Here is a 115,343-nt window from a genome sequence, read left to right on the forward strand (position 1 = left end):
CCGGGGAGCCGGCCCGCTCCGTCGTACCCGACGACAGCCCGGTCAGTCAAGCACCTCCACCGCGTCACCGACCCGGACCGTACGACCGTCGCGGGACGGCCCGCCCGGTTCGGCCCGTACCGTCAACTGGAGACCGAAGAGAAGCTTGCGGCCGATGTTCCGCCGGGCGGCGAGCATCCGGAGCGGTTCCCGCCCCCGCTCCCCGGTCTCCTGGTCGATCGTCGCGATCAGACAGCGGGCACATTCGGCGGCGCCCTGGAACACCGCCCCGCCGATCCTGATCCGCCGGCCGACCCAGCCACCCTCGGCCCACGGCGCGGCACCGTCGACCACCAGGTTGGGACGAAACTGGACCATCGGCAGTGGCCCCTCGGCGCTGCCCGACTCCAGCAGCCATTCGTTGAACATGTCCAGTGAGGCGCTGTTGGCCAACAGCAGCGGAGTGCCGTCGGCGAAGCTCAGCTCGGCACCGACCCCGGCCGGCACCGGCCAGGGAACGAGGTTGCGGGTGGGGTCGCCGAGCCAGACCAGCCGGGCGGTACGCCCCAACAGCCGTCTGAGCCAGTCGTCCGCCTCGCGACCGGCGGCCCGTACCGGTGCGGGCGGCCGCGCCCGGTACACCCGTACCTCGAGCACCTCGCCGTCGGTCGGCTCGGCCAGCTCGAGCGGAGCCATCCCCGGCGCATCCAGGGTCAGCCCGCCCGGCCGGGTCACCGCCCGCATCGTCACCAGTTCCCGGTGCTGACGCTGGCTCAGGCCGAGCCCGTTCTCGTCCACGATCAGCCAACGCCGGTCGCCGTCCAGCCCCCACGGCTCGACCCGCGCCGTGTCCCGGTCCATCCGGCGGCAGCCCTTCACCGGATACGTATAGATCGAGGTGACTCGCATCCGGTCAGGATGACACGCCGCGGCGCGGCGTGAACACCCGCTCCTACGACCCGCTCTCGATGACGGTGGGCTCGCCCAACTCCTCGGCGACACGCGCGATGCCGGTACGGATCATCCGTCCGTACTCGTCGTCGGGCAGCACCGCGACGTGCTGGCGGGCCAGGATGAGCTGTTCGCGGGCCTGGTCCGGCCGGCCCAGCTTCCGGTAGTCCTCGGCGAGGTTGAGGTGCAGCGACGGGCGCATCCCCTCGACGGTCAACGTCGCGTGGTGCCGCTGGGCCCGTACGTCGGTGAGTACCTCGGCGGCCTCCAGCGCGCGCAGGTCCCAGCGGAGTTCCTCGGCCGGATCGTCCTGCAGGTCGGCGAGGTAGTGGGCCAGCGAGCACCGGTGCAACGGGTCGCCGTCCGCCCCGATCCGGCCCCAGAGTGCGGTGAGCCGCTCCCTGGCCTCGTCGACCCGGCCAGCCTGTCCCCACCCGACCGCCTCGCCGATGCTCGCCATCATCTCGTCGACGTCGTCCGCCATCGTCTCGTTCCCTCCGCCATGCCCGGCTGCTGCCCGGACCCGCCACCGGCCGGCCAACCCCGGCCCGGCCGTCATGCTGGGGCCTCGAGCAGGTGGAGAGTCAACCGACCGGTGGAAGCTCGGAGTACTCAGAGTTCCCCGAGTGTCATCGCCGTGGTCACCGCTGCCGTCCGGTCCGACACACCGAGCTTGTGGAACGCCCGCAGCAGGTGCGTCTTCACCGTCGCCTCGCTGACGTGCAGCTCGCGTCCGATCTCCGGGTTCGACAGTCCCCGGGCGACCAGCCTCAGCACCTCCACCTCACGTGGGGAGAGGGTTTCGCGTCGCGGCCGGCGTACCTGGCGGACCAGCCGGGTGGCCACCGACGGGGCGAGGACCGTCTCGCCGCGCGCCGCCGCCCGTACCGCGGCGAGCAGGTCCGCCCGGGAGGCGTCCTTGAGCAGGTAGCCGGCCGCGCCGGCCTCCACCGCGCGCAGGATGTCCGCGTCCGTGTCGTACGTGGTCAACACCACCACCCGGATCGTCGGGACGACGGTCAGCAGCTGCTCGGTCGCGCCGACCCCGTCCAGGCCCGGCATCCGCAGGTCCATCAGGACCAGATCCGGCCGCATCGCCTGGACGACCCGGACCGCCTCCGCGCCGGAGGCCGCCTCACCGACAACCGTGAGGTCCGGCTCCCCCGCCAGCATCGCCCGGATCCCGGCCCGGACCACCGGATGGTCGTCGACCAGCAGCACCGAGATCATCCGTCCGCCACCTCCACCTGGACCGTCGTCCCCGCACCGGACCGCGACTCGACCGCGAGCCTGCCCGACACCTGCGCCACCCGGGCCGACATCGCACCCAGCCCGTAGCCGCCGGCCGCCGGTGTGCCGAAACCACGGCCGTCGTCGGTCACCACCAGCAGCACCCCGCCCGGCCGGTACGTCAGCCGAACCGTGACCGAGGTGGCGTCGGCATGCTTGCGTACGTTCGCCAGCGCCTCCTGCACGACCCGCAGCAGCACCACCTCGACCCTGGTCGGCAGTGCACGCGGCTCCCCCGCCACGACAACCCGCCCCACCAGCCCGGTCTCGGTACCGAGCCGGTCGACCAGCCGCCGGGTCGCGTCCGCGAGGGACGATTCGGCGAGCGCCACCGGAGTGAGGGCACCGACCAGCGCCCTCGCCTCGGCCAGGTTGTCCCGGGCCATCCCGGTCGCCGTCCGCAGGTGCCGCCGGGCCTGGGTCAGGTCCCGGTCGAGTTCCGTCTCGGCGGCCTGGAGCAGCAGCACCACACTGGTCAGCCCCTGGGCGATGGTGTCGTGGATGTCACCGGCCAGCCGCTGCCGCTCGGCCGCCACCCCGGCCTCGTGGGAGAGCCGGGCCACCTCGGCCCGGCTGGCGTCCAGCTCCTCGATCAGTACCGCCCGTTCCTCGTTCTGCCGGGTCACCTGCCGGGCCCAGGTGCCGACGACGGCGGAGATCAGCACAACGACCAGGGCAACCGGCCCCGGTCCGGTGAGCGCGTCCCTCGGCTCTCCGGTACGCAGTACGAAGACCACCACGCCGGCCAGGTTGAACAGCACCACCGCCCCGGTGGCCGGCAACGCCGGCAGCATCATGTACGCCTGTGCACAGAGGGCGAGCAGGACAAAGGACGCGGCGCTGACCGAGGCGACCGCCGGTACGTACAGCAGCAGGGCCACCCCGAGGTAGACCCCGCCCCGCCAGCCCTCCACCTCGTCGCGGGCCACCCGCCGCCCCCAGACCAGATACCAGCCGACCAGCGCGGCGAGCAGCACCACCGCCCTCGCCCGGTCCGACCCCGGTCTGCTCAGGTCGGTCAGGACGAAGACGGTGGTGGCGACCGCCGCGAGTCCGAAGTAGAGGTCCCAGAGCGGATACCGCCGCTGCCAGGCTCCCCTGCCGGTCTCCGGACTCACCGCTCCCCGTGGCCGCGCCACCGGAAGGTCCTCAGACACAGCAGCAGCCCTCCGATGCACCAGACGGCGAGCACGAGCGCGGTGCGCCCATGCTCCCACGACCGGGTCACCTCGTGGGACAGGATCGTGTCGGGCAGGAAGGCCGACCGGAAGCCCTGGGCCATCCACTTGAGCGGGAACAGGGCCCCGAGCCGCAGCAGCGGTTCGGGCAGTGCGGAGACCGGGGTGAAGAAGATCCCCGAGATGAACGCCAACACCAGGTAGGGCAGGTTCATCACCGCGCCGGCACTGCGCCCGGACCGGGCCAGGCTGCTGACCGCGATGCCCAGGAAGGAGCAGCCGGCGACGCCGAGCAGGAGGACCCAGCCGAAGGTCAGCCACCGTCCCGGCTCCGCCGGCAGGTCGACACCGAACATCAGCGTGCCGATGGCGAGTAGCAGCACCACCTCGGCCACGCTGATCACCAGCACCATGAAGACCTTGCCGAGCACGTACGCCGACGGGGGCACCGGCGCGCCACGCAGCCGCTTCAGGGTGCCGTCGTCCCGGTCGGCGGCGATGCTGATCCCCAGGTTGACGAAGGTGGTCGAGGCGACGCCAGCGGCGATCATGCTGGGGACGAGGTACTGGGCCGAGGTGACGGTGCTGCCCTCGTACACACCGGTGATCAGGGAGCCGAGCAGGGCCAGCAGCACCGCCGGCAGGGCGAAGGTGAAGACCACCGCGTCACGTTCCCGAAAGAACGCCCTCAGTTCGAGCAGGCCACGGTGCAGCCCGAGGATGGCGGGGGACGGAACGGCGCCGGTCGGGAGGGTCATCGGGTGCCGTCTTCGATCAGTGTGAGGTAGACGTCTTCGAGGCTGGGCCGGGTCACGGTCAGGCCGGGCACCGGGCCGCCGTACCGTGCGGTCAGTTCGGCGACCACCGAGGCCGGGTCGCCGGTCCGTCGGGACCGCAGCGCGGTGCCGTCCCGCCAGGACACCGTCGCCTCCGCAGTCGCCCGGCCGCCCAGGGTCGCCGGATCCCCCTCGGCGACGATCCGACCGGAGACGATCACCGCCACCCGGTCGGCCAGCGCCTCGGCCTCGTCCAGGTAGTGGGTGGTGAACACGACCGTGGTGCCGTCCCCGGTGGTCAGCGCACGGATCAGGGCCCAGAAGGCGCGGCGTACCTCCGGGTCGAACCCGGTGGTCGGCTCGTCCAGGAAGAGTAGGCGCGGCCGGCCGACCACGCCGAGGCCGACGTCGAGCCGACGGCGCTGCCCGCCGGAGAGGGTACGGACCAGCGCTCCCGCCTTCCCGGTCAGCCCGACCAGACCGATGACCTCGTCCGGGTCCCGGGCCTCCGGGTAGTAGCGGGCGAAGTGCCGGAGCGACTCGGCCACGGTCAGTTCGCTCAGGTCACGGGCGCTCTGCGGGACGATCCCGATGCTCCGGCGCCAGCGCAGCGGAGCCCGCCGGGGATCGGTGCCGAGCACCGAGACCTCGCCCGCGTCCCGGTCGCGGTGCCCCTCCAGGATCTCCACGGTGGTGGTCTTGCCCGCCCCGTTCGGGCCGAGCAGGGCGACGATCTCGCCGTCGGCGACGTCGAGGTCGAGGCCGTCGACGGCAGCCTCGTCCCGGTAGCGTTTGCGCAGCCCACGTACCCGTACGGCGTACTGGTCAGTCATGCGTCGAGGATGCGCGGTTCCGGGCTGCCGCCGCGACGACCGGTGGACTGAACCGCGCTGTCCACCGACCGGTGGACACGACCACGTCCCGGTACCACCGTCCCGTCGGCCGGCCCGGACGGCGGGCTACCACGAACGCGGTATGCCGCACGACGCCCGGATCCGTACAGTTGCCGAGTGCGGCGGTGGATGGTGGACGTCGGCATCCTGGCGGTCACCGGCGCGGTGACCGGATACCGGCTCGCGGTGACCGAGGCCGCCCCGGGCGACCGGGCGGCCGATCCCACGGCGTACGGGATCGGGCTGGTGATGACGCTCGCCCTGCTCGGCCGGCGGCGCTGGCCGGCCGTGGTGCTGGCGGTGGTCGGCGGGCTCTTCCTGCTCTACCACGTCTGGCGGTATCCGGGCGGCGCGCCGGCCCCGCCGGTCTGGGTGGCGCTGTGCTCGGTCGCGCTCGCCGACCGGCGTCGACCCGGCCTGGGCCTGGCCGGTCTGTTCATCCTCCTCGACCTCCAGTCCCGGGTGATTGTGGAGCAGGTGGAGCCGCTGACCGCCACCCTGGACGGCTCGACCGTGGTCTTCGTGGCCGCGCTGCTGCTCGGCGAGACGGTCCGGAGCCGACGGATCCGGCTGGCGCTGGTCGCCGCCGAACGCGACCGGGCGGTCGAACGGCACCTCGTCGCGGAACGTCTGCGCATCGCCCGGGAACTGCACGACGTCACCGCGCACACCCTGGCCGTGGTCGGCGTCCAGGCCGGGGTCGCCGCCGAGATGCTGGAGGACGACCCGGCGCAGGCCCGCGCCGCGCTGGGAGAGGTCCGGCGGGCCAGCCGGGAGGCGATGGTGGAGTTGCGGGCGGCGGTCGGCGTACTCCGGGACGGCACCCGGGCCACCGACCCGGCCGACTGTCCGGTGCCCGCGCCGCCGGTGCCCGTCCTCGACCGGCTCCCCGCGCTGGTCGCCGCCACCGGCGCCGTCATCGCCCGGGACGGCGAGCCGCGCCTGTTGCCCCGGGCGGTGGAGGCGACGGCGTACCGGATCGTCCAGGAGGCGGTGGCGAACGCGGTCCGGCACGCCGACGCCGAACGGATCGAGGTACGACTCGGGTACCGGGTGGACGGCCTGACGGTGACCGTCCGGGACGACGGCCGGGGCGCCACCGGCCCACCCGGCAACGGGTTGCGTGGCATGGCGGAACGCGCCGCCGGCCTGGGCGGCTGGCTGCAGGCCGGCCCGGCGGACGGGGGCGGTTTCCAGGTGCGGGGGTGGCTGCCGGGATGACCACGACACGGGTGCTGCTCGCCGACGACCAGACACTGGTCCGGGCGGGCTTCCGGGTGCTGCTGGAACGGGCACCCGACATCGAGGTGGTCGCCGAGGCGTCCGACGGCGACGAGGCGATCGCGCTCGCCCGCGCGCACCGGCCGGACGTCGTCCTGATGGACGTGCGGATGCCCGGCACCGACGGGCTGACCGCGACCCGGCGGGTCCTCGCCGACGACCGGCTGCCCGGGGTACGGGTGGTCGTGCTGACCACCTTCGAGCTTGACGAGTACGTCTACGCGGCGTTGCACGCCGGGGCGAGCGGCTTCCTGTTGAAGAACCTGGAACCGGAGGAGTTGCGCCGGGCGGTCCGGGTGGTGGCCGCCGGTGACGCGCTGCTGGCGCCGGAGGTGACCCGTCGGCTCATCGCGGCGTTCGCCAGCGGTCCGACGGTGCCCGGACTGCACACGTTGACCGCCCGGGAGCGGGAGGTGGTGGCGCTGGTCGCGGAGGGGCTCTCGAACGTGGAGGTGGGAGTCCGGCTCGGCATGAGTACGGCGACCGCGAAGACCCACACCAACCGGGCGATGACCAAACTCGGTGCCCGGGACCGGGCCCAGCTCGTGGTCTTCGCGTACCGCAGCGGGCTGGTCGGGGTACGACGACCGCGGTAGGCCGCCGCGCCGTCGGGCGGATCCGCCGGGGATCCGCCGTCCATAGCGTCAGATCCATGTTTCTCATCCTCGGTCCCACCCTCAACCTGCTGGCCACCTTCTTCTGGCAGGCCGAGACGCAGGGTGCCACGGCCGGCACCCTCGCCGCTCTCTCCGTGGCCTGCTGGCTGGTCGGCCTGCTCGGCCTCTACGACCGGCTGCGGGCCGGCGCGCCCCGCTACGTGGCGGTGGCGGTGCCGCTGACCGTCTTCGCCACCCTGGGCGGAATCTCGTTCGGTGTGCAGAGCATCCACGAGGAGCTCTTCGGCGCCTCGCACGCCCGGGCCGTCGAACTGCTCGACCAGCACGCGTTCGCGGCGACGACCCTGTTCTGGACCGCCGGGCCGCTCTTCCCGCTGGTCCTCTTCGCGCTCGGCGCGGCGCTGGCCCGGCTGCGCGCCGCACCGTTGCCGGTCGGGGTGCTGCTCTGTCTGGGGGCGCTCGCCTTCCCACTGAGCCGGATCACCCGAGAGGTCTCCGTCGCGCACGTCGCGGACCTGCTCCTGCTGCTGCCGTTCCTCTACCTCGGGGTGCGCGGGCTGCGGGACCAGGCCCGGTCGACGCCCTCGGCAGCCGACAGTGCCGTCGCAGCACGACAGTCGCGGGTCACGGTGGCGGGCCACGACAACCTGACCGGCTGATCCGGCGCCGGACCCCGGCCCCGACACAGATCGCGGTGCGGGGCCGGGGTTGACGGAGTGACGGCCCGGGTTCAGCCGGACAGCAGTTGGCGGGCCTGCTCCAGGGTGGTGGGTTCGCTGTGGCTGTCGACGTACCACTGGTAGGTGTCGTCGAGCAGGTCGTGCGCCATCGCCAGGTCGGGTCCGTCGTCCGGGCCGCGCAGGTGGAACGGCGGCGGATAGAAGCAGTCGCCGAGCAGCGCCACCTGCGAGTCCGGCACCAGGACAACCGTCGAGTCGGGGGCGTGCCCGCCGCCGACGTGCCGCAGCCGTACGTCGCCGGGCAGGGTCAGCTCGTCGGTGAAGGTGGTGTGCGGCGGGACGACCGCGAAGTCGTCCCAGCCCTCCATCGCCAGCGCCCGGCCCCGGAAGCTCGGCCCCAGCCGGGGGTTCGCCCGGACCTCGTCGCGCAGGTAGCGGTGGCTCCACGGGCGGGCCGCCTCGGCTTCGAGCAGTTCCCGGCCAGCGACGTGGCCGACCACCTCCACCTCCGGCCAGGCGCAGGCGCCCCAGACGTGGTCCCAGTGGTGGTGGGTGTAGACCAGCCGGCGGGCCGCAGGCAGCCCGGCGTCCCGGATCGCGGCCTGGATCTCCCGCGCGTGCGCCGGTGACTGGCCGGCGTCGACGACCAGACTGCCGTGGTCGTCGGCGACCACGGCGACGCTGCCCCGGAGGTTCTCCGGATCGGGGTCGCCGGGGAAGAGCCAAACCCGCCCGGCGAGCGGCACAAGGGTGGTGATGGTGATCAACTCCTCGGATCGACGGGTCCGCCACCGGACCGGGTGGCCTGCCTCACCATGACCCGACCGGCGCACTCCACCCGACTACCGTACGGCGGGAGCAGGCGGAGCGGAGGGTAGTCATGATCAGCCGTACCGACGTGGCGCGCGCGGCGGCCCGGATCGCCGGGCATGTCCGGTCGACCCCGGTGGTCGAGGTCGAGCCGGATTCCGCCGGTCCGGCCGGCGCGCTCTGGCTCAAACTGGAGTACCTGCAGCACACCGGCTCGTTCAAGGCCCGGGGCGCGTTCAACCGGATCCTCGCCGCGGCCGAGGCCGGGGAACTTCCGCCGGCCGGGGTGGTCGCCGCCTCCGGCGGCAACGCCGGCCTCGCCGTCGGCTACGCGGCGCGCCGTCTCGGCATCCCGGCGGAGGTGTACGTACCGGCCACCGCCCCCGAGGTGAAGGTGGCGAAGCTGCGCCGGCTCGGCGCCACCGTGGTCCGGCACGGCCGGGAGTACGCCGAGGCGTACGAGGCGGCGACCAAACGGACCGCCGAGACCGGTGCGCTCTTCTGCCACGCGTACGACCAGCCGGAGATCTGCGCCGGTCAGGGCACCGTCGGCCGGGAACTGCTCGAACAGGTCGACCGGCTGGACACCGTACTGGTCGCGGTTGGCGGTGGTGGGCTGCTGGCCGGGCTGGCGACCGCGTTGGACGGGGTGGCCCGGGCGGTCGCGGTGGAGCCGGAGTCGGTGCCGACCCTGCACGCGGCGTTGGCCGCCGGCCGCCCGGTCGACGTGGCGGTCTCCGGCGTCGCCGCCGACGCGCTCGGCGCCCGCCGGGTCGGCGACATCGCCTACGACGTGGCGGTCCGGACCGGGGTGGCGAGTGTGCTGGTCGACGACGCGCGGATCGTCGAGGCGCGCCGGCTGCTCTGGGACCGGTACCGGGTCGTGGTGGAGCACGGCACCGCCGCCGCCTTCGCCGCGCTCACCTCCGGTGTCTACCGGCCGGCCGACGGGGAACGGGTCGCCGTCCTGCTCTGCGGCGCGAACACCGATCCGGCCGACCTCGGCTGAGCGCTCCCGCCCGGCTGCCGCCGGGGACCGGGCCGCTGCCCCGCTCGGGGTCGGGGCAGGTCGACCTGGCCGGCGCGCGGCCAGCGCACGGCCGGCCCGAGCAGTTCGACCAGTCGGGCGGCGTCGGTCTGCGCCTGGTCACCGCAGCAGTTGTTGAGCAGTACGTGCAGTTCGGTGTGTTCGGCGGCGAAGTCGCGGAGCCGGCCGGCCCAGTCGGCAAGTTCGTCGTCGCCGTACGCGTACCGGAACTTCTCCTGCTTGTCCCCGGTCTCCCAGGCCGGGCTGTGGCCGTGGAGGCGCATCACGGCCGGTTCGGCGGTGCCGAGCAGGAGCGGCGGGACGGACGAGGCGTACCCCTGTGGCATGTCGACGCTGACGATCGAGATGTCCTGCCCGGCGAGGAATCCGAAGGTGTCCGGGGCGGTGGTCGGGTCGTACCAGGTGGCGTTGCGGAACTCGGCCGCGAGCCGCCACGGCCGGCAGCGTTCGGCGACCTCGCGGATCCGCCGCTTGGCCGGCTCGCCGTGGGCCAGCCAGGGCGGGAACTGGAACAGCAGTACGCCGAGTTTGCCTGCCGCGTCGAGCGGCGCGACCACGGACCGGAACCTTTCCCACAACCGCTCGTACGTCTTCGCCGGCAGGTCCCGGCGGCGGACCCGACCGGTGTCCCGGCCCTCCGGTCGCAGGTCGCGGGGCAGCGCCGACACCTCGGTCGGATGGCCGGTGAACAGGCTGAACGCCTTGACGTTGAAGGTGAAGTCGGGCGGGGTCCGCTCGGCCCACGCCTGCACCGTCTCGATCGCCGGCAGCGCGTAATACGTGGTGTCGACCTCGACGAGGCCGAACCGTTCCGCGTAGTAGGCCAGCCGGCCGGCCGGGGTGTTGACCGACCGGGGATACCAGCCCGAGGCGAGCAGTGACCGGTCCGCCCACGAGGAGGTGCCTACCTTCAACTCGCCCATGTCTGCCAGTTCTCCACCCGACACCGGGTTCTAACCCTCCCCGACCGGCCTAAATTCCGCGCCGCCGGAACCGCCGGCACCGGGAGAACCGGTGCCGGCGGTTCCGGCGTGGACGGCGTGGACGGCGGGACGGCGGGACGGCGGGACGGTCAGGCGTACGGGTCGACGCGGCCGAAGACGACCGTGCGGGTGGTCTGGTCGTACCAGGTGCCGGAGCTGCTGCTCCAGCGGTGCGCGACGAGGCGACCGTCGGCCCGGCTGGTCCGGACAAAACCGCTGGTGGGCCGCTGTTGTTCCAGGCAGGGCGGGAGCCGGCACACCGGTCACCCGGGGTGACCGACCGGTCCGGTCCGTTGTCGCTGTCGGAATGCCGACCGGCCGCGGACCTGCCCCGCCCCCCCCGACGGCCGCCCCTCGACGGCCGCTCCCCGACGACGTCGACGGGTCGGTTGTCACGGATACCCGGGACCCACCTTTACCGTGATGAAAATCGTTCCCATAAAGTTCCCGTTGATCGCCGGTCCGATCCGGACCGATCTCCCCCCGTACGACACGCTGGCCGCAGGACCTGGCGGGACTGCGCCATGGCGCAAGCACGCCACCCGTCACGTGTTGATGCGTCCGGGAACCGGTCGGATGATCCGTTGATCTTGCCATCCGTTCGCCGACCCGAAGAGGTTCTCGTTGCCTTCCGTTTCCATCCGCAGGCCCGGGCTGGTCGCCCTCGGTGTGCTGACCGCCCTGGCGGTGGGGATCACCCCGGCCACCGCCGCGGCACCCGCCGAACCACCAGACTCGCCGGGCGGGGCCGGCCCCACCGGTCCGGTGTTGCCGCCGGGCACCGCCGCCCTGCCGCCGTCCGGCGCCGGCACGCACCGGGTCACCCTGGTCACCGGTGACCGGGTCACCATCGGCACCGCCGCCGACGGCACCGTCGTCCAGTCGGTCGAGGGTCCGGACGGGACCGCCGGCACCTTCCACCGGGTGGTGCTCGACGGCGCGACGTACGTCTACCCGGACGCCGCCCTGCCGTACGTCACCGCCGGTCTGCTCGACAAGCGGCTGTTCAACGTCACCGGGCTGGTCGCCGACGGCTACGACGACGCCCACACCGACCGGCTGCCGCTGATCGTCCAGTACACCGACGCCGCGGCCCGGTCCCGGCGCACCACCACGGTCCCCGGCTCCACCGTGGTACGTCCGCTCGACGCCGTGCAGGGCTCGGCGGTCGCGCAGGACCGCGACCAGGCCCCGACCTTCTGGTCGGCGGTCACCGGGACGACCGGCGGCACCACCGCCCGGCGGGCCACCGGCACCCCGTCGTTCGCCGCCGGCATCGACCGGATCTGGCTGGACGGCAAGGTGACCGCGAACCTGGCGGACTCGACCGCCCAGATCGGCGCGCCGGAGATCTGGTCCGGCGGGAACACCGCGACCGGGGTGAAGGTCGCCGTCCTGGACAGCGGCATCGACACCGAACACCCCGACTTCGCCGGACAGATCGACGCCACCGCCAGTTTCGTGCCGTACGAGGAGTACGTCGAGGACTACCACGGGCACGGCACACACGTCGCCTCGACGATCGCCGGTACCGGTGCCGCCTCAAACGGCACCGAGCGGGGCGTCGCCTTCGGCGCCCGGCTGCACGTCGGCAAGGTGCTCGACAGCGACGGCCAGGGCCAGGAGTCCTGGATCCTCGCCGGCATGGAGTGGGCGGCCCGGCAGGAGCGGGCCCGGATCATCAACATGAGCCTGGGTGGCGCCGGCACCGACGGCACCGACCCGCTCAGCGAGGCGGTCGACACGCTCAGCGCCGAGACCGGCGCCTTGTTCGTGGTCGCCGCCGGCAACAGCGGCCCGCGGACCATCGGCACCCCCGGTACGGCGGACGCCGCGCTCACCGTCGGCTCGGTCGACCGTGACGACCGGCTCGCCGAGGACTCCAGCCAGGGCCCGCGCACCGACGGCGGGCTCAAGCCGGAGATCACCGCCCCCGGGGTGGAGATCCTGGCGGCCCGCTCCCACCTCGTCCGGGGCACCGGCTCCTACCAGGTGATGAGCGGCACCTCGATGGCGACCCCGCACGTCAGCGGTGCCGCCGCGCTGCTCGCCGCCGCCCACCCGGACTGGACCGGCCCCCAGCTCAAGGAGGCGCTGGTCAGCAGCAGCAAGGCCACCCCGGCGTACTCGCCGTACCAGGCCGGCGCCGGTCGGGTCGACATCCCGGCGGCGGTGCGGAGCACCGTCTTCGGCACGGTCAGTGCCTACTCCGGCTACCAGTCCTGGCCGGTCGAGCCGGGCAAGGTCGACGTGCAGAAGGTGACGTACACCAACGTCGGTGACGCACCGGTCGAGCTGGCCCTGCGGACGGAGGTACCGGACGCGCCGACCGGGCTCTTCGCCCTCTCCGCCGACCGGGTCAGTGTGCCGGCGCACGGCACCGCCTCGGTGGACCTGACCGCGGCGTTCGACCTGCTGCCCGCCGACCGGGAGCTCAGCGGCATGGTCACCGCCACCGACGGCGCCGGTACGGTCCGGGCCAAGACCCTGGTCGGGGCCGGCAAGGAGGGGCAGCGACAGAACCTGCACATCGTCGCCAGGGACCGCTCCGGCCAGCCGATCCCCGGCGCCAAGGTCCTGGTCACCACGAAGGACCTCTTCACCGCGGTCGACCTGGACGAGAGCGGCAGCGCCACGCTGCGGCTACCGCCTGGCAGCTACAGCGGCTGGCTCAGCGCCGACGTGCAGGGGGCCAACGGACCCCACTCGCTGGGCATGGCGCTGCTCAGCTTCACCGACGTGTCGCTGGACCAGGACCGGACCGTCACCCTCGACGCCCGAAAGGCCAAGCAGATCAGGGCGTACGTGCCGCAGCCGGGGAATCCGTTCGGGATGCGGCTGGACGTGCACCGTTCGTTCGGCGACAGCCTCGTCGAGAGTTCGATGCTGCCGAACGAGTCGTACGACAGCATGTGGGCGCTGCCGACCGGCCGTAAGGTGACCGACGGCGAGTTCGAGTTCGGCGCCCGGTTCCGGCTGGAACAGCCGGCACTGACCGTGGCGACCAGGTCCGACACCTTCGGTGACCTGCTGGTGAAGCGGGGCAGCACCCCGCTGCCGAAGGGCACCCGGAAGCTGACCGCGGTGCTCGGCGACGACGGCAGCCCGGCGGCGCTGGCCCGGCACGACGTCCGGGGCAGGGCCGTGGTGGTCCGGCAGAGCGACACCGTCACCATCGCCGAGCAGGCGGAGGCCGCCGCGGCGGCCGGCGCGCAGCTGCTGCTGGTCGCCGGGACCGGAATCGGCCGGCTGGCGCCGTGGGACGAGACCCCGTGGACCCCGGAGCGCCCGGCACCGCTGACCGTGGCGACGCTCAACGCCGACCAGGGTGCCGCCCTGCTCGCCCGCCTCAGCCGGGGACCGGTCGAGTTGACCGTCACCGCGAACCCGACCACCGAGTACCTGTACGACGTGGTGCGGCACTGGACCGGGGCGGTTCCGGCCGACCCGACGTGGCGGTCGGAGAAGCGGGACCTGGCCCGGGTGGACGTCTCGTTCCGCAACCACCGGCCGGGCAAGGCCAGCGAGTTCCGCGGCGACGTCTGGCACGGCTGGGTGGTCGGCAACCAGCTGACCGCCCCGGCCCGGGGTGAGCGGACCGACTGGGTCACCGCCGACGCCGACTGGGTGGAGAGCGCCGACATCCTCGGCGAGACCGGGCAGGACTCGCTCGACGCGCTCCGCTACGCGCCGAAGAGGACCTACCAGGTGCGCTGGTTCGGGCCGGTCCAGCGGCCCCGGATGGGTCCGCTGCTCGCCATGCCGCTGCGCTACCTCGACTCGGTCTACGTTCCGGTACCCGGCTGGGGCGACTCGGGTGGTGGTCACATCGGTGACGCGTACGGCAACTACGACGTGAAGAACTGGGCCGCGCTCTACCAGGGCGACCGTCAACTGCTCTGGGGCAACGCCGAGTACCTGCCGGTCAGCGGGCTCGCCCCGGAGCGGCTGCCGTACCGGATCGTGGTCGACAACGACCGGGCCGACTGGACGAACCCGTACTCCCGGCACACGCTGACCGAGTGGAACTTCACCTCGGCGGCGACCGGGGCGGAGATGTCCGAGGTCCTGCCGCTGATCCAGCTCGACTACGCGGTGGCCACCGACGAGGACGGCCGGGCGGCCCGGAACAGCCGGTTGACGGTGACCCCGTCGCACCTGCCCGGGGTCTCCGCGACGGTCCGTACGCCCACCGTCGAGATCTCGTACGACGACGGTACGCACTGGCAGCGGGCCGAGCTGAAGCGGGACGAATCCGGCTGGCGGACGACCCTGAAGGCGCCGAAGGGGTCCTCCTTCGTCACGCTCCGGGTCGCCGCCGCGGACAGCGCCGGCAACACGGTCACCCAGACCATCACCCGGGCCTTCGGGCTGCGGTGACGGTCGACTGACGTACCCGTCCCCCACATGCCGCCGTCGGGCGGGCCGCGACCGGCGGTCCCGCCCGGCGGCGGCGCTCTGTGGTCAGTTCCGGTTCGCGTCCGTCGCGGCCCGGACGAACTCGCGGATCCGGGCGGTGGCGTTGCTCTCCGACCAGACCAGCCCCCGGTGGATCGGCGGGGCGTCGTGGATCGGGACGTAGGTGATGTCCGGCCGGGAGTGGTAGCGCCGGGTCAGTTCCCCGACCGGCAGGACACCCCGGCCGAGCGCGACCAGCGACAGCATCTCGGAGAACGTGTTGCCGACCGGGCCCTTCGGCACCGGTCGCCCGGCCGGGGTCCGCTCCGGGGTCCGGTCACGTTTGAACTCCGCCGAGGTGGCCGGCGGGTACTGCACGACCGGGAACTCGGCGAGAACCTCCAGCGAGACCGACTCCGCGTCGGCGAGCGGATGCCCGGCGGCGACGGCCAGCAGCCGCCGCTCCGCCAGCAGGGGCGGTCCGCAGGCCATGCCGTCGAACGGGAACGAGGCGATGAGCAGGTCGACCGAGCCGTCGAGCAGGCTGGCCCGGGAGTTGGCCAGTTGCACCTCGCGTACCTCGACGGCGCAGTCGGGATGTCGTTCGGTGAAGAGGTTCACCGCTCTGAGCAGGGTCGGGGCCGTCCACTCGCCGAGGAAGGCGACCCGGAGCCGTCCGGTGACCCCCCGGCCGGCCTCGACCGCCCGACGTACCGCCTCGGTCATCCCGGTGACCAGCGGCGTCAGGTCGTCGGCGAGTTGCCGGCCGATCGGGGTGAGCTGGACGACCCGGCTGGTCCGGGCGAACAGCGGCGCGCCGATCCGGCGTTCCAGCTTCCTGACCACGTGACTGATCCGGCCGGTGGTGACCCGCAACCGCTGTGCGGTACGGCCGAAGTGCAGCTCCTCGGCGAGGGTCAGGAACGTCTCGATCTCGTACCGCTCCAGCAGCTGGTCGGAGACGACCGACCCGGTCCCGGGCTCCGGCATCCTGTCCCTCCGTCCCCGGCGCTGTCCCTCCGTCCCCGGCGGCGTCGGATCGTTGAATCTGGCGCAACGATCGTAGTGTGATCGCGTCTTGGTGGCCGCCGCGGCAGTGCGAATAGTGGAGGTCGTCACCGGCGGCACCGGGAATCTCCGGCAGCGGCCCACCCCACACGACGGAAGCGGAACGTATGTCCAGCGACACCCAGACCCTCCGGAATCCGGTCACCGACTACCTGGCCGGACTTGACGAACCGCTGCGGGAGATCGGCGAGCGCCTGCACGACGTGATCAACGCCGCGCTGCCCGGGACGACCGGCGCGATGTGGCACGGCCACCCGACCTGGAGCCTCGGCCCGAAACCCGGACAGCGACCGGTCTGCCTGCTGAAGGCGTACGGGTCGTACGTCACCTTCGGGCTGTGGCGGGGCCGGGAGGTCGACGACCGGTCCGGACGGCTCGTCCCCGGCGCCCGTCAGATGGCGTCGGTGAAGCTCACCACCGCCGAGGAGGTCGACACCGACCTCTTCACCGCCTGGTTGCGGCACGCACACGACCTGGAATCGAGGTAACAGATGTTGCGGGTGAAGGCATTCGACCATGTGGTGCTCCGGGTACGGGACGTCGAGCGTGCCCTGGAGTTCTACTGCGGCCGGCTCGGTCTGGAGCCGGTCCGGGTCGCCGAGTGGCGGGCCGGCACGGCCCCGTTCCCCTCGGTACGGGTCAGCCCGGAGACGATCCTGGACCTGGTGGTCAGCACCGACGGCGCGACGCTCGACCACATCTGCCTGGTCGTCGAGCCGCTCGACTGGCGGGAGGTCGTCGACTCGGGAGTGTTCACGGTCGTCGACGGGCCGGGGACCCGGTTCGGCGCCCGGGGCGACGCGCAGGCGGTCTACGTACGGGACCCGGACGGCAACACCGTCGAACTGCGCTGGTATCCGCAGGACACGCCGTCCTGACGACGCCCCCCGATCAGCCGCCCAGGGTACGGCCAAGCAGGTCGAGTAGCCCGTGACCGTCCTCGACGACCCGGTCGGGCGCGCAGTCCGACAGCGGGCGCGCCCGACCGGTACGCGCCGAACGCATCAGCACCGCCGCCCCCGCGCCGGCCCGACGGGCACAGCGGATGTCCCGGTCCGGCATGTCGCCGACGAACCAACACTGCTCCACGGGTACGTCGACCTCCCGTGCCGCACGCCAGGCCAGCTCCGGGTTCGGCTTCCGCAAACCCAGCTCGTCGCTGTAGAGCTGGACCACGAAAAGGTCACCGAGCCCGGCGGCGGTGAGGAAGTCCCGATGCGCGGCACCGCAGAGCGCGTTGCTCACCACGGCGAGCGGCAGCCCGGCGTCCGTCGCCGCCCGCAGCGCCTCGGGAATGCCCGGTCGCACCTCCCAGTCGTCGCGCCACGACCAGGCATAGCTGAGCGGGGTCGCCGCCCGACGTACCGCCTCCCGGGCCGGCTCCGGCCAGTCGACGGTCACGAACTCGCCCCACACCTGTTCGTGTCCGAGTTCCACCGGTCTCGGCTCGGCGCTGGCCGCGTGCCGCCACTCGGCGTACCGTCGGGCACCGTCGAGCAGGTCCTGCCCGATCCGGTCCTCCGGGACAGCGGGTCCGACCAGCAGGTGCAGCCGTCGGACCAGGTCCGGCGGCGCCGAGCGGCGGGCGCCTGGCGGGCGCGGCGGCCCGTCGACGAGTACACCGCCGAAGTCCAGGAGCAATGCGCGCGGTGGACGGAGCACCACCGCATTCTCACCGACCCGACCCGACCACCGGTATCGACGACCCGGCCGGGTTTGCCGCGACGGTCGGTACCCCGCCGGGGATGAATAACCGTCCGGACCCGCCGCGGTCGTGACGGCATGACCGGGCGACGCGCGGGGGCGGGTGGGTCGTACAGTGTGCGCACCCTCGACCAAGGAGAACCTCTTGTCTGAGTCGCCATCGGCGCCGGACTCGCCGCCATCCGCCGCCCCGGGGCCGGTCGGCGGCAACCCTTCCCGGACCGGTACCCCGTACCTGCTGGTCATGCCGGCCGGCGACGGCGCACCGCCGACGATGACCTGGCCGGGCGGCGAAGGCCAGCCGGGTTGGGCCATCCCGGTCACCATCCCGGCCGGGACCCAGGGGTACGCGGTGTTCGTACCGCTGGTGCCGGCCGATGCGGTGGCCGCACCCGGGGTACGTCCGACAGGGACGCCGCCTGCGGGCAGGCAGCCGACCGACCCGCAACAGGCCGACCCGCAACCGGCCGACCCGCAACCGACCGACCCGCAACCGGCCGACCCGCAACCGGCCACGCCCGACGGACAGTCAGCCGGGACGCCCCAGCCGGCCGAGGCGGCCCGAGCCGCCGAGACGTCCGGCGGGACGTCATCCGTCGAGGCTCCGGCGGCGAAGCCGGCCCCCGACACGTCGCCGACCGGGGCCACGGCTGCCGGCACGCCACCGACCGGGGCCACCGCCACGGCCGCCGGCACGACCGCTCCGCCGCCGGCAGAGGCCGGACCGACCGGGGTCCCCGCCGCCCCGCCACAGAGCACTACCGCGCCACACAGCACCGCCCCGCCACCCGGCACCGCCCTGCCACCGGGCTGGCCGGCAACGCCTGGATACGCCCCAGCCCGGCCGTACCACGTGTCGCTCGGCCCGCCGCCTCCGTCCTTCCTGCAGACCCGCTGGCCGGGGCCGAAACCCGGCCGGGGCTGGGCGGTGCCGGCGGCGGTTCTCGCCGGAGCGCTCGGGCAGGCACTTTTTGTCCCGCTCAACCGCACCGGAATCGGCTGGCTGCTCGGCTGGCTCGCCCTGACCATCGGAGTGGTCGTCGTGGTCCGTCGGCACACCGCCGCACTGCCGCGCGCCGAACGGTGGGTCCGGGCCGGCTGGGCGGTCGCGGCGCTCGCGCTGCTCAGCGTGCTCGCCTTCCGCAACGCCTGGTGGCTGGTGACGTTCTGCGTTCTCGGCGCGCTCGGCTGCGCCGCGCTGGCCATCGTCGGCGGCCGGCTCGTACGCTCGATCCTGTTCAGCCTGGTGGCCGCTCCGTTCGCCGGATTCCGGGGCCTGCCCTGGGTCCGTCGCCACGTCCGCGTCACCGCCAGTCCCAGCGCGACCCGTCGGATCGTCGGGTCGGCGGCGGCGACGGTGGTCGTACTCCTCGTCTTCGGCGCACTGCTCTCCTCGGCCGACGCCGCCTTCTCGGTGGTCCTCGGCGAACTCGCGCCGGAGGTCAACGTCGGTTCGGTCTTCACCTGGCTCTTCCTGCTCGCCGTGGGTGGGTTGATCGCGACCGCCGCGGTCTACACCCTGGCCGCGCCACCGGACCTCTCCACGGTCGACAAGCCGAGCGGACGCCGGCTCGGAATCATGGAGTGGGCTCCGGCGATCGCCGCGTTGACCCTGCTCTTCGGCGGTTTTGTCGCCGTACAGTTCACCGTGCTCTTCGGCGGCCAGCGGCACGTGCTGGAGACCGCCGGTCTGAGCTACGCCGAGTACGCCCGCAGCGGCTTCTGGCAACTCGTCGTCGTCACCCTGCTGACGCTGGCCGTACTGGGCGGGGTGACCCGGTGGGCCCGACGTGACCGGCCGGTCGAACGGCATCTGCTGCGGATCCTGCTGGGCCTGCTCAGCGCACTCAGTGTGGTGATCGTGATCTCCGCGCTGTCCCGGATGTACACCTACCAGCAGGTGTACAGCTTCACCGGGGAACGCATCTTCGTGATGGCGTTCGAACTGCTGCTCGGCGCGGTCTTCCTGATGGTCCTGGCCGCCGGGATCCGCTGGCGCGGCGGCTGGATCCCCCGGGCGACCGTGGGACTCGTCGTGCTGATGCTGCTCGGGCTGGCCGGACTCAACCCGGAGGATTACGCCGCCCGCCGCAACATCGCGCGCTACCAGGAGACCGGCAAGATCGACGCCTGGTATCTGCGGGCGCTCTCCGCGGACGCGACGCCGGCGCTGGCCAAACTCCCCGATCCGGTACGCCGCTGCACGCTGAGCTGGATCGCCGACGACCTGGCCGACCCGGACCCCTGGTACGCCTGGAACCTGGGCCGGCTCCGGGCCCGGCAGACCCTCGACCGGCTGGGCCCGAACGCGGTCGGCGGTCAGCGGGACTGCCGGGCAGCCGACCAGTTCGACCTGCCGAAAACCCGCCGGTAAGTCACGGGTGGTCCACCGCCGCTGCCGTACCGGAGCGGACCGGGACTGCGGTACGCCCGCGGACGGGACACGTTCCGGCCACCGCGACACACCTCCGGTGGGCGCCGTTAGGTCGGTCGGAAAACGGGTAGCCGACCGCTCGGTCCGGGTTCGTCGAGCCGGACCGCCGGAGACCCGCGCCGCCGGTCCGAGGGCGTGGCAGAGCGAGGATGACCGCCGGATGGTTCAGCTGCTGGGAAACGACCGGTCCGGGAGGTGCCGTGTGCGCCAGCCCGATTGAGGAGTACGCCCTCCTCGCCGACGGCCGCTCCGGCGCGCTGGTCGGTCGGGACGGGTCGGTCGACTGGTGGTGTCCGGCCCGGTTCGACGGTCCGTCGGTCTTCGCCCGCCTGCTCGACAACGACAGCGGCGGCCACTGGTTCATCCGGCCGGACGGCGAATTCGACGTCGAGCGCCAGTACCTCGACGGCACCCTGGTGGTGCGGACCGTCTTCACCACGCGGGACGGCTCGGTGGCGATCACCGACGGGCTGGCCCTGGACGCCGAGGCCCGCGGCCACGAGATCGGACACTATCCGCCGGGTCTCCTGCTGAGGGAGGTGGAAGGGCTCTCCGGGCGCGTGCCGATGGTGATGTCGTACGAGCCCCGGTTCGAGTACGGCCGGGTGCGTGCCCACCTGCTCCGGCACGGCACGACGATCGTCGCGAGGGCGACCGGCAGCACACTCGGGCTGGCCCCCTCGGTGCCGGTGGACTGCCGCGACGTCGACGCGTCGGCGACGTTCACCGTGGAAGCCGGCCGGCGGGAGACGTTCTCGCTGTCGTACTCGCCGACCTACCACCAGCGGGAGCCGATGGCGGTCGACGTGTCGGCGGCGTTGGCCGACACGGTCGAGGCGTGGCGTTCCTGGTCCGGCGCGCACACCTACCCAGGCCTGTACGCGCCGCTGGTACGCCACAGCGTGCTGGTCCTGCAGGGGCTGACCTACCAGCTGAGCGGCTCGGTCGTCGCCGCGGCGACCACCTCGGTACCGGTGACGGCGGAGGGCCAGCAGATCTACGACTACCGGTACGTGTGGCTGCGGGACTTCAGTCTGACCCTCCGGGCGCTCTCCAGCGCGGCCTGCCCGGACGAGGCGGTCAGACTCTTCCGCTGGATGGCCGAAGCGATCGGTGTGGTGGGCATGGAGCCGGTTCCGATCATGGTCGGTGTCGAGGGCGAGCGTGACCTGAGCGAACGCCAGATCGACGTACTTGACGGATACGTCGAGACTGGTTCGGTCCGGCTCGGCAACGCCGCCTGGACCCAGCGGCAGCATGACATCCTCGGCCAGATCGTGGACGCTGCCTGGCTGTTGCGTCGAAGCCTCGAGCCGCTGCCGGACGACGTACACCGGCTGCTGCGGGACATCATCAAGCAGGCGGCCCAGACCTGGCGGGAGCCGGACTCCGGCGTGTGGGAGATGCGGGAGGAGCTGCGCCACAACCTGACCTCCAAGGTGAGCTGCTGGCTGGCGCTGGACCGGGCGGTACGCTTCGGCACCCGGCTCGGCAGTCCGGCGGAGCTGCGGCGCTGGGCCGCCATCCGCGACGAGATCCGGGAGACGATCCTTCGGGAGGGCTGGAACGAGCGGGTCGGCGCCTACACCGGCGCCTTCGACTCCGACCAGTTGGACGCCTCGGTGCTGGCACTGCCGCTCGTCGGCTTCATCCGCGCCGACGATCCGCGGATGCTGGCGACGGTGGAACGGATCCAGCGGGAGCTGACCGTCGACGGTCTGGTCCGACGCTGGCCCGGCGAACCAGGGGGCTTCCTCGCCTGCTCCTTCTGGCTGGTTCAGTGCCTCGCGCTCGCCGGCGACCCGGACCGGGCCGCCGAGCTCTTCGAGAGCCTCGCCGGCAGGGCCAACGACGTCGGCCTCTTCGCCGAACAGATCGACCTGTGTACGGGTCGGCAGGTCGGAAACTTCCCCCAGGCGTTCTCCCACATCGGGCTGATCGCCGCCGCCTGGCGGCTCACCGAGACGCAGATCGACCGATACTCCCAGGCCGGAAAGGCGACCTCCTGACCCCGGCCCCGCCCGGCGGCGTCACCGCAGCAGCCGGTGCCGGTCCGCCCAGCCGCGTACCGCGGCGGCGATCGCCTCCGGCTGGTCCTCGGGTGCGTGGTGGCCGGCGGGTCCGAGCTGTGCGATGTCGAGACCGGCGACGGTGGCCGCACACCAGTCGACCAGTTCCGGTCCCAGCATCGCACCGGGGCCGGGTTCGAAGGCGAGCAGCAGCTTCGGTACGTCGGCGCTCGAGGCCAGCCAGGCGTCGTACCGCTCGACGCGGGTCACGACGTCGGCGGGCTCGCCGCCCAGCGGCATGGCGCGCGGCCACTCCAGCAACGGCCGGCGACTCGCCGGGGTCGGGTACGGCTCCAGGTACACCCGCAGGTCGTCGGCGGAGAGGCCGCTGGCGACGGTGAACGGCAGCATGTCGGTGAGAAACAGGTTCTGTTCGAGGATCATGGTTTCGCCGACACCCGGTGTCCTGATCGACCGGAACAGCTCCCGGCCGCCCTCGGGAAACTCCTCCCACGCCATCGGCTTCACGATCGTCTCCAGGAACGCCAGGCCGCGGACCCGGTCGGGATGCCGGGCGGCCCAGTCGAACGCGAGCGCGCCACCCCAGTCGTGACCGACCAGTACCACCTCGTCCAGGCCGAGGGCGTCGAACCACCCCTCCAGATACCGCGCGTGGTCGTCGAAGGTGTACCCGACGTCGGGCTTGCCGGACTCCCCCATCCCGATCAGGTCGGGTGCGAGCCGGCGTCCGGCGCCGACCGCCGGCATGACGTGCCGCCACAGGTACGAGGAGGTGGGGTTGCCGTGCAGGAAGACGATCGGCTTCCCGGTGCCGGTCTCCCGGTGGAACATCATCGAGTCGAGAACGGGCGTGCGGGGCATGTGCTGACCTTTCGGGAGGTGGAACGGGAGGTTCGTCCGGCCGTGGTGACGCGGTGCGGCTTCACTTCTTCCTGGTGATCGCCTCGCGCCAGATCAGCCCCGCGATGCTGGGCCTGACCTCGGTGGTGATCACCGCCATCGCCCGGTGGACGAACCGGTCGTCGGTGAGCTGTGCCAGCATGCTCGCCGCCAGGTCGGCCCGGGCCGTGAACAGCCCGTCCGCGACGTCCTCCGCGACCCGGTGCCGGGTGACCGTCGGGTGGTCGAACAGGCCGGACGGTCGGGCGATCGTCCAGTCCAGGTCGCTGTTGCGGACGATCTCCTCCATCCGGCGCATGTCCTCGTGCGCGGTGCGGCCCATCCGGCGGTTCACCAGCGGGTCCAGCACGTTGTTGAAGAAGAACTCGCCGGTCGGCCGCCACCTCGGGTCCAGCACGCTGGAGCTGACCGTGACCAACCGTTTCACCCCGTACCGGTGCATGGCCGCGACGATGTTCGCGTTGCCCTGGGAATAGACCGTGACCGGTTTCGGGGAGAGCGGCACCCCGAGGCTGGACAGGACCGCGTCGCTGCCGGCCACCGCCCGGTCGACGGCGGCGGGATCGGCGACGTCGGCGACGACCTCGGTGAGGCCGGCACGGGGTGGGATGGCGTCGGGCCGACGGGTGACGGCGGTGACCTCGTGGCCGGCGGCCAGCGCCTGCGCGGTCAGCTGCCGGCCGGTGGGGCCGGTGGCCCCGAAGACGACGGTACGCATTTCTTCGCTCCTCGCTGTGGGCGTGATCGGATTGACCATGCCGGGCGGGGAGCGCAGTATTCAACCGTGTTGAATAAAAGCCGGGGGCGACCACGAGGCAATCCCGACACCAGGTCCCGGATCGCCGAGGTCGCCCGCGAACTGTTCCTGCGGCACGGCTACCAGGGCACCACGGTCCGGGCCGTCGCCGCCGCGGCCGGGGTGGACCCGGCGCTGATCAGCTATCACTTCGGCTCCAAGCAGGGGCTTTTCGGCCAGTCGTTGAACCTGCTCTGCGTCGGGTCGCCCGCCCTCGTCGAGGCTCTGCAGGGCGACCAGGCCGGCCTCGCCGACCGGCTGCTCAGCGCCGTCACGACGCTCTGGGACGCCACCGCCCCCACCGAGAACCGGATGGCGTTGCAGGACGACGACACGATGCACGCCTTCCGGAGCTACCTGGAAAGTGAGCTACTCGTCCGCATTGCTGAATTTCTGGAGGGCCCGGACGCCACCGCCCGGGCCGCCGCCGGGGTCGGCGTGCTCGGCGGTCTGATCTTCACCCGGTACCTGAACCCGATCCGGCCCCTCAACACGCTGCCGTCGGCCGAGGTCCGGCGCATGTTCGCACCGGCGCTGCGCGCCGCGCTGCATCCCCGGCCGCCGGGCCGCACTCCGCCGGTCACCGTACGACGCAGTCGAGCCACCGTCGGCCCGGTGCCCCACTGAGGTTCGCCCCCGGCGGGCCACGACGCCGGCCGACAGCGGTACGTCGACAGTCCGGGCCGGCCCCGCACGGAGCCGGCCCGGACGTCACCGGATCAGACCAGGTCGAACCGGTCCAGTTCCATCACCTTGACCCACGCCGCCACGAAGTCCCGGACGAACTTCTCCCGGGCGTCGTCACTCGCGTAGACCTCGGCGAGCGCCCGCAGCTCGGAGTTCGAACCGAAGACGAGGTCGGCCCGGGTGCCGGTCCACCGAACCTCGCCGGTGGCCAGGTCGCGCCCCTCGAACGTGTTCGCGTCCGCCGAGGTCGCCTTCCACGTCGTACCCAGGTCGAGCAGGTTGACGAAGAAGTCGTTGGTCAGCGACCCCGGGGTCGTGGTGAAGACACCCAGCGACGACTGCTGGTGGTTGGCGCCCAGCACCCGCAGACCGCCGACCAGGACGGTCATCTCGGGCGCGGTCAGGGTGAGCAGGTTCGCCCGGTCGACAAGCAGGAACTCCGCCGGCAGCCGGTTGCCCTTGCCGAGGTAGTTGCGGAACCCGTCGGCGGTCGGCTCCATCGCGGCGAACGACTCGACGTCGGTCTGCTCCTGCGAGGCGTCCATCCGCCCCGGCGTGAACGGCACCTCGACGTCGAAGCCGGCGCTCCGGGCGGCCTGCTCGACACCGACCCCACCGGCGAGCACGATCAGGTCGGCCAGCGAGACCTTCTTACCGCCGGTCTGGGCGGCGTTGAACGTCTGCTGGATCCCCTCCAGGGTGTGCAGCACCCGCGCCAGCTCGTCCGGGTCGTTCACCTCCCAGCTGTTCTGCGGCTCCAGCCGGATCCGGGCACCGTTGGCACCGCCGCGCTTGTCACCGCCGCGGAAGGTGGACGCGGACGCCCACGCGGTGGAGACCAGCTGGGCCACCGACAGACCGGAGGCGACGATCTGCGCCTTGAGGGCGGCGATGTCCCCGGCGTCGACCAGCTCGTGGTCCACCGCCGGGATCGGGTCCTGCCAGACCTGCACCTCGGCCGGGACCTCCGGGCCGAGGTAGCGCTGGATCGGGCCCATGTCGCGGTGGGTCAGCTTGAACCAGGCCCGGGCGAAGGCGTCCGCGAACTGGTCCGGGTTCTCCATGAACCGCCGCGAGATCTGCTCGTAGACCGGGTCCACCCGCAGCGCGATGTCGGAGGTCAGCATCTTCGGGTTGTGCCGCTTCGACGGGTCGTGCGCGTCCGGGACGGTCCCCGCCCCGGCGCCGTGCTTGGGCTGCCACTGGTGCGCGCCGGCCGGGCTCTTGGTCAGTTCCCACTCGTACCCGAAGAGGTTCCAGAAGAAGTTGTTGCTCCACCGGGTCGGCGTGGTGGTCCAGGTGACCTCCAGGCCACTGGTGATCGTGTCGGCGCCCTTGCCGGTGCCGAAGCTGTTCTGCCAGCCCAGGCCCTGCTGCTCGATCGGTGCGGCCTCCGGCTCCGCACCGACGTGGTCGGCCGGACCCGCGCCGTGGGTCTTGCCGAAGGTGTGGCCGCCGGCGATCAGCGCGACGGTCTCCTCGTCGTTCATCCCCATCCGGCGGAACGTCTCCCGGATGTCGCGCGCCGAGGCGAGCGGGTCCGGGTTGCCGTTCGGGCCCTCCGGGTTGACGTAGATGAGACCCATCTGGACCGCGGCGAGCGGGTTCTCCAGCTCCCGGTCGCCGGTGTAGCGCTGGTCACCGAGCCAGGTGGTCTCCGGGCCCCAGTAGACGTCCTCCTCCGGCTCCCAGACGTCGGCCCGGCCGCCGGCGAAGCCGAAGGTCTTGAAGCCCATCGACTCGAGGGCCACGTTGCCGGTGAGGATCATGAGGTCGGCCCAGGAGAGGCTCTGGCCGTACTTCTTCTTGACCGGCCAGAGCAGGCGGCGGGCCTTGTCCAGGTTCGCGTTGTCCGGCCAGCTGTTCAGCGGGGCGAAGCGCTGCATGCCGGCGCCGGCGCCGCCGCGGCCGTCGCTGATCCGGTACGTACCGGCGCTGTGCCACGCCATCCGGATCATGAACGGGCCGTAGTGGCCGAAGTCGGCCGGCCACCAGTCCTGCGAGGTGGTGAGCACCTCGGCGATGTCCCGCTTCACGGCGTCGAGGTCAAGGCTCTTGAACGCCTCGGCGTAGTCGAACTCGGTGCCGAGCGGGTTCCGAACGGCGGGGTTCTTGGCGAGGATCTTCAGGTTGATGCTCTCCGGCCACCAGCCACGGTTGCCACCGCCCTGGGTGGGATGGGGGGCGCGTCCGTGCGCGACCGGGCAGCGGGACTCGCCACCCGCCTCCGCGTCATGGACGACCGCCTCGTGGTGCTCGGACATCGGGTTCTCGGACAACGGATTCCTTCCGTGGGCGGGACAGTCGGATCAGGATCTGTCGGTGGTGGAACAGTCGGGGCAGAGGCCCCAGTAGGTGACCTCGGCCTCGTCGAGCGCGAAGCCGTTGTGGTCGGACGGGGTCAGGCAGGGCGCCTCACCGACGGCGCAGTCGACGTCGGCGACGAGACCGCAGGACCGGCACACGACGTGGTGGTGGTTGTCCCCGACCCGCGACTCGTAGCGGGCCACCGAGCCGGCGGGCTGGATGCGTCGCACCAGACCAGCGTCCGTCAGCGTGTGCAGTGAGTTGTACACGGCCTGGTGGGACACCTCGGGAAGCTCCCGACGCACGGCAACGATGATCGCCTCGGTGTCGGCGTGCGGATGTGCGTGCACCGCGTTCAGCACGGCGACCCGGGGACGGGTCACCCGCAGCGCGGCCCCACGCAGCATTCGCGGGACGTCGAGGGTCGTGGACACGCACCGCAGTCTGCTCAGTTTTTTGGAATCAGTCAAGAAAATGGGCGGGATGTCACTGGTGAGCGACGGCAGCACCGCACAGAAGTTCACATTTCGCCAACAGTCGGTCGGCCCACCGCCGCACCACGGAGGTCGTCCGGGGAACGGAGGACGCCCCGGGAGCACGGAGAGCGGTTCCGGGAGGCGCCGCTCCCCGTGTCATAAGTTTCCATTAGCTGCGGCGCAAGAGATTCACATTTCTCCGTCGGGGGTTTGATCCGCCGACGAGCCGGTCCCTACCGTGTGGGTGCGGTGCGCGGGACCCGACGACATCATCGTCGCTTGTGGATCGTCCGACCAGCCGGGTGCCGGAGGACGTACCCGGCACGGCGGCCGGATCTCCGCCGGACCCGAGCCGCAGTACGCCGAAACCAGGAGGTTCACACACATGCGACCGTCGCCCCACGGTCAGGTCTCCGCCCCTTCCGGCCCGCGCCGCCGGATTCTCGCCGTGGTCGCCACGCTCACCGTCTTCGGCGGCCTGGTCGGCGTGACGCAGACCTCCAACGCCGGCACCGAACGGGCCGTCGGCACCCAGCGGGCCCCGGTCGGTTGTGGGCCCACGTCGACGCCGGAAGCCACCGGTACGTCGGAGAACGCCGACGGCGCCGGCGCGGCCACCGGCAGCCCCGCACCGTCCACCTCCCCGGCCGGCACGGAGTGCGCGGAGCAGGAAGGCGGCGCGGACGCGACCCCGACCCCGGCAGCGGGGACCGGATCGCCCGGGACCCCCGCCCCGGACAACGGCCTGGAGATCCTCGGCAACAACTGCGACAACAGCCGGCTCGCCGCGCACACCGGCTTCCAGGAGGGTGAGCGCTGCGTCCCGACCGCCTTCGGCGAACTGGGGGCCGCAGACCAGAACCCGACCCTGCTGATCGCCGACGCCCCCCGGACGGTACGGGAGGGAGAGCGTTTCCGGCTCGTCGTGAGCACCCGCAACCTGGTCCGCGACCGCTTCCTGCCGGCCGGCCGGGGCGGCTACTACCTGGAGTCGTCGTTCCTCACCGGGGACGGCCTGGTCCGTGGCCACTTCCACACCTCGTGCCGGATGCTCACCAGTACCACGACGGCCGCCGAGCCGGCGCCGGTACCGGCGTTTTTTGTCGCCACCGAGGACGGGAAGGGCGGCAGGGAGCCGGACCAGGTGATCGTCGAGGTGCCGGGGCTGCCGGCCGGCCTCGCCCAGTGCTCCTCCTGGGCCGGCGACGGTTCGCACCGGATCCCGATGATGGCGCGGGCCAACCAGATCCCGGCGCTCGACTCCGTCCGGATCTGGGTGCGGCCCGCCGAGAACGAGCCGCCCGCCGACAACGAGCCGCCGGCCGGCGGACCTGGCGGCAACCAGCCGCCGGCCGACGGCCCCGGCGACGACCAGCCGCCCGCCGACAACGAGCCGCCGGCCGGCCAGCCCGACGACGATCAGCCGCCCGCGCAGCAGCCCGACGACGAACAGCAGCCGGGTAACGGGCAGCAGCCCGACGACGATCAGCCGCCCGCGCAGCAGCCCGACGACGAACAGCAGCCGGGTAACGGGCAGCAGCCTGGAGGCCAGAAGCCGACACCGGAGAAGTCGGCGGGGACCACCAAGCCGTCCCCGAAGGCCAGCGAGCCGACGCCGGACAGGACTGACGTCGTCGCGGAGCCACCGGCCCGGCAGACCGACGCCGGCGGTTCGGGCGGCGGGCTGGCGCTCACCGGCACGAACACGATCACCTTCCTGGTCGGCGGCGTCGTGTTGCTGATCGTCGGATTCGCCCTGCTCTACCTGGCCCGCCGACGCCGGGCGGTACGCCGCTGACCCGCCCTGCCCCTCGCTTCGACCGGTACGACCGGCGCTGCGGTCGGCGGCATCCGCCGAGTCCGCTGTGGCTCAGTCCGTCGTCGGGAGGCTGAGCCGGGCCAGTTCGCGCCGGAGGTTGCCCCGGGCGGCCTGTTCACCTCGCCGGGCCAGTGCCGGGGTGTGGAACAGCCGGGGTAGGTCGAGCAGACTCCGCAACACCGCCGACCGGCCGGCCCGGAACGCCGGGTCGGGGACGTGGTCGTACTCGGCCCGGATCGCGGCGGCGTAGCGGTCGTACTTGGCCGCGGGCGAGGCCAGGATCGCGAGGTCGGCGTCGCAGAGCAGGGCACCGTCGGAGTCCCCCGGTGCGGCCCGGTGGCCGGCGGTGAGCAGTACCAGCCGGACCACCTCGGCCACCGCCTCCACCGGAACGCCGAGTCCGGTCAGCAGTTCCGCGGCGAGTTCGGCGCTGGCCCGCTCGTTGGTGTCACCGCCGGCCCGGGGGTCGTAGACCGCGTCGTGGCACCAGGCGGCCAGCCGTACCAGGTCGGGGCGAACGGCGTGCTCCTGCTCCGCGTCGACCACGGCGAGCACGGCGACCAGGTGGTCCAGGTTGTGGTAGCGCCGGTGCGCCTCACCCCAGCGGTCCAGCAGGTCGGCCCCGGCCTCCAGCACTGCCACGTCGCGGATCGCTCCGGCCGCGATCGCCGCCGTCCGCCACCGCGCCAGCAGACCGGTCCTGGTCAACAGCGGCACCTCACCGAACTCGGTCCGCGGGATTCGCGGACGTGAACGAAAACTGGAGGAGATCCGGTACGTCGTCATCCTGACAGTCCTCCGCCACGGGCGGGGATCCCGGCAACCCCTGGATAGAATGGACCCGCTAGTCCAGAACGGGAGGTCGGAGCAGGTGGATCGGAAACTCACCCCGAAGGGCGAGGCGGCCCGGCGGCGGATCATCGAGGGTGCGGCCGCCGAGATCCGCGATTCCGGGGTGCACGTCACCACGCTCGACGCCGTACGGGCCCGCACCGGCACCAGCAAGAGCCAGCTCTTCCACTACTTCCCGAAGGGCAAGGAGGAACTGCTGCTCGCCGTCGCCCGGTACGAGGCTGACCGGGTCCTGGCGGACCAGCAACCCCAACTCGGCGACCTCACCTCCTGGCCCGCCTGGCGGGCGTGGCGGGACCGGGTGGTCAGCCGCTACCGGGAGCAGGGGCAGCACTGCCCGCTCAACGTCCTGGTGACCCAACTGGGTCGCAACACCCCGGGGGCGCAGGCGGTGGTCACCGAGCTGATGTGGCAGTGGCAGGCGGAGCTCACCTCCGGGATCCGACACCTGCAGGGGGTCGGGGAGGTCGACGCCGCGTTGGACGCCGAGCGGCTCGCGGCCGCGCTGCTCGCCGGGATCCAGGGCGGCGTCTTGATCATGCTCTCCACCGGCCGACTCACCCACCTCGAGGCGGCCCTCGACGTCGCGATCGACAACCTGCGGTCGTCAACCGGGCGGCCGTTGCACTGAGCATTCAGCCGGAGAAGACCCGGCACGCGTCAGCTGACCTCGATGACGATCTTGCCCCGTACCCCGCCCCGCTCCAGGGCCCGGTGCGCGGCGGCGACCTCGGCGAGCGGAAAGACCCGGTCGACCTGCGGACGGATCGCGCCGGTCGCCACCTGGTGACCGAGTTCGGCGAAGAGCGGGGCGGTCGGGTTGCCACTGAAGAAGCGGACCCACCGGCGCCGGCGCGGGGCGCTCGCCGCGAGGTAGCCCAGCGAACGGAACGGCCGGTCGAGGTCGAACGCGATCGCGACCATCCTCCCCCCGGGGGTCAGCAGCCGCCGGAACATGGGCAGGTCGCTGCCGACCGTGTCGAGGACAACGTCGAACCGGCCCAAGGCTCCCGGCGCACGGTAGTCGACCGCCTCGTCCGCGCCGAGTTCCTTCACCAGGTCCAGGTTGGCCGCGCTGGCCAGTCCGGTGACGTGTGCCCCCATCGCCTTGCCGAGCTGTACGGCGACATATCCGACACCGCCGGTCGCTCCCCGTACCAGCAGCCGTTCGCCGGGCGCGAGCGCGGCGGTGTCCCGCAGGGCGGTGATCGCCGTGGTCCCGACGGCCAGTGCGGCGGCCCCCGTCGGGTTGAGCCCGGCCGGGAGGTGGTCGAGCCGCCCGGCAGGCACGGCGACGTACTCGGCGGCGGATCCCATCCTGCGCCCGAGCGCCCCCCAGACCAGGTCACCGGTGCCGAATCGGCTGTCACCGGGCTCGACGACCTCCCCGGCAAGGTCGATTCCCGTCCGCATCGGGAAGCGGTTGCCGGTGAACAGGCGCAGCCGCCCGGCGCGCATCGTCAACTCGCCGCCGTTGACCGACACCGCCCGGACCCGGACCAGGACCTCACCGGGACGGGGACGGGGTACGGGACCGGTGGTGACGGAGAGCACCTCGGGTGGGCCGTACCGGTCGTAGGTCACGAGTCGCATGGAAGTGGATGGCATACTCCACTTCTAGCAGGGCAGCCGGGCACGAGCTTCCCCTCGGCCCGAAGTGAGAGGTCCGCCGATGACATCAACTCGGTTGCGTACCGACGCGGCCGCCAACCGTGCCCGGATCCTGCAGGTCGCCCGGGAGGCGTTCGCGGCGGACGGGCTGGACGTGCCGATGAACGAGATCGCCCGCCGGGCCGGCCTCGGCATCGCGACCCTCTACCGTCGGTTCCCCACCAAGGAGGACCTGGTCACCGAGGCCTTCACCGAGCAGCTGGCCGAATGCTCCGGCGTGCTCGACACCGCCCTCGCCGACCCCGACCCGTGGCGCGGATTCTGCCGTCTGCTCGTCGAGGTCTGCACGATGCAGGCCCGGGACCGGGGGTTCTCCGCAGCGTTCCTGACGACCTTCCCCCGCACGGTGGAGTTCACCGCGCTGCGCGAACGGGCCGAGCGGGGGTTCGCGGAGCTGGTCCGCCGCGCGCAGGACGCGGGTGCCCTGCGCCGCGACTTCGAACCCGCCGACCTGTCGCTGATCCTGCTGGCCAACGGCGGGATCCGGGCGGCGACACCGGAGGCGACGGTGGCCGCGTCGCGCCGCCTGGTGGCCTACCTGCTGCAGGCGTTCCGGGCCGGGAGCGCCGCCCCGCTGCCCCGCCCCGCCGTCATCCCACTCGACGAGGCCATCTGCTGAACCGCTCGCCGGGTCACGCCCGGGCCGGCCACCGGCACGGTGCCGGACCCGGGCGCGCGGGCCCGGGTCCGGCACCACCGGTCAGAGTTCCCGTACCCGTACGTTGCGGAACTCGATCAGGTCGTTGGTGCCGTGGTTCTGCAGCCCGACGAACCCGCTGAGGAACTGCCGCAGGTCGGTCGGCGGGTCACCCGCCCGGGACGACTGCTTGCCGGGCGTGTTGTCGAACTCGGCGATCACCACACCGTTGCGGATCATCGTGTAGTGCTGGCCGACGACGCGGATCTCGTAGTCGTTCCACTGACCCTTCGGGGTCACCCCGGCCTTGTCCAGGGTGTTCGGGGCGAAGTTGTAGACCGAGCCGGTCTTCTGCGGCTCGCCGGTCTCGCCGTCGTAGATCTGGATCTCGTGACCGCAGTAGATCGCCACCCAGGCCTGCGAACTACGGGCCGAGCCGACCGTCCCGCAACTGCCCGGCGGACGCTGCTCCAGCGGCGTCCTCGGGTCCGGGAACCGGACGAAGAGTCCGCTGTTGGCCCGGACGCCCTCCGGCGACATGTCCCGGAACTGCACCCTGATCGAGTAGTCGGCGAACTGGCGGTCCGCGTACCACAGCATGCCGAGGCCGCCGGAGCTGCGGATCGCCCCGTCCGGGAGCAGCGAGAACGACCCGCCCGGCGCCTGCCGCCAGCCGGCGAGTGACCTCGCCGAACCGTCGAAGATCGCCTGGTATCCGGCGGTGGCGCCGATCGGCGACTGCCGGCCGGCCTGGCGCAACGCCCGCATCTCCTTGTTGTCGATGACGTGCGCCGCGGTCAGTTCGGCGAGCACCTCGTCGAGGTGGGTGAGGAACGACGCCCGGTTCGGCCAGTTGCCCTCGTCGTCGATCAGGTCGTTGATCGTGCAGCCGCCACCGGTCCGGCGGTTCTCCACCCCGGTGTCGCTCTCCAACATCCAGACCGTCGGCCGGGCGTCCGGCGCGGCACAGCCGGCGTTCACGGTGACCTTGCCGGTGACGACCTCACCGTCGGCGTACGTCACCTTCAGGGTTGCCTGGAAGGTGCCGTACCGCTTGTAGATGTGCGTCGGGTGGGCCTGGTGCGACAGCTTGCTGCCGTCACCGAAGTCCCACTCCCAGGCCACGCCCCCCACCCGGGCGGCGGAGAACCCGATGGTCCGGGGCTGGCTCGGCGTGCTCGACCGCGCGGTGGCCAGGCTCGGGTTCGGGGTGGCCTGACCGCCCTGGTACGTGATCCGGACCAGCTTCTGGTTCGGGTGCAGGCTGAAGAAGCCGCTGCCGTAGTCGAGCAGGTAGAGCGCGCCGTCCGGCCCGAACTTCGCGTCCATCCAGGACTGGAGCTGGTTGGCGCCGTTGCCGCCCTGGATGATGGCGCGCAGGTCCTCGGCGAACGCCGGTGCACCGGCGTGCGCGACCGTCTCCGGGTCGACGGTGACCGCGACCCGGTTGTTGGCGTTCGACTGGTCACCGATGAACCACTTGTTGTCCCAGTACGCCGGCCAGGCGACGCCGCTGTTCACGTCGACGTTCTCCCGCTGGTACGTCGGGCCGTCCATGATGGCCTGCCCGCCGCCGCTCAGGTACGGCTGGGTCAGGGTGATGTCCTCGGTCTGGTACGTCGGCAGTCCGCTGCCGTCGTCGCGCTTCGGGAAGACCGGCCCGCCACCCTGCGGCGAGTACCAGATCATGTTGTCCCGCACCGGCGGAAGGTTGACCAGTCCGGTGTTGCGCGGCGACTCGTTGCGCGGGTTGTCGCAGTCGTACCAGCCGGTCAGCACGGTGGCGTCGGTGTTGCTGCGGTCCCGGTACGGCTGCCGGTTGCCCATGCAGTACGGCCAGCCGTGGTTGCCCGCCGAGGTGATGACCGTGGCGGTCTCGTACTTCGCCGGACCCAGTTCCGGGTTCGGCGCACCGGCGTCCGGGCCGACCCAGGCGGCGGTGAGCCAGTCGTTGACCGGGTCCCAGGCGATCCGGGCGATGTTGCGGACACCCATCACGTAGATCTCCGGGCGGGCCTTGCCGCCGCCACCCTCCTGGCCGGTGAAGAGGTTGTCGTCCGGGATGGTGTACGTCCCGTCCGGCTCCGGGTGGATCCGGAGGATCTTGCCGTTCAGGTCGTTCGTGTTGCCGGAGGTACGGCGGGCGTCCTGGAACGAGATGCCGGCGTACTCCTGGGTCCAGTTGTTGCCGGAGTAGCCGTTCGATCCGCCGGACGAGTTGCTGTCCCCGGTGCCGACGTAGAGGTTGCCGGACTCGTCGAAGGTCATGCCGCCACCGGCGTGGCAGCAGCTGTGGATCTGGGTGTCCCAGTGCAGCAGGTCCTTACGGGTGCCCTGGTCGACCGACTGCGCGGTGTGGTCGTAGGTGAACCGGGAGATCGTCCGCTGGCCGACCCGCCGTTCCCGGTCGATCGACTCGTGCGGCATCCAGTAGACGTAGAACCAGCCGTTCTCCGCGAACTTCGGGTCGAGGGTGATGCCGACCAGGCCCTCCTCGTTTTTCACCAGCTCGCTGCCGCTGCCCCGGTTGCCCATCACCTTCAACGTGGTCAGCAGCTTGACCTGCTTGTTCTTCGGGTCCCACTGGTGGATCGTGCCGCAGCCCAGGCCGACGTTCGGGTCGGCCCAGTCGGCCACCGGCCCGGACGGGCAGGCGGCCTTGCCGATGTAGAAGACCTTGCCGTCCGGTGCGATGGTCAGCCCGTGCGGCTCGCCGATCTGGTCGAGCTGGCCGGACTGGTTGGCGGCGGTCAGCCGCTCGATCCGGTAGTTCGCGGCGATTGTCGCCTGGCAGTCGCCCCGCACCAGACCGGTGGTCCACTGGATCGCGCCGAGCAGGTGGCTGCGGAACCGGGCGTCGCTGGTGTAGCTGGCCTCGGTACGGCCCATGCCGGTGTAGAACGACCGGCCGCCGTCGTAGTCCCGGCACCAGGAGATCGGGTGGAAAGCGCCGTTGCCGCCGAGTCCGGCGTCGTACGTGCTCTCCCTGACCTGGGCGACGGTGTGCACCCGGCCGACCGGGCTCGGGTCCCAGTTCATCCACTGGTCGGAGCGGGTCCAGTTCAGCGGCAGCCCCTTGTTCGCCGGGTGCTGCCGGTCGACCAGGTCGACCACCGCCTCCTGCACCTGGCTCTCCGGCGCGGGTCCCGCGTTCGGGCCGATCAGCCACAGTTCGGCGAGCTGGATCAGCGGCTCGCCGCTGTTCGCGGTGATGTTCAGCCGGTAGTACTCGTACTCCCGGGTGTTGGTGAAGGTGAACTGCCGGGTCTGGAAGCGGCCGGAGAAGACCTCCCCGGTCCGACGGTCCAGGTCGGTCCAGGTCTCACCGTCGGCCGAGCCCTGCAGGGTCCAGTCCCGGGGGTCACGGCCGGTGAAGTCGTTCGCCGAGGTCAGCGCGTAGTGGGAGATCACCTTCGGTTCGGCGAGCTTGGCCACCACCCAGCCGGTCGGGGTACGGGTCAGCCACTTGGTGCCGGTCGCGCCGTCGATCAGGTTCTCGACGATCTCGTTCGGCGGGTTGTTGCCGCTGGCCGTGACGCTCTCGATCTTCTCCGCGTTCGGCAGGGTCGCCGCCGGCCGGGTGCCGATCAGGCCGGTGAACCACTCGGAGTCGGGCTGCGCCCGGGCCGCGTCGTGGATGCCGACAAAACCGCCGCCGCCCTTGACGTACGCCTGGAAGGCGGCCTCCTGGGCGTCGTTGAGCGTCACCCCGTTGGCGGAGAGGAAGACCACGCCCCGGTAGCGGTCCAGATTGTCCACGGTGAAGACCGTCGGGTCGGCGGAGTCGTGGACGGCGAAGCCGTGCTCGTTGCCGAGTTGCCGGATCGCGGTGACCGCCCTGGCGACCGGGTCCTCCTGGGAGGCGGCCGGCCCGTGGAAGACCAGCACCCGCACCGACCCTCCGGTCCAGGCCGGTGCCACCCCGCCGACGCCCGGGTCCGGGGCGGCGGCGGCTGGTGCGCCGAGCAGGCCGAGGGTGAGTACGGCGCCCGAGGCGAGGGCGACCGCGCGACGGAACCGTCCGACGGCGGGCCGGGGTGGCCGGGCTACCGGGCCGGGTTCGGGGGACGGTGGATCAGTGGGACCGGGACGGGATCGCCCGACCGGTCGGGACAGCCGGAAATGGCGTCGGTGAGCCATTTCTCCTCCTCCTGACGGGGGTACGAAGAGTCGCGCTGGCAGGGATGGTCGACGGTCGTGGGTCATCGGTGGTTGGGGTGCGCGTCGGCGGGTGCCGCCGCGCCCTGGGCCGCCGGGGCGGCCGGAGTGTGGCCGCCGGTGTGCGGCGGCATCTGCCCGTTCTCGTCCAGGACGTGGAAGGTGGTGGACATGCCCAGGTCGGAGTGGAACTGCATGTGGCAGTGCAGCATCCAGTGCCCCGGCCCGACCGAGTCACCGGCGACGAACTGCACGCCGAAGCTGTCGCCCGGGCCGAGCGTCTTGTTGTCGATGATCGGAATCGAGTCGACGAGCGCCTTGCTGCCCTCGGCCAGGCCGGTCCGGGTGTCGGCCCAGGAGTGCCCGTGCACGTGGAACGTGTGCATGTCGTCGCCGATGCCGACCACGATGAACTCGACCCGTTCGCCGAGCCGGGCGACCAGGCAGGTCGGCCCCGGCACCGGGTTCACCGGGTCACAGGTGTCCGCCTCCGCGCTGCGCCGCAGGTTGATGGTCTGCCGGTCGCCGAAGACCGTCACGTACGTCCGGTCCGGCCTCGGGTCGCCCTGGCGGCGTACCACCAGGCCACCGAAGAGTCCGGACCGCAGCCCCTGGGTGCCGTGCGGACCGCCGACCACGTGGTCGTGGTACCACCAGTAGCCGGCGGTGCCCTGCGAGGTTCCGGTCCGCGGTTTGGCGAACCAGAAGTACGTCCGGGATCCGCCCGGCGGCACGAACGAGTCGCTGTGCACCGTGCCGTCGGACTGCTGGGTGTACTTCACCCCGTGCACGTGCAGCGAGACGCCGAGCGGATGCGCGGGATCGGTGCGCAACTGCTCCAGGGTGGCGGTCGGCACCTGGTTGTGCAGGGTGATCGCCAGGCACTCCCCCTCGATCATCTCCATCGTCGGCCCCGGGTACGAGGCCGTCTGCGGGGTGAGGCCGTAGCCGAGCCGGACCTGGTTCGTCACCGGGTCCTTGGGCAGCTCCACCGCGTACAGGTCGAGCCGGCGGTCCGGCGCGACGCAGCCCTCCGGCCGGGCCGCCGACCGGGCGGCGGCGGCCTCGATCGCCGGCTGCCCGGCCGGCTCGCCGCCGGTGGTGGCGCTGTCGCGGGCGAGGGTGAGCCCGCCGCCGGCGCCGACCAACGTCACCAGCAGAACCGCGGCCACCAGTACGGCCCGGCCGGTGCCCGAGTCGAACAGCCGGGCCGGCAACGACCAGCGCGGCGGTGGCCCCTCGGCGGCCGGGGTCTGGTCCGGCCCGCCGATGTCGTTCACATCCCTGTCGACCAACAGGTCCCTGTCGTCCACGTCGGTATCCAATCGCTCGGCCCACCACCGCTGACACCGGTGGCGGAGGACAAGACGGCGGTGGCGGAGAAGACGGCGTATCGTCACGGGGTCAGCGGGGCGATCCGGATGTTGCGGAAGCTGATGATGTCGCCGGCACCGTGGTTCTGCAGGCCGATGTAGCCGGTCGGGTTCTGCCGCCCGGCACCGCCCGGATCGTCAGCCCGGGGCGGGGTGAAGACCGCCTCGGGGACGTTGACGTAGTCGTTGATCAATACACCGTTGCGGAACACCGAGTAGTGCTGCCCGACGACCCGGATCTCGTAGTCGTTCCAGGTGCCCTTCGGGGTGACCCCGGCGCCGTCCAGGTCGACCCGGTCGAAGCCGTACACCGAACCGCTCTTGTACTCGTCACCGTCGGTCCGGTCGAAGATCTGCAGCTCGTGGCCGTACTTGATGGCCACCCACTCGGGGCGGGACTCCTGCGGGTGCTGGTGCGGCTGTGGGAAGCGGACGAAGACCCCGCTGTTGGCCCGGCCGTCACCGGGAGCGTCGTCACGCCACTGCAGCTTGAGCGAGAAGTCGCCGTAGCCGCGGACCGGGAACCAGAGCATGCCCAGGCCGTCGACCGCCCGGCTGGTGATCGAACCGTCGGCGTTGCGGGTGAAACCGCCCGCGCCGACCTGCTCCCAGAGCTTGAACGAGGCGTTCGTCCGGTCGAGCAGCGGCTGGTAGCCCTGCTTCTCCTCGGTCCGGCCGACACCGGACTCCCGGGCCGTCCGGACCAGGGTGTTGCGCTCCCTGAGCTGGATGCGGCTCCGCTGGTGCAGGTGGTCGGCGACCGTCGTGACGTGCTCGACGAACTCGGCGTGGGTTGGCCAGGTCCGCTCGTCGAGGATCAGGTCGTTGATCGCGCAGCCGCCCTCGATCACCCGGTTGGTCACCCCGCTGTTCAGGGTGCCGAGCCAGACCGTCGGCCGGGTGTCGGTGACCCGGCAGTTCGGTGCCGGCGGTCCGCTCTCCACCACCGTGAACGTGGTCGACGCGGTGCCCGAGGTGTTGCCGGCCCGGTCGGTGGCCCGGTAGCTCACCGTGTGCGCGCCGGGGGTGTTGACCGTCAACGGTCCGGTGTAGGTCACGTAGCCGCGCCCGTCGAGGGCGTACTCGACCCGGTGGACGCCGGAGCCGGCGTCGGCGGCGGTGAGCACGATCGTGGCGCTGCCGACGTACGCCCAGTTGCCGTTCTGCTGCCCGGTGATCGCGGCGTTCACCGTCGGGGCGGTGTTGTCGGGATCGGGGGTGGCGACCACGGTGAAGGAGACCGATCCGGGGGTGGAGGTGTTACCGGCGACGTCCGTCGCCCGGTAGGAGACGGTGTGCTGGCCGGGCTGGTTGACCGTCACCGGCGCGGTGTACGCCGCGTACGGCTGCCCGTCGAGCGAGTACTCGACCCGCTCCACCCCGGAGTCGGCGTCGGTGGCGGAGACGGTGACCGTGGCCGCACCGACGTAGTCGCCGCTGCCGTCCCGGTTGCCGGCGACGGTGGCGGTGACGGTCGGCGCGGTGGTGTCCGGGTCCGGCGCCGCGACGACCCGGAACGTGACCGACTGCGGGTCGGAGGTGTTGCCCGCCCGGTCGGTGGCCCGGAAGTCGACCTCGTGCTCACCGACGGTGTTGACCGTCACCGGCGCGGTGTACGCCGCGTACGGCTGCCCGTCGAGCGAGTACTCGACCCGCTCCACCCCCGATTCGGTGTCGGTGGCGGAGACGGTGACCGTGGCCGCACCGACGTAGTCGCCGTTGTCGTCCCGGTCGCCGGTGACCCCGCCGGAGACTGTCGGCGGGGTGGTGTCCGGGGTCGTCGTACCGGCGATCTCGAAGGTGACGGACTGCGCGGCGGAGGTGTTGCCGGCCCGGTCGGTGGCCCGGTAGCTGACGGTGTGCTCGCCCGGCTGGTGCACCATCACCGGCGCGGTGTACGTCGCGTACGCCTGCCCGTTCAGCGAGTACTCGACCCGCTCCACCCCGGATCCGTCGTCGGTGGCGGTCAGGGTCACCGTCGCCATCCCGACGTACGCCCCGTCCTCGTCCTGCTCACCGGCGACGGCGGCGGTCACCGTCGGCGCGGTGGTGTCCGGGTCCGGCTGCTCCACCACCTCGAAGGCCGTGGACTGCACCGGCGAGGTGTTGCCGGCCACGTCGGTCGCCCGGTACGTCACCGTGTGCGCGCCCGGCTCGTGCACCATCACCGGCGCGGTGTACGCCGCGTACGCCTGCCCGTTCAGCGAGTACTCGACCCGCTCCACCCCGGACTCGCTGTCGGTGGCGGTCAGGGTCACCGTCGCCATCCCGACGTACGCCCCGTCCTCGTCCTGCTCACCGGTGACCGAGGCGGTCACCGTCGGCGCGGTGGTGTCCGGGCTCGACGGCCGTACCACCTCGAAGGTCGTCGACTGCACCGCCGAGGTGTTGCCGGCCACGTCGGTCGCCCGGTACGTCACCGTGTGCTCGCCGTAGGCGCTGACCGTCACCGGCGCCGAGTAGGTGCCGTACGGGCCGCCGTCGAGGGCGTACTCCACCCGGCCGACACCGGAGCCGCTGTCGGTGGCGCTCAGGGTGACCGTGGCGGCGCCGACGTACGCCCCGTCCTCGTCCTGCTCACCGGTGACCGAGGCGGTCACCGTCGGCGGGGTGGTGTCCTCGCCGCCGCCGCTGACGACGAGCAGGCCGGTCATCGTCCCGTGTCCGGGGATCGCACAGAAGTAGCGGTAGGTGCCGGGGGTCAGCACCACGTCGACCTGGTGCCGGCCGTTGTTCGCGTCGAACGGGTCGGCCAGAATGTCCAGCTCCACGTCGCGGTTGTACGCCGGGTTGCCGGTGTCGAAGGTGAGCGTGTGCAGCATGCCGCTGGTGTTGCCGGTCGCGGCGCTGTTCTCGAAGACGATGGTGGTCGGCCCCGCGACGGCGGTGGTGGGCGCTGAGGCGTACTCCAGGGTGCTGTTGCCCGCCGTCCAGGTGAGAACCTGGGCCTGCAGTTGTCCGGCGGCGCCGCTGGCCGGGGTGGGTTCGGTGTCCGCCGGGCGGGCGCTGGCCGGTACGGCGGTGAGCGCGGAGCCGGCGAGCACGACGGCCATGACCGCGAGGATGCTCATCGGTCGGCTGAGCCGGCCCGGGGCGAGCCGGGCGAGCAGCCGCGGGCGCCTCGGCGGGCGCCATCGCACAGGGAAAGCTGGCATGTCGCACATACCTTTCGCGAGTCTTGCGCGGGAACGTCACCGATCCGAGGGGTGGTGGACCGGCGAACGGCATGGCGGCAGACCGCACACCGACGCGGTCGACGCTGGGTGGACCCGGGTGAACGGTTGCGGTCCGGTCAGGACGGGTGGGTATGGACGGAAATGGCGAGTGTGATGGTTCTGGCGGGGTGGCAGTTCTGGTGGGGGGTGAACGGCTCTGGTGGGGTGGACGCCGGTCACGTCGCCGAGACGGCGAAAACCGACGTCGTCGCGGACACGGTGCGGGACCGCGCCAGGACGGTCTGTGGGCGCCGCCAGGCGGGGAAGCCGGCTCCCCGGCCAGGCCGTGGCCCTCAGATGGTGAGCTAACCGCGCCGCCGGTTACCTCGCAGGTAAATGTTGATGTTGACCGACCCTAACGGGCATGACGTCGAGATGTCTAGATCTTTCGACGGACTCGGCCATACTTTTGCTCGTGGCAACAAAAGGATCGGTTGTACTGATCTTCGACCGCCTGGTCCGGCGCACCCGTCCGGTCGGTCAGGGGGGACCACCGCGAGAAGACGATGTCGGACTGCCAGATGAGTTCCGGCGCGTAACGGGATGGCTGGCTGGAAGAACAGTCGCGGACCCACGCCCGAGGGATCAACGCAGGCGAACGCCGGACCCTGCCGCTCAACCGGCAGCGTCCGATCGACATCGCCCCAGGTGGCAAACCCCTCCGGTGGCGGCGGTACGACGTACCCCGACGCCTCGCACCAGAATCGAGCGACACGCTCAGGTTCCGCACACTCGACGGTGATTTGGAACTGCTTGACCGAGGCCATCAGCCCACCATGGAGGCAGGCAGCGAGAAGAGAAGCGCCGAAGGTTCCCTGGACGGGCCGCGCACCAACCAGTCAGGACAGACCGGGTGCGAACCCAGCCGCGCCATGAACTGGGCCAAGCCGGCGACGACCGTCAGGGGGTGGCTGGTCGGCCGGCGGGTTGGAAGAGTTCGACGAGGTTGCCCGCGGGGTCGGTGAGCAGGATCTGGCGTCCGCCGGGGCCGGCGATGACGTCGCTACGGAACGACAACCCGGCGCTGCGTAGTCGGTCGATCTCGGCATCCAGGTCGTCGACGACGAGGTGGATGCGGTTGCGTCCAGCGGTGGTGGCGTCGTCGGGGGTGGCGCGGGCGCCGGAACTCGCCGGGCCGGACACCAGCAGCCGCAGCGGGCCGCGTACGACGTCCGCGAAGGCTGGCGCGGCACTGGTGTTGAGGGCGAAGCCGAGGTGGGTGGTGTAGAAGTCGACGGCCGCCTGAACGTCGTCGACGATGTATCGGACGCTGGCGTACGGTTCGGACGCTGTCACGGCTGGTCTCCTTCAGGATCGGATGGCGCTGAGGACGGGCAGCAGGTGCCTGACGCGGGTCTCGATGTCAGCCGCAGTACGCCGGAAGGCGAGGTAGCCGGCCTGATCGGTGCCGCCGGCGGCGGGGTCGGGAATGCTCCAGTGCACCCGCCGGGGCTGGCCGGGGAAGTCGGGGCACGCCTCGCGGACTTTGTCGCAGAGGCTGATGACGTAGTCGAACCGTCGACCGGGCAGGGTGTCCCAGTGCCGGGGGCTCTGGCCGCTGATGTCAATGTCGAACTCCTCGCGGAGCACCCGTACGGCGTTGGCGTCCAGGTGCGGCTTGGGCCGGCCACCGGCACTGATCGTCTCGACCTGACCGTCGGTGCGGCGACGGAGCAGAGCCTCGGCGATCGGCGAGCGGGCGCTGTTGCCCGTGCACAGGAACAGCACGCCGACACGGGGCGAGCGCGGCAGATCAGCCGGAGACACACCTGGCGCGACGTGCTCCCGGCTCAGCGCCGGGTGCAGGGCAGCCCCGGTGTCTGCGAGTGCGTCCGCGCAGCGGTCCAGATCCAGGTGGTAGTAGCTGTCGCGGCCGTCGAAGCTGCTGCGGGCCGACGTGACCAGCCCGCCGTCGCGCAGCAGCCGCAGATGGTACGAGACCAGGTTCTGCGGCTCGCCCACCAGCGTCACCAACTCCCGGACCCGGTAATCGCTGGTTGCGAGCTCGGTCAGCAGCCGCCAGCGCAGTGGATGGGCGGCCAGGCGCACGAACGCCGGGGCACTCCGACTCGACACCGCCACGACTGCAAGTTACATCAAACAGACGTGATCCATCAAGCTGATTTGATTAACTGACCTGGCTGAAGGGGGGCCTCCACCAGCCCGGCGAGGTCAGCGACGTCGGACTACCCCTGCCCGCCGGCGGGCGGTCCGACCTGCGGCTGCCGGCAGTGCGTGCGCGAACGGTCAACCGGACGTAGGCGGCTGCTCGCCACGCTGGCCGGCCGCGTGGTACCGAGCGCGGTGGCCCAGGATCAACGTGGCGAGCAGGTTCACCACCTGCCGACGCCGACCCGGATGGTCGCGAGTCGCTGAATCGCCATGGGGCGGCTCGAGCTTCGGCTACGCTGCTGCGGACTGTCCGTGTAGAAGCGGCGAGGGTCGCGCACCGGGGCCGCCATACCGCCGTTGAGCGCTGGGACTACTGGCCACGACGTGTGGTCGGCGGGGGTATCCGTTGGATTTTCGTGTGCTCGGTCCGCTGGAGGTCCGTGACGAGTCGGGCCGGACGGTGGCTCCGGTCCGGAGGAAGCCGCGACTGCTCCTGGCCATTCTTCTGCTCCGGCCGAACACGCTGGTGGCCTCGGACACGCTCGTCGACTCGCTCTGGTCGGAGCGTCCGCCAGCATCCGCGGCGGCAAACCTCCAGTCGTACGTTTCGGACCTGCGGCGCACCCTGCACAGCACGGCGCTGTCGGGGCGGGAGCGGATCGTCACGACCCGTGGTGGCTACCTGCTGAGGGTCGAACAGGACGAGTTGGACGCCGCCGTCTTCGAGCGGCTGGCGGCCGACGGGCGGCGTCACCAGACCGACGGGCGCCCCGCAGCCGCCGCCGACGCACTGCTGCGCGCATTGGCGCTGTGGCGTGGGTCGGTCCTGGACGGGCTTGTCCTGCCCGAAGCCGTGCGGCTGGAAGCCGACCGCATGGAGGAACTCCGCGTCGCCGCCATGGAGGATGCCTTCGACGCCCGGCTCGGGCTCGGCGCACACGTCGAACTCGTACCGGAACTGCGGAGTTGGACCGCCCGCCATCCGCTGCGCGAACGGTCGTGGGGACAGTTGTTGCTTGCGCTGTACCGCTGTGGTCGCCGGGCCGAGGCCCTGGATGCCTACCAGCGGTGTTGCCGGTTGCTGGACCAGGAACTGTCGGTACGGCCGGGGCTGGCGTTGGTCGAGCTTCATGCGCGTATCGCGGCGGCCGACCCCGGCCTGGAACTGATCATGACCGGTGAGGTCGTCGGCACGCCGCCGGTTCCCGCCCGGCAGCTACCCGCGGACGTCTTCCACTTCACCGGCCGCGCCGAGCACCTGCGTCGGCTGGACACCGTCGCCTTCGGCGGCAGGGGCCGACCGACCACGGTGGTGAATCTTGCGATCACCGGTACCGCGGGAGTGGGCAAGACGACTCTGGCGGTGCACTGGGCGCACCACGCGGCCGCCCATTTCCCCGACGGGCAGTTGTTCCTCAACCTTCGCGGCTTCGACCCGTCAGGGCCGCCGCTGACGTCCGCCGAAGCGATCCGGGTCCTGCTCGAGGCCCTGGGCGTGCCGGCGAACCGTGTCCCCGGCACGACCGAGAGCCAGGCGGGCCTGTACCGGAGCATTCTGGCCGACCGGCGCGTCCTTCTGTTGCTGGACAACGCCCGGGACGCCGAGCAGGTACGCCCGCTGTTGCCCGGCGCGCCCACGTCGCTGGCGGTCGTCACGAGCCGCGACCGGCTCATGGGGCTGGCGGCTACCGACGGGGCGCAGATCCTGTCGGTGGACCTGCCTGACGCCGGCGAGGCCGGACGGCTGTTCGGTAGCCGCGTCGGGGGGCACCGGCTGTCGGCGGAGCCGCAGGCCGCCGCCGCGCTCGTCGAAACATGCGCACGGCTGCCGCTCGCGCTTGCCATCGTTGGCGCCTATGCCAACGCGCACCCCCAGCTGTCCCTGACGAGTCTGGCCGACCAGCTGTGCTCCTCCGCCAACGCTCTGGCGTCGTTCGCCGGTGGAGACGCCGCCACCGATCTGCGTCGAGTTTTCCTGTGGTCGTACCGCGCGTTGACCCCAGCGGCGGCCGAACTGTTCCGCCTACTCGGGGTCCACGCCGGCCCGGACATCGGCACACCGGCCGTGAACAGCCTCGTCGGCCTCGACGCGACCACCACCCGTCGGTTGCTCCTGGAGCTGACCGGCGCGAACCTGCTCACCGAGTACACGCCCGGCAGGTTCACCTGTCACGACCTGCTGCGGGCGTACGCCCGTGAGCTGGCCGACGACCCACAGGTCCGACACCTACGGCTGGCCGCCGAACGCAGGCTGGTCGACCACTACCTCCACACGGCACACGCCGCGGCGCTTCAGCTGAACCCGCATCGGGACACGGCCACCCCGATGCCAGCGGCCTCCGGAGTCACCCCGGAACGCCTCGACAGCTCGGATCAGGCGCTGACGTGGTTCAGAGCCGAACATGCCAATCTGCTCCACGCCGTCGAGCTGGCGGAGGCGTCCGGCCACGAGATCCAAGCGTGGAAACTGGCCGGGACGCTGACGAACTACCTCGACCGACACGGTTGCTGGCAGGACCTGGTGACGGCCCAGCGTGCTGCCCTGCGGGCGGCACGACGGTTGGCCGACCCGGTCGCGGAAGCCGCTGCCCGGCGCGGCCTCGGACTCGCGTACGCCAGCGGGGGCCAGCTGAACGAGGCACCCGCGCACTACCACGCGGCGCTCGAGCTGTACCGGTACGCCGACGATCACGTCGGCCAGGCCCACACCCACCGGAACCTCGCCTGGGTACGCGGCCAGCAGGGCAACCACATCGAGGCGCTCCGCCACTCCGAATCCGCTCTGGAACTGTTCCGGCGGGCCGGCCACCGCGCCGGTGAGGCCAACAGTCTCAACGCCGTCGGCTGGTACCGCGCCCTCGACGGTGCCCACGGCGAGGCGCTGGCTCTCTGCCGGAAGGCCCTGGACATGCTCCAGGCGCTCGGCCACACAGCCGGTGAGGCGTACGCCTGGGACAGTCTCGGCTACATCCACAGCCGCCTCGGCGACCACGCGGAGGCGGTCACCTGCTTCCACCGCGGGGTGGCCCTGTTCCGCCAGGCCGGTGACCGGTACTGCCTGGCCGACGTGCTGACACATCTCGGCGACGCCCAGCGCGACGCCGGTGACCGCGACGCCGCCCGGGCCGCATGGCGGGAGGCCGGCGACATCCTGGACCAGCTCGGGCACCCGGACGGCGAGGCCGTCCGGGCGAAACTCCGCATGCTGGACGAACATCCGGCGGGGTGTCGGTAGGGCCGGTGCCGGGTGTCGCGCGCCGTGCCGGTACGGCGCGCGACACCGTCGAGCCCCTAGTCCGGCCGGCCCCACTCCAGCACACCGGACACGAAACTGGCGGCGAATCCGCCACCGGTGGAGACACTGCACGAAACCCGGGTGTCGGTGACACTCCCACCGACCCGTCGGCAGTAGTCGGCCCGACCATCGCCGTTGACGTCCGCCCAACCACGGCCGGTGTGGAAACCCCAGTCGATGTTCCCCGAGGTGACCTCGGCGCCGAAGCCGGTGCCGGTCGACAGCAGGCAGGACAACCCCGCGTCGCTGTGGTTGGCCGTACCCCGGACCCGGCAGAAGTCCGCCCTGCCGTCGGCGTTCACGTCGGACCAGGTACGGCTGCCGGGCTGGCCCCAGTCCGCCAGGCCGGAGACGACGGTCGCGCCGAAGCCGGTACCGGTGGACAGGGTGCACGCCATCCTCGGCTCGGCGATCGAGCCCACCCGGCGGCAGTAGTCGGACTTGTGGTCACCGTTGACATCGGCCCACACCCGGTCCGAACCGAATCCCCAGTCCGTCGGCTGCGAGGTGAACGACGCCCCGAAGCTGCCTCCGGTGGAGACCGTGCAGGTCACGTACGCCGCGGTGTGGTTCGCGGTACCGACGACCCGGCAGAAGTCCGCCTTGCCGTCCCCGTTGAAGTCGGTGAACGCCCGTCCGGCCGCGGCACCCCAGTCCAGGTTGGCCGAGTTGATGTCGCCGCCGAACCCGGTGCCGGTCGAGGGGGTGCAGGACACGAACGCGTCGGTGTGGTTCGTACCGCCCCGCACCCGGCAGAAATCGGCTCTGCCGTCGCCGTTGACGTCCGCCCAGGACCGCCCGGGGGAGTGCCCGGCGTCGAGCTTCGCGGAGGCGATGGTGGTGCCGAAACCGCCGCCGGTCGAGAGCGTGCACAGCGCGTACGCGTTGGTGCGGTTGTCGGCGCCGCCGATCCGGCAGTAGTCGGCCTTCCCGTCCCCGTTCATGTCAGCCCACTGCCGCCCGACCAGGTACCCCCAGTCGATGACGCCCGACGTCACCGTCGCGCCGTAGCCCGAGCCGGTCGACAACGTGCAGGAGACCCTGCTGTCCTGCTGGTTGACCGTGCCAACCCGACGGCAGTGGTCGTCCTTGCCGTCGCCGTCGACGTCGACCCACGCCAACCCCGCCGGCCCGTACTCGCGTATCCCGTGCAGCTGCCGGTCCAGCACCTTCGGCAGGCTGCTCGAACACGCCGGCGACTCGGGGCAGCTCGCCGCCCGCTCGACGTTGCCCTGCAACGCCCGGTAGAGCACGCCGTCCTCGTTCACCATGAGGGTCCCGTCGGCGGGGGTGAGCGGCATGGCGGTGTACGCCCGGCTCGGGATCCGCCTGACCAACTGGCCCCAGTCCGGGCCGGCCACCTCCGTGGCGTCCGCGCCGCTACCGAACGGGACACGGGCACCGCCGACGACCTGTGCGACCGCCGTCAGGGTGTCGCCCGACTTCCCCTGTACGAGGGTCTTCGTGGCGGGAACCGTCGGCAGTGCCTGGTACGCCCGCGGCGGCACCGCCCGTACGTGCAGTGCCCATTCGGCGCCGTAGCCGACGTCGGTGACCTCCTGCGGGTTCGCGAACGGGATCACCGCACCACCAACGATCTTGGCGACCGGGGTACTGCCGTTGATGCCCTGGATCAGGGTGCCGTCGGCCGGCACGTCGGCCCGCAGCTCGTTGAAGACCCGGGTCGGGATGATCTGCACCTTGCTCGGCCAGTCCGTCCCGTATCCGGCGTCGATGAGTTCCTGCGGGCTGCCGAAGTTGATCCGCGCCCCGCCGACCATGGCCGCCACCGGCGTGGCCGCGCCCCCACCTGAGCCCTGGATCAGGGTGTTGTCGGTGGGGATCCTCGGCCTCGCGTGGAAGAACCGCGCGGGGACGGCGCGGACCTTGCTCGCCCAGTTGGTGCCGTGTCCGGAGTCGATCACCTCCTGCTCGTTAGCGAACGGGATGACCGCCGTACCGGCGATCGCGGCGACAGCGGTGGAGACACCACCGGCAACACCCTGGACCAGGGTGCCGTTGGCCGGTTCGAAGCCCAGGGTGTGGTAGCTGTTCGCGGTGATCGCCGTCACCTTGCCCCGCCAGCCGGTGCCGTGGCCGGTCTCGATCACCTCCTGCTCGTTGGCGAACGGAACGAGCGCGCCACCGAGCGTCGCGGCCACCGGAAGATCGGTGCTGCCGGCCACGGCCTGGACGAGGTTACCGTCGGCGGGTCGCCGGTTCATGTGGTCGCGGGCGTCGATCGACCAGTCCGACACCTTGACCGGGGTGCCGCAGTTGACCGGGGCGGCGCACGACTCCTGCCAGAGCGGGGCGCCTCCGACGAACACGTACACCTGACCACGCTGGTCGATGGCGGACGAGCCGTTCCGCGGGGTGGCCGGACCGGCGTCGATCACCGCCTGCGTCGTCGGACGCGACTGCGGCTCGCAGATCCGGTCGTCGCAGGTCGCCTGCCAGACCGGCGCGCCACCCACCATCTTGTAGATCCGCCTGGTGTCGGTCGTCGCCAGTACGGTGCCGTCGGCGAGGCCGCGAACGTCCGTCACCGGCTGCGGCGCCGGTGGCGTGGGCGGCGTGGTGCCGCCGGTGCCCGGCCCGCGTCCCGGGGCACGAGTGAAGTTGTCGCCGCACGCCACCGCCAACGTGGAGTTGATGGGTACCCGGCAGACACCGAACGACATGGGGATCCGGGCCACCGATGCCGACAGGCTGCAGTAGCCACTGCCCTCGGCCGGCACCAGTCTCGTGATCACCTTCCGGAACACGTATTCCGTGTACGGGGTCATCCGCACGAACTCGCCGGCCTCGGTCGGCACGGAGAGTTTCGTCGACCAGTTGATCTGCATGCTGACCTGCGTCTGGAAGCCGGCCTGCACACTCAGCTCGACGATCTTGTCAAGGCTCAGCCCGCCCTGGACGGTGATGGATGCGGTCTTCGTCTGCGACCAGGTCAGGGAGTATTCGCCGACCTCTCTGGTGTGTGCGTTGCCGTACCGCCCGACGGGCAGCGAAGCCTCCTGCTCCAGCTCGTTCTCGGCCCACGACAGGACCGTGTGCTCCGGCCGGGTGTTCCAGCAGGGGTCGCGGTACCAGTCGTCGGCGGCCGCCGCCGAGGGCCGGACCGTCACCGCCGCCACCGACAACAGCACGCTCATGACCACCAGCGCGAAGAGCGTCGTTCCGCGCCACGGCGGACCACCGTCGTTCCCTTCCCTGAACCGCCGCGAGACGTGGCGGGAGAGCCCTGGCATACAACTCCCATCCTGGACACCACCGACGCTGCCGGCCGTCACCGGGCGCGTCGGACCCGATCGAGGCCTGATCCGGTCGGGCGACCCTGCCGGAGTCGGCTACACGGCCGCCATACACGTACGTATGGGATCCGCGGTCGCGTTGACCTCAGCCAGGGTTCAGGTGCCGCACTGTCGGCCATGGATCTCGACGGTTCACGCGTCGCCATCACCGGCGCGGCACGTGGCACCGGTCGGCTGCTGGCCGAGGCGTTCGCCGAACACGGAGCACAGATCTTCCGCTCGGCCCGCGCCCTGCCGGACGGCCGGCGGGCCGCGGCAGTCGACGGCGCTCTCGCTTGGCGAGCATCACTGTTCGACGGACGGGACTGCTCGCCGTCGGGGCGGGCGGCCCCGTCAGGCAGATCTGCCGGAGCGGCGATCTTTCAGCCAGGCAGCAGCGACCCGTCCACCTGTCGTCGGACCAGCGCCATCGTCAATGCCCCCGCGAGGAGGAACAGCACGCCGAGAAGAATCCAACCGGGCGAACCGTGCTGAATCGCGGTCGCCGTCACCACCAGCGGCGCGAGCATCGAGCCCAGTGCCGCTCCGGTCTGGCTGACACCCTGATACGCGCCGACGTTGGCCGGGTCGGCAAGCTCGAAGGCGAGCGTCCAACTGCCTGCCTCGGACAGGATCTCGGCGAGGCTGTGTGCCACGGTCGCGAGCGTCAGCACCACCACGACGACAGCGATCGCGCCGTGGGCGGACAGGGCGTACAGGCCACAGGCCAGCGCGAGCAAGGTGCCGGCCCCGGCGACCGCGCGGCCGGCCGAGCGGATGGCTTTCGCTCCGCGTGCCGCCCAGACCTGAAGTAGGGACACGATGACGGTATTCAATGCCAGCATCGCCGCGATGGTCGCCGGGGGCGCCTTCGTCGAGCCGGCGACCCAGAGTGGTACTCCCACCGTGAGCATGCTGACTTGCATGCTCATGACGGCGTAGAGGCCGGTGATGGCCAGATAGGTCCGGTCGCGCAGTGGTGATCGGCGTCCGCCGGCCGTCCGAGACCCGTCGGTCGCGGTGAGCTCGGCGCCGCGGTCCATCCGGCGCAGCAAGAATGCGGAGACGAACAGCAATGCTCCGGTGGTGAGCATCGCCAGCAGATATGCCGGTTTCGTGTCGAGCACGAGGGCGACGGCTGCCAGCGCGGTTCCCACGCCGATGAAAGCGTTGGTGATCACCCGCAGGCGGGCGCGCATCTCCACGCGGTCCGGGCCGGTGAACGACTCGGCGATCATCGTCGTCAGGGCGGTGCGCTGCATGGCCTGTTGTCCGACGGCGGCGCAGGCGACGACAACGAACGCGGCCGGGGTGTGCGCCAGGAGGTAGGCCACCAGCGCCAGGCCCTGGCCGGCGGTCGTGGCGAGCAGCACCCGGCGCGCGCCGACGACACGGGCCAGGTAGCCCGCAGCCAGCGCGGCGGGGACGGCGACCGCCCCGGCGATCGTCAACCCGAGCGCGACCGTGGTCGCGGCGAAGCCGGCGACGTGGGTGAAGAACAGCACGCTGACGCTGAAGAAGACTCCCTTGGAAAGCGAGCTAATCATGGTGGCCCAGGTCAGCGCGCGGGCGACGGGATCGTCCGGACGCAGGTACCGCCGAACCCAGCCGGCCGCCGCCGACCTGTGGCGGTCTGTCACAAGAAGCATGCCGTCAGTTGTCGCAGGGTACCGACCGGCCACGCCAACGATGTAGCCTTTTGCTTCATGGTCCGGTACGAGTTGCTCGGCATGGATGTCGCCGATCTCCGATTCGCGGTGTCCCCGCTCAACGAGGCGGTGCTGTCCCTCCGGGCTTGGCGCGATCCAGGACGATATCCGCTTCAGTTGCACTGACTACGCACGCTCGAAGCCGTGCGCGGCAGCCTTGACGAGGCCATGCTGCTCGCATTGACGGACGTACGGCTGTGGACACCCGACTTTCTCAACCCGCGTCCGCACTCACCGCTGACCCGCTTCGACGACGAACTCGCGAAACTGGCCAGTACCGACCCGACGGTCATCGAACGAGACCTGCGAGCGGTGCACGGCGCGACGCCACTTCCCGAACCGCTACAGGGTTCCGCCGCGGAGGTGCTCAATCGGATCATCGATGCGCTCGCCGCGTACTGGCGGTTCTGCTTCGAGCCGCACTGGCCACGGATGCGGGCGATCCTCGAAGGCGACGTCACGTTCCGAGGACGACAAATCGCCCAGCGGGGTCTCGCCACGATGCTCAGCGGATTGTCGGACACGGTGCGGCTCGTCGGAAACGTGGTCGAGGTACGGCTGCGCTCGAAGCTCGACTACGCGCGACCGGCCAATGGCGGGCTGACCCTGGTGCCGAGCCTGTGGACCACCAACGCCTCGACACCCATCTCGGCCGACGAGCCACCGATGATCCTCTATTCCGCGCGTGGCGCGGCGACCCTGTGGGAGCCGCAGGCCCTGCCCGCTCCAGACGGTCTCGCAGGACTGCTGGGCACCACTCGGGCCGGTCTGCTCAGCCATCTCAACACGCCCGCATCCTCCACCGAGTTGGCCGCCCGCCTCGGCGTCACCCCGACAGCGGTCAATCAGCACCTCCGAGCATTGCGTGCGGGCGGACTGCTGGTCGGCACCCGACACGGCCGATCGGTGCTCTACCGCCGCTCCGACCTCGGCGACATGTTGGTTACCTCGGCCGCTCCGCATTCGTGAGGCCCTCGCAGCCCATCGGCGCGGCCGTCCACCAACATCGGCGGACCGCCAGACACCGCCCCGGCGCGCCACCTCCGGCACCGCTCACACCAGCAGGGCCCAACCCGGGGGCGTACCCGATCCGGTCGATCACCGCGGCCCTCGGAGCACTCGGCCGTCCGCGCACGACGACGGCCGCACCATGCAGACGCCCAGGTCTCACCCGGTCACAACGCGTTCGCCAGGGCGGTTCGGGTACCGCCACGTCCACTTTCACGTTTTCCCAGCTCAAAGGTTATGGGTGGGGCGGGCGGGACTCGAACCCGCGACCGAGGGATTATGAGTCCCCTGCTCTAACCGACTGAGCTACCGCCCCGCGCTGGCAGCGCCCGGGATCGTATCCCGGTATACCGCCGACCGACCACCGACATCGCAGCCGAGCACCCCGACGGGAGCTGACACGGTCGAGTGTCCGGTGACGCCACCGGGCCCGGCGTATCCCGCCGGATCCGGCACGGCGAGGATAGCAACCGGAGCCGACAATCGGGCGACGCCGCATCGGCCCGTCAGCCCCTGCCGGGGACCTGATCCGATCACCCTCGGGACCGGGGGATTACTCGGGACCGAGGGATTATGAGTACCCCGCTGCCACGGAGCCGGCACCCCGCAGCCGTCGGAGGATCGCACCGGCGGCGCGCCAGCCGCTGGCCAGGGCCCCCTGCGCCGACGGGCTCGCCCGGTGGTCACCGGCCACGAATAGGCCATCCCCCAGCACCACCGGTGCACGGAGCCGCCGTCGCGGGGGCGGGGTGGCGGGCAGCGCCGCCGGCACCGCCACCGTGGTCAGGTGCTCCCAGTCGTCGACCGGTACGCCGTACAGCCGGGCGAGTTCGGCCCGGACGGCCGGCTCCGGCGGGGCCGGCGGCCCGGCGACCGAGGTGGCGACCAGGTGCCGCCCGGCCGGGGCGTACGTCGGCGCGGCCAGACTCGGCACGACGGTGTTGGCCACCAGGCCGCCCCGGTCCCCGTCGAGCAGCAGGACCGGTTCGTCCAGCGGCGGCTGTGCGGTCGAGTGGTAGTACGTGGTCAGCCCGTTCATCCGTACCGGCGGCAGGCCGGGGAGCAGCCGGTTGGCCGTACCCGGGTCGACGGCGACCAGGACGGCCCGGCAGCGGATCGGGCCGGCCGCGGTGGTCACCAGCCCGGACCGGACCGAGGTGACCGGCACGCCCAGGGTGATCAGTGGGGTGGGCAGCGTTGCCGCCAGCGCTGCCGGCAACGCCGCCATCCCGGCCGCCGGCAGCCCGATCCGGCCCCGGGCGAAGGCGCGGACGACCATCGCCAGCACGTGGCTGGAGGTGGTCAGCTCCCGCTCGCCGAAGACTCCGGAGAGGAACGGCCGGAGCAGTTCCTCCATGCCCCGGTCCGAGAGCCCGACCCGACGCAGCTCCAGCTCGGTGGTCAGCTCCGGCACCGCCAGCAGCCGCTCCACCGGGTACGTGGCGCAGCGGGCGGCGTACCCGGCCAGCCGGAGCCGGTCGAAGGCGTACCCCACGCTGCTGATCCGCTCCGCGCCCGCCGTCCGGGCCAGGGCACCGACGGCCCCGGGTGCCTGTCCGATCCGGCCGAGCTGTGCGGCGTCGGCAAGGCCGGTGAGCACGGTGCGGGCCGCGCCGAGCGGATCGCGCAGCGGGTGGACCATCCGGTGCAGACCCGCGCCCCGCCGGACCAGTACGCCGTGGGTGAGGAGGCCGAGCTCCAGGTCGTCCGGGTCGAGCAGCGCCGCCTGCCGGGGGTAGGCGGTGTTCACCACCTGGAAGCCCCGGTCGAGCAGGTAGCCGTCGACCCGGTCGGTGGCGACCCGGCCGCCGAGCCGGTCGGCGGCCTCGACCAGGACCCACGGGGTGCCGGCCCGGTGCAGCCGGCGGGCGGCGGCCAGCCCGGCCAGGCCGCCGCCGACGATCACGACGTCGGTTTCGGCGGGTGGCGCGGTGCCGGTCGCCGGTGCCACCGGGTCACCCGTCCGCACCGGAACTCCCGCCAACGGGTGGGGGCGCGTCCCGGGCCAGCCGGGACGGCCACCAGATCACCGGTCCGAGGTCGTGGCTCAACGCCGGCACCAGCAGCGTGCGGACCACGATGGTGTCCAGCAGTACGCCGAGCGCGACCGCCACGCCCAGTTCGATCAGGATCACCAGTGGGAGTACGGCGAGCGCCGAGAAGGTCGCGGCGAGGACGATCCCGGCCGAGGTGATGACGCCGCCGGTGACGACCAGTCCGCGCAGCACCCCGGCCCGGGTCCCCTGTCGGACGGCCTCCTCACGGACCCGACTCATCAGGAAGATGTTGTAGTCGATCCCGAGTGCGACCAGGAAGACGAAGGCGAACAGCGGGAAGGACGCGTCGACCCCGGGGAACCCGAAGACGTACCGGAACAGCAGCGCGCAGAGCCCGAGGGTGGCCAGGAACGACAGCACCACGGTCAGGATCAGCAGCACCGGGGCGAGCAGGGAGCGCAGCAGCAGCGCCAGGATCACCACGATCACCGCGAGGACAACCGGGATGATGACGTTCCGGTCCCGGATCGCCGCATCCGAGGTGTCGACAGTGATGGCGGTGAATCCGCCGACCAACGCGTCCGCACCGGGCACCGCGTGTACGGCGACCCGCAGCTGGCGTACGGTCCGCTCCGCCTCCTCGCTGTCCGGCGCGGCGGTCAGGGTGGCCAGGAGCTGGACCCGCCCGTCCACCACCTTGGGTTCGGCGGCGGTGGACGGAGCACCGGACCCGTCGGGGCTCCCTGGCTGGCCGCCAGGCTGCCCACCGGGGCCGGCCGGGGCGCCGGGCGGGGTGGCCGGCACGGCGCGGACGTCGGCCACCCCGGGCACCGCCCGGGCGGCGGCCAGCACCTGGTCGGCGGCGCCGGCGGCGGTGAAGATCTCGGCCGGGGTGCCCTGTCCGCGGGAGGGGAAGTGCCGGTCGATCGCCTCCTGGGCGACCACCGAGTCCGGCCGGTTGGTGAACAGTTCCGTCTCACCGAGCCGGGTGCTGCCGAGCTGGGTCACTCCGACGGCGAGCCCGACCAGGACCAGGCTGGTGGCCAGCCAGACGAGCCGGGCGCGACGGGCAACGAAGTCGGCGGTCGGTTTCCAGAGCCGGCCGACGGTGGCGGCGTGCTCCCGGTTCGGGGTCCGGGGCCAGAACATCCACCTGCCGCCCAGCATCAGCAACGCGGGCAGGAAGGTGAGCATGACCACCAGGGTGGCCGCGATACCGACGGCGGAGACCGGGCCGAGGGCCTGGTTCGAGGTGAGGCTGGAGAGCAGCAGGCAGACCAGGCCGGCGATCACGGTGCCGGCGGAGGCGACGATGGCCGGGGCGGCGCCGCGCCAGGCGGCGAGCATGGCCCGGACGATTCCCTCGTGGTGGCAGAGTTCCTCGCGGTACCGGGCGATCAGCAGCAGGGCGTAGTCGGTGCCGGCACCGAAGACCAGCACGGTGAGGATGCCCTGGGCCTGCCCGTTCAGCATGATGACGCCGGAGGCGGCCAGCTGGTGGACGGCGAAGGCGGCGAGCGTGTACGACAGGCCGGCGGCGAGCATCGGGATGACCCACAGGATCGGGCTGCGGTAGACGACGAGCAGGATGACCAGTACCACGCCGAGGGTGACCAGCAGCAGTGGCCCGTCGATCGAGGAGAAGACCTCGACCAGGTCACCGAGGAAGCCGGCGGGGCCGCCGACCGCGACCTGCAGGCCGTCCGTGGCGGTCTCCCCGGCGGTACGGCGCAGTTCGCCGACCAGTTCGGGGGTGCGGTTGCCGTCCGCGCTGTCGACCGGCACCACCACCTGCAGCGCCCTGCCGTCGTCGCTGGGTATCGGCGGCGACAGCGGCGGGACCACCCCGGGCAGCTCGGCGAACCGGGCGGTCGCCGCGGCCACCCGCTGCCGGTCGGCGTCGGTGAGCCCGCTCTCCCGGGTGTAGACGACCAGCGCGGGCACGGTTTCCCGCTCGGCGAACTCGGCGGAGAGCCGCTGGGCCCGGGTCGCCTCCGCGTCCTCCGGCAGGAACGCCGCGTTGTCGTTGACCGCGACGTCGCTGAGCCGTCCCGCGTACGGCCCGGCGAAGGCGCCGACGGCCAACCAGCCGAGCACCAGGAGACCGGCGACCAGCAGAGCGACCCGGCTACGGGATCCGGCCATCTTCTCCATCCGTTCCGGGTGCGGTTTCCCCGAGCGCGCGTGGGGGCGCACCCGTCGACGCGTGGGGGGCGCACCTGTCGACCCCGCCGCCTCCGGAAGGTACCGGCTCGGTGACCGAGCCGCAGCGCGACGGCGCGGACGCGTCGGAGCGGTCCTGGAACGAACAATGCCCGCCAGCTGGCCGGCGGGCATCAGATGAGAGGAGCTCCCCCGATTGGACTCGAACCAATAACCTGCCGGTTAACAGCCGGCTGCTCTGCCAATTGAGCTACAGGGGATCGCTAGTCCCGCTGCGGATCTCTCCTTCGCGGTGCGACGGGACAAGAGTACAGGACGAGCGGGGGTGGTGGTCCACCGGGTTCTCCCCCGACGCCGGCCCGGGGCCGTCTCCCCGGGACCGTCTCCCCGGGACCGGACAAATCGTCAGGTCGACCCCAACCAGGCATGACTACGGTGGAGGATGGGTACGGACCTGGAGACAGACGACGCAGGCGCGAGACACCTCACCGCCGGGAACACCGGTGGACGGAGCGCGTCAACACGGAAGGAGCCGCCATGCGCGGAAAGCTGTGGTTCGTCGGCGGGCTGGCTGTGGGCTTCGTCCTGGGCGCCCGCGCGGGCCGGGAGCGGTACGAGCAGCTGGTCATGCAGGGTCGCAAGGTTCTCGACCACCCGACGGTGCAGGAGGCGGCCGGGGTGGCCCAGGCCCAGGCGAACCGGCTCTACGCCGAGGGCAAGGACCGGCTCAGCCACACCCGGCTGGGCGAGAAGCTCGGCGCCGCCGCCGGCAACGGCACCACCGGAAACAACGGTGGGTCGGCCGCACTGGTCGCTGGAGACAGCGGCACCGAATCCGGCACCTCGTCGAAGTCGACCACGTCGTCGGGGTCGACGTCCAGCCCCTCCCCGGCCAGCGCCTCCCGGTCCGGTGGCGCCGGTACCAACGGCACCACGTTCTGACCGGCCCGGCCCGACCCCGGGCCGGGGAGGCTCACACAGACGGGTGACCCGTCCGGCCATGGCCGGACGGGTCACCTCTGGCTGTCACGCCGCCTCCGGCTGTCACGCCGCCTCTGGCGGTCGCGGTCACCTCTGGCGGTCGGGCCGGCGACCGCGCTCAGTCGCGGCTGCTGAACGCCGCGTCGAAGGCGGCGTTCGGTGCGTCGAAGGCCAGCCGGCGGACGAACTGCAACGCCTCCGGCGCCCCGACCAGCCGGTCCATCCCGGCGTCCTCCCACTCGACGGAGATCGGGCCGTCGTAGCCGATGGCGTTCAACGCCCGGAAGCAGTCCTCCCACGGCACGTCGCCGTGGCCGGTGGAGACGAAGTCCCAGCCCCGGCGCATATCGGCCCAGGGCAGGTGGGACGAGAGCCGGCCCCGGCGGCCGTCACCGGTACGGACCTTCGCGTCCTTGCAGTCCACGTGGTAGATCCGGTCGGCGAAGTCGAAGATGAAGTTCACCGGGTCCAGCTCCTGCCAGACGAAGTGCGACGGGTCCCAGTTCAGCCCGAACGCCGGCCGGTTGCCGATCGCCTCCAGGGTCCGCTTGGTGGTCCAGTAGTCGTACGCGATCTCGCTCGGGTGCACCTCGTGGGCGAACCGCACCCCGACCTCGTCGAAGACGTCGAGGATCGGGTTGAAGCGGTTGGCGAAGTCCTCGTACCCCTTCTCGATCATCGACGGCGGCACCGGCGGGAACATGGCCAGGGTGTGCCAGATCGACGAGCCGGTGAAGCCGACGACCGTCTTCACCCCGAGCTTCGCCGCCGCCCGGGCGGTGTCCTTGATCTCCTCGGCGGCCCGCTGCCGTACTCCCTCGGGCTCCCCGTCGCCCCAGATCCGGGCCGGCAGGATGTCCTGGTGCCGCTCGTCGATCGGGTGGTCGCAGACCGCCTGCCCGACGAGATGGTTGGAGATGGTGAAGACCTGCAGGTTGTACTTGGCCAACGTCTCCCGCTTGCGGTCGACGTACGAGGGGTCGGCGAGGGCCTTGTCGACCTCGAAGTGGTCACCCCAGCAGGCGATCTCCAGCCCGTCGTAGCCCCACTCCGAGGCGAGCCGGCACACCTCCTCGAACGGCAGGTCGGCCCATTGGCCGGTGAAGAGCGTGATGGGTCGCGCCATGGTCTTCTCCCTGTTGATCACACGCGGGATTCGCGACTGCGCCGTACGCGGCGCCGGTGGACCGGGGCGAGGGTGACCGTCCGGGACGGCGGCGAAGTTCTCCGGCGACGTGTCCGGCGCGTGCGTCACCCGCACCCGAGCCGGGCGGGTTGCGCCTCCCGCCTGGTCGCCGGCCACCACCGAGGATCGCCGAGACCACTCTAGGCGGTCGCGGCCGGACCGAGAAAGACCCCGTACCCGTGACGGATCGCCCCGGACCGGTGGGCTCCGGTCCGGGGCGATCGGGTGGTGGGGTGGGCGGTCCCGGTCACGCGGCCGGAACCGAAGGGTCAGGGCAGGGTCCACCGCTGGTTGGCGGCGCCGGAGATGCACTGCCAGAGGTGTACGTCCTGACCGTCCGCCGAGCTGTTGTTCGACACGTCAAGGCACTTGCCGGAGTTGGGGTTACGCAGCGTGCCGTCGGACTGGGCGGTCCAGTTCTGTGCCGCCCCACCGTTGCAGGTCCAGAGCTGGATCTTCGTACCGTTCGCCGTGCCCGCACCGGAGACGTCGAGGCACTTACCGAGGGCCCGCAGGGTCTGCCCGGTACGGGTCCAGGTCTGCCTGGCCGAGTTCGGTGCGCAGGTGTTGATCTGTGCCTGCGCCCCGTCGGCGCTGCTGCCGCCGTCGATCTCCAGGCACTTGCCGGCGAGCCCGACCACCGGCCCGGTCCCGGTGCTGCCGCCGGTCGAGCGGACCAGGGTGAACTCGTCGACGTCGTAGAGCCCGCCGCCGGAGCCGGCGACGGTCAGGTAGAGGTTCTGGGTGCCGCTCGGCACACCGCTCAGCGCGGTGCTCACCTCGGTGAAGTTCTCCCAGCCACCGGTGTTCGAGATCGTCGCGGTGCCGTGCACCGGGCCGGTCTGGGACCCGGTCCGGACCTGGAGGGTGCCGCCGGCACCGCCGGAGGCGACCCGGGCCCGCAGCGAGGTGACTCCGGACAGGTTCTGCCCGTTGTACGCGGCCCAGTCACCCGGGTCGAGGTACCCGATCGCCGAGCCGCCGACAGCGCTGGCCTTACCGACCACTGTGACGCCGCTCTGCGCACTGAACGCCTCGGCCTGCACCGTGGTGTTGCCGACCGGGTCCGGGCCGGGACCGCTGCCGAGCTCCTTGATCCGGATGTTCCGGAACGACACGTCGTCACCGGTGCCGTGGTTCTGGATCCCGACGTACCCGGCCAGCGACCGCACCGGGTCGGTGTTGGTGAAGTCGTTGACCAGCACACCGTTCAGGTAGACCCGCAGCCGCTCCCCCTCGACCAGCAGCTCGTAGCTGTTCCACTCCCCGGGCGGGTTCAGCGCGGCGTCGCGGGCGGTGATGTCCGCCGACTTGAAGCCGTAGATCGCGCCGGTGGTCCGGTCGGCGCTGTCGGTGGCGTCGATCTGCACCTCGTAGCCGTTGTCGATCGCCGACTGCGGGTCGGTCGACGCCGGGAAGCCGACGAACACCCCGGAGTTGTCGTCGCCGGGCATCCGCCAGTCCAGCTTCAGCGAGTACGAGGTGTACTGCTTGGCGCTGTACCAGTACAGGCCCATGCCGCCGACCGAGGTCAGCGTGGCGTCGGAGTTGCTGAAGCTGCCCGGCCCGGCCTGGGACCAGCCGGTGGTCGAGCCGTTGTAGATGGCGGAGTAGCCGGTCTCGGGCCGACAGTCCGCCTTGGTCCGGCCGGCCGCGTACCGGATGCCGCCGAGCAGGTGCGCCCGGAACGCCGAGTCGGTGTACGAGGCCTGGGTGTGCCCACCGCCGGTGTAGAAGGAGCGGCCGCCCTCGTACGTCTTGCACCAGGCGTGCGGGTGGTCCGTGCCCATCCCGCCACCGGAGTACGACGACTCGTCCAGCGTCGCCAGCACCCGGGCGGTGGACCGGGCGTTGGTGCGGTAGTTGTACCACTCGTCGGTGCGGGTCCAGGTCTGCGGCAGGTGTGCGGTCGCCGCGTGCGCCCGGTTCTCGACCTTCACGTTGGCCTGCTGGATCGCCGGGTGCGAGGCGAAGTACGCCCCGACCAGGTTGCCGTAGAACGACCAGTCGTACTCGGTGTCGGCGGCGGAGTGCACCCCGACGTACCCTCCGCCACCGCGGATGTACGACTCGAAGGCAGTCTGCTGAGTGGCGTTGAGTACGTCACCGGTGGTGTTCAGGAAGACCACCGCCTCGTACTGGGCAAGGTTGCTGGTGGTGAACCCGGTCGAGTCCTCGGTGGCGGTCACGGTGAAGCTGTTCGCCGCGCCGAGGTCTCGGATCGCCTGGATCCCGGCCGGAATGGCGTCGTGCCGAAACCCGGCGGTCTTGGAGAAGACCAGCACGTCGTACGGGGTGTCGGCGGCGCTGGCCGGGCCGGCCGGCACCGTGGTGCAGGCCAGTACCACGAGCGCGCTGGTGGTGAGACCGAGGACCGAGCGGATCGGCCTCCGGTCGGGGCGGTGCGGTCGTCTGCGCATCGTCGCTCTCCTCGTGAGGGCGGTGGGATGAGGACGGTGGGAAGGGCCCCTCCCGCTGCGGATCGCGAGGAGGCCCCTCCCGACCGGTCAGGGCAGGGTCCAGCGCTGGTTGGCGGCGCCGGCTATGCATTCCCAGAGGTGGACGTCCTGGCCGTTGGCGGAGCTGTTGTTGGAGACGTCCAGGCACTTGCCCGACGACGGGTTGCGGAGGGTGCCGTCGGACTGTGGGGCCCAGTTCTGGGCGGCGGTGCCGTTGCAGGTCCAAAGCTGGATCTTGGTGCCGTTGGCGGTGCCGGCACCGTTGACGTCCAGGCACTTGCCGAGCGTACGCAGGGTCTGCCCGTTGCGGGTCCAGGTTTGGTGGGTCGAGCCCGTACAGCTCCAGATCTGCGCCTGCGCACCGTCGGCGGTGTTGCCACCGTCGATCTCCAGGCACTTGCTGGCCAGGCCGACGATCGGCCCGGTGCCTGTTCCGGTCGAACTGCCGGTGTTGAGGGTGAAGGCGTCCAGGTCGTAGAGGTGACCGGTGCCGGAGCCGGCGAAGGTCAGGTAGAGCGTGGTGGTGCCGGACGGCGGGTTGCTGATGGTGCCGGAGACGGTGGTGAAGGTGTCCCAGGCGCCGGTGACCGGTACGGCGGCGCTGCCGAGCACCGTGCCGGTGGCCGAGCCGGCCCGGATCTGGAGGGTGCCGCCGGAGCCGGCCGAGGAGACCCGGGCGGTGAACCCGTTGACGTTGTTCAGCCGGTACGGCTGGAACCCGATCCAGTCGCCACTGTTGATGTCACCCACCGTGTACCCGCCCTCGGCGGGCGTCTTGGCGTACCTGGTGATGCCGGAGGAGGTCTCGTAGTGTTCCGCCTGCCGGTGCTTCGGCGCGAGTTCGGCCTGGTTGCGGGTGGTCAGTCCGCCGTTGTCGGTGTACTGGGCGTCGAAGACCGGGAAGATGTTCGCCGCGTCGTCGTGCTCGCCGTCCACCGGGATGGTGATGCTGCCGGTGCAGCCGTTGGCTGAGGTGATCTCGTGGGCGTGACTGTCGTGACCGAGCAGGTAGGTCATCTTGACCCGGGAGCAGTCGACCGTGCCGTCCTCGGGGTCGGTGACGGTGATCTGGAACGGCACCGTCTCACCGAAGTCCACAACCTGCCCGGAGGCCGGGGCGGTGATGGTGACCGTCGGCGCGGTGTTGCCGACGTTGATCGGCACGCTGGCGCTGCCGGTCGCGCCGGCCGGATCCCGTACGGTCAGGGTCGCCGTGTACTGCCCGTTCGTGGTGTACGTCTTCGTCGGGTTGGCCGCCGTGGACGTGGTGCCGTCACCGAAGCTCCAGGAGTACGTCAGCGCGCCGCCCTCCGGGTCGGTCGAGCCAGCCGAGGAGAAGGTCACGGTCAGCGGTGCCGCTCCGGAGGTCGGGGTGGCGCTGGCCATCGCGATCGGGGCCCGGTTGCCGCCGCCGACGTAGTCGAACCGGTAGACCGCCGAGTTGGCGTCCCCGCTGCCCCAGCCTGCGCCGTAGTCGAGCACGTAGTAGGCACCGTCCGGGCCGAACGCCGAGTCCATCACCTGCTTGCCGGTCCACGGGAAGGTGTCGATGGCGCCCCGGGTGCCGTCGGCGTTCACGTGGATGGGCTTGATCCAGCCACGGCCGAACTCGGTGGCGAAGAACTGGCCGTCGAACGAGGAGGGAAACTTGGTAGGCGACGGGTTGTTGGCGTCGTACCGGTAGACCGGGCCGGCGTGCGGCGACTCGGAGCCGCTGCCGAACTCCGACGGGCTGCCGGCGTCACCGGCGTACCTGATCCAGGCCGGCTGCGCCGGCGGCAGGGTGGTCTGGCCGGTGTTGCGGAACGAGTTGTTGGTCGGGCCGCCGGTGCAGTTGTACTTCGCCGCGCTGGGGCCGCTCGGGAAGGTGTACTCGTTGTAGGTCTCCGCGCTGGTGTTCGTCCCGGTGCAGTACGGCCAGCCGTAGTTGCCGGGGGCGGGGACCCGGTTGAACTCGACCTGGCCGCTGGGTCCGCGGCTGGAGTTGGTCGAGCCGGCGTCCGGGCCGTAGTCGGAGACGTAGACGACCCCGGTGGCCCGGTCGACGCTGAGCCGGAACGGGTTGCGGAAGCCCATGGCGTAGATCTCCGGCCGGGTGTTCGGGGTCCCCGGTGCGAACATGTTCCCGGCCGGGATCGAGTACGTCCCGTTCGAGTTCACCTTGATCCGCAGGATCTTGCCCCGCAGGTCGTTGGTGTTGCCGGCGGACCGCTGCGCGTCGTACGCCGGGTAGCGGTTGGTCCGCTCGTCGAGCGGGGAGTAGCCGGACGACTCGAACGGGTTGCTGTCGTCTCCGGTGGAGAGATAGAGGTTGCCGGCCGCGTCGAAGTCGATGTCACCGCCGACGTGGCAGCACATGCCCCGGTCGGCGGCCACGTCGAGCACCGCCACCTGGCTGCTCATGTTGACCGTGTAGTCGGCGTTCAGGGTGAACCGGGACAACCGGTTGACTCCGCTGAACGGCGCGAACTGCGCCGCCGTGCCGGTGGCCGGCGCGTCACCGCCGGGCGTGGACAGTGGCGGTGCGTAGTAGAGGTAGATGTGCCGGTTGCTGGCGAAGTTCGGGTCCACCCCGACGCCCTGCAACCCTTCCTCGTCGTGGGTGTAGACCGGGATCGTCGCGATCACCGAGGTGTTGCCGGCGGCGTCGGTCCGGCGCAACGTGCCGTTGCGGGCGGTGTGCAGGACCGAGCGGTCCGGCAGCACCGCCAGTGACATCGGTTCGCCCAGTTCGGCGACGCCCCGGGCCAGGGTCACCTGCTGGAAGTCGGCCGGATTGATCGTGTGCGCCATGGCCGGGCTGGCCGGGACGACCACCGCCGGTACGGCGGTGGCCACCAGCAGCGCGGCCCCGGTGATCCAGGCCCGGCGCCTCGTCGCGTGGGCCGGACCGACCTGGCGGGAGCCGGGCGATGGGGGTTGGTGGTGTGGAGACATGGTCGTGCACTCCCGTCCTGAACAGGTATGTACAGGCAGGGCGCTCGCCGTCGCGCCAGATGCCGTCGGGGTGGGGCTCGGCCGGAGGGGTCGCCGTACCCGCCAGGCCTCGACCGTCGACCGGTGTGGACGCACCGGTACGCCGATCACCGTCGTGGGCTGACCGCGCCGTCGGTAACCTCGACGTCATACGAATGAGCTTTGCTCGACACACTAATTTCGATGTGTTGATGTGTCCATACCTTCTGCCGCGCCAACATGAACTTCTGTCAACGTGGAAAAAAGTTATGGCAAAGCTGATCAACTAGTCGCCGTGCGCTGTTCCCGATCACCTCGGTACGCCCTACCACGCGCCGCCGGACCAGGGTTATCCGTGCCGCTCCACGGCCTCGGCGGCCAGCGCGGCAAGCACCGAGGCGGCCTCGTCGCTGATCGGCGCGTCAGCCAGCGCGGTCAGCGCGGCGTCGGTCCGTACCTTGATCATCTGCTCGATCCGGTCCAGCGCGCCGGTGCCGACGATGATCGCCCGCAACTCGGCCGCGCCCTCCGGGTCGAGCTCCGGATTGCCGAACAGCTCCTTCAACCGCTGCGCCTGGGCCCGGTCGGCACCACCCCGGGCCAGCGCCATCATCACCGTCGGCTTTCCCTCGCGCAGGTCGTCCAGAATGGACTTTCCGGTCAGCGCCGGATCGCCGAAGACCCCGAGCACGTCGTCGCGCAGCTGGAACGCGTCACCGAGCGGGTCGCCGAAGGCGGCCAACGCGGCCAGCAGCTCCGGCGACCCGGCGGCCAGCGCCGCGCCGATCTGCAACGGCCGGGTCACCGTGTAGCGGGCCGCCTTCATCCGGATCACGGTCAGCGCGCTCGCCACCGACCCGTCCCCGACCCCGGAGACCAGGTCCAGGTACTGCCCGGCGATCACCTCGGTCCGCATCGTCGCGAAGACGCCGTAGCCCTGGTGCACCTGTTCCGGGGAGAGCCCACTCTCGTGGAACAACTGGTCGGCCCAGGCCGCGCAGAGGTCACCGCAGAGCAGCGCGGTGCTGCGCCCGTACGACGCCGGATCGCCCCGCCAGGCGGACCGGGCGTGCAGGTCGGCGAAGAGCCGGTGCACCGACGGCTCACCCCGGCGCTGGTCACTGCCGTCCATGATGTCGTCGTGGATCAGCGCGAACGCGTGGAACAGCTCCAACGCGGCGGCGGCGGCCACGATCGGCGTACCGTCCGCGCCGCCGGCACCCCGCCAGCCCCAGTAGCAGAAGAGCGGGCGGAGCCGCTTGCCGCCGACCAGCACGAACCGGCGCAGCGTGGTGAAGACCCCGCGCGGTGCGCCGTCCGGCCAGTCCGGGTCCTGACGGTCCAGGAACGCCCCGAGCTGGTCGTCGAAGCGCTTCCGCAGCGCCCCGAGATCCGCCGCCGGCACCGTCGCGGTCACGACCGCTCACCGGTCGCCCCGGCCAGGCCGGCCAGGGTGAGCAGCAACCCCTTGACCTCGGTCGCCTGGTAGCGGTCCCGGGCCGGACCGGGCTGCGAACAGAGCAGCACCGGACCGTCCTGCGGATCGGTGGGCAGCCGGCCGTGTGACCCGCGTACCGCCCGGGCCCCGGCGTCCAACCCGACCACGCTCATCAGGTAGCGCATGCCGAGTTTCTTGCGGGCCAGCGCCACCGCCGCCCGGCGCTTCGCCGCACCCGGGTCGGCCGGGTCGAAGAAGAGCTCCGCCGGGTCGTAGCCGGGTTTGCGGTGGATCTCCACCAGCCGGGCGAAGTCCGGTGCCCGGTTGTCGTCCAGCCAGTAGTAGTAGGTGAACCAGGCGTCCGGCTCGGCGACCAGGACCAGCTCGCCGGCGCGTTCGTGGTCCAACCCGTACCCGGCCTTGCCGGCCTCGTCCAACACCTCGGCCACCCCGGGCAGCCCGGCGCAGAGCTTCGCCACCGTTGGTACGTCGGCCGGGTCCTTCACGTACACGTGCGCCACCTGGTGGTCGGCGACCGCGAACGCCCGGGACGTCCACGGGTCCAGGTACTCCATGCCGTCCTGGGTGTAGACCCGGAGCAGCCCTTCGGCGCGGAGCAGCCGGTTCACGTCCACCGGCCGGGACGCTTCGGTGATGCCGTACTCGGAGAGCACCACCACGGTCCGGTGCGAGGCGGCGGCGGCCTCCAGCAGCGGACCGAGCACCTCGTCCAGCTCGGCGGCGGCGGCCGACGCCTGTGGCGACGACGGACCGTACCGTTGCAGGTCGTAGTCGAGGTGCGGGACGTAGACCAGGGTCAGGTCCGGGTTCTTCTCCGTCATGATCTGCTCGGCGGCCCGGCAGATCCACCGCGACGACGGCAGCCCCGCCCCCGGTCCCCAGTACGTGAACAGCGGGAACCCGCCCAACCGGCCGGTCAGCTCGTCGTGCAGTTCCGGCGGGTCGGTGTAGCAGTCCGGTTCCTTGCGGCCGTCGGCGTAGTAGATCGGCCGGGGCGTCACCGTCCAGTTGACGTCGGCGCCCATCGCGTACCACCAGCAGACGTTCGCCACCGTGTAGTCCGGTCGCTGCCGGCGGGCGGCCTGCCAGACCTTCTCCCCGCCCATCAGCGCGTGGTGCTGCCGCCAGAGGAACACCTCGCCGAGGTCCCGGAAGTACCAGCCGTTGCCGACGATGCCGTGCTCGGCCGGCGGCACACCGGTGAGCATCGTCGCCTGCGCCGAGCAGGTCACCGCCGGCAGCACGGTGCCGAGTTCGGCCCGGAACCCGGTGTCGGCGACCGCGCGCAGCCGGGGCATGTGCGCGAGCAGCCGAGGGGTCAGCCCGACCACGTCGAGCACGAGCAGTGGATCCGCCATCACGCCTCCTCACCTGGGGTGGCCGGAACCGTGGCCGGCCGGGGAGAACCTGGGTCGGGGTCCGGGCCACGGCCGGCCCGGGGGACGCCGCCGTCGGACCGGGAGATGTCGGCCAGGCCCAGCGCGGTCAGCTCGGCGCGGGCGAAGGCCAGTTCGGCGGCGATCCCGTCGGCCAGCTCCGCGTCCGAGCCCGGTCGCCGCGCCGCCGGCAACACCCCCCAGGTGTACGTCTCGACGTCCAGGTGGTCGCAGCCGGCGACCGGCCCGGCGAACAGCTCCCGCAACGCGGTACGCAGCACCGGCACCGTGGACTCCAGCGGCGGCTCGGGGACGGCGTGCAGCGGCACGTGGTAGTGCACTCGCCAGGCGCCCGGCAGCCCGGCGTCCAGCGCCTCGTCGAGGTCGTCGGCGGCGTGTGCCGGGTCGGCCGGATCGGCCGCCCGTCCGCACGGTTCGGCCCGGGTCTGGTGCAGGAAGCGGGGTTCGACGTACCCGCGCAGGGTCGGCGCGGCCGCGACCGGGTCGGCGGCGGCCAACGCGGCGGAGACCTGGACCTTCACCACCGGCAGCCCGGCGGCGGCCAGCCGGGCCAGCGCCGCCGCCGGCTCCTCCCAGGCGCAGGCCAGGTGGGCCAGGTCGAGACAGACGCCGAGCCGGTCGGTGTCGATCCCGGCCAGCAGGGCGGCGGCCTGGGTGCTGGACTCGACCACGCAGCCCGGCTCCGGTTCGAAACCGACCCGGACCGCCCGGCCGGTCCGCCAGGCCAGCTCGGTCAGCCCGTCGGCCAGTTCGGCGAGCACCCGGCTCGCCTGCCCGGCCCGCCCGGTGTCCCACGGCTCGCGCCAGGCCAGCGGCAGGGTGGAGATCGAGCCTCGGACCGCGTCGTCGGGCAGCAGGTCGAGCAGCACGGTGGCCAGGTTCAGGGTGTAGACCAGCCGCTCCCGGGTGGTCCAGTCCGGCAGGTAGACCGCCTTCTTCACCACCGGCGCCTGGAACGCCCGGTAGGGGAACCCGTTCAGGGTCACCACCTCCAGGCCGCGTGCCGCCAGTTCGGCGCGCAGCCGTCGCCGGGCCTGCGGGTCGGCGGCGAGCCCGGCCGCCACCGGCGCGGCCAGCCACAACCCCAACCCGAGTACGTCGACGTCGAGCCGCCGCCGCACCTGTGCCGCGTACGTGTCGAGCTGTGCCGTCACCCCGGCCAGGTCCTCGGCCGGGTGCACGTTGGTGCAGTAGCTCAGGTGGACCGTCTGTCCGTCGGCGTGCCGCAACCGCATCAGCTGCCACCCCGCAGAATCGAGTTACCGGCGAACGTCGGCACCGGCCCCGCCGCGCCCACCGGCTCCGCCGCCCCCACCGGCACGACCGTCCCGGGCTCCACCGTCCCGGGCTCCGCCGTCTCCGGCCGCGGCAGTTCCAGCCGGCCGGACTGGCCGTAGAACTCCGCCGGGTTGCGCCAGAGCACCCGGTCGACGTCGTCCTCGGTGAACCCGGCGGCCAGCATCGCCTCCCCGGTGGCCCGGGTCAGCAGCGGATCCGACCTGCCCCAGTCGGCGGCCGAGTTGACAAGCATCCGCTCGGTGCCGTACGTGCGCAGCAGCTCGACCATCCGGGACGGGGACATCTTGGTCTCCGGATAGATGGAGAAGCCGAGCCAGCAGCCGGTGTCCCGGACCAGCGGCGTGGTCACCTCGTTCAGGTGGTCGATCACCACCCGACCCGGTTCGAGACCGGACTCGGCGACCACCGCCAGGGTCCGTTCGGTGCCCCGGGCCTTGTCCCGGTGCGGGGTGTGCACCAGGGCCGGCAGGTCGTACTCGACCGCGAGGGCGAGCTGGGCGGCGAAGACCTCGTCCTCCTCCGGGGTCATCGAGTCGTAGCCGACCTCGCCGACCGCCACCACCCCGTCCTTGTCCAGGTAGCGGGGCAGCAGGTCGAGCACCTCCCGGCAGCGCGGGTCGTTCGCCTCCTTCGGGTTGAGCGCGATGGTGGCGAAGTGTCGGATGCCGAACTGGCTGGCCCGGAACGGCTCCCAGCCGATCAGCGAGTCGAAGTAGTCGACGAACGACGCGGCGCTGGTCCTCGGCTGGCCGAGCCAGAACGCCGGCTCCACCAGGGCGCGTACCCCGGCCGCGGCCATCCGTTCGTAGTCGTCGGTGGTCCGCGAGGTCATGTGGATGTGCGGGTCGAAGATCCTCATCACGCCTCCTCCGCGCCCGCCCCGGCCGGGGTCCCCGGCCGGTCGGACACACTCAGTCGGTCCAGCAGTCCGGTCGCGTCGGCCGGCATCTCCCGTCCGGCGGCCCGGCGTTCCTCGGCGAGGCCGGCGAGCATCACGGCCAGTTCGGCGTCGGCCCGCTCGTCGAGCCGGTGCACCACCGACAGCGGGATCCCGGTGAAGACACACTTGAGCACCGCCTGCCGCCAGGCGGGCTGGTCGAGGCGGTCGGCGTACCGGCCGAGGGCGGCGGCGACCAGCCGGGTGTCGTTGGTCCGGATCGCGTCGTGCAGCAGCGGCACCCCGGCGTCCCCGACCGGCAGCAGCGGCAGGGCGCGCAGCACCGCCCGTTTCTCGGCCGCGTCGCCGTACCGGTAGCCGGCCTCGACCTGACCGGGCAGCGCGGCCGGCGGCAGCGCGGCGAGCAACAGCACCCGGGCCGCCTCGTCGGCGGTCCAGTCCGGCAGCCCGGGCAGTGGGCTCCGGCCGCACCGGCGGCCGGCCGCCGCGAAGAGCCGGCCGAACGCGCCCGGGTCGGCCGCGACCCGGTCCAGCGCGCCGGTCAGCCAGTCCCGGTCGCTTCCGCCCTCCTCCGGTACGGCGGACAGCGCCGCCCGCAGGTGTTCCAGTTCCCGTTCCGGTTCCATCGGTCCTCCCCAGCCAGTCGTGCGTTGGTGGATGGTGGTCGCGATCCCCCCGGTGAAAGCTCCGTTCAGTCCGGCGCGCCGGCCCCGCTCCCCCGACCCGGCGGGATGGTGACGGCCGTGGCGCCCCCGGTCGTGGCGGCGGCTTCGGCGGCGCGCAGGAACCTGATCGAGTGCGCCGCCACCGACGGCGCGGCGTGCGAGTGCCGGGGCAGTTCGACGGCGACCAGTCCGGCGTACCCGGCCTCGGCCAGCGCGGCCAGCACCGGCGGGAAGTCGATCTCCCCGGTGCCGAATTCCAGGTGCTCGTGCACCCCCCGGCGCATGTCGTCGATCTGTACGTTGACCAGGTGCCCGGCCACCTCGGTCACGCACTGCGGCACCGGCAGCGGCTCCAGGCAACGGCAGTGTCCGATGTCGAGGGTGATGCCGAAGTGCGGCGGTGCGCCGAGCGCGTCGCGCAGCCCCCGCCAGTCGGCGATGGTGGCGACCAGCATCCCGGGCTCCGGTTCGAAGCCGAGCACCACCCCGGCGGCGTCGGCGACCCCGACCAGTTCGGCGCAGCCGGCCACCAGCCGGTCCCGGGCGGTCGCCGGGTCGACATCGGCCGGCCGTACCCCGGACCAGAAGGAGACCGCCTCGGCGCCGAGGTCGGCGCCGATCGCGACGGCCCGGCGGAGGAACTCGATCCGGAGGGTGTTGTTCTCGTGCAGCAGCGTCGGCGCGTGCTTGTGCGCCGGGTCGAGCAGGTAGCGGGCCCCGGTCTCGATCACCACCCCGAGGCCGAGCTCGGCCAGCCGCCGGCCGACCGCCGCCACCCGGGCCGCGAGTTGCGGGGCGAACGGATCCAGGTGGTCGTGGTCCAGGGTCAGCGCGACCCCCTGGTAGCCGAGATCGGCGATGACCCGCAGCGCGTCGTCCAGCCGGTGGTTGGCGAATCCGTTGGTGCCGTAGCCGAACCGCAGCCCGGGTACGGCGGGGACGGTGCCGGTCACGTCGGGGAGACCTTCCGGGCGAGCCGTCGGCCGAGCGGTGCGGCGGCGGCCACCGCCACCCCGAGCAGTGCCGCTCCGGCCCGGGCGACCAGTGCGCCCTGCAGCGCGGGCAGTCCGGTGATGCCGGCGCCGACCGCCGCCCGGACCCGGGACGCCTGCGGATCGGCGGCCACCCGGGCCTGTGCGGCGCCGTACTGCAGGCCGTACCAGCCGGCGAGCGCGGCCGGCACCACGGCCCGCCAACCGGCGAGCGCCGCCGGCACGAACGACCGGCGGCCGGTCCCCCGGTCCTGGGTGCACCGCTCGCCGGCGCGGCGACCGGCCGCCGCGGCGGCGGCGACCACGGCGGTGCCGGCCAGGGTTGCCGCCGGCAGGGCCCGGGACGCGCCGGAGACCTCCCGCCGGGAGAGTTCGGTGACCGTGTACGTGTGCGCGGCGACGGTCAGCGCCGCCGGCACGGCCCGGACCGTACGCCCCTGGCTAGCCCCGAGCAGCACGTCCAGTCCCCGGCAGGCGGCCATCAGCGCCGGACCGGCGGCGGTGTTCTTGGCCCGCAGGTCGTACGCCCAGACCGCGCCGGCCAGCGGCACCGCGACCGCCAGCGCCCGACGCCCTCCGGTCAGGCCGGCCAGCGCCACGCCGGCGGCGGTGAGCCCGGCAGAGACGCCGAGGGCGACCCCGGGTGAGACCCGTCCGCTGGGGATCGGCCGCTCCGGTCGCTCCCGGGCGTCGAGTTCCCGGTCCGCCCAGTCGTTGGCGGCCATCCCGGCCCAGTAGAGCAGCACCGACGCCCCGGCCAGCCCGGGTACCCGACGGTCCAGTGCGTCGGCGGCGGCGGCCCCGGCCACCACGTCGCCGGGTACCGAGAGCGCGGCCGGTGCCCGGACGAGTTGGGCCAGGTCAGCGAGGGAGGGCATGCCGGACCTCCTCGGCCTCTCCGGCACCGCCCGCCGCGCCGCCCGTCGGGTTCGGGCCTGCTGGCCGCACGCCGGACGCGTCCGGGTCGGGCGGGGCTGTCGGGGGTGTCGGGGGTGTCGGTCCGGTGGGGGCGGGGGCCAGTCCGCGGGCGAATCCGCAGAGGGTCGCCCACTGCTCGGCGAGCCCGTGTGGAGTCTCCCCGAGCGGATCCTTGAAGAAGAAGGCCAGTTCGGTCAGCGGCCCGGTACGGCCGGCCCGGTGCGCGGCGGCGGTCAGCCGGGCGAGATCGAGCACCAGCGGCGCGGCCAGCGACGAGTCACAGCCGTGCCAGGTGAACTCCATCCGCATCGGGGTGCCGAGGAAGCCGGAGAAGGTGACCAGGTCCCAGGCGGTCTTGAAGTCGCCGAGGTCGTCGAGGTACTCGATCCGGGTGTTGCCCTGCGGCACGTACCCCAGGGTCTCGCCGAGCACCCGCTGCTTGCTGGCCGTCTTGGCCGCGTTCGCCGCCGGTTCGGCGAGGTTGGCGCCGTCGCCGCCGCCGAGCAGGTTCACCCCGGACCAGCTGCGCACCTGGAGGTGACGCATCGCGAACATCGGGGCCAGCACCGACTTGACCAGCGTCTCACCGGTCTTGCCGTCGTGTCCGGCGTACGGCACGCCGGCCCGTTCCGCCAGTTCGGCGAGGGCGGGCAGCCGGGCGCCCGTCGACGGAGTGAAATCCACATAGGAGCAGCCGGTGGCGAAGGCGGCGTACGCGTACGCCGCACTGGGCGGCAGCGGACTGCCCTCGGCCAGTGCCCGGTCCAGGACGGCGAGGTCGGTGTGCCCGGGGTGCGGGGCCGGGACCGGTTCGGTCGAGGAGACGTTCACCACCACCACCCGGTCCAGCCGGTGACGGTCCCGGAAGCGGCTCAGGTCGGCGCCGATCGCCTCGATCGCCGCGGCCTGAGGGGTGGCGGTCGGGGCCGGGCGCAGCTCCGCCTCGACCGTGCCGAGTTCCTCGGTCAGCGCGGCGACCAGCCGGGCCGGCAGCACGCCCGCGTCAGCCAGTGACTCGGCCTTCTTCAGCAGTGGGGTGGTGGCCACGTCGTGCCCGCCGAAGACCAGGTCGGTCAGGGCCGGAAGGTCCGCGCCGCGTAACGCCGGCAGTTCGGTCACGCAGCCGGTCGGTTCGGCGAGCCCGGCCCGTAGGGCGAGCGCCCCGACCACACTGGTCACCGCCACCGAACCACGCCCACCCACCAGCCAGACACCCGTACGCATCAGTGCTCCTCCCTCCGGTGCCGGCTCGGCTCCTACGCCGACCGGGGGCGTACGACGACGAATCCGCGCATATGCTCGGATCCGTTCGTCGAATCCGCCTATCGGGACATCCTGCCGCCTTGTCGAGTGAAAAGCGCCCCGTCCGCCCGACCGTCCCGGTGTGGCATCCCGCGCAGCGCCGGAGTCGGCGGCACCGGCGTTACGCGGATCCGTGACCGTGCGGGCGGACGGGGCTTCGGTAGGCAGGGCCGGTCGGCGTCGCGGTCCTGCCTCCCCCGTTCCCGGTGCGACCGGCCGGCACGGGTGCCGGCTCCGATCGCGATCTCACTGTGCAGTTGTGCCAGTACCGTCCACCGTGGAGTGCCGGTGGCCGGCGAAGTCGTCGGACGGACGCCGCCGGTCGGGCCGGCGGTGTCGGTTCTGCGGGCCGGCCGTCGTCCGGTCGGCTGGTCTGGGGGCCGGCCGAAGCCGGCTGATCGGTCTGCGGGCCGGCCGTCGTCCGGTCGGCTGGTGCGGTTCCGGCGTCCGGCACGACCGGGGAATCCCGGTCCGGCCGCACCGGACGGCCGTGTTACCTGCGTACGCGGCCCGTCCGGAGTGGTTCCGGCGCGACGCGTACACCCTCCGGACCGACCTCCATCCGCTCGCGGGGCGCAACCGCGACCGGACCCTCGCCGATCGGACCGGAAAGCTCTCGGGCCGGGTTCCCGACCGGAGTCGGGCACCCGCGCGGGTGGGCACTGGGCTCCGACGGTGCCGGCCTCAGCCCGGGACGGGCACCGGCACCGTCGGAGTTGTCAGGCGGAGACCGGGTCGGCGACCGGCTCCACCTCGGTCCAGGACGAACCGGATTCGGCTGAACGCGCCACCGCGTCCAGCACCAGCTGGACCTGGAGGGCGTCGGCGAAGGACGGGGCCGGGTCCGACCCGTTGGCGACCGCCAGCAGGAAGTCCCGTACCTCGTGGGTGAACGAGTGCTCGTAGCCGATGATGTGACCCGGCGGCCACCACGCCGACATGTACGGGTGGTCGCCCTCGGTCACCAGGATCCGCCGGAAGCCCTGCTCCGCCCCGGGTTCCGAGGCGTCGAAGAACTCCAGCTCGTTGAGGCGCTCGAGGTCGAAGGCGACCGAGCCGAGCGAACCGTTGATCTCGACCCGCAACCCGTTGCGCCGACCGGTGGCGAACCGGGTGGCCTCGTACGTCGCCAGGGCACCACCGTCGAGCCGGGCCACGAAGATCGCGGCGTCGTCGACGGTGACCTGGCCGGTGGCCGGGGCGGCCCCGTTGGCGCCGTCGGCCGAGGCGGCCAGTCCGCTGGACTCGGCCGGCAGCGGACGCTCCTTGACGAACGTCTCGGTGACCGCGCTGACCCCGGCGATCCGCTGCCCGGTGACGTACTGGGTCAGGTCGATGATGTGGGCGCCGATGTCGCCGAGCGCCCCGGAACCCGCCTTGTCCTTCTGCAGCCGCCAGACCAGCGGGAACTGCGGGTCGACGATCCAGTCCTGCAGGTAGACCGCGCGGACGTGCCGGATCTCCCCGAGTCGACCGGAGGCGACGAGCTCGCGCATCAGGGTGACCGCGGGCACCCGGCGGTAGTTGAACCCGCACATCGCCCGTACCCCCGACGCCTGCGCCCGGGCCGCGGCGGCGACCATGGCGCGGGCCTCGTCGACCGTGTTGGCCAGCGGCTTCTCGCACAGCACGTGCTTGCCCGCCGCCAGCGCCGCGATCGCGATCTCGGCGTGGCTGTCACCCGGCGTACAGACGTCGACGATGTCGATGTCGTCCCGGCTGATCAGGTCACGCCAGTCGGTGGTGTGCGCCGCCCAGCCGAGCCGGTCGGCCGCGTCCGCGACCTTCCCGGCGTCCCGGCCGCAGATCAGCGACATCCGGGCGCGTACCGGCAGGTCGAAGACGCGGTTCACGGTGCGCCACGCCTGCGAGTGCGCGGCGCCCATGAACGCGTAGCCGACCATGCCGACCCGCAGTTCCTTTTCTTCCCTGGACAAGGTGGGTCTCCCCCCGGTGTATCAGAACCCGAGCTTGCTGTACGCGCTCGCGTTCTCCTTGGTGATGGTCTCCGAAGCCAACGTGATCTCCTTCGGGACCTGCAGTTCGACCAGGTCGGACATGCCGCGACCCTGGCCGATGAGCCGGGCCAGCGAGATGGCCGACGAGGCCATGGACGGGCTGTAGGTGACGGTCGCCTTCAGCACGCTGTTGTCGGCGGCGATCGCGTCGATGGCGGCCTTGGAGCCGGCGCCGCCGACCATGATGAACTCGGACCGGTTCGCCTGCTGGATCGCGGCGAGCACGCCGATGCCCTGGTCGTCGTCGTGGTTCCAGACCGCGTCCAGCTTCGGCTCCGCCCGCAGCAGCTGGGACGCCTCGACCTGGCCCGTGTCGGCGGTGAACCGGGCGGCCCGCCGGTTCTTCACCTTGAAGCCGTACACCGCCAGTTCGGCGGCGAAGCCGGCGGACCGCTCCTGGGTCAGCTCGAGTTCGTCCATGCCGGCGATCTCGCCGATGATCGGGTTGGCGATCCCCTTCGCCTTCATCTGCTCGCCGATGTAGCGGCCGGCGGCCACGCCCATGCCGTAGTTGTCGCCCTTGATCTGCAACCGGTAGGCCAGCGCGTCCGGGAACGCCCGGTCGAGGTTGACCACCGGGACACCGGCCTTCATCGCCTCCAGACCGGCGGCGTTCAGCTCCTTGCCGTCGTGCGGCAGCATCACGATCACGTCGGGCTTCTGCGAGATCAGGGTGCTCAGCGCGGCCCGCTGGGCGGCGGCGTCGGCGCCGGCCTGGACGGTGCGGAACTCGACGTCGGAGTAGACCTTCGCCTGCGCCTCGGCGTTGCGGGTGATGGCGGCGAGCCAGCCGTGGTCGGCGGCCGGGGCGGAGAAGCCGATGACCACCCGCTTGCCCGGGGAGGCGTTCGGGTTGGCCCCGGCGTCGGCCTCCTTCACCTGCTCGTTCCCGGTCGGGCCGGTTTCGTTGCTGGTGCAGGCGGTGAGCAGGGCGCCGGCGCCGACGGCGGCCCCGCCGAGGAGCAGTCGGCGACGGGACAGGTCGCGCACGGGCCGGAGCGGATCGTGCTGGGTCATGACGACCTCCTGTTATCAGTGTTGCGGTGGGGGTGGGTGGGGGACGGATCAGCTCGTCGAACTGAGCCGGTTACGGGCGAAGAACTGGGTGAGGGACTTGAACCGGAACTGCTGGACCAGTACGGCGGCGACGATGATGCCGCCCTTGACCATGTTCTGGGCCTCGGGGGAGAGGTCGTTGAGCGCGAACAGGTTGGTGATGGTGGCGAAGATGACCACACCCAGCAGAGCGCCGACGACACTTCCCCGGCCACCGCTGAGCAGGGTCCCACCGATGATCGCCGCGGCGATCGCGTCGAGTTCGTAGAGGTTCGCCATCGCCGCCTGGGCCGAGTTCGCCTGGGCGGTCAGCATCACCGCGCCGATGCCGCAGCAGAGGCCGGAAAGCGTGTAGAGCAGCACGGTGTGCACGCGTACGTTGATGCCGGCCAGCCGGGCCGCCTCGGGGTTGCCGCCGACCGCGACCGTACGGCGGCCGAAGGTGGTGCGGTTGAGCAGCACCCAGCCGGCCGCGACGACCGTGACGAGGATGATGACCAGCACCGGGATCCCGAGCACACTCTCGCTGGCGATGCCGTTGATGGTCTGGTTGGTGGAGACCTGGGTCTGCTTGTCGGAGATCTCGGCGGCCAGACCCCGGGCCGCGACCAGCATCGCCAGGGTGGCGATGAACGGCACCAGCCGGCCGTACGAGATCAGCAGGCCGTTGACCAGGCCGACGCAGGTACCCACGACAACCGCCGTGAAGATCATTCCGCCCGCGCCGAACTGTTGGGTGGCGACGGTTGTCGACCAGACCCCGGCCAACGCGATGATCGCGCCGACCGAGAGGTCGATGCCACCACCGATGATCACGAAGGTCATCCCGACGGTCACCACGCCGACCGCCGAGGCCAGTTTCAGGATGGTCATCATGTTGCCGCCGACCCAGCCCAGGTCGCCGTAGAGGTCGGGGCGGGTGATCATCCCGATGACGATCAGCACCACCAGCACCCCGATCAGGGCCAGGTTGCGCCGGGCCGACTCGCCGGCCTCACCGCGCCACCAGCTCAGCCAGCTCACCGGGCCGGGACCCTTCCGGGCCCCGGAGTCGACGCTCCCGGTCGGCGCCGGCGAGACCGGCGCCGACTGGGCCGGCACCGTCGCCGGCGCGGCGGTTTCCGTACGCTCGCTCATGCCGCCTCCTCGCTTCGCTCGCCGACGTACCGGGGCGTGCGGTCGAGCCGACCCGTCCGCCCGTTCACGCCGTCACCCCGGACGACTCCCACGCTGCCCTCATGCTGGTGCGCCCTCCATCAACGACCCCGCCATCACGAGGTCGAGCACCCTGTCCTCGTCGAGGTCGCCGGCCGGCGCCTCGTGCACGACCCGGCCCTCCCGCATCACCAGGACGCGGTCGGCCAGACCGAGCACCTCCGGCACCTCGCTGGAGACCAGCAGCACGCCGACCCCCTCGTCGGCCAGTGCCCGGATCACCTGGTACAGCTCCGCCCGGGCGCCGACGTCGACGCCCCGGGTCGGTTCGTCGAGCAGCAGCAGCCGGGTGTCCCCGAGCAGCCAGCGTCCGACCACGACCTTCTGCTGGTTGCCGCCGGAGAGTGTCCGGACCGGACGGTGCACGTCCCGGGGCCGCAGTTCGAGCCGGTCGGCGATGGCCGCCGCCTCGCCCCGCTCCCGGCCGGCGTTGGTGAAGCCGAACCGGGCCCAGCGGGTGAAGGTGGCGAGCGTGACGTTGCGGTAGATCGGCTCGCCGAGCAGCAGCGCCTGGCTCTTGCGCTCCTCGGGCGCCAGGCCGAGCCCGGCCCGGACCGCGGCGCTGACACTGCCGGCGCGCAGGTTCCGGCCGCCGACCGTGACCGTGCCGGCGTCCGCCCGCCGGGCGCCGAAGATTGTTTCCAGGAGTTCGGAGCGCCCGGAGCCGACCAGGCCGGCGATGCCGACGACCTCGCCGGCGCGCACGGTCAGCGAGACGTCGGCGAACTCGCCCTCCCGGCTCAGCCGGAGGACCTGGAGCAGATCCTCCCCCGGCTTGTCGCCGGGGGTCCGCTCCGGGAAGACGTACTCGATGGACCGGCCGGTCATCCGGCTGACCAGGTCGCGGGTCGGGGTGGTCCGGGCCGGCAGGTTCGCCGCCGTGGTCCGGCCGTCCTTGAGTACGGTGACCCGGTCGCCGATCTCGCGGATCTCCTCCAGCCGGTGCGAGATGTAGATGACCGCGATGCCCTGCGCGGTCAGTTCCCGGATGATCCGGAACAGGTTCCCCACCTCGTCGTGCGCGAGCACCGCGCTCGGCTCGTCCATGATGATCAGCCGCGCCTCGTGGGACAGTGCCCGGGCCATGCTGACCACCTGCTTGCCGGCGGCCGGCAGGGACCGCACCATCCGCCGGGGTGGGATCTCCGGATGTCCGAGCCGGCCCAGGATCTCCCGGGTACGTCGGGCCATCCCGCCGCGCCGGACGAAGCCGAGCCGGCGCGGCTCGTGGCCGAGGAAGGCGTTCTCCGCCACCGACAGGTCCTCGACCAGGTCGAGTTCCTGGTAGATGGTGGCGATCCCGGCCCGCATCGCGGCCTGCGGGTTGGCGAAGGTGACCGGCTGCCCGAGCCACTCGACCTGGCCCGAGTCGGGCCGGTGCGCCCCGGAAAGGACCTTGATCAGGGTCGACTTGCCGGCACCGTTCTGCCCCAGCAGGCAGTGCACCTCGCCGGCCCGCACCTCCAGCTGCACGCCGTCCAGTGCCCGTACGCCGGGGAAGGTCTTCACCACGTCGGTGAGCCGCAGGACAACCTCGCCCGGCTCCGCTGTCGTGTCCTCGGTCATGGCCTCCTCGTTCCGGTCGGTCACGACGCCTCCGCGAAGGCGACGTCGGTGGCGAGTACGGCCGCGCCGGCGACGCCCGCCCTCGGGCCGAGTTCGGAGAGGACCACCGGCAGGTTTCCGGTGGCCAGCGGCAGTGACCGTCGGTAGACCACACTGCGGATCTCGGCGAGCAGGATGTGGCCGAGCTGGGCCAACCCGCCGCCGATCACGATCATCGAGGGGTTGGCGAAGCTGACGAGTCCGGCGAGCACGCCGCCGACCTGCCGTCCGCCGTCCCGGATGAGCCGGATGCAGGTCACGTCCCCCTCGCTCGCGCCCTGCGCGACGTCGAGGGCGGTGACCGAGTCGGTCGGGCTCGCGGCGAGCCGCTCGGCGAGGGCCTGGGAGACGCCGCTGCGGGCCGCCGCCGTCGCCTCCCGGGCCAGAGCGGCTCCGCTGAACAGCGCCTCCAGGCAGCCGACGTTGCCGCACGAGCAGACCGGGCCGTGCGCGTCGACCTGGATGTGGCCGATGTCGCCGGCGCAGCCGTCGTTGCCCCGGTAGACCTCGCCGGAGAGGTAGATGCCGCAGCCGATGCCGGTGCCGATCTTCACGAACAGGAAGTCGTCGACCGAGTGCGCCACCCCGCCGTGCCGCTCGCCGATCGCCATGATGTTGACGTCGTTGTCCACCACCGCCGGGCAGCCGTGCTCGCGGGTGAGCAGTTCGCGGACCGGGAAGCGGTCCCAGCCGGGCATGATCGGCGGCGACACCGGGGTGCCGTCCCGGAAGCTCACCGGCCCGGGTACGCCGATCCCGACCGCGTGCAGCCGCTCGTACGCCCCGTCGACCTTCGCCTTGTGCAGCAGGTCGTTGACCCGGTGCAGGATCACCTTGGGCCCGGTACGGATGTCGGCGGCCTCGGCGTACACCGCGATCGTCTCGAGCCGGCCGTTGACCACCTCGACGTCGATCGAACTGGCGCCCAGGTCGACGGCGGCGAACCGCAGGTGCGGGCTGAGTTCCACCAGGGTGGACCGCCGGCCGCCCCGGGAGGCGGCGAGTCCCGCCTCCGCGACGTAACCGAGGGCGACGAGTCGTTCCAGTTCGGCGAGGAGCCGGGGCCGGGGCATCTGCAGTCGGTCGGCGAGTTCCGCCCGGGAGATCGCACCCTCGTCGCGCAGCAGCCGGAGCAGCCGGAGGTGCAGGGCTTCGGATCCGCGCACCGCGGTCACCTCCGTCGGACTCGGTTCACGGTCTGGCAACGCGAGTGCGTTGTGCTCGACACAGTAGGAGTCTTCCGGATCGACTGTCCAGGGATTCAGCCAAGTTGACGACAACTTTTGTCCATACAGACGAAAGTTAGTTTATGATCTTGGAAAGCGTTTGATCACCGATCGTGACGCCGCTTCCGAAGCTTCCGGTCGTCCCGCAGCGACACGTACGGCTCCCGCTCCCCCGACCCACCCATCCGGATGGTCCGCTCCCGCTCCAGCTCGGCACTCAGCTCCGCGCCGAGCAGGATCGCCACGTTCGACAGCCACAGCCAGATCAGGAAGACGATCACCCCGGCCAGTGAGCCGTACGTCTTGTTGTAGGAGCCGAAGTTGGCCACGTAGAACGCGAAGCCGGTGGAGACGACCGCCCAGGCGAGCACCGCGAACAGGCCACCGGGACTGATCCACCGGAAGCGTTGCCGGGCGTTCGGCGTCGCCCAGTAGAGCACCGCGAAGATCAGGCTGACCAGCACCAGCAGGACCGGCCACTTGGCGACGTCCCAGGCGGTCACGCCGGCCGAGCCGACCCCGAGCCGCCGGCCGACCTGCTCGGAGAGCTTGCCACTGAACACCAGCAGCACCAGGCTGACCAGCACCATCAGCCCGACCAACGCGGTGGTCCCGAGCCGGAACGCCAGGGTCCTGACCAGCGGCCGGCCCTCCGGCACGTCGTAGATCGCGTTCGCCGCCCGCATGAACGCGCCGACATACCCCGACGCCGTCCAGTACGCCCCGAGCAGGCCGAGGATCGCCACCAGGCCGGCGGTGCCGGCACTGCCCTGCACCTGACTCACCCCGGTCAGCAGGATGTCCCGGGCCGACTGCGCCGGGACCACGTCCCGGATCACGTTCTGCACCCCGCGTACCGCGCTGTCACCGATCAGCCCCAGCACCGAGACCAGCACCAGCAGCGCGGGAAAGAGCGCCAGCACCCCGTAGTAGGTCAGCGCCGCCGCCCAGTCGGTGATGTTGTCCGCCTGGGCCTCACGCAGGGTCCGCCGCAGCACCCCAGCCCAGGCGGCCCGGGAGAGCCGCCCCGGACGTTCGGCCTGTCGCCCGTCGGCCACGCCCCGGCCCTCCTCGGTCGCCCCGTCCGGTGACCCGACGCCAGCCGCGCGGCCACCTGTCGACTACCGAAGGTAGTCGGCATACCGGGGTCCGTTGGTCGGTCGGCGCCGGGATACGCCGAAAGGTCACGCCGGGCCCACCGGGCTGGCCGGCCGTCACCTGGTGAGCAACCGACCCATCCGCCGACCGGCGACGACCAGGCCCAACACCAGCACCCCGAACAGGTAGAGCAGATCCACCAACTGGCTCCAGCCCACGCCGGCGACGGTGACGCCCCGGATCAGGTCCACCGCCCGGTAGAGGGGGCTGGCCTCGACCACCCAGCGCAGCACCGCCGGATAGGCCGCCGCCGGTACGAAGGTGCCGGAGAAGAGGAAGAGGGTGAACTGGGCCGACCCGAGCAGGTCGAAGTCCTGCCAGCTGCGCATGAACGTGGAGATCGCCATGCCGAGCGCGCCGAACGCGAAGCCGACCAGCACCGCCGCCGGAAGCGCCACCAGGGCCCGTACCGCGCTGGTCAGGTCCATCCAGACCATCACGGCGAGGAAGACCGCGCTGTAGAGCGTGCCGCGCAGCATCGCCCAACCCAGCTCACCGAGGGCGATCTCGAACGGCTGCACGGGGGTCGCCAGGATCCCGTCGTACAGCTTCATGTACTTCATCTTGCCGAAGAAGTTGAAGGTCGTTTCGGCCAGCGCGCCGCTCATCGCCGAGGCGGCCAGCATCGCCGGCGCCACGAACGCCGCGTACGACACCACCGTGCCGCCCGGCAGCGTCAGGTCACCGACCAGTGCACCCACTCCGACGCCGATGGAGAGCAGGTAGAGCATCGGCTCGAAGAAGCCGGAGATCAGCACGATCCAGTACGCGGACTTGAGGGCGGCGACGTTCCGCTCGGCCACCGAGACCGCCCGGCGGGCCGGACCCGCGAAACCGACCAACCGGGGCAGGACGAAACTGACCACGGAACCTCTCCTTACGTCACGGACGGGCGCACGCGGGCGACGGACCGGGCCGGCGGCAGCCGGGGTATTACGACGGCAGCCGGCCCACGGCGGGTCAGACCACCAGGCGGCGACGGAACCGGGCCCGGGCCAGCAGCCAGCCCGCCACCGCCCAGGCGGCCAGATAGAGCAGGTGACCCGGGACCGACCACTCCGGGGCGACCCCGAGGGCGGCGGCCCGACACAGGTCGACGCCGTGCCACAGCGGCGAGACGTACGCCAGCCAGCGCAGCACCAGCGGCAGCGACTCGACCGGGAAGAAGACCCCGGCGAAGAGGGTCATCGGGATCACCGCGAACCGGAACAGCAGCGCCAGATAGCTGTCGCTACGGACCGAGGCGCTGTAGGCGAAGACCGGGGTCGAGATCGACAGCCCGATCAACAGCACCAGCAGCGGCACGGCCAGCGCCCACGGCGAGTGCAGCGTGCCGAACAAGGCCGCGACCAGCAGGAACGCCAGACTGCTGGTGAGCACCCGGAACAGCACGAAGGCGAGGTGGCCGGCGAGGATGTCGCCCACCCGCAACGGGCTCGCCGCCTGCGCGAAGTAGATCTTGATCCACTCGAAGTTGCCCAGCACCGGCCAGGTCGACTCACCGACCGCCACCTGCAACGCCGTCGAGGCGATCAGGCCGGGCACGATGAAGTCGAGATACGAAACGCCGCCCACCCCGGAGTCGACGTACGCCCCGACGCCGAGCCCGAAGCCGAGCATGGTCAACAACGGCAGCAGGAACGACGAGAAGGCGCCCGCCCGCCAGGTCCGTCGGTAGGAGACGAGTCCGTACTCGAAGACCGCGAGCGCCGGAAAACGTCCCACCAGCCCGGCCCGCTCCACCCGGTTCTCCGCCAGCACCGCCATCTCAGTCCACCAACGTCCGGCCGGTCAGGTGCAGGAAGACGTCCTCCAGGCTGCTGCGCCGGACCAGCACACTGGCCGGGTTGAGCGCCCGGGCGTGCACCTCGGCCACCGCCGCGTCGCCGTCGGTCACGTAGAGCAGGATCCGGTCCGGCAGCACCTCGGTCCGCTCCCCGATCCCGGCCAGCTTCCCGGCGAAACTCTCCTGCGACTCGCCGGCGAACCGCAGCTCCACCACCTCCCGGGTGGAGTAGCGCTCGATCAGCGCGCGCGGCGAGCCCTCGGCGACGATCCGGCCCCCGTCCATCACCACCAGCCGGTCACAGAGCTGCTCGGCCTCGTCCATGTAGTGGGTGGTCAGGACCAGCGTGACACCCTGCTGCTTCAACCGGAACAGCCGCTCCCAGACCAGGTGCCGGGCCTGCGGGTCCAGCCCGGTCGTCGGCTCGTCGAGCAGCACGATGTCGGGCTCGTTGACCAGCGCCCGGGCGATGGTCAGCCGACGCTTCATCCCGCCGGAGAGCGGTTCCACCTTGCTGCCGGCCCGCTCCGCCAGCTGCACGAACTGCAGGAGTTCGGCCGCCCGCTCCCGGGCCACCCGACGCGGGATGCCGAAGTAGCGGGCGTACGTCGTCAGGTTCTCCTGGACGGTGAGCTCGGGGTCGAGGTTGTCCAGCTGCGGACAGACGCCGAGCCGGGCTCTGATCCGTGGGCCATCCCGGCGCGGGTCCATCCCCATGATCCGCAACTCGCCGCTGGTCGGCGGGGAGACACAACCGACCATCCGCATGGTCGAACTCTTGCCGGCACCGTTCGGCCCCAGGAACCCGAACGCCTCACCGGCCCGTACGTCGACGTCGATCCCGTCGACGGCGACGAAGTCGCCGAACCGTTTGACCAGCCCACGTGCCTGGATCAGCACCCCGTCGTTCGCCACGGCCCGACCCTAGCCCGGACCTGCGACACGGCCCACCGAGTTTCCCGCCGACCGGCCCGCGTGCCGGGTCTGCGCCGACCGGCTCAGACGTCGGGCGTGGCCTCGGCCCGGGCCGCCGCCACCAACTGGTCGGTCGCCTCGACCACCGCCGGATCCTCGGTCGACGTGCCGGGGTCGTAGCGGACCGTCCAGGTCAGGCCGTCGACGCCGGGCACCCGACGGGCCACCACCCGCACGCCGCCGCCGTCCGGCAGCCGGTGGTGCGTGGTGTACGCCACCGAACGGGTCACCCGGGTCCGTACCTGGTGCGGCACCTGGCCCGGATCGAGCAGCAGGTACGTCCGCACCTGCCCGTCGGCCTGCACCCGGTAGTCGACCCGCTCCCCGGCCGGCTCCGCCGGGGTGACCGACAGCTCCCGACCGGACCAGACCGCCTTGTGGATGTCGTGCCAGCCGAGCCGGCCGACGCCGCCCGGCAGCCACAGCCCCCGGTCGGTGACCACCACCGACTCCGCGCCGTCACCGACCCGGGCCCAGTCGAGGACCCGCTCGTCGCGGTCCAACGCCGGCCGCCGGTCGGCCGGCAACCGCCGACCCCGGGAGAACAGGTTGAACACCACCGGTCTACAGACCCCCCATCGCCTGCTCACGCAGGGCCCGCGCGTGCTGTTCGAGGGAGAGCAGCTCGCCGAAGAGCGCGAAGTACTCGTCCTTGTTCGCCGCCGGGTTGATCCGCTGCACCTTCGACTTCAGGTCCCGGATCCGGGCCGTCACCGCACCCCACTCCAGCCGGGCGAGGGTGATCGAGACGTACCGGGGATCGGGTTCGGTGTCGATCCGCAGCGGTTCGACGGCGAGTTCGCTGACCAGTGCCACCGCGGCCAGGTCGGCGCAGGCGTCCCGGACCGCCTCGATCCAGACCGCGCCGCCGGTCGCGGCCGCCGCCCCACCGGCCGTCTCCACCGCCGCCCGGACCACCTGGTGCACCGGGTGCTGGTAGACCTCGGGTGCGAGCGCGTCGAACATCGGACCGGCCAGTACCGGCACCTGCAGGGCCAGCTTCAACGCCTCGCGTTCCACCATGACCTGTGGGTTGTCCACCACCGGCGCGGGCGCGGCGGGCCGGGCCGGCGGGCCCGGCCGGTCACCCCGGGCCGGTGCCGCCGGGGCGTTGCGCAGCTCGTTCTCCGCGTTGCGGACCGCCCGCTGCACCGGCTCGATCTCCATCCCGAGGTCGCCGGCGAGCTTGCGGACGTACTCGGGGCGCTTCTCCCGGTCCTTGAGCTTGGCCACCAGCGGGGCCGCCCGGCGCATCGCCTCCACCCGGCCGTCGACGGTGTCCAGGTCGTACCGGTTGAGCACCTGACGCAGCGCGAAGTCGACCAGCGGCTCGCGGCGGGCGACCAGGTCACGCACCGCCAGGTCCCCCTTGGCCAGCCGCAGGTCACACGGGTCCATGTTGTCCGGGCTGACCGCGATGAAGGTACGACCGACGAACCGCTGGTCCTCCTCGAAGGCCCGCAGCGCCGCCTTCTGCCCGGCGGCGTCCCCGTCGAAGGTGAAGATGATCTCGCCGGCCACCGCGTCGGTGTCCATCAGCAGCCGGCGCAGTACGCCGATGTGGTCGGCGCCGAACGCGGTGCCACAGGTTGCCACCGCGGTCGGCACCCCGGCCAGGTGACAGGCCATCACGTCGGTGTAGCCCTCGACGATCACCGCCCGCCCCTGCCGGGCGATCTCCCGCTTGGCCTGTGAGATGCCGTAGAGCACATGCGACTTCTTGTAGATCGGCGTCTCGGGGGTGTTCAGGTACTTCGGGCCGTCGTCGTCGTCGAACAGCTTCCGGGCGCCGAAGCCGATCACGTCACCGGTCAGGTCCTTGATCGGCCAGAGCAGCCGACGCCGGAACCGGTCGATCAGCGAACCCGACCGCGCCTGCCGGGCCAGCCCGGCAGTGATCATCTCCTGCGCGGTGAAGCCCTTCTGCCGCAGGTGCTTCGTCAACGCGTCCCAGGCGTCCGGGGCGAACCCGCAGCCGTACGTCTGCGCCGCCGTCCGGTCGAAGCCGCGCTGGGCGAGGAACTCGCGGGCCGGCCGGGCGCCAGCGGTGCCGAGCTGGTCGGCGTAGAACTCGGCGGCGGCGGCGTGCGCGGCCACCAGCCGCTGCCGCTGGCCCTGCTGGGGGCGGACCGGCACCGGGCCGGCCTCGAGGTACCGGAGCTGGATGTTGGCCCGGTCGGCGAGTCGTTCGACCGACTCGATGAAGCTCAGGTGCTCGGCGTCCATCAGGAACTTGATGGCGTCGCCGCCAGCTCCGCACCCATGACAAAAATAGACATTTCGGGCAGGTGCCACGGTGAACGACGGGGTCTTCTCGTCGTGGAACGGGCACAGCCCCTTCAGGTTGCCGCCACCCGCGGACTTCAGCGTCACCGTCTCGGAGATGATGTCGGCGATCGAGGTGCGCTCCCGGACCAGCGCGATGTCCTCGTCCCGGATCCGCCCAGCCATCGTCCACCCCCTCGGGCGTACATCCTGCCCTGCCCGGAAGATCTCTCCGCCGAAGGGGTACCCGCCGGAGGGGCCGGGCGGTCGCCATCTGTTCACGGACCGGCCATCCGCGGTGACCGGTCGGGCGTCACCGGACGGCGAGTACCGCCGCCTCCTCCTCCGCCAGTCGGCGGTTCCAGTCGGCCTTGACCGCCCGCCAGCCCTCGTCGTCGTGACCCCGCCGCCAGTAACCGGAGATGGAGAGCATCTCCGGCGGCACCCGCAGGTCGACCCGGAGCAGTCGACGCAGTTCCCGGACGAACTGCGCCTCGCCGTGCACGAAGGCGTGCACGGCGCCGGCCGGCGGGTCCATCGACCGGACCGCCTCGACCAGGGCTTCGCCGACCGTACGTCGGCCCCGGTGCACCCAGACGATCTCGACCGCCCCGGCGGTGGTCAGCTCCTGCTCCTCGGCCCGGTCGGCGACCTCGACAAAAACCCGGGCCGGCGCGTCACGGGGCAGCCGCTCCAGGGCCACACCGATCGCCGGCAGGGCGCTCTCGTCCCCGACCAGCAGGTGCCAGTCGGCGGCCGGGCTCGGGGCGTAGCCGCCGCCCGGGCCACGGAACATCACCTGGTCGCCGGGGCGGGCGCGGGCCGCCCACGGGCCGGCGAGGCCCTCGTCGCCGTGGTACACGAAGTCCAGGGTCAGTTCCCGGACCGCCGGATCCCAGGCCCGGACGGTGTACGTCCGCAGGCGGGGCCACTGGTGCCGGGGCAGCTCACGACGGATGAGGTCGAGGTCGCACGGCTGCGGGTAGTGCACGCCCGGCGGCGGGAAGAGCAGCTTGACGTAGTGGTCGGTGTAGCTGTCGGCGGTGAATCCGTCGAGTCCGTCCCCACCCAGGACCACCCGGATCATGTGTGGCGTGATCCAGCTGGTCCGCAGTACCGTGGCGTACCTGACCCGAGCCCCACTCCTACCCTCCGGCATTAGCTTAGGCTAACCTGATCGACCGCCGATCGTCGCCCGGAGAGGCCGAGGTCACCCGTACCCACCGTCCGGACGACCTCTTCCGCCGCACACCGGCACGGCTAGGCTGTGACTGCCACGGACCACCACGTCCGGGACGGTGGGACGATCAGCTTCTGGGGAGAGGTCATGGGCCAGGGCGTACGCGTACAGGAGTTGCCGGGCATCGGCAAGCGGTTCGACATCGACCTCGGGCACAGCGACGACCGGATCTCGATCGTGGTACGTCGGGACGGCGCGCGGGACCTCTACGTCTTCAACAACCGCTCGGACGAGCCGGCCGCGGTCATCGACCTCACCGAGGAACAGGCCCGCAAGGTCGGCGCCGTTCTCTCCGGCACCTTCTTCGCCTGAGCCGCCGTGCACGCTGATCTCATCGGCTTCGGCGCCCTCGTCCTGGTCGCCGGACTGCTGGCCCGTGCCGGACGACGGGTGGGCCTGCCCAGTGTCCCCTTCTACATGCTCACCGGCATCCTGCTCGGCCCGGCCACCCCCGGGCCGGTCCTGGTCGCCCATCCCGAGGACCTCGCCCTGCTCGCCTCCGTCGGGCTGGTCCTGCTGCTGTTCAACCTCGGCGTCGAGTTCCCGGTCCAGCAGGTCTTCGGCAGCGGGCGACGGCTCTTCATCGCCGCCGCCTGCTCCATCGGGCTCAACGTCGGTGCCGGCCTCGGATTCGGGTTCGCCCTCGGCTGGGGCAGCCGGGAAGCGTTCGTGGTCGCCGGCGCGTTGGGCATCTCGTCGTCGGCGATCGCCACCAAACTGCTGATCGAGCTGCGTCGGCTGGCGAACGCCGAAACCCCGATCATCCTCGGCATCATCGTGATCGAGGATCTGTTCCTCGCCTTCTACCTGGCACTGCTCTCCCCCATCCTGGCCGGGGCCAGCACGCCGGCGGACATCGCCCTGCACATCGGCATGAGCTTCGGCTACCTGGTGCTGCTCGTCCTGGTGGCCCGGTTCGGTGCCCGGGCCATCGGCTGGCTGATCGGCAGTCACGAGGACGAGCTGCTGGCGATCCTGATGTTCGGCCTGGTCGTCCTGGTCGCCGGTCTCTCCGCCGAGGTCGGCGTCTCGGACGCGATCGGCGCGCTGATGGTCGGGCTGGTGGTCGCCCGCACCGCCGTACGGGAACGGGTGGAACGGCTGGTCCTGCCGCTACGGGACGTCTTCGCCGCGGTCTTCTTCGTCGCCTTCGGGCTGAGTATCGACGTGGGCGCGTTCGGCGTGGTGGCCGTACCGGTGGCGATCGCGGTGCTGATCACCCTCGTGGTCAACGTCGGCTCCGGGCTGATCACCGCCTCGCTGTTCGGCTTCAACCAGCGGGGTGCGGCGAACGTCGGGCTGACCGTGCTCGGCCGGGGCGAGTTCTCGCTGATCCTCGCCACCCTGGCGCTCGGCGCCGGGCTGAACTCCCGGATCGGGCCGTTCGTCGCGCTGTACGTGCTGATCCTCGCGGTACTCAGCCCGATGCTCGCGGCGCAGTCCCGCTACCTGGCCCGGTTCATCCCGGACCAGCTGCTCCGGCACCGCTGGCGGTACGTCCGGGAGGAGACGATGAGCACCGCCTGCCCGCACTTCGACCGGATCCAGATCACCGAGACCGACACCGACGTCTGCCCGCAGTGCGTGGAGTCCGGGGACGACTGGGTCCACCTGCGGATGTGTCTGACCTGCGGTACGGTCGCCTGCTGCGACGACTCGGTGAACAAGCACGCGACCGCGCACTTCGAGGAGACCGGACACCCGCTGATCCGGTCCATCGAGCCGCACGAGGACTGGCGGTACTGCTACCTCGACGGTTCCCTGGTCCGGGAACCGATCGGCCCCCGCCCGAGCGTCGAGTCGTCCTGACGCGGCGGGCGGGGCAGTCCCGGCCGGCGCCGGAACGCGGGGCCGCGCCAACCGGACCACCGGGCCGCGCCAACCGGTCACCCGGGCGACACCGACGACACCGGCCCGGTTACGGGCCGGCTTCGGCGGGCAGCAGGTGGCTCACCTCCGGTATGCCCTCCACATGTCGCAGCGCGCGCAGCTCGGCGGCCTGGTCCGCCTTGGTCAACCGACCGCCGTGCTGCCGGAGGTGCTCGTCCCAGGAGGCCAGTTCGTAGACCTCGTGGTAGCGGTCCGCCGTCTCGCCGGCCCGGTACAGGCCCCAGCGCAGCGCCCCGGTCCGTTGCCGGGCGGCCCGGACGTCCTCCATCGCCGAGACGAACCGTTCGCGTTCCTCCTCCCGCACGGTGTAGGTCAGGATCACCACGACCGGTCCGACGCTCGGATCCGGCTCGTCGACCAGGTCGAGTTCCGGCCAGTGCGTGGCCGGGTCCTTCTCGACCGCCCGCAGGTCGGGCAGTGGCCAGATCCGGACCGTGAAGGCGCCCGCGACCATGAGCAGGCCGGCGACGACGTGGGCGAGCACCAGGCTGGTCGTGTCCGCGACGACACCCCAGGCGAGTGCGCCGAGCGCCTGACCGCCGGCGAAGACCACCTGGTAGACGGCGAGGCCACGGGCACGTACCCAGCCGGGGAGGAAGAGCTGCATCTCGGCGTTGAGGTTGGAGAGCACCGTCACCCAGGCCAGACCGGCCGGTACCAGCGCGATCAGCACCACGGCCTCGATTTCGACCGCCACCACGACCAGCATGGCGATCCCGTACGTCACCCCGGCGATCAGCAGGAACTTGTTCGGGGAGAGCCGGGACCGGACCCAGGGCAGCACCAGACCGCCGATGACCGCGCCGACGCCGAGCGCCGCGAGCAGGACGCCGTACCCGCCGGAGCCGAGTCCGAGTTCCTGGTTGGCGACCAGTGGCAGCAGTGCCCAGAGCGCGCTGCCGGGGATCAGGAAGAGCAGGGCCCGCAGCAGCAGCCGCTGCACGATCGGCGAGTGCCGGACGTACCGGCCGCCGGCGCGCAGCGCGGCGGTGAACCGCTCGGGCACCTCCACCGAGCGGGCCTTGCCGGGCCGCCAGCGGATCAGGACAAACGCGAAGAAGAGGAAGGCCAGGGTGTTGAGGGCGAAGACCAGCGGTACGCCGGTCCAGGCGATCAGCAGACCGGCCACCGCCGGCCCGACCGAGCGGGCCGCGTTGACGCTGATCGAGCCGAGCCCGGAGGCGGACTGCAGCAGCGTGCGGGGGACCAGGTCCGGGATGATCGCGGCCCAGGCCGGCAGGGTCAGCGCCTGCCCGACCCCGAACGCGAAGGTGAGGGTGAGCAGCAGCGCCGGTGGCATCCGGGCGGTGGAGGTGAGCAGGGTGAGCGCCACCCCGACCCCGACCACAAAAAACTGTACGGAGATCAGCAGCCGCCGCCGGTCGAGGGTGTCGGCGAGCGCCCCGGCGGGCAGGGCGAGCAGCAGGATCGGCAGCATGCTCGCGGTCTGCACCAGGGAGACCAGGGTGGAGGCGTTCGGTTGCTCGATCAGCAGCCACTGCGCGCCGACGGTCTGCATCCAGGTGCCGATGTTGGCGACGAGCATCGCCACCCACAGGTTCCGGTACGCCGCCACCTTCAGCGGCGCGAGCGCTGACGGTGGCGGCTCGGCGGAGGCCGGTCCGGCGCTGACCATCGGTGCGCGTCACCACCGTCCGTCGGCGCGCAGCACCCGCTGGCCGGAGACGTAGAGGTCGTCGGCGGTGAGCAGGAGCAGCCGTACGACCTCGGTCGCCACCTGCTCGGGCAGCGCGAAGATCGTGTCGAGGAAGTCGGCGCCGACCCGTTCCTGGAGCCGGGTGTGCATCGGACCGGGATGGATCTCCATGACCTTGATGCTGTTCGTCCCCTGCGCTTCCGCCAGCGACTCGACCAGACTGGTGCCGAAGCTCTTCGTCGCCCGGTAGAGCGGGATCCCGGGCCGGGGGATGTCGGTGGCCAACGCGCTGACGTAGACGACGTTGCCGTACCCCTGCCCGCGCATCCGGATCAGCGTCTCGCGGAGCAGGATCGCGGTGCCGAGTACGTTCACCTCGATCGCCCGACGGATCATCTCCGGGGCGAGGTCCTCCAGTGCCCCGCCGGCCCACATCGCGGCACAGTGGGCCAGGCCGTCGATCGGGCCGTACCGGCCGACAACCTCCGCCAGGGTGTCGCTGACCTGGTTCGGGTCGGAGATGTCGCAGACGATGCCGTCGCAGCCGAGTTCGTCCCGGGCCTGGGAGACCTCCGTGGCCACGTTGCCGATGATCACCACCCGGTGGTCGACGGCGAGGATCCGGGCCACCTCCAGGCCGAGGCCGCTGGTCCCGCCGTCCACCACGAATGTCCTGGGATCCATGGGCACACTCCAGCTCCCTGTCGACGACGCCGTCCTATCAAGGAGGGTTACACCTGCGGGGCGGCCGTGCGGCCATGATCGGCCAATCGACGCGGCCCCCGCCGGCAGGAAGGGCGCCTTCCTGTCGTTTCCGTACCAGACGGGCTGCTCCCCACACCTGTCCGGGTCGCGGCGCGACCGGCGGGGCGGCTCAGCCAGCGGTGAGGCGTTGGTGCCAGGTGACCGCGGCCGGGTCGGTGAGCGAGGCGACCTGGTCGACGACCACCCGCAGCCGGCCGCTGTCGTCCGGTGCCGCCTTCCAGAGCGGCGCGAAGACCGGGTCGAGTGCGTCCGGCGCGCGTACGCAGAGTGCCTCGACCAGCTCGGTCAGGATCTCTCGCTGCCGGGTGTACCAGCTCTCGGCGCCGGGACGCCGCATCACGTACCGCAGCGCCATCCCCTTGAGCAGGGCGCACTCGGCGCGGATCCGCCGGGGCACCACCAGTTCGGCGGCGTACCGGCGCAGCGGGCCGGTGCCGTGCCGCTGCTCGGTGGCGGTGATCGCCGCGGCGACGAAACGCCCGGTCAGCACGCTGGTGGTCGCCTTGAGCGCGGCCAGCGCCCGATGGCTGCCGTCGTAGTCGGCGAGTGGGGCGAGCAGCGGGTCGTCGAGCAACTCGGCCAGCACCCCAGCCAGGTAGTCGGCGGACTCGGTCGAGTAGCGCCCGGCGACGTCGGCGCAGAGCGCGGCCCGCTCGTCGAGGTCGGCCCGCAGTGGTGACAGCCGCAGGTAGCCGCCGTGGATGCCGTCCTCGACGTCGTGCACCGAGTACGCCACGTCGTCGGCCCAGTCCATCACCTGGGCCTCCAGGCAGCGGGTCTCGCCGTCCGGGGCGCCCCGGCGCAGCCAGGCGAAGGTGTCCAGGTCGTCGGCGTACACCCCGAACTTGCGTCGGCCGGTCTGGCGGGGCCAGGGGTACTTGCAGACGGCGTCGAGCGCGGCCCGGGTCAGGTTGAGCCCGACGGAGGCGCCGTCCGGCCCGTACACCTTGGCTTCCAGCCGGGTCAGCACCCGGAGCGTCTGGGCGTTGCCCTCGAAGCCGCCACAGTCGGCGGCCAGTACGTCCAGCGCGTCCTCGCCGTTGTGTCCGAACGGCGGGTGTCCGAGGTCGTGGGCGAGTCCGGCCACGTCGACGATGTCCGGGTCGCAGCCGAGCCGGCCGCCCATCTCGCGGGCGATCTGCGCGACCTCCAACGAGTGGGTGAGCCGGGTGCGGAGGAAGTCGTCGGTGCCGGCGGTGTGCACCTGGGTCTTGGCGGCGAGCCGCCGGAACGCCGCCGAGTGCAGGACCCGGGCCCGGTCCCGCTGGTACGGGCCGCGTCCGTAGCCGGTGTCCTTCGGTGCCTCGGCCACCCGGCGTTCCGCGTCACCGTCCGGGTCCGGGGCGGCCTGCCGAACCGTGCCGACCGTCGTCACCGGCCCCGCCGGCGACCGCTGGCACCACACCGCACACCGCGGGACCGGGCGTCGCCAGCGGCCCGCCGGGTGCCGTCGACGCCGCGCCGCACGTCTGACGGCCGGTGGTCGCCGTGGTGTCGGTCAGCTCCGCTGGGCGAGCACACAGAACTCGTTGCCCTCCGGGTCGGCCAGCACGGTCCAGGTGTCGTCCGGCGACTGCCCGACGTCGACGTGTCGGGCGCCCATGTCGACCAGCCGTTCGACCTCGGCCTCCCGGTCGGCCGGGCGGAGGTCGATGTGTAGTCGGTTCTTCGTCTCCTTGTGCTCCGGAACCGGTACGAAGACCAGGCCGGGCAGCACGTCCGGGGCGCGGCGGATCTCCACCTCGTCGGGCAGCTCGTTGACGATCTGGTAGCCGAGGGCCTCGGCCCACCAGCGTGCGAGGCGGGCCGGATCGGCCGCGTCGACCACCAGGTTCTCCCACACGCTGCCCATCGGCCAAACCTCCGTCAGGCGGGAAACAGGATCCGCGTGCCGCTCAGGTTACGCCTGGCCGCCGACAGCGGAGAGCCATCCGGAGCCCGACACTCCCGGCGATCCCGCGCCGCCGGCGACCCGCGACGGCCGAACAGCCGGGAGTTGCCCACGCCCCACAACCGCCGAACAGCCGAGAGTTGCCGAACGATCGCCGGTGGCTACCGTCCCCCTCGCCACGCATGGCCGGGTGTAACGTGCCGGGGGCGGAAGGTGACCATCCAGCGACGTCGGCCCATATCCACGGGCCGGCGGCGTCCCGACCGTCGGCACATCCCCTGCTCAGCGGCACCGGACACACACCCGAAGGAGAAGAGACCAGTGAACGCTGACGCCGCTCTGCTGGCCGAACTGCACCGGCTGCGCCGCGCGGTGCCGGAGATGTCCGGCGCAGTCCTGGCCGCCGTCGACGGCCTGCTGGTCGCCGGCATCCTGCCCGGCGGCGACCCACACCACGTCGCCGCGCTCTCCGCGGCGAACCTCGGCATCGCCGACCGGTTCGCCCGGCTCGCCGGTCACGGCCCGGTGGCCGAGTCGGTGGTCCGGGGCGCCGACGGGTACGTGGTCACCTACCCGGCCGGCGCGGAGGCGATCCTGACCACGATCGCCGGTACCGGGGCCGACCTGGACCGGCTGCACGCCGAGGCCCGGCCGGCCGCCCAGCGACTCGGCGCGCTCTGGGACGCCGTACGACGGCCGACCGTGGCGACCGCGATCCCGCCGACCACCGACCCGGCCGCACCGCTCGCCACCCGTACGCCGATGGCGACGCTGCCGGCCGGGCTGTGGTCGGAGTCGGGCGGCTGGCGCTCCCCCGGTCGGGAGTGACCCCCGGACGCCCAGGGGACCGCGTTGTGTTGTCCGGGCGGCAGTCCCCGCCGAGGAGATCCAGCGGGTGCTGCCCGGTGTCCGGGTGGTGAAGACCCTCGACACCATCGGGCCGGCCGTCGTCCGGGGCTGGCGGGCCGTCGGCCGGGGCTGGCGGCGGATCAGCCCGGGACCGGCTGACAGATCGGCCGTCGCCCCGTCCCGAGGGCGAGGAGCGGCCGTGGGTGGATCGTCAGCGGCTGTCGGAACCGGCCGAACTGAGCACGGCCCGACCGGCCTCCAGCCGGGCCACCGGCACCCGGAACGGCGAACAGGAGACGTAGTCGAGGCCGACGGAGTGGAAGAAGTGCACCGACTCCGGGTCGCCGCCGTGCTCGCCGCAGACCCCGAGCTTGAGCCCGGGCCGGGCGGCCCGCCCCTCCTCGGCGGCGATCCGGACCAGCCGGCCGACCCCGTCCGCGTCGATCGACTCGAACGGCGAGATGCCGAAGATGCCCAACTCCAGGTAGCGCCAGAAGAACGCGCCCTCGACGTCGTCGCGGGAGAAGCCCCAGGCCATCTGGGTCAGGTCGTTCGTGCCGAAGGAGAAGAACTCGGCCGCCTCGGCGATCTGGCCGGCGGTCAGGGCCGCCCGGGGCACCTCGATCATCGTGCCGATCAGCACCTCGACGGACTGTTCCCGGGTCACGTCGGCAATGATCTTCTCGGCTTCGGCGCGTACCGTCTCCAACTCCTGCACCGCGCCGACCAGCGGGACCATGATCTCCGGCTTGGGGTCGCCGCCGGCCTTGGCGCACTCCACCGCCGCCTCGACGATCGCCCGGACCTGCATCGCGAACAGACCGGGGATGACCAGGCCGAGGCGTACGCCGCGCAGGCCCAGCATCGGGTTCTGCTCGTGCATCCGGCGGACCGCGCTGAGCAGTTGCTCGTCCCGGGCCGCGTCCTCGCCGCGCTCGTGGGCGACCGCCACGTGCACCGCGAGCTCCTCCAGCGAGGGCAGGAACTCGTGCAGCGGCGGGTCGATCAGCCGTACCGTCACCGGCTGTCCGTCCATGGCCCGGAAGATCTCCGCGAAGTCCGACCGCTGCAGCGGCAGCAGTTCGGCGAGCGCGGCCTGCCGGTCGGCGTCGGTGGCGGCCAGGATCAGCCGCTCGACCAGTTCCCGCCGGTCGCCGAGGAACATGTGCTCGGTGCGGCACAGGCCGACCCCCTCGGCGCCGAACCGCCGGGCCCGCGCCGCGTCCGCACCGGTGTCGGCGTTCGCCCGGATCCCCAGCCGCCGTCGGGCGTCGGCGTGCGACATGATCCGGTGTACGGCGACGACCAGCGGATCGTCGGAGTGTTCCGGGGCCAGTTCACCCTCGAAGTAGCGGACCACCTCGGACGGCCAGACCGGCACCTCGCCGAGGTAGATCCGGCCGGTGGTGCCGTCGATGGAGACCACGTCGCCCTCGTTGACGGTCTGACCGTCCACGGTGAACCGCCGCTCCGGGACGTTGACGTCGAGGGCGTCGGCGCCGCAGACACAGGTCTTGCCCATCCCCCGGGCCACCACGGCGGCGTGGCTGGTCTTGCCGCCCCGGGAGGTGAGGATGCCCCGGGCGGCGACCATGCCGGGCAGGTCGTCGGGATGGGTCTCCCGACGGACCAGGATCACCGCGTCCCTGGCGTTGGCGAGTTCCACGGCCCGCTGGCTGTCGAAGACCACCTTGCCGACCGCGGCGCCGGGCGAGGCGCCGATACCCGAGGCCATCGGCTTCAGCTCGTCGGTGAGCCGGAACCGGGGGAACATCAGCTGGGCGAGCTGGTCGCCGTTGACCCGGTGCAGCGCCTCGTCGAGGTCGATCAGGCCCTCGTCGACCAGTTGGGCGGCGATCACGAACGCGGCGGCGGCGGTCCGCTTGCCGACCCGGGTCTGCAGCATCCACAGTTTGCCGCGTTCGATGGTGAACTCGATGTCGCAGAGGTCCCGGTAGTGCTCCTCCAGCCGGGCCATGATGGCGAGCAGTTCGTCGTACGCCGGTTTGTTCAGCTCCGCGAGCTGTTGCAGCGGTACGGTGTTGCGGATCCCGGCGACCACGTCCTCGCCCTGGGCGTTGGCCAGGTAGTCGCCGTAGATGCCCTGCGCCCCGCTGGCCGGGTCGCGGGTGAAGGCGACGCCGGTGCCGGAGTCCGGGCCGAGGTTGCCGAAGACCATGCTGCAGACGTTGACCGCGGTGCCGAGGTCGGCGGGGATCCGTTCCTGGCGGCGGTAGAGCACGGCCCGTTCGGCGTTCCACGACTCGAAGACCGCGTTGATCGCGAGTTCGAGCTGTTCGAGGGGCTGCTGCGGGAACTCCCGCCCGGTGTGCTTGACGAAGATCTTCTTGTACGTGCCGACCAGTGCGCGCAGGTCGTCCGCGTCGAGGTCGAGGTCGCTGGTGGTGCCCTTGGCCCGCTTGCACTCCTCCAGCGCGTGTTCGAACTCCTCGCCCGGTACGTCGCAGACCGTCTTGCCGAACATCTGGATCAGTCGGCGGTAGGAGTCCCAGGCGAACCGGTGGTTACCGCCGGCCTGCCGGGCCAGCCCCTCGACGCTGCTGTCGTTGAGTCCGACGTTGAGCACCGTCTCCATCATCCCGGGCATGGAGAACTTGGCGCCGGAGCGGACCGAGACGAGCAGCGGGTCGGCGGGGTCGCCCAGGCGCCGCCCCATCGCCTCCTCCAGCGTGCCGAGGTGTGCGGTGATCTCCTCGGCGAGTCCGGCCGGTCGGGCACCGGTGGCCAGGTAGGCCTGGCAGGCCTCGGTGGTGATGGTGAAGCCGGGCGGTACGGGCAGCCCGAGATTGGTCATCTCGGCCAGGTTGGCACCCTTGCCACCCAGAAGGTCCTTCAGGTCCTTGTTGCCCTCGGTGAAGTCGTAGACGTACTTCCGGTCCGCCGTCTGCTGCGATGCCACGGAGCCTCCTACCCGCGTCGTTCCACACTGAACGATGGTTTAGCCGCTCTCCAGGTACCCCGGTGACGGTCGTCCGTACCAGGGCAACCGCTGGCGCTGTGGGGCGAAGGTTAGGCGACGCGGGGCCCCTACGGGAGCTTTCGGTGACAATGTGCACAGCTGCGAGGGCTGTCCGTGTTCGCGAGGTTGTGTGGGAACCTTCCCACGCGCATGATCGAGCAACCCGGGGCGGGGCGGAATGAGGCGAGGGCACCCGACCGGAATCGAACCGGCGTCCTCCGCCTGAGCAGGGCGGCGCGACGACCTCTGCGCTACGGGCACCGGCAGGCGACTCTAGTGCACCCGGCAATCCAGGACAGGGAATGATCATGGATTCCGCGCGGTTGGCATGGCGGTGACCGATCGCCGACCGAGCGACCCAGGCCACCCGTACCACAGAGTGACCAGTGCTTGACAGACGGCAGTTTCGTACGTACGTTTCATGAGATTTGCCCGGAAATTACCTGCGGCTTCCCCCGGAGTGACCTGCCGTGCGACCTACCACGTACCCGCCCCGGATCCCCGTCCAGCCCGGCGCCGAGGCGCCGATCCGGCTGACCGACGTACTCCCCGCCCCGGTCCGCGCCGTGCCGGCCGACGGCGTGGCGTACGCGCTGACCCCCGGCACGACGATCCGTACGACGCCGCAGCCGGCGGCGGTCGCGGTCGGCCGCTACCTGGCCGACCTGCTGCGCCGCCCCGCCGGCTACCCGCTGCCGGTGGTCGACGCCGCCCCGGGTACCACCCCCGGCGGCATCAGCCTGCTGCTGGACGAGCCGGCCGAGCCGAGCGACGGCGCGGAGCCGACCGGCGACCAGCGGACCGCCGACGAGGCCTACCGGCTGGAGGTGACCAGGACCGGCGTGGTCATCCGCGCCCGGGCCGCCGCCGGACTCTTCTACGGCGTGCAGACGCTGCGCCAACTCCTGCCGGCCCGGATCGAGTCCACCCGGCGGGAGCCCGGCCCGTGGCGGATCCCCGGCGGTCTGATCGAGGACCGGCCCAGGTTCCCCTACCGCGGCGCGATGCTCGACGTCGCCCGGCACTTCTTCGCGGTGCCGCACGTGCTGCGCTTCATCGACCACCTGGCCCGCTACAAGCTCAACCACCTGCACCTGCACCTCACCGACGACCAGGGCTGGCGGATCGCGGTCGACTCCTGGCCCCGGCTCGCCACCGTCGGCGGCGCCACCGAGGTCGACGGCGGCCCCGGCGGCTACTACACCAAGGCGCAGTACGCCGAGATCGTCGCGTACGCCGCCGCCCGGCACATCACCGTGGTACCGGAGATCGACCTGCCCGGGCACACCAACGCGGCGCTGAACGCGTACGGCGAACTGGCGCCGGGCGGCACGCCGCCACCGGAGTACACCGGCACCGACGTCGGGTTCAGCGCGGTCGACGTCACCAGCGACCGGACGTACCAGTTCGTCGACGAGGTGCTCGGCGAGGTCGCCGCGCTCACCCCGGGGCCGTACCTGCACGTCGGCGGGGACGAGGCGTTCACCCTCGCCGCGCCGGACTACACCGACTTCATGAACCGGATCCAGCCGATCGTCATCCGGCACGGCAAGGCGGTGCTCGGCTGGCACCAGCTCGCGGTCGCGGAGCACAGTCCGGGGCGGGTCGTCCAGTACTGGGGGACCGGCACCGAGGATCCGGTGGTGGCCGCCGCCGTCGCGCAGGGCGCGAAACTGCTGCTCTCCCCGGGCAACCGGACCTACCTCGACATGAAGTACGCCGAAACGACCCGGCTGGGCAAGGACTGGGCCGGACTGATCGAGGTGCGGCAGGCGTACGACTGGGACCCGGGCGCCTACCTGGCCGGCGTACCCGCCGAGGCGGTGCTGGGCGTCGAGGCGCCACTGTGGACGGAGACGGTGGTCTCGGTCAGCGACATCGAGTTCATGACCTTCCCCCGGCTGCCCGCCATCGCCGAACTCGGCTGGTCGCCGGCGTCGACCCACGACTGGGCGGACTTCCGGCTCCGGCTGGCCCGACAGGGCGACCGGTGGGGCGTCGCCGGGATCACCTACCACCGCTCGCCGGACGTGCCGTGGACGGGCACGCCGACCGGGGTCGGCAGCGGCCCGGACCGGACAGCCGCCGTACCCGGTCCGCGCCCGGCCGTCGTACCCGAGGAGTCGGCGGCCGTGCCGGAGCCGCGCCCGGCTGTCGACGGCCAACCGACCACAGCCGGCTGACGCCGACTCGCTGAGCCCCGCCCCGGACGACCACCGGTTACGCCGGCGTCGCCCGGGCGGGCGGCACCGGGCCGGCCGGGTCGACCACGTCATTGTCACCGGGTCCGTCGTGCGCAGGCGCGCCCGGCACCGGCCGGGACCGGCCGTCGCCGTCCCGGATCCGCACCGCCACCCCGGAGACGTCAGCGAGTTCGACCGGGCCGACGACCCGGGAGTCGTTCGCCACTGGACGGTTGTCGCCGAGCAGGAAGACCCGACCGGCCGGCACCGTGGTCGTGGGGAACGATTCGGTCACCGTGCCGGCCAGATAGTCCTCCCAGACCGGCACGCCGTTGACGACGATCTCCGGACACCTGCCGGTCTGGTCGGCCGGACAGCCGACGGTGTCGCCAGGCAGGGCGACCACCCGGAGCATGCTGTCGAACTCCTCGCTGCCGACGGTGAGCCGGGCCAACACCACGTCGCCGCGCTCCGGCCGCAGCGTCCGGTCGAAGACCACCCGCTCCTCGACCCGGACGGTCGACTCCATCGCGGTGCTGGGCTGGGTGACGGTGAAGTGGTCGCCGCGGCCCAGCAGGGTTGCCGCGGCCAGGGCGGAGACCACCACCACGCCGCCGCCGACCCCGAGGGCCAGCCGGCGCAGCCGCCGGGACCGCCGTTGCCGCCGGGCCCGGTCGAGAACCTCGCGGGCCAGGTCGGGACGGGCACGTACCGGCGGTACGGCAGCCGCCAGAGCCCGCAGCTCCTCCGCCGTCCCGTCCAGCAGAATGTCGCTCATCGGATCGTCTCCTCTGCGTGTTCCTCGGCGGAGGCGAGGCTCGACCTCAGGGCGACGCGGACCTTCGCCAGGCCCCGGGCCAGATTGCTCTTCACGGTGCCCGGTGCGCAGCCGAGGAGGACGGCGGTCTCCGCCTCGCTCAACCCCTCGATCACCCGCAGCACCACCACCTCCCGTTGACGTGGTGGCAACCCGTCGAGGATCTGGTCCAGTTGGGCACGGGCCGCGATCGCTTCGGCGTGGTCCGAGCCGGCCGCCGACCGCTCCGGGTCGACCCGCACCGGTACCGGCACGAGATGGCGCCGCCGGCCCCGGTCGCGGACGATGTTGACCAGCGCGGCCCGGACGTACGCCTCCGGCGACTCCAGCCGTCGCGGCCAGTGTCTGGTCAACCGCAGCAGCGCGGTCTGCAGCACGTCCTCGGCCTCGGCGGTGTCCGACACCAGCAGCCGGGTGAACCGCAGCAGCCGGTCCGCGTGCTTCCGCACGAACTCGGTGAAGTCCTGCTCGTCTTCGGGTGTCACATCCAGTCAGAACGAGACCCGGAGCACCGGGGTTGCACGCGCTCCTCCGGATTCCGCCGCGCCGAGCGGGCGGACCAGGCACGGCCCGCGACGACCTCACCGCATCCGGGCCGCCAGTTCCTGCCGCACCTCCGCCATATCGACCACGCCACGGAGCAGCCTGTTCGCGGCACAGTCGGGGCTGTCGAGCATCGCCAGCAGCAGGTGGCTGGTGCCGACGTCACCCGTGTCGCGGATACGAACAGCGTGGCGGGGTGACCGCCGCCGCGTCCGCACCGAAGACCGGGTCACCCCGCCGACTGCGCCAGCGGTACGTCCGATCGGCCGCCGACTCGGGCCCCGGTGGAACCGTCGCGCGTGCGGTTGTCACCGCCACGTCCAGCCCGCTGCCGGCCAGGATCTCGCCGGCGGCGTTAGTGGCGGCCCAGGGCGGCGCGAAGCACCGCCGACGGGCGCGCAACTGCTCGTCGAGCGAGAGCACGGCGGCGAGCAGACCCACGCTGTCCACCTCGGGAGCACCCATGCGTACGGCCTGCCGAACCGCCTCCTGTTCCAGAACCGGCACGATGACGCCGACGCCGGACCGCAGCACCAGACGGCTCAGCCTGTGGCGCAGGCGGCCGGGAGCCGCTCCCCCACCACCCGGACGACCCAGCACACCCGCCGCCGTGAGGAAATCCGCGCCGAGTGCCGTCGGCGAGCCCTCCGCCGCGATCGACGAACGGACCGGCACGGCCTGCCGGATGTGGTCCCCGGTGACTCCCAGGCCGGCCAGCACCTCCGTCGCGCGACAGCCGGGATCCTCGGTCAACGCCAGGAACAGGTGCATGCCGTGGGCGTACCCGACGCGCTCGGCCCCGGCGATCTCCAGCGCCCTCCGTACGGCGGAGTAGCTGGCCGAACTCCAGGACGGGGACGGGTCGGTGACCTCCCGACGTAGATCGCGCCGGGCGTCCCAGATCGCCTCCCGGAGGACGGCCAGGACCTCCATGTCGAGGGGTGACTGTGCGTTCGCCGCGGGCCCGGCTCGTGGGCCGACCGCGACGACTCAGCCCACGGGGCACGGCGCACCACGACGAGTCAGCCGCCGGAGTCGGCGATCTCCGCGCCGGTCGGCACCTCGGCGCTGTCCCGGTCGGCCAGCCAGCCGTCCGGCAGGACCACCCTGCCCGGCGAGTTCGTCCGGCCGCGCGGCTGCCCCAGCGTCTGCACCGGGAACGGCTCGGCCACGTCCAGCTTGCCCAGCAGGTCGTCCAACTCGGCCAGGCCGTTCACCATCGCCAGGGCACGCCGCAGTTCGCCGCCGACCGGAAAGCCCTTGAGATACCAGGCGACGTGCTTACGGAAGTCGACACAGCCGTCCCGCTCGCCGTGGGTATTCCGGCCGCCGTCGGCGTACCAGTCGACAAGCAGTTCGGCGTGCCGGCGCATGGTCGCCGCCACCTCCCCCAGGCTCGGCAGCCGCCGCTGCGGTCGGCCGTCGAACGCCGCCGCCAGGTCGGCGAAGAGCCACGGCCGGCCCAGGCAGCCCCGGCCGACCACCACCCCGTCCGCCCCGGTCTGCGCCACCATCCGCAGCGCGTCGTCGGCCTCCCAGACGTCGCCGTTGCCCAGCACCGGCACGTCCAGCGCCTGCTTGAGAGCGCCGATCGCGTCCCAGTCGGCGGTGCCCGAATACCGTTGGGCCGCCGTACGGGCGTGCAGGGCGACCGCCGCGACGCCGGCGTCCTGGGCGGCGAGCCCCGCCTCGACGTACGTCAGGTGGTCGTCGTCGATCCCCTTGCGCATCTTGACGGTGACCGGGACCCCGGCGGGCGCCGCCGCCCGTACCGCCGACCCGACGATCCGGGCGAAGAGCCGGCGCCGCCAGGGCAGTGCCGCTCCCCCGCCCTTGCGGGTGACCTTCGGCACCGGGCAGCCGAAGTTCAGGTCGATGTGGTCGGCCAGATCCTCCTCGACCGCCATCCGCACCGCGGCGGCGGTCACCTCCGGGTCGATGCCGTAGAGCTGCAGGCTGCGCGGCCGCTCACCGTCGCCGAACGCCACCATCCGCAGCGTCTTCGGGTTGCGCTCGACAAGCGCCCGGGTGGTCACCATCTCGCAGACGTAGAGGCCGCCACCCTGTTCCCGACAGAGCTGCCGAAAGGCGACATTCGTGATCCCCGCCATCGGCGCGAGCACCACCGGGGGCCACACCGTGTGTGGTCCGAGCGTCAACGGCCCCGGTACGGGACTCGGCGGAGCGGCGGCGGGGCTGGCGGTCACGCCCTGAAGTGTAGGGAACGGGCTCCCGCTGTCGCTCTTCGTGTGAGAGAGGCCCCTTCCCACCCCGCCCGGCTACCGTCGTCCGGCGACGGGAAGGGGCCCTCCGTACCGCTCAGCAGCCGGGGAGGCGCTCGATCAGGTAGCGCTCGACCTGGTCGAGGGAGACCCGCTCCTGGGTCATGCTGTCCCGATCGCGGACGGTGACCGCATTGTCCTCGAGGGTGTCGAAGTCGACCGTCACGCAGTAGGGCGTGCCGATCTCGTCCTGCCGGCGGTAGCGCTTGCCGATCGCCTGCGTCTCGTCGTACTCGACAACCCAGCGCTTGCGTAGGGTGGCGGCCAGGTCCTTCGCCTTCGGCGAGAGGGCCTCGTTGCGGGACAGCGGCAGCACGGCGACCTTGACCGGGGCCAGCCGGGGGTCGAACCGCAGCACCCGGCGGGTCTCCATCCCGCCCTTGGTGTTCGGCGCCTGGTCCTCGTCGTACGCCTCGAGCAGGAACGCGAGTACGGCCCGGGTGAGGCCGGCGGCCGGCTCGATCACGTACGGCACCCAACGCTCGCCCTTCTCCTGGTCGAAGTACGACAGGTCGACGCCGGAGTGCTTGCTGTGCGTGGAGAGGTCGAAGTCGGTCCGGTTGGCGATGCCCTCGAGTTCGGAGAACTCGGTGCCGCCGAACTGGAACCGGTACTCGATGTCCACGGTCCGCTTCGAGTAGTGCGAGAGCTTGTTCTGCGGGTGCTCGTAGAAGCGCAGGTTCTGCTCGGAGAGGCCGAGGTCGAGATACCAGTTCCAGCGCTCCCGCAGCCAGTACTCGTGCCATTCCTCGTCGGTGCCGGGCTCGACGAAGAACTCCATCTCCATCTGCTCGAACTCGCGGGTCCGGAAGATGAAGTTACCCGGGGTGATCTCGTTGCGGAACGACTTGCCGACCTGGGCGATGCCGAACGGCGGCTTCTTCCGCGCCGAGGCGGCCACGTTGTTGTAGTTGATGAAGATGCCCTGGGCGGTTTCCGGCCGCAGGTAGTGCATGCCCTCGTCGCTCTCCACCGGGCCGAGGTAGGTCTTCATCAGGCCGTTGAACATCCGCGGCTGGGTGAAGGTGCCCTTGTTGCCGCAGTTCGGGCAGTTGAGTTCGGCGAGCGAGGCCGGCGGCTGGCCGTGCTTCTCCTCGTACGCCTCCTCGAGGTGGTCGGCCCGGAACCGCTTGTGGCAGGACTGACACTCGGTCAGCGGGTCGACGAACGCGTCGAGGTGGCCGGAGGCGGCCCAGACGTCCCGGGCGAGGATGACCGCCGAGTCCAGGCCGACGATGTCGTCACGCTGCTGGACCATGGTCCGCCACCACTGCCGGCGGACGTTCTCCTTCAGTTCCACGCCGAGCGGACCGTAGTCCCAGGCTGACCGGGTGCCCCCGTAGATCTCGCTGGACGGGTAGACGAAGCCTCGACGCTTGGCGAGACTGACGATGGCGTCGATACGGTCGGCTGGCATGGTTACCTCCTACACCGGCTGGCGGCCGGCGGGGACAGAATCGGAACGGTTCGGTCAACGGGTTCGGAAGGGCTCGGCGGGACAGCGGTCGGTACGGCGAGGCCGGCCCGACCGTTGCCGACGGTGGTCGGTAACGGTGGCGGATCGGGCAACGTGTGCACAACCGTACGACTCCGCACCCCACCCAGGTCCAGCAGATTACTCCACCAACCCGGCGTGACCCGGGACAGGTTCCGCGCCCGACGCCCTCCTAGCCGATCTCGCAGATCGCCAGACCGTCGACCGGGTCCTGTTCGAGCAGGACGTGAAGCTGGTCCTGGCCGCCCTGGACGTAGGTCACGTCCACCGGCACCCGCAGGTCGTTGCCCACCAGCACGTCACCGACCTGGAACGAGGCGATCTCCGGCTCGGCTCCCACCCGGCGGGCGAACTCCGCCGGTGACTCCCGCTGCTTGGTGGAGTCGCAGAGCAGGTTGTACGCCTGGTTGAACTGGTCGTCCTCGATGGCGTCGAGATAGTCGGTGACGACCGCCCTGGCCTGTTCGTTGACCGCCTCGGTGCTGGAGACCAGCAACCCGATCAGCGCGGCACCGCCACCACCGCAGACCAGCAGCACGGCGAGAGCGGCGACCCCGATGCCGAGCCACAGCCGTACCGTGCGCCCCTCGGTCGGCGGTGCGGCGAACGGCGGCACGGCGCCCGGGCCGGGCGGTGGCCCAGGTACGCCGGGCGGGACAGGCCCCGGACCGGTCAGAACGGGCGACCCGGGCAGCGCCGAGGAGATCCCGCCCGGCCCGGTCAGAACGGGCGACCCGGGAACGCCCGGTGACACCCCCGCGACGCCGGCGCCCGACACGCCCGGCGGATTGCCGAGCCCGGCCGGCGGCAAGGGGCCAGGTTCGACCGGCGGTCGGGCGGCGCCGGAGCCGGCCGGCGAAGATCCGGCTTCACCGGCCGTCGGCGACGACGCGGAACCACCGGGCGGTCCGGGAAAGGTCATGCCGGCAAGCGTAGTGCCCGGTCTGTCACCGGCTGGGGTCAGCGGCACGGTCGCTGCGGGCCACCTGCACCGGACCATCCGGCTCGGCGCTGGCCAGCGTCTCGTACGCGGACGGCTCGTCGAGTGACTCGGCGAGCAGCGGGGTCGCGTGGATCTTGACATCGAAGGCGCCCAGGGCGCGCCGGTAGGTGCCGACCGACTCCCACTCGGTGACCAGGCACCAGTGCGTGGGGTCGTCGAGGGCCCGCAGCAGTTCACCCCGGCGGTAGCCCGGCCGGGCGGCGAGTACGGCCAGCGCGGCGTGCGCCCGCTCGGTGAACCCGACCGCCGCCTCCTCCGCCACCACGAACCGGTTTGTGACGAGCACCTGTGCCCTCCTCGGCTGAGCCGCCGACCGAAAAGCCGCGGATGGTGTCATCGGTGACAGCACGCCGGTCGGAGCATCGAGATCTCGTAGAGTCTGTGGGATGCAGCGTACGCAGCGCGTCCTGGTGACCCGCCTGGCCCGGGTCGGTCCGACCACCGTGTTCCTCGTCGCGTTGACGCTCGTCCTGGTCGCCCTCTTCGCTCCGGGGATCGTCGGCGGGGTGCTGCTGCTGGCGCTCGCGGGGTTGCTCGGCGTCCTGCTCGTGACGAGCTGGCCGGTGCAGACTCCGGGCACCCGGTTGGTCCGGCTGGTGCTGCTGACGCTGCTGGTCGCATTCGCCCTGATGAAGATCGTCTGAGCGGATGAACCACCAGCCCGAGCGTTTGGTCGATCAACCCGAGTGCATGATCCGTCGGCCCGACCAAACCTGAGACGTTCTCATGCAAGCATGCGTTTTTGACAATCATTCTCATTGTCGCGGAGAGTGGATGACATGCTGATCCGCTCTGCTCCCCGTACCGTCGCCCTCGCCGCCGCCGGCCTGCTCGCCCTGGCCACCGCCACGGCCTGCGCCGACGACGGCTCCGGCAACGACCCCGACCGGGTCGACGTCGTCGCCGCCTTCTATCCCCTGCAGTTCGTCGCGGAGCGGATCGGCGGAGACGCCGTCCGGGTGACCAACCTCGTCAAGCCCGGTGCCGAACCACACGACCTCGAACTCAACCCCGGCCAGGTCGGCCAGATCAGCGACGCTGACCTGGTGGCCTATCTCGCCGGTTTCCAGCCCGCCGTGGACGAGGCCGTCGAGCAGCAGGCCGGCGACCGGGCCTTCGACGTGGGAACCGTGCAGCCCCTGCTGGATGCCACCGCCGGGGGCCACGAGCACGAGGGTGACGGCGAACACGAGGGTGAGGGAGCGGGCGAGGAACACGAGGAGGCGGCCGGCCAGAAGGACCCGCACGTCTGGCTCGACCCGACCCGGCTCGCCACGATCGGCGACCGGCTGGCCGAGGAACTCGGCGCGGCGGACCCGGACCGGGCCGCCGACTTCACCGCCCGGGCCCGCGCCCTCCGCGCCGACCTGGAGACCCTCGATTCCGAGTACGCCAAGGGCCTGCAGACCTGCCAGCGGCGTGAACTGGTGACCAGCCACACCGCCTTCGCATACCTGGCCGAGCGCTACCACCTGGAACAGATCGGGCTCAGCGGGCTGAGCCCGGAGGCCGATCCGCCGGCCGCCCGCCTGGCCGAGATCGCCGCCGAGGCCCGGGAACACCAGGCCACCACGATCTTCTTCGAGACCCTGGTCAGCCCCAAGGTCGCCGAGACGGTGGCCAGGGAGATCGGCGCGAAGACCGCCGTACTGGACCCGATCGAGGGCCTGCAGCCGGGCAGCACCGGTGACTACCTCTCGGTCATGCGGGACAACCTGGGTGCGATCAGGACGGCGTTGGGATGCTCATGACCGAGCGGAGCGAGGTGGGGACATGACGGAACCGGTCATCACGGTCGAACATGGGGCGGTCGCCTACGACGAGCGTCCCGTACTCCGGGACATCTCCCTCACCGTGGCCCCCGGCGAGGTCGTCGCGGTACTCGGCGCCAACGGCTCCGGCAAGTCGACCCTGATCCGGGCGATCCTCGGCCTGGTACCGCTGAACGCCGGCACGGTCTCGCTCTTCGGCACCCCGCAGCGCCGGTTCCGGCAGTGGCGGCGGATCGGGTACGTCCCGCAGCGGCTCGGCGCCGGCAGCGCCGTACCGGCCACCGTGGCCGAGGTCGTCGCCGCCGGCCGGCTGGCCCGTCGGGGCGTACTGCGCCCGGCCGGAGCCGCCGATCGACGGGCGGTCGCCGAGGCGCTTCGGGCGGTCGGGCTGAGCGACCGGGCCGGCGACCCGGTGACCACCCTCTCCGGCGGTCAGCAGCAGCGGACCCTGATCGCCCGGGCCCTGGCCGGGCAGCCGGAGCTGCTCGTCCTCGACGAGCCGACCGCCGGGGTCGACTCGGCGAGCCAGGACGCCTTCGCCGAGGCGCTGCGCGGGTTCGTCGCCGATGGCGGGACGGTGCTGCTGGTCGCCCACGAACTCGGGCCGCTGGCCACGGTGATCACACGGGCGGTGGTCGTACACGAGGGGAAGATCGCGCACGACGGCCCGGTGCCGGAACCGGCCGGGCATCACGCGGCGCCCGGTCACGAGCACGTCCACCCGCACGCGCCGGACGACCCGGTGGGGATCTGGGGAGCACCGGCATGAGCGAGCGCAGCGAGGAGGTGGCATGAGCCTGTTCCAGTACGACTTCATGATCCGTGCCCTGGTCGGGGCGCTGGTGATCGGGCTGACCGCCCCGGCGCTCGGGATCTATCTGGTGCAGCGGCGGATGTCGTTGATCGGCGACGGGGTCGGCCATGTGGCGCTTACCGGTGTCGGGGTCGGGCTGCTGTTCAACACCTCCCCGGTGCTGATGGCGGTCCTGGTGTCCGCGGTCGCGGCGGTCGCCATCGAACTGATCCGGGAACGCGGCCGCACCTCGGGGGACGTCGCGCTCGCGTTGATGTTCTACGGCGGCATCGCCGGCGGGGTGATGCTGGTCGGGCTTTCTGGCAGCCGGAGCAACGCGAACCTGATGGCGTACCTCTTCGGGTCGCTGACCACGACGTCGCCGCAGGATCTGACGGTCATCGTGGTCCTGGCGGTGGTGGTGCTGACGACCATGCTGGTGCTGCGTCCGGCGCTCTTCGCGATCTCACACGACGAGGAGTACGCCCGGGTCTCCGGCCTGCCGGTCCGGGCCCTCAACCTGCTGCTCGCGGTGACCACGGCGGTGACCGTCACGATCTCGATGCGGGCGGTCGGGCTGCTGCTGGTCAGCGCTCTGATGGTGGTGCCGGTCGCCACCGCGCAGCTCTTCTCCCGGGGTTTTGTCGCCACCATGGTGACCGCGATGGGGATCGGCCTGGTCGCCTCCGGATCCGGGGTGTGGCTGGCCGGGACCGCGAACACCGCGCTCGGGGCGACCATCGTGATCCTGGCGATCGCCATCTTCCTGCTGGCCGCGGTCGGTACGGCGGTTCGCCGGGCGCTGGGGCGGCGGCGGGCGGTGCCGTCCGGTCGGGCGCCGGCGGTCGAGCCGTGCGACGTGGTCCTCGAACCGGCCCCCGCCCCGGCTGCCCCACCGGTTGACCTTGACCGGCCCGACCACGCGACGGCCCACCGGTAGAATTGGTTACCGTTACGGGGTGACGAGCACGAACGCCTACGAGGCCTACGCCGGCGCCGGAGAGCTGCTTCGTGCCCTGTCCGCCCCGATCCGGCTGGCCATCGTCAGCGAACTGGCGAACGGGGAGCGCTGCGTCCACGAACTGGTCGAACAGCTCGGCGCGCCGCAGCCGCTGGTCTCCCAGCACCTGCGGGTGCTACGCGGCGCCGGGGTGGTACGCGGTTCCCGACGCGGTCGGGAAATTGCCTACTCCTTGGTCGACGAGCACATCGCGCATATCGTGGCGGACGCGGTCAGCCACTCCGGGGAGGCATCGTGAGTGGAACACTCCGGCAGGAGGGCGAGATGACGGGGGCAGAGGGCGGCACCGCGGTCCGCAACACCCGGCAGCGCAGCGCGGTCAGTGCGCTGCTCGCCGAGGTCGAAGGTTTCCACAGCGCCCAGGATCTGCACGCGATGTTGCGCAGTCGCGGCGAGCGGGTGGGTCTGACCACGGTCTACCGCACCCTGCAGGGGCTGGCGGACGCGGGCGAGATCGACGTGATGCGCCCGCCGGGCGGCGAGCACCTCTACCGGCGGTGCAGCGAGGGGCACCACCACCACCTGGTCTGCCGGGCCTGTGGCCGGACCGTCGAGGTGGAGGGGCCGGCGGTGGAGAGCTGGGCCGAACGGGTCGCCGCCAAACACCAGTTCACCGACGTCAGCCACACCCTGGAGATCTTCGGCACCTGCCGGGAGTGCGCGAACCGGTAACGTGAGCCACCCTGGGCGGCATGAGGATCTATGCCGACCGTGTCCCGACCGCCGCCCGCCAACTCCTCACCGACCTGCTCGTCGTCGTCTGGGTCTACCTCTGGATCCGGGCCGCGATGTGGCTGCACGACCTGGTGCAGCGGCTCGCCGTACCCGGACAGAAGCTGGAGGGGGCGGGCGGCGGGTTGGCCGACAACCTCGCCGACGCGGGCGGCAAGGTCGGCCGGGTCCCGGTGGTCGGTGACGAGCTGACCGCCCCGTTCGAACGGGCCGCCGACGCCGCCCGGGCGATGGCCGACGCCGGACGTGACCAGCAGGAACTCGTCGGCGACCTGGCGCTGGCACTGTCGTTGGCGCTGCTGGTGTTCCCGCTCGGGCTGGTGCTGTTCGGTTGGCTGCCGCTGCGGCTGCGCTGGATGCGTCGGGCCGCCGCCGCCCGGGCGTTGCGGTCTGCGCCGGCCGGCCGGGACCTGCTGGCGCTGCGTGCGCTGGCCACCCAGCCGTTGGGCCGGCTGACCCGGATCGACCCGGACGTCGCGCAGGCGTGGCGGCGCGGCGACGACGCCACCGTCGAGGCGCTGGCCGCGCTCGAACTGCGCACGCTCGGCCTGCGGCCCACCCCGGCACGTCGCTGACCTGGCGTCGGTACCGCCGCCGGTGCCGTTTGTCGCCAGCGGCACGACGGATTCATGCCATGATCGTCAAACGAGGAGGCGGACGCGCGCCGTCGTACCGAACAGCCCGGACCTGGCGAGGAGAGCAGTGACCGACCTGACCCGCACCCCCGACGACTTTCCCCGCCGCCCGCTCGGCTCGACCGGCCTGGCGGTCACCCCGGTCTGCGTCGGCGGCGGCCCCCTGGGCAGCATGCCCGCCCTCTTCGGGTACGACGTCAGCGCCGAACGCGGCACACAGACCGCACTCGCCGCCCTCACCGGCCCGTTCAACTTCCTCGACACCGCCGCCGGCTACAGCGACGGTGAAAGCGAACGGCGGATCGGCGCGGCACTGCGCCGGATCGGCGGTGTGCCGGAGGGTTTTGTCCTGGCTACCAAGGTCGACCGGGACTTCACCACCGGCGACTTCTCCGGCGAGCAGGTACGCCGGTCCGCCGAGGGGAGCCTGGAACGGCTCGGCCTGGACCACCTGCCGCTGGTCTACCTGCACGACCCCGAGCACATCAGCTTCGCGGAGGGGATGGCCCCGGGTGGCCCGGTGGAGACGTTGCTGGAGCTGCAGCGGGAGGGGATCGTCGGGCAGCTCGGGGTGGCCGGCGGTCCGGTGGCACTGATGGCGGAGTACCTGCGTACCGGACACTTCTCGGCGCTGATCACGCACAACCGGTGGACCCTGGTGGACCGGTCGGCCGGGGACCTGCTCGACGAGGCGGTCTCGCTCGGCGTCGGTGTGGTCAACGCGGCACCGTTCGGCAGCGGCATCCTGGCGAAGGGTCCGGCGCAGTTCACCAAGTACGCCTACCGGCAGGCCGACGAGGAGGTGCTGCGCCGGATCCGGGCGATGGAGGAGGCGTGCGCCACGCACGGCGTACCGCTGGCCGCGGCGGCGCTCCAGTTCTCGCTGCGGGACCCGCGGATCACCTCCACCATCGTCGGGGTGTCCCGGCCGGAGCGGATCGCCGAGACCGCCCGACTGGCCACCTGGGACATTCCCGAGGAACTGTGGGAGACCCTGGCCCCGCTCACCGCCCCGAAGGAGTTCTGGATCTGGTGATCCGTAATCCGGCGGTCGTTGTCACCGCCGGTCAGTACGCTCCCGATCAACATCGGCGGACCCCCCGCCGGTGACGATCCGGGAGGGACAATGCGTCAGCGCCTGCTGGCAGCCTCATCCGCCACTCTCGCCGTACTCGGAATCCTCGCGGTGCCGGCCACTCCAGCCGTTGCCGGGGGTCATGCGTCCCCCGCCCCGCGTATGACGTGGGCGTACATCGATGCCGAGCGGCCCCAACAGTCCTTTGTCAACAGCAGCGAAGCCGCCCCCGTGGGCACCTGGCGGGATGCCACGGGGGACCGGCACACGTCCCGCGCGTACTTCACGTATGACCTGTCCCGCTTCGAGGGCAAAACGATCCAGGAGGCCGACTTCGCCCTCTGGGAGACCGAGGCGGAGGACTGCGCCGCATCCGCGCCGGTCGAACTCTGGCGGACCGGTCCGGTCACCGACGGAACGACGTGGCGGACACCGCCGGCCCAGCTGCACCGGGTCGGTACCGTCACCCTCGGGGGTGGGCAGGACTGTTCGTCCCCCAGCCATTACTTCGACATCGCCGCCGAGATACGGGCGGCGCTGGCCGATGGCCGTTCGGAGATCACCTTCGGGCTCCGCATCGCCGGCCCCGCCGAGCGCCGGGCGGATCTGGGCCGCCGGTTCCGGTCGGATCTCAACCTGTCGGTGACCGCCAACACGCCACCCGCGATCCCGAACGAGCTCAGCGTCGCCTCCTTCCGTACGTCCGGCTGCGGAACCGCGGACGCGCCGATCTTCGTCGGTGCCAACCCGACGTTCAACGCGAACTTCGCGGACGCGGACGGGGCACACGACCAGATCGACGCGACGTTCGCCTGGTGGCCGGTCGACGACGAGTCGGCACGCCAGGAGGTCACCAGAGCCAGTCAGTTCGTCGGCAGCGTTCGGTACCAACCGCCGGCCGAGAACCCGCTTCCCGAGGGGCGCTACGGCTGGGCCGCCCGGTCAAACGACGGATACGACACTTCGGCCTGGTCGCCCACCTGCTATTTCCACGTCGACCGGCGCCCCCCGGCACGTCCACTGGTGACTTCCCAGGACTATCCGGACGACGGCAAGCAGCACGGCGGTGTCGGAATCCCCGGAAAGTTCCGGATCGATCCGAACGGCTCGGACGACGTCATCCTCTACCGGTGGGGATTCAGCGACCCGGTCGTGGAGGTGGCCGCACCCGAGATGGGGGCGGGAGTCGAACTCGAGGTGACGCCACAGCACTACGGAACCAACCTGCTCTACGTCGTCAGCATCGACCGGACCGGCAACCGGTCGCAGGAGGTCAGGTACGAGTTCCATGTCCGGAACACCTCGCCCAGCGTGATCGTGGAAATGGGCGGAGTCGACCTGCCCAGCAGGCTGACCATGGCACCAGGGGTGGACGGGGTGGTCGAGTACCGCTACCGGATCGGCGACAGCGCGGAGGTGAGTGTCCCCGCGTCTGCCGACGGCACGGCGACGGCGGAGATCCTCTTCACCGCATCGGGGTTCACCACGGTGTCGGTGAGCAGCTACACCGCCACCGGGCTGGCCGGCACCTGGACGGAGACGGTCCAGGTGACCGACGCCCCGCGCTTGACGTCCTCGACCTACGACGGTGTCTGGTTCAACGCCACGGTCGGTGAGCCGTTCGTCCTGGACATCGCTCCCGGTCGGCCCGGCGTTGTCCGGTACGAGTACCGGCTCAACTGGGACCAACCGCTGGAGAGTCTGTCGGCCGAGGTCGACGGCGGGGCGACGTTGACCTGGACCCCCGTCGACCCGTACTGGATGGACCTGGCGATCCGCAGTGTGCTGGCCGACGGCAGCACGTCCGAGTGGGCGGGCGGGACCGTCCGGGTGTCCGACCGCCGTCCCTACGTCTCCGCCGGGTTCTACAACCCGGAGTGGCCGGCCGGCGGCGTCGGTGTGGAGGACGTCTTCTGGTTCCAGTCCGACTTTGACGATCTGAGCGAGTTCGTGGTCCAGCTCAACGGTGGGCCCGAGATCACCACTCCGGCGGGCGGTGGCAACTCCGGCCAACTGCTCCTGACGCCCGACCGGGTCGGCGAGAACGTCCTCACCGTGCGGGGCCGCCGTGCGGACGGCACCCTGACACCCGCGCGTGAGTGGACCTTCCTGGTCGCGGGTTGACCCTTGCGGAGGGGGCCGGTTTCCGGCCCCCTCCGTTCACCTCTCCTGGTCGGGCGGCGGGATCCGGCGGCGTACGTCCTCGGTCTCCGACAGACCGGGCTGCCAGGTGGTCACCCAGGGCTGGTCCGCCTCCGGGGTGACGATGCCGTCCTCGAGGAAGGCGTACCGGCCGGCGAGGATCCGCTTCGCCGCCGAACCGTCGACCGGGTCGGTGTTCTCCCACAGGGCCCGGAACAGCGCACCGACCCGTACCTCGGCCTGCCGGCAGAACAGGTCGGCCAGTTCGACACCCTCGGGCCGGCTCTCCCGTTCGGCGTGTGCTCGTACGCAGACCGCCGACATCGCGAACAGTTCGGCGCCGATGTCGACGATCCGGCCCAGGAACGCCTGCTTGCGTTCCATTTTTCCCTGCCAGCGGGACATCGCGTAGAACATGGACCGGGCCAGTTTGCGGGAGGCGCGTTCGACCTGCCGCAGGTGCCCGGCGAGCGGGCCGTAGTCGGCGTACCCGGTGGGGTTCTGGCCGCGCCCGACCGCGAGGGTCGGCAGCCACTTCGCGTAGAAGACGCCGGCCTTCGCCCCGGCTCGGACCTTGCGACCCAGTTCGGCGGCGGGGTCGATGATGTCGCCGGCGACGGAGAGGTGGGCGTCGACCGCCTCCCGGGCGATCAGCAGGTGCATGATCTCGGTGGATCCCTCGAAGATCCGGTTGATCCGGAGGTCACGCAGCAACTGCTCGACCGCGACCGGACGTTCGCCCCGGGCGGCCAGCGACTCGGCGGTCTCGTAGCCGCGGCCGCCCCGGATCTGGACCAGGTCGTCCACGATCCGCCAGGCCATCTCGCTGGCGTAGAGCTTGACCAGCGCCGCCTCGATCCGGATGTCGTTGGTGTCGTCGTCGGCGAGCAGGCAGCAGAGGTCGAGCATGGTCTCCATGCCGTACGTCGTCGCGGCGATGAACGCGAGTTTGCCCGCCACCGCCTCGTGTTCGCCGACCGGCCGACCCCACTGCACCCGCTCGGCGGCCCACTCCCGGGCCACGTTCAACGCCCACTTGCCGGCCCCGACACACATCGCCGGCAGCGACAGTCGTCCGGTGTTCAGCGTGCTCAGCGCGATCCGCAGGCCCTTGCCCTCGCCGCCAATGACGTTCTCGGCCGGTACGAAGACGTCGTGGAACCGGGTGACGC

89 protein-coding genes, 3 tRNA genes and 4 pseudogenes (1 of these 96 running past the window's edge) are annotated in these 115,343 nt (G+C 71.8%); 30 read left to right on the forward strand and 66 right to left on the reverse strand.

The features are described from left to right. Positions 1-42: 42 nt before the first annotated feature. The 6 genes from ABGB05_RS15025 to ABGB05_RS15050 form a co-directional block, all read right to left on the reverse strand. Positions 43-888, reverse strand: a complete 846-nt coding sequence (locus ABGB05_RS15025; protein WP_347653922.1) for an MOSC N-terminal beta barrel domain-containing protein — start codon at positions 886-888, stop codon at positions 43-45. 43 nt (positions 889-931) lie between these two features. After that, positions 932-1,414: a hypothetical protein gene (locus ABGB05_RS15030; protein WP_347653923.1), complete on the reverse strand. Its 483-nt coding sequence runs from the start codon at positions 1,412-1,414 to the stop codon at positions 932-934. A gap of 128 nt (positions 1,415-1,542) precedes the next feature. Beyond that, positions 1,543-2,160, reverse strand: a complete 618-nt coding sequence (locus ABGB05_RS15035; RefSeq protein WP_347653925.1) for a response regulator transcription factor — start codon at positions 2,158-2,160, stop codon at positions 1,543-1,545. Then, a complete protein-coding gene (locus ABGB05_RS15040; RefSeq protein ID WP_347653926.1) occupies positions 2,157-3,359 on the reverse strand; it encodes a sensor histidine kinase in 1,203 nt (400 codons plus the stop codon). The genes ABGB05_RS15035 and ABGB05_RS15040 overlap by 4 nt, the downstream gene beginning before the upstream one ends. Continuing rightward, positions 3,335-4,156: an ABC transporter permease gene (locus tag ABGB05_RS15045; RefSeq protein WP_347653928.1), complete on the reverse strand. Its 822-nt coding sequence runs from the start codon at positions 4,154-4,156 to the stop codon at positions 3,335-3,337. The genes ABGB05_RS15040 and ABGB05_RS15045 overlap by 25 nt, the downstream gene beginning before the upstream one ends. Then, positions 4,153-5,007: an ABC transporter ATP-binding protein gene (locus ABGB05_RS15050; protein WP_347653929.1), complete on the reverse strand. Its 855-nt coding sequence runs from the start codon at positions 5,005-5,007 to the stop codon at positions 4,153-4,155. The genes ABGB05_RS15045 and ABGB05_RS15050 overlap by 4 nt, the downstream gene beginning before the upstream one ends. 177 nt (positions 5,008-5,184) lie before the next feature. On the opposite strand from ABGB05_RS15050, the gene ABGB05_RS15055 reads away from it, so the two are divergent. The 3 genes from ABGB05_RS15055 to ABGB05_RS15065 are packed head-to-tail and all read left to right on the forward strand — an operon-like array spanning position 5,185 to position 7,624. Beyond that, positions 5,185-6,288: a sensor histidine kinase gene (locus ABGB05_RS15055; protein ID WP_347653930.1), complete on the forward strand. Its 1,104-nt coding sequence runs from the start codon at positions 5,185-5,187 to the stop codon at positions 6,286-6,288. Further along, positions 6,285-6,944 (forward strand): response regulator transcription factor, encoded by a 660-nt coding sequence (locus tag ABGB05_RS15060; protein WP_347653931.1) that lies wholly within the window; start codon positions 6,285-6,287, stop codon positions 6,942-6,944. The genes ABGB05_RS15055 and ABGB05_RS15060 overlap by 4 nt, the downstream gene beginning before the upstream one ends. A gap of 56 nt (positions 6,945-7,000) precedes the next feature. Next, positions 7,001-7,624, forward strand: a complete 624-nt coding sequence (locus ABGB05_RS15065) for a hypothetical protein (RefSeq protein ID WP_347653932.1) — start codon at positions 7,001-7,003, stop codon at positions 7,622-7,624. A 71-nt stretch (positions 7,625-7,695) separates the two neighbouring features. Here the strand turns inward: ABGB05_RS15065 and ABGB05_RS15070 are convergent, their stop codons facing one another. Further along, positions 7,696-8,412: an MBL fold metallo-hydrolase gene (locus ABGB05_RS15070; RefSeq protein WP_347653934.1), complete on the reverse strand. Its 717-nt coding sequence runs from the start codon at positions 8,410-8,412 to the stop codon at positions 7,696-7,698. A gap of 113 nt (positions 8,413-8,525) precedes the next feature. Between ABGB05_RS15070 and ABGB05_RS15075 the strand changes: the two genes are divergently transcribed. Beyond that, positions 8,526-9,464, forward strand: a complete 939-nt coding sequence (locus ABGB05_RS15075) for a threonine/serine dehydratase (protein WP_347653935.1) — start codon at positions 8,526-8,528, stop codon at positions 9,462-9,464. Here ABGB05_RS15075 and ABGB05_RS15080 read toward each other — a convergent pair. Both ABGB05_RS15080 and ABGB05_RS15085 read right to left on the reverse strand, forming a co-directional pair. Further along, positions 9,389-10,426, reverse strand: coding sequence for a DUF72 domain-containing protein (locus tag ABGB05_RS15080; protein ID WP_347653937.1), 1,038 nt, complete (start codon positions 10,424-10,426; stop codon positions 9,389-9,391). The genes ABGB05_RS15075 and ABGB05_RS15080 overlap by 76 nt on opposite strands. Positions 10,427-10,575: 149 nt before the next feature. Then, positions 10,576-10,746 (reverse strand): hypothetical protein, encoded by a 171-nt coding sequence (locus ABGB05_RS15085; RefSeq protein WP_347653938.1) that lies wholly within the window; start codon positions 10,744-10,746, stop codon positions 10,576-10,578. Between the two features lie 364 nt (positions 10,747-11,110). Between ABGB05_RS15085 and ABGB05_RS15090 the strand changes: the two genes are divergently transcribed. Further along, positions 11,111-14,866, forward strand: a complete 3,756-nt coding sequence (locus ABGB05_RS15090) for a S8 family serine peptidase (RefSeq protein WP_347653940.1) — start codon at positions 11,111-11,113, stop codon at positions 14,864-14,866. Between the two features lie 84 nt (positions 14,867-14,950). Here ABGB05_RS15090 and ABGB05_RS15095 read toward each other — a convergent pair whose 3' ends face one another. Beyond that, positions 14,951-15,835, reverse strand: coding sequence for a LysR family transcriptional regulator (locus tag ABGB05_RS15095; RefSeq protein WP_347654142.1), 885 nt, complete (start codon positions 15,833-15,835; stop codon positions 14,951-14,953). A gap of 224 nt (positions 15,836-16,059) precedes the next feature. Here ABGB05_RS15095 and ABGB05_RS15100 point away from each other — a divergent pair, with 224 nt between their 5' ends. After that, a complete protein-coding gene (locus ABGB05_RS15100) occupies positions 16,060-16,440 on the forward strand; it encodes a DUF1801 domain-containing protein (protein WP_347653941.1) in 381 nt (126 codons plus the stop codon). Between the two features lie 3 nt (positions 16,441-16,443). Beyond that, positions 16,444-16,830, forward strand: coding sequence for a VOC family protein (locus ABGB05_RS15105; RefSeq protein WP_347653943.1), 387 nt, complete (start codon positions 16,444-16,446; stop codon positions 16,828-16,830). Between the two features lie 13 nt (positions 16,831-16,843). Here ABGB05_RS15105 and ABGB05_RS15110 read toward each other — a convergent pair whose 3' ends face one another. Next, positions 16,844-17,614 carry an HAD-IA family hydrolase gene (locus ABGB05_RS15110; protein ID WP_347653944.1) on the reverse strand — a complete coding sequence of 257 codons (771 nt, stop codon included), beginning with the start codon at positions 17,612-17,614 and terminating at the stop codon, positions 16,844-16,846. Positions 17,615-17,801: 187 nt separating this feature from the next. Between ABGB05_RS15110 and ABGB05_RS15115 the strand changes: the two genes are divergently transcribed. Continuing rightward, on the forward strand, positions 17,802-20,030 hold the full coding sequence (locus ABGB05_RS15115; protein ID WP_347653945.1) for a DUF4153 domain-containing protein: 2,229 nt from the start codon (positions 17,802-17,804) through the stop codon (positions 20,028-20,030). A gap of 260 nt (positions 20,031-20,290) precedes the next feature. After that, complete coding sequence (locus ABGB05_RS15120; RefSeq protein WP_347653947.1) at positions 20,291-22,099, forward strand: glycoside hydrolase family 15 protein; 1,809 nt, start codon at positions 20,291-20,293, stop codon at positions 22,097-22,099. 21 nt (positions 22,100-22,120) lie between these two features. Here ABGB05_RS15120 and ABGB05_RS15125 read toward each other — a convergent pair whose 3' ends face one another. Both ABGB05_RS15125 and ABGB05_RS15130 read right to left on the reverse strand, forming a co-directional pair. Further along, positions 22,121-22,981, reverse strand: coding sequence for a haloalkane dehalogenase (locus ABGB05_RS15125; RefSeq protein ID WP_347653948.1), 861 nt, complete (start codon positions 22,979-22,981; stop codon positions 22,121-22,123). 61 nt (positions 22,982-23,042) lie between these two features. Next, a complete protein-coding gene (locus tag ABGB05_RS15130) occupies positions 23,043-23,738 on the reverse strand; it encodes an NAD(P)H-binding protein (protein ID WP_347653949.1) in 696 nt (231 codons plus the stop codon). A 66-nt stretch (positions 23,739-23,804) separates the two neighbouring features. Between ABGB05_RS15130 and ABGB05_RS15135 the strand changes: the two genes are divergently transcribed. Then, positions 23,805-24,443: a TetR family transcriptional regulator gene (locus ABGB05_RS15135; protein ID WP_347653950.1), complete on the forward strand. Its 639-nt coding sequence runs from the start codon at positions 23,805-23,807 to the stop codon at positions 24,441-24,443. A 92-nt stretch (positions 24,444-24,535) separates the two neighbouring features. Here ABGB05_RS15135 and katG read toward each other — a convergent pair whose 3' ends face one another. Continuing rightward, positions 24,536-26,767 carry a catalase/peroxidase HPI gene (katG, locus tag ABGB05_RS15140; RefSeq protein WP_347654144.1) on the reverse strand — a complete coding sequence of 744 codons (2,232 nt, stop codon included), beginning with the start codon at positions 26,765-26,767 and terminating at the stop codon, positions 24,536-24,538. Between the two features lie 45 nt (positions 26,768-26,812). Continuing rightward, on the reverse strand, positions 26,813-27,217 hold the full coding sequence (locus ABGB05_RS15145; RefSeq protein ID WP_347654146.1) for a Fur family transcriptional regulator: 405 nt from the start codon (positions 27,215-27,217) through the stop codon (positions 26,813-26,815). 454 nt (positions 27,218-27,671) lie between these two features. On the opposite strand from ABGB05_RS15145, the gene ABGB05_RS15150 reads away from it, so the two are divergent. Then, positions 27,672-29,084, forward strand: coding sequence for an LPXTG cell wall anchor domain-containing protein (locus ABGB05_RS15150; protein WP_347653952.1), 1,413 nt, complete (start codon positions 27,672-27,674; stop codon positions 29,082-29,084). Positions 29,085-29,156: 72 nt separating this feature from the next. On the opposite strand, the gene ABGB05_RS15155 is transcribed toward ABGB05_RS15150, so the two are convergent. After that, complete coding sequence (locus tag ABGB05_RS15155) at positions 29,157-29,813, reverse strand: metal-dependent phosphohydrolase (RefSeq protein WP_347653953.1); 657 nt, start codon at positions 29,811-29,813, stop codon at positions 29,157-29,159. A gap of 163 nt (positions 29,814-29,976) precedes the next feature. On the opposite strand from ABGB05_RS15155, the gene ABGB05_RS15160 reads away from it, so the two are divergent. Further along, positions 29,977-30,588: a TetR/AcrR family transcriptional regulator gene (locus ABGB05_RS15160; RefSeq protein WP_347653954.1), complete on the forward strand. Its 612-nt coding sequence runs from the start codon at positions 29,977-29,979 to the stop codon at positions 30,586-30,588. Positions 30,589-30,617: 29 nt separating this feature from the next. Here ABGB05_RS15160 and ABGB05_RS15165 read toward each other — a convergent pair whose 3' ends face one another. After that, complete coding sequence (locus tag ABGB05_RS15165; protein WP_347653956.1) at positions 30,618-31,550, reverse strand: NAD(P)-dependent alcohol dehydrogenase; 933 nt, start codon at positions 31,548-31,550, stop codon at positions 30,618-30,620. A 79-nt stretch (positions 31,551-31,629) separates the two neighbouring features. Here ABGB05_RS15165 and ABGB05_RS15170 point away from each other — a divergent pair, with 79 nt between their 5' ends. Beyond that, on the forward strand, positions 31,630-32,247 hold the full coding sequence (locus ABGB05_RS15170; RefSeq protein WP_347653957.1) for a helix-turn-helix domain-containing protein: 618 nt from the start codon (positions 31,630-31,632) through the stop codon (positions 32,245-32,247). An 81-nt stretch (positions 32,248-32,328) separates the two neighbouring features. On the opposite strand, the gene ABGB05_RS15175 is transcribed toward ABGB05_RS15170, so the two are convergent. From ABGB05_RS15175 to ABGB05_RS15200, 6 genes and pseudogenes are all read right to left on the reverse strand, one after another. Beyond that, on the reverse strand, positions 32,329-36,405 hold the full coding sequence (locus ABGB05_RS15175) for a ThuA domain-containing protein (RefSeq protein ID WP_347653959.1): 4,077 nt from the start codon (positions 36,403-36,405) through the stop codon (positions 32,329-32,331). A 62-nt stretch (positions 36,406-36,467) separates the two neighbouring features. Next, positions 36,468-37,736, reverse strand: a complete 1,269-nt coding sequence (locus tag ABGB05_RS15180) for a multicopper oxidase domain-containing protein (protein WP_347653960.1) — start codon at positions 37,734-37,736, stop codon at positions 36,468-36,470. 83 nt (positions 37,737-37,819) lie between these two features. Continuing rightward, positions 37,820-40,951 (reverse strand): family 16 glycoside hydrolase, encoded by a 3,132-nt coding sequence (locus ABGB05_RS15185; RefSeq protein WP_347653962.1) that lies wholly within the window; start codon positions 40,949-40,951, stop codon positions 37,820-37,822. A gap of 536 nt (positions 40,952-41,487) precedes the next feature. Next, positions 41,488-41,778: pseudogene (locus ABGB05_RS15190) on the reverse strand (VOC family protein); the annotation flags it as partial. A 133-nt stretch (positions 41,779-41,911) separates the two neighbouring features. Continuing rightward, positions 41,912-42,307 (reverse strand): VOC family protein, encoded by a 396-nt coding sequence (locus ABGB05_RS15195; RefSeq protein ID WP_347653964.1) that lies wholly within the window; start codon positions 42,305-42,307, stop codon positions 41,912-41,914. A 12-nt stretch (positions 42,308-42,319) separates the two neighbouring features. Continuing rightward, positions 42,320-43,093: an ArsR family transcriptional regulator gene (locus ABGB05_RS15200; RefSeq protein ID WP_347653965.1), complete on the reverse strand. Its 774-nt coding sequence runs from the start codon at positions 43,091-43,093 to the stop codon at positions 42,320-42,322. A 448-nt stretch (positions 43,094-43,541) separates the two neighbouring features. On the opposite strand from ABGB05_RS15200, the gene ABGB05_RS15205 reads away from it, so the two are divergent. Continuing rightward, complete coding sequence (locus ABGB05_RS15205; protein ID WP_347653967.1) at positions 43,542-46,358, forward strand: BTAD domain-containing putative transcriptional regulator; 2,817 nt, start codon at positions 43,542-43,544, stop codon at positions 46,356-46,358. Between the two features lie 56 nt (positions 46,359-46,414). Here ABGB05_RS15205 and ABGB05_RS15210 read toward each other — a convergent pair whose 3' ends face one another. Further along, positions 46,415-49,576 (reverse strand): VCBS repeat-containing protein, encoded by a 3,162-nt coding sequence (locus ABGB05_RS15210; protein WP_347653968.1) that lies wholly within the window; start codon positions 49,574-49,576, stop codon positions 46,415-46,417. Between the two features lie 276 nt (positions 49,577-49,852). Between ABGB05_RS15210 and ABGB05_RS15215 the strand changes: the two are divergent. Then, positions 49,853-49,963, forward strand: a pseudogene (locus tag ABGB05_RS15215) (SDR family NAD(P)-dependent oxidoreductase); the annotation flags it as partial. A 134-nt stretch (positions 49,964-50,097) separates the two neighbouring features. On the opposite strand, the gene ABGB05_RS15220 reads toward ABGB05_RS15215, so the two are convergent. Then, on the reverse strand, positions 50,098-51,546 hold the full coding sequence (locus ABGB05_RS15220; protein ID WP_347653970.1) for an MFS transporter: 1,449 nt from the start codon (positions 51,544-51,546) through the stop codon (positions 50,098-50,100). Between the two features lie 21 nt (positions 51,547-51,567). Here ABGB05_RS15220 and ABGB05_RS15225 point away from each other — a divergent pair, with 21 nt between their 5' ends. Continuing rightward, complete coding sequence (locus ABGB05_RS15225; protein WP_347653971.1) at positions 51,568-52,392, forward strand: winged helix-turn-helix domain-containing protein; 825 nt, start codon at positions 51,568-51,570, stop codon at positions 52,390-52,392. A gap of 281 nt (positions 52,393-52,673) precedes the next feature. Here ABGB05_RS15225 and ABGB05_RS15230 read toward each other — a convergent pair. The 4 genes from ABGB05_RS15230 to ABGB05_RS15245 form a co-directional block, all read right to left on the reverse strand. Continuing rightward, positions 52,674-52,747: transfer RNA gene (locus ABGB05_RS15230), tRNA-Ile, on the reverse strand. A gap of 255 nt (positions 52,748-53,002) precedes the next feature. After that, complete coding sequence (locus ABGB05_RS15235; RefSeq protein ID WP_347653972.1) at positions 53,003-54,400, reverse strand: FAD-dependent oxidoreductase; 1,398 nt, start codon at positions 54,398-54,400, stop codon at positions 53,003-53,005. Then, positions 54,387-56,582 (reverse strand): MMPL family transporter, encoded by a 2,196-nt coding sequence (locus tag ABGB05_RS15240; protein WP_347653973.1) that lies wholly within the window; start codon positions 56,580-56,582, stop codon positions 54,387-54,389. The genes ABGB05_RS15235 and ABGB05_RS15240 overlap by 14 nt, the downstream gene beginning before the upstream one ends. A gap of 196 nt (positions 56,583-56,778) precedes the next feature. Beyond that, positions 56,779-56,851: transfer RNA gene (locus ABGB05_RS15245), tRNA-Asn, on the reverse strand. Positions 56,852-57,128: 277 nt separating this feature from the next. Between ABGB05_RS15245 and ABGB05_RS15250 the strand changes: the two genes are divergently transcribed. Then, positions 57,129-57,533, forward strand: coding sequence for a hypothetical protein (locus ABGB05_RS15250; RefSeq protein WP_347653975.1), 405 nt, complete (start codon positions 57,129-57,131; stop codon positions 57,531-57,533). A gap of 157 nt (positions 57,534-57,690) precedes the next feature. On the opposite strand, the gene ABGB05_RS15255 is transcribed toward ABGB05_RS15250, so the two are convergent. The 23 genes from ABGB05_RS15255 to ABGB05_RS15365 form a co-directional block, all read right to left on the reverse strand. Further along, complete coding sequence (locus ABGB05_RS15255) at positions 57,691-58,698, reverse strand: sugar phosphate isomerase/epimerase family protein (protein WP_347653976.1); 1,008 nt, start codon at positions 58,696-58,698, stop codon at positions 57,691-57,693. Between the two features lie 329 nt (positions 58,699-59,027). After that, the gene (locus ABGB05_RS15260; RefSeq protein ID WP_347653978.1) at positions 59,028-61,178 is read right to left on the reverse strand and encodes a ThuA domain-containing protein; all 2,151 of its coding nucleotides are present in this window, start codon (positions 61,176-61,178) and stop codon (positions 59,028-59,030) included. A gap of 87 nt (positions 61,179-61,265) precedes the next feature. Further along, complete coding sequence (locus tag ABGB05_RS15265; RefSeq protein ID WP_347654147.1) at positions 61,266-64,010, reverse strand: PQQ-dependent sugar dehydrogenase; 2,745 nt, start codon at positions 64,008-64,010, stop codon at positions 61,266-61,268. Positions 64,011-64,521: 511 nt separating this feature from the next. After that, on the reverse strand, positions 64,522-65,589 hold the full coding sequence (locus ABGB05_RS15270; RefSeq protein WP_347653979.1) for a polyprenyl synthetase family protein: 1,068 nt from the start codon (positions 65,587-65,589) through the stop codon (positions 64,522-64,524). Then, a complete protein-coding gene (locus tag ABGB05_RS15275) occupies positions 65,586-66,989 on the reverse strand; it encodes a nucleotide pyrophosphatase/phosphodiesterase family protein (RefSeq protein WP_347653981.1) in 1,404 nt (467 codons plus the stop codon). The genes ABGB05_RS15270 and ABGB05_RS15275 overlap by 4 nt, the downstream gene beginning before the upstream one ends. Next, entirely contained in the window at positions 66,989-68,263 is a 1,275-nt protein-coding gene (gene eboE, locus ABGB05_RS15280) for a metabolite traffic protein EboE (RefSeq protein ID WP_347653982.1), read from the reverse strand. The genes ABGB05_RS15275 and eboE overlap by 1 nt, the downstream gene beginning before the upstream one ends. After that, positions 68,263-69,186, reverse strand: coding sequence for a TatD family hydrolase (locus ABGB05_RS15285; RefSeq protein ID WP_347653983.1), 924 nt, complete (start codon positions 69,184-69,186; stop codon positions 68,263-68,265). Before ABGB05_RS15285 ends, eboE begins: the two co-directional genes overlap by 1 nt. Then, positions 69,186-69,851 carry an EboA domain-containing protein gene (locus tag ABGB05_RS15290; RefSeq protein WP_347653984.1) on the reverse strand — a complete coding sequence of 222 codons (666 nt, stop codon included), beginning with the start codon at positions 69,849-69,851 and terminating at the stop codon, positions 69,186-69,188. Before ABGB05_RS15290 ends, ABGB05_RS15285 begins: the two co-directional genes overlap by 1 nt. Before the next feature lie 65 nt (positions 69,852-69,916). After that, complete coding sequence (locus ABGB05_RS15295; RefSeq protein WP_347653986.1) at positions 69,917-70,843, reverse strand: sugar phosphate isomerase/epimerase family protein; 927 nt, start codon at positions 70,841-70,843, stop codon at positions 69,917-69,919. Beyond that, positions 70,840-71,760: an SCO3242 family prenyltransferase gene (locus ABGB05_RS15300; RefSeq protein WP_347653988.1), complete on the reverse strand. Its 921-nt coding sequence runs from the start codon at positions 71,758-71,760 to the stop codon at positions 70,840-70,842. The genes ABGB05_RS15295 and ABGB05_RS15300 overlap by 4 nt, the downstream gene beginning before the upstream one ends. Beyond that, complete coding sequence (locus tag ABGB05_RS15305; RefSeq protein ID WP_347653989.1) at positions 71,744-73,024, reverse strand: inositol-3-phosphate synthase; 1,281 nt, start codon at positions 73,022-73,024, stop codon at positions 71,744-71,746. Before ABGB05_RS15305 ends, ABGB05_RS15300 begins: the two co-directional genes overlap by 17 nt. A 797-nt stretch (positions 73,025-73,821) precedes the next feature. Further along, positions 73,822-75,006, reverse strand: a complete 1,185-nt coding sequence (locus ABGB05_RS15310; RefSeq protein WP_347654148.1) for a Gfo/Idh/MocA family oxidoreductase — start codon at positions 75,004-75,006, stop codon at positions 73,822-73,824. A gap of 54 nt (positions 75,007-75,060) precedes the next feature. Next, the gene (locus tag ABGB05_RS15315) at positions 75,061-76,137 is read right to left on the reverse strand and encodes a substrate-binding domain-containing protein (RefSeq protein ID WP_347653991.1); all 1,077 of its coding nucleotides are present in this window, start codon (positions 76,135-76,137) and stop codon (positions 75,061-75,063) included. Between the two features lie 48 nt (positions 76,138-76,185). Beyond that, positions 76,186-77,313 (reverse strand): ABC transporter permease, encoded by a 1,128-nt coding sequence (locus ABGB05_RS15320; RefSeq protein ID WP_347653993.1) that lies wholly within the window; start codon positions 77,311-77,313, stop codon positions 76,186-76,188. A gap of 99 nt (positions 77,314-77,412) precedes the next feature. After that, on the reverse strand, positions 77,413-78,957 hold the full coding sequence (locus ABGB05_RS15325) for a sugar ABC transporter ATP-binding protein (RefSeq protein ID WP_347654149.1): 1,545 nt from the start codon (positions 78,955-78,957) through the stop codon (positions 77,413-77,415). Between the two features lie 20 nt (positions 78,958-78,977). After that, a complete protein-coding gene (locus ABGB05_RS15330; RefSeq protein WP_347653994.1) occupies positions 78,978-80,162 on the reverse strand; it encodes an ROK family protein in 1,185 nt (394 codons plus the stop codon). A gap of 164 nt (positions 80,163-80,326) precedes the next feature. After that, the gene (locus ABGB05_RS15335; RefSeq protein WP_347653996.1) at positions 80,327-81,280 is read right to left on the reverse strand and encodes a YihY/virulence factor BrkB family protein; all 954 of its coding nucleotides are present in this window, start codon (positions 81,278-81,280) and stop codon (positions 80,327-80,329) included. A 156-nt stretch (positions 81,281-81,436) separates the two neighbouring features. Further along, on the reverse strand, positions 81,437-82,246 hold the full coding sequence (locus ABGB05_RS15340) for an ABC transporter permease (protein ID WP_347653997.1): 810 nt from the start codon (positions 82,244-82,246) through the stop codon (positions 81,437-81,439). 94 nt (positions 82,247-82,340) lie between these two features. Continuing rightward, positions 82,341-83,147, reverse strand: a complete 807-nt coding sequence (locus ABGB05_RS15345) for an ABC transporter permease (RefSeq protein ID WP_347653998.1) — start codon at positions 83,145-83,147, stop codon at positions 82,341-82,343. 1 nt (position 83,148) lies between these two features. Further along, positions 83,149-84,081 carry an ABC transporter ATP-binding protein gene (locus tag ABGB05_RS15350; protein WP_347654000.1) on the reverse strand — a complete coding sequence of 311 codons (933 nt, stop codon included), beginning with the start codon at positions 84,079-84,081 and terminating at the stop codon, positions 83,149-83,151. A gap of 83 nt (positions 84,082-84,164) precedes the next feature. Beyond that, positions 84,165-84,644 (reverse strand): hypothetical protein, encoded by a 480-nt coding sequence (locus tag ABGB05_RS15355; protein ID WP_347654150.1) that lies wholly within the window; start codon positions 84,642-84,644, stop codon positions 84,165-84,167. Positions 84,645-84,705: 61 nt separating this feature from the next. Further along, entirely contained in the window at positions 84,706-86,592 is a 1,887-nt protein-coding gene (gene dnaG, locus ABGB05_RS15360; protein WP_347654002.1) for a DNA primase, read from the reverse strand. Positions 86,593-86,719: 127 nt separating this feature from the next. Continuing rightward, positions 86,720-87,565, reverse strand: a complete 846-nt coding sequence (locus ABGB05_RS15365) for a siderophore-interacting protein (RefSeq protein ID WP_347654003.1) — start codon at positions 87,563-87,565, stop codon at positions 86,720-86,722. Between the two features lie 108 nt (positions 87,566-87,673). Here ABGB05_RS15365 and ABGB05_RS15370 point away from each other — a divergent pair, with 108 nt between their 5' ends. Next, entirely contained in the window at positions 87,674-87,958 is a 285-nt protein-coding gene (locus tag ABGB05_RS15370; RefSeq protein WP_347654005.1) for a potassium transporter TrkA, read from the forward strand. Between the two features lie 6 nt (positions 87,959-87,964). Then, a complete protein-coding gene (locus ABGB05_RS15375) occupies positions 87,965-89,455 on the forward strand; it encodes a cation:proton antiporter (RefSeq protein ID WP_347654007.1) in 1,491 nt (496 codons plus the stop codon). Positions 89,456-89,564: 109 nt separating this feature from the next. Here the strand turns inward: ABGB05_RS15375 and ABGB05_RS15380 are convergent, their stop codons facing one another. The 4 genes from ABGB05_RS15380 to ABGB05_RS15395 all read right to left on the reverse strand — a co-directional run bounded on the left by ABGB05_RS15380 (position 89,565) and on the right by ABGB05_RS15395 (position 93,810). Next, entirely contained in the window at positions 89,565-91,172 is a 1,608-nt protein-coding gene (locus ABGB05_RS15380) for an MFS transporter (protein ID WP_347654008.1), read from the reverse strand. A gap of 9 nt (positions 91,173-91,181) precedes the next feature. Then, complete coding sequence (locus ABGB05_RS15385; protein WP_347654009.1) at positions 91,182-91,877, reverse strand: SDR family oxidoreductase; 696 nt, start codon at positions 91,875-91,877, stop codon at positions 91,182-91,184. 190 nt (positions 91,878-92,067) lie between these two features. Continuing rightward, entirely contained in the window at positions 92,068-93,333 is a 1,266-nt protein-coding gene (locus tag ABGB05_RS15390) for a deoxyguanosinetriphosphate triphosphohydrolase (RefSeq protein ID WP_347654010.1), read from the reverse strand. A gap of 123 nt (positions 93,334-93,456) precedes the next feature. Further along, complete coding sequence (locus ABGB05_RS15395; RefSeq protein ID WP_347654012.1) at positions 93,457-93,810, reverse strand: VOC family protein; 354 nt, start codon at positions 93,808-93,810, stop codon at positions 93,457-93,459. Positions 93,811-94,170: 360 nt separating this feature from the next. On the opposite strand from ABGB05_RS15395, the gene ABGB05_RS15400 reads away from it, so the two are divergent. Continuing rightward, positions 94,171-94,677 (forward strand): roadblock/LC7 domain-containing protein, encoded by a 507-nt coding sequence (locus ABGB05_RS15400; protein ID WP_347654014.1) that lies wholly within the window; start codon positions 94,171-94,173, stop codon positions 94,675-94,677. Between the two features lie 232 nt (positions 94,678-94,909). Here the strand turns inward: ABGB05_RS15400 and ppdK are convergent, their stop codons facing one another. Then, entirely contained in the window at positions 94,910-97,618 is a 2,709-nt protein-coding gene (ppdK, locus tag ABGB05_RS15405) for a pyruvate, phosphate dikinase (protein ID WP_347654016.1), read from the reverse strand. Between the two features lie 248 nt (positions 97,619-97,866). Beyond that, positions 97,867-97,939, reverse strand: a tRNA-Ser gene (locus ABGB05_RS15410). A 260-nt stretch (positions 97,940-98,199) separates the two neighbouring features. Here ABGB05_RS15410 and ABGB05_RS15415 point away from each other — a divergent pair. After that, positions 98,200-99,861, forward strand: a pseudogene (locus ABGB05_RS15415) (beta-N-acetylhexosaminidase); the annotation flags it as partial. Positions 99,862-99,898: 37 nt separating this feature from the next. Here the strand turns inward: ABGB05_RS15415 and lepB are convergent. The 7 genes from lepB to ABGB05_RS15450 all read right to left on the reverse strand — a co-directional run bounded on the left by lepB (position 99,899) and on the right by ABGB05_RS15450 (position 106,287). Then, positions 99,899-100,639 carry a signal peptidase I gene (lepB, locus tag ABGB05_RS15420; protein WP_347654018.1) on the reverse strand — a complete coding sequence of 247 codons (741 nt, stop codon included), beginning with the start codon at positions 100,637-100,639 and terminating at the stop codon, positions 99,899-99,901. Further along, on the reverse strand, positions 100,636-101,163 hold the full coding sequence (locus tag ABGB05_RS15425) for a SigE family RNA polymerase sigma factor (RefSeq protein ID WP_347654019.1): 528 nt from the start codon (positions 101,161-101,163) through the stop codon (positions 100,636-100,638). The genes lepB and ABGB05_RS15425 overlap by 4 nt, the downstream gene beginning before the upstream one ends. 220 nt (positions 101,164-101,383) lie before the next feature. Continuing rightward, entirely contained in the window at positions 101,384-102,154 is a 771-nt protein-coding gene (locus ABGB05_RS15430) for a hypothetical protein (RefSeq protein WP_347654021.1), read from the reverse strand. An 89-nt stretch (positions 102,155-102,243) separates the two neighbouring features. Further along, complete coding sequence (gene dusB, locus ABGB05_RS15435) at positions 102,244-103,428, reverse strand: tRNA dihydrouridine synthase DusB (protein WP_347654023.1); 1,185 nt, start codon at positions 103,426-103,428, stop codon at positions 102,244-102,246. Positions 103,429-103,540: 112 nt separating this feature from the next. Then, entirely contained in the window at positions 103,541-104,920 is a 1,380-nt protein-coding gene (locus ABGB05_RS15440; protein WP_347654024.1) for a glycine--tRNA ligase, read from the reverse strand. 250 nt (positions 104,921-105,170) lie between these two features. Then, on the reverse strand, positions 105,171-105,614 hold the full coding sequence (locus ABGB05_RS15445) for a hypothetical protein (protein WP_347654026.1): 444 nt from the start codon (positions 105,612-105,614) through the stop codon (positions 105,171-105,173). A 331-nt stretch (positions 105,615-105,945) separates the two neighbouring features. Next, a complete protein-coding gene (locus ABGB05_RS15450; protein ID WP_347654027.1) occupies positions 105,946-106,287 on the reverse strand; it encodes an antibiotic biosynthesis monooxygenase in 342 nt (113 codons plus the stop codon). Positions 106,288-106,387: 100 nt separating this feature from the next. Here ABGB05_RS15450 and ABGB05_RS15455 point away from each other — a divergent pair, with 100 nt between their 5' ends. The 9 genes and pseudogenes from ABGB05_RS15455 (at position 106,388) to ABGB05_RS15495 (ending at position 114,153) form a co-directional block, all read left to right on the forward strand. Continuing rightward, the gene (locus ABGB05_RS15455) at positions 106,388-106,645 is read left to right on the forward strand and encodes a hypothetical protein (RefSeq protein ID WP_347654029.1); all 258 of its coding nucleotides are present in this window, start codon (positions 106,388-106,390) and stop codon (positions 106,643-106,645) included. A 135-nt stretch (positions 106,646-106,780) separates the two neighbouring features. After that, positions 106,781-107,752: a metal ABC transporter substrate-binding protein gene (locus ABGB05_RS15460; RefSeq protein ID WP_347654031.1), complete on the forward strand. Its 972-nt coding sequence runs from the start codon at positions 106,781-106,783 to the stop codon at positions 107,750-107,752. Between the two features lie 22 nt (positions 107,753-107,774). Then, a complete protein-coding gene (locus ABGB05_RS15465) occupies positions 107,775-108,542 on the forward strand; it encodes a metal ABC transporter ATP-binding protein (RefSeq protein WP_347654033.1) in 768 nt (255 codons plus the stop codon). A 22-nt stretch (positions 108,543-108,564) separates the two neighbouring features. After that, positions 108,565-109,443: pseudogene (locus ABGB05_RS15470) on the forward strand (metal ABC transporter permease); the annotation flags it as partial. Positions 109,444-109,525: 82 nt separating this feature from the next. Continuing rightward, positions 109,526-109,825 (forward strand): metalloregulator ArsR/SmtB family transcription factor, encoded by a 300-nt coding sequence (locus ABGB05_RS15475; RefSeq protein ID WP_123562480.1) that lies wholly within the window; start codon positions 109,526-109,528, stop codon positions 109,823-109,825. Positions 109,826-109,851: 26 nt separating this feature from the next. Further along, the gene (locus ABGB05_RS15480) at positions 109,852-110,259 is read left to right on the forward strand and encodes a transcriptional repressor (protein WP_347654035.1); all 408 of its coding nucleotides are present in this window, start codon (positions 109,852-109,854) and stop codon (positions 110,257-110,259) included. 20 nt (positions 110,260-110,279) lie between these two features. Then, complete coding sequence (locus ABGB05_RS15485; protein WP_347654037.1) at positions 110,280-110,894, forward strand: hypothetical protein; 615 nt, start codon at positions 110,280-110,282, stop codon at positions 110,892-110,894. A gap of 127 nt (positions 110,895-111,021) precedes the next feature. After that, the gene (locus ABGB05_RS15490; protein WP_347654039.1) at positions 111,022-111,990 is read left to right on the forward strand and encodes an aldo/keto reductase; all 969 of its coding nucleotides are present in this window, start codon (positions 111,022-111,024) and stop codon (positions 111,988-111,990) included. A gap of 270 nt (positions 111,991-112,260) precedes the next feature. Continuing rightward, positions 112,261-114,153: a hypothetical protein gene (locus ABGB05_RS15495; RefSeq protein ID WP_347654041.1), complete on the forward strand. Its 1,893-nt coding sequence runs from the start codon at positions 112,261-112,263 to the stop codon at positions 114,151-114,153. Positions 114,154-114,189: 36 nt separating this feature from the next. On the opposite strand, the gene ABGB05_RS15500 is transcribed toward ABGB05_RS15495, so the two are convergent. Continuing rightward, positions 114,190-115,343, reverse strand: the 3' portion of a protein-coding gene (locus ABGB05_RS15500) for an acyl-CoA dehydrogenase family protein (RefSeq protein WP_347654151.1). 808 nt of this gene lie beyond the right edge of the window; only the last 1,154 of its 1,962 coding nucleotides appear in the window; the start codon falls outside the window, past its right edge — the gene reads right to left on this strand; the stop codon is at positions 114,190-114,192.

The organism is Plantactinospora sp. B5E13, assembly GCF_039871775.1.
GTDB lineage: Bacteria > Actinomycetota > Actinomycetes > Mycobacteriales > Micromonosporaceae > Plantactinospora.

Excerpts from the sequence above, each read along its gene's own strand:
- ABGB05_RS15380 (WP_347654008.1), bottom strand. The coding sequence starts at position 91,172 with ATGGTCAGCGCCGGACCGGCCTCCGCCGAGCCGCCACCGTCAGCGCTC.
- ABGB05_RS15325 (WP_347654149.1), bottom strand. The coding sequence starts at position 78,957 with ATGACCGAGGACACGACAGCGGAGCCGGGCGAGGTTGTCCTGCGGCTC.
- eboE (WP_347653982.1), bottom strand. The coding sequence starts at position 68,263 with ATGCGGTTGCGGCACGCCGACGGACAGACGGTCCACCTGAGCTACTGC.
- dnaG (WP_347654002.1), bottom strand. The coding sequence starts at position 86,592 with ATGGCTGGGCGGATCCGGGACGAGGACATCGCGCTGGTCCGGGAGCGC.
- katG (WP_347654144.1), bottom strand. The coding sequence starts at position 26,767 with ATGTCCGAGCACCACGAGGCGGTCGTCCATGACGCGGAGGCGGGTGGC.
- ABGB05_RS15290 (WP_347653984.1), bottom strand. The coding sequence starts at position 69,851 with ATGGAACCGGAACGGGAACTGGAACACCTGCGGGCGGCGCTGTCCGCC.
- ABGB05_RS15025 (WP_347653922.1), bottom strand. The coding sequence starts at position 888 with ATGCGAGTCACCTCGATCTATACGTATCCGGTGAAGGGCTGCCGCCGG.
- ABGB05_RS15065 (WP_347653932.1), top strand. The coding sequence starts at position 7,001 with ATGTTTCTCATCCTCGGTCCCACCCTCAACCTGCTGGCCACCTTCTTC.
- ABGB05_RS15130 (WP_347653949.1), bottom strand. The coding sequence starts at position 23,738 with ATGCGTACCGTCGTCTTCGGGGCCACCGGCCCCACCGGCCGGCAGCTG.
- ABGB05_RS15385 (WP_347654009.1), bottom strand. The coding sequence starts at position 91,877 with ATGGATCCCAGGACATTCGTGGTGGACGGCGGGACCAGCGGCCTCGGC.
- ABGB05_RS15255 (WP_347653976.1), bottom strand. The coding sequence starts at position 58,698 with ATGGCGCGACCCATCACGCTCTTCACCGGCCAATGGGCCGACCTGCCG.
- ABGB05_RS15480 (WP_347654035.1), top strand. The coding sequence starts at position 109,852 with ATGACGGGGGCAGAGGGCGGCACCGCGGTCCGCAACACCCGGCAGCGC.
- ABGB05_RS15485 (WP_347654037.1), top strand. The coding sequence starts at position 110,280 with ATGAGGATCTATGCCGACCGTGTCCCGACCGCCGCCCGCCAACTCCTC.
- ABGB05_RS15185 (WP_347653962.1), bottom strand. The coding sequence starts at position 40,951 with ATGCCAGCTTTCCCTGTGCGATGGCGCCCGCCGAGGCGCCCGCGGCTG.
- ABGB05_RS15170 (WP_347653957.1), top strand. The coding sequence starts at position 31,630 with ATGACATCAACTCGGTTGCGTACCGACGCGGCCGCCAACCGTGCCCGG.
- ABGB05_RS15440 (WP_347654024.1), bottom strand. The coding sequence starts at position 104,920 with ATGCCAGCCGACCGTATCGACGCCATCGTCAGTCTCGCCAAGCGTCGA.
- ABGB05_RS15430 (WP_347654021.1), bottom strand. The coding sequence starts at position 102,154 with ATGGAGGTCCTGGCCGTCCTCCGGGAGGCGATCTGGGACGCCCGGCGC.
- ABGB05_RS15465 (WP_347654033.1), top strand. The coding sequence starts at position 107,775 with ATGACGGAACCGGTCATCACGGTCGAACATGGGGCGGTCGCCTACGAC.
- ABGB05_RS15460 (WP_347654031.1), top strand. The coding sequence starts at position 106,781 with ATGCTGATCCGCTCTGCTCCCCGTACCGTCGCCCTCGCCGCCGCCGGC.
- ABGB05_RS15075 (WP_347653935.1), top strand. The coding sequence starts at position 8,526 with ATGATCAGCCGTACCGACGTGGCGCGCGCGGCGGCCCGGATCGCCGGG.
- ABGB05_RS15105 (WP_347653943.1), top strand. The coding sequence starts at position 16,444 with ATGTTGCGGGTGAAGGCATTCGACCATGTGGTGCTCCGGGTACGGGAC.
- ABGB05_RS15265 (WP_347654147.1), bottom strand. The coding sequence starts at position 64,010 with ATGGCGCACACGATCAATCCGGCCGACTTCCAGCAGGTGACCCTGGCC.
- ABGB05_RS15365 (WP_347654003.1), bottom strand. The coding sequence starts at position 87,565 with ATGCCGGAGGGTAGGAGTGGGGCTCGGGTCAGGTACGCCACGGTACTG.
- ABGB05_RS15275 (WP_347653981.1), bottom strand. The coding sequence starts at position 66,989 with ATGGCGGATCCACTGCTCGTGCTCGACGTGGTCGGGCTGACCCCTCGG.
- ABGB05_RS15250 (WP_347653975.1), top strand. The coding sequence starts at position 57,129 with ATGCGCGGAAAGCTGTGGTTCGTCGGCGGGCTGGCTGTGGGCTTCGTC.
- ABGB05_RS15080 (WP_347653937.1), bottom strand. The coding sequence starts at position 10,426 with ATGGGCGAGTTGAAGGTAGGCACCTCCTCGTGGGCGGACCGGTCACTG.
- ABGB05_RS15260 (WP_347653978.1), bottom strand. The coding sequence starts at position 61,178 with ATGCGCAGACGACCGCACCGCCCCGACCGGAGGCCGATCCGCTCGGTC.
- ABGB05_RS15045 (WP_347653928.1), bottom strand. The coding sequence starts at position 4,156 with ATGACCCTCCCGACCGGCGCCGTTCCGTCCCCCGCCATCCTCGGGCTG.
- ABGB05_RS15310 (WP_347654148.1), bottom strand. The coding sequence starts at position 75,006 with ATGGTCGGCTACGCGTTCATGGGCGCCGCGCACTCGCAGGCGTGGCGC.
- ABGB05_RS15060 (WP_347653931.1), top strand. The coding sequence starts at position 6,285 with ATGACCACGACACGGGTGCTGCTCGCCGACGACCAGACACTGGTCCGG.
- ABGB05_RS15210 (WP_347653968.1), bottom strand. The coding sequence starts at position 49,576 with ATGAGCGTGCTGTTGTCGGTGGCGGCGGTGACGGTCCGGCCCTCGGCG.
- ABGB05_RS15145 (WP_347654146.1), bottom strand. The coding sequence starts at position 27,217 with ATGCTGCGTGGGGCCGCGCTGCGGGTGACCCGTCCCCGGGTCGCCGTG.
- ABGB05_RS15035 (WP_347653925.1), bottom strand. The coding sequence starts at position 2,160 with ATGATCTCGGTGCTGCTGGTCGACGACCATCCGGTGGTCCGGGCCGGG.
- ABGB05_RS15395 (WP_347654012.1), bottom strand. The coding sequence starts at position 93,810 with ATGGGCAGCGTGTGGGAGAACCTGGTGGTCGACGCGGCCGATCCGGCC.
- ABGB05_RS15100 (WP_347653941.1), top strand. The coding sequence starts at position 16,060 with ATGTCCAGCGACACCCAGACCCTCCGGAATCCGGTCACCGACTACCTG.
- ABGB05_RS15285 (WP_347653983.1), bottom strand. The coding sequence starts at position 69,186 with ATGAGGATCTTCGACCCGCACATCCACATGACCTCGCGGACCACCGAC.
- ABGB05_RS15030 (WP_347653923.1), bottom strand. The coding sequence starts at position 1,414 with ATGGCGGACGACGTCGACGAGATGATGGCGAGCATCGGCGAGGCGGTC.
- ABGB05_RS15455 (WP_347654029.1), top strand. The coding sequence starts at position 106,388 with ATGCAGCGTACGCAGCGCGTCCTGGTGACCCGCCTGGCCCGGGTCGGT.
- ABGB05_RS15315 (WP_347653991.1), bottom strand. The coding sequence starts at position 76,137 with ATGACCCAGCACGATCCGCTCCGGCCCGTGCGCGACCTGTCCCGTCGC.
- ABGB05_RS15305 (WP_347653989.1), bottom strand. The coding sequence starts at position 73,024 with ATGCGTACGGGTGTCTGGCTGGTGGGTGGGCGTGGTTCGGTGGCGGTG.
- ABGB05_RS15345 (WP_347653998.1), bottom strand. The coding sequence starts at position 83,147 with ATGGCGGTGCTGGCGGAGAACCGGGTGGAGCGGGCCGGGCTGGTGGGA.
- ABGB05_RS15125 (WP_347653948.1), bottom strand. The coding sequence starts at position 22,981 with ATGCCCCGCACGCCCGTTCTCGACTCGATGATGTTCCACCGGGAGACC.
- ABGB05_RS15300 (WP_347653988.1), bottom strand. The coding sequence starts at position 71,760 with ATGCCCTCCCTCGCTGACCTGGCCCAACTCGTCCGGGCACCGGCCGCG.
- ABGB05_RS15175 (WP_347653959.1), bottom strand. The coding sequence starts at position 36,405 with ATGGCTCACCGACGCCATTTCCGGCTGTCCCGACCGGTCGGGCGATCC.
- ABGB05_RS15150 (WP_347653952.1), top strand. The coding sequence starts at position 27,672 with ATGCGACCGTCGCCCCACGGTCAGGTCTCCGCCCCTTCCGGCCCGCGC.
- ABGB05_RS15165 (WP_347653956.1), bottom strand. The coding sequence starts at position 31,550 with ATGCGACTCGTGACCTACGACCGGTACGGCCCACCCGAGGTGCTCTCC.
- ABGB05_RS15320 (WP_347653993.1), bottom strand. The coding sequence starts at position 77,313 with ATGAGCGAGCGTACGGAAACCGCCGCGCCGGCGACGGTGCCGGCCCAG.
- ABGB05_RS15240 (WP_347653973.1), bottom strand. The coding sequence starts at position 56,582 with ATGGAGAAGATGGCCGGATCCCGTAGCCGGGTCGCTCTGCTGGTCGCC.
- lepB (WP_347654018.1), bottom strand. The coding sequence starts at position 100,639 with ATGAGCGACATTCTGCTGGACGGGACGGCGGAGGAGCTGCGGGCTCTG.
- ABGB05_RS15050 (WP_347653929.1), bottom strand. The coding sequence starts at position 5,007 with ATGACTGACCAGTACGCCGTACGGGTACGTGGGCTGCGCAAACGCTAC.